This is a genomic window from Sphingomonas jinjuensis (genome assembly GCF_014197105.1).
GTDB lineage: Bacteria > Pseudomonadota > Alphaproteobacteria > Sphingomonadales > Sphingomonadaceae > Sphingomonas > Sphingomonas jinjuensis.
The window spans coordinates 1-110,180 of record NZ_JACIEV010000008.1; the positions used below are offsets into that span (position 1 = coordinate 1).

A 110,180-nucleotide genomic window follows, 5' to 3' on the forward strand; every position below is an offset into this window, starting at 1 on the left:
TCATCACACCGCTGACGGCGCTTGGCATCCAGCCCGTCATCCCCTCCAAGATCAATCGCACCTACAGGCGCAAACACGATGCCGGCCTCTATGGCACACGCCACCTCATCGAAAACTTCTTCGCCAAGCTCAAAACCTTCCGCGCCATCGCCACCCGATATGACAAGCGAGCCGTCGCCTTCCTCGGCGCCGTCCATCTCGTCGCGGCCTTCATCACACTCAAGTGATGACACGCCCAAGTTCAGGATGACGCCTCATTGCGCGTTGGAGCCTGCCGCCACGCACCCTATCTAGTCAGCAATGACCGCCGTCACCGCCCGCCTCGCCGATGGCGTCGCCTCGATCTCCGCTGCCGATTGGGACGCCTGCGCCGGCACGGCCAACCCGTTCGTTTCCCACGCCTTCCTTGCCGCTCTCGAAGCCTCGGCCAGCGTTGGCGCACGGTCCGGCTGGCAGCCGCTGCCGATCGTCGTCGACGGTGCCGACGGTCGTCCGGCCGCGATCGCGCCGGCCTATGCCAAGGGGCATAGCCAGGGCGAATATGTCTTCGACCACGCCTGGGCCGACGCGTGGGAGCGGGCGGGGGGCAGCTATTACCCCAAGCTTCAGATCGCGGCCCCGTTCAGCCCGGTGCCCGGCCCGCGCCTGCTGCTGCGCGATCCCGCCACCGCGCCGGCACTGATCGCCGCGATCGAGGCGGTGACCGACCAGCACGAGCTATCCTCCGCCCACGCCACCTTCGTCAGCCCCGAACAGCTGCCACTGTTCGAACAGGCCGGCTGGCTGATCCGTGAGGGCACGCAATTCCATTGGCGCAACCAGGGCTATGCGACCTTCGACGATTTCCTCGGCGCCCTCGCCAGCCGCAAGCGCAAGGCGATCCGCAAGGAGCGCGCCGCCGCGGTCGAGGGGCTGACGATCCGCCACCTCACCGGCGCCGACATTCGGCCCGAACATTGGGATGCCTTCTGGGTCTTCTACCAGGACACCGGCAGCCGCAAATGGGGCCAACCCTATCTGAAGCGCAGCTTCTTCCCCCTGCTGGGCGAAACGATGGGGAATCGCGTGCTGCTGATCCTCGCCGAGCGTGATGGCGTGCCGATCGCGGGGGCGCTCAACCTGATCGGTGACGATACGCTCTACGGCCGCTATTGGGGCTGTACCGAGGAAGTGCCGTTCCTTCATTTCGAGCTGTGCTATTACCAGGCGATCGACGCCGCCATCGCGCGCGGGCTGACGACGGTTGAGGCGGGCGCGCAGGGCGAGCACAAGCTGGCGCGCGGGTACGAGCCGGTCGCGACCTGGTCCGCCCACTACATCCCGGATGCGGGTTTCCGCCGTGCGGTCAGCGACTTCCTCGTCCGCGAGCGCGCCGCGGTCGAGCATAGCCACGACTACCTGGCGGAGCTGACGCCCTTCAAGCGCGGCGGGAACCCATAGGGCACCGTGCTGGTGTCGACCGGCGGGCGGCGGTCGTCGATGCGATAGAGCACGCTCGCCCCATCGCGCCAGATCGGCGTCAGCCCGTGGGTGAGTGCGGGGTCATAAGCGGGCGGATGGACCAGCCAGATATAGTCGAACGCGTCGCGCGGCACATGCGCCAGCGCGTTGCCGATCGGCCGCCACCATTCGCCCCGGCACTTCCTGTCGGTCACCAGCTCCGACGGATCGTGTGCGAAGCCGCCCGCGGCGACATAGCGCGCGGTCAGCAGCTGAGCGCCCGCCATCGACCATTGGTCGTTGGCATAGGCGAGCTTGCGCTCCAGCGCGATCGCCGGGATGTGTTCGAGCCGCGAATAGGTCCAGTCGTCGACGCAACGCCGCCCGACGAAGGTGACCAGACGCGCACCCTCGGGCAGATGGTCGAGCGCGGCGAACTGGCGGTTATAGTCGTTGGCATAGATCGCGTAGCTCGCCGTCGTCCCCGCCAGCCGGACCAGGAAGAACGCCAGCCCCAGCGCCGCCAGCGTCGCTGCGCCGCGAATCGACAGCCCTCGCCTGGGCCGAAGTGCCAGCAGCGCGATGGCGATGACGAACGGTGCGAGGCGCATGTCGGCATAGGCCGATCCGAACACGATACGCGGCAGCAGGACGAACACCGCCGCCAGGAAAGCCGCCGATAGCAGCAGGTTGCGCGAATATTCGATGCGCTCGTCGCGGATGCCCTTGAGCAGGATGACGAACAGGATCGTGACCGAGACGATGTCGAACGCCATCCAGCGGTCGCGCAGCACCATCAGCACCCAGTTGGTCTTGGCACGCCAGCGGAACCAGTCGGCGGTCTGCCCGGTGACGTGCTCGCCCGATCGCCACAGCACCATCAGCACCATCGGCAGGGCGAGCGGCAGGCAGCCGATCCCGGCGCGCAGCCAGCTCTCCAGCCAATGGCCACCGCGCCCGTCCTTGCGCAGGTCGTGCTGGCGGATCATCTCGGCGGAGAAGGCGAGCACGCCGAGCACGCCCCAGCCGAAGGTGTGGCACACCCAGAGCGCGCAGGAGAGCGGCACGAAGAGGATCGCACGCAGCTGCAGCTTGCCCAGCCGCGCCAGCCGCAGCCACAGCCCGAACAGGTTCAGCGCCAGCGCCATCGACAGCGCGAAGTTCACGAACCCGAACTGGAAGGGATAGCTGTACGCCAGCGGCAGCGCGAACAATGCGGTGGCGGGGATCCGGCCGTTGACCTCGCGCGCGATCCACAACAGCCCCGACACCGTCAGCGCCGGGATCGCCATGACGATCAGCTTGACCGCCAATTCCAGGCCGAAAATTGGCGCCAGCGGCTCGATCAGCAGGTCGATGCCGAGGTTGCCAATCAGCGACCAGTTGAAATCATACCATTCGCTCAGCCACGGATGTGCGCCGCGATCGAGCTGGACGCGATAGCGCCCCATGTGCCCCGGCAGGTCGACCAGCGGCGGGATCGTCGGATACCAGAGCGGGATCGTCGAGGCGATCACCATCGCGACGACGAACCAGCGCGTCTGCCACCATTGCGGCTGTTGCCCCTGCATCCACTGGCCTTAGAGCGTGCGACCACTGTCCGACAAGTAGATCACGCTGCCGTCGTCGCTGCGTACGAGCGGTCGAACGCCAGGCAGCTTGCCTTGGATCAAGGCATCCGCCGTCGTGCCCCGCCGATCGGCGCCGGGCATCGTCCCGCACGCCACGATATAGCGGACGTTCCAGCGCCGCAGCGTTGCCGCCGCTTCGCCCGGTGGCCGGAGGTAGAAACGATAGATCGCCCGGTTGCCCGCCGCATTGCGATGCAGCGGCGCCCCGAGCACGCGGTGCCGTGTCGCCGCCAGCGCCCAGGCGCCGGCGTCGATCGGCGCCATCAGCGTTCCCGCCGGCAGCCGCACCAGCGCCGCCATGGTCGCCGCCGAGCCGCAGTCCCCCGCCATCGGCGCAGGCTTGCCCGACGGCGGCGTCAGCGCCTGTGCGGCGATCGGGTACAGCATCCCCGCCGACGCCGCCCAGGCGCCGACCAGCGCGACGCTGCCCCGCCGCCTTGCCGCATCGATCGCGGCGGCCAGTGCCGGTGCGGCCAGGATCGCGCCGCTCTGCGCCCCGCGCAGCTGGACCAACGCCACCGCGAGCGCGGTGACCTGCAATGCCAGCATCAGCGCCCATTCCCGCGTGCGGACGACGCGCAGACGCCATGCCGTCGCGCCCAACCCCGCCGCCATGACGCCAAGATAGCCGATGGTCGCCGCAAACGGTGCCTGCCACGCCCCCTGCGCTTCCGCGACCTGGCCCAGCCATAACCTCGCAAGCAGTGGATCGACGCGGCCATAAGGGTGGAGGCAGTCGGGTGACCACAGCAGCGCCACGGCGCCCGCGATTCCGATGATCGCAAGCCCTCGCCTCAATCTCCCCCTCATCCCGGGCTTGAGCCGGGAGGCGGCGTCGTCCCCGGTCGGCGATACAGCGTGACCTCGGGCCAAGCCTGTCCTGAGCCAAGCCGAGGGGTCCGGGGTGACGAGGGGGAGCAGCGTCGCTGCGGCCATCACCATCGCCGCGCGCCACGCCTCGGCGGTAAAGCCGTCGCAGGCGCCGTAGCCGAAAGCATCGCTCGCAAAGGCCATCCGGCCGACGATCAGTCCACCAAGCGCGCCGCCACCCAATCCCGCCAGCCGCCGCCGGCCGCCACTCGCAACCCACTCGGCCACAATTGCAGCACCGATCACGCCCAGCAGCGGCACCGTCTCCAGCCCGACGACCAGGCTGGCGGCACAGCATAGCCCTGCGGCCCGCCCCCGTCGCGCCGTCACCGGGCCCAAAGCCCCCAGCAGCGCCCCCAGCACCATCACCAGCTGCACGCCATGGTGATCGATCCGCCCCGGCAGGAACACCGTCGTCGAGGGATAGGCGATTCCCGCGACGACCACCGCCGTCGCCACCGGCGCGCCCAGCACCCGCGCGATCCGCGCGGTCAGATACAGCGCGGCGGCGAACAGCAGCGCCGGCCAGACGATCACCGCCGCCACCTCGGCGTCATGACGTCCCAGCGGCGAGAATAGCGCGATCGGCGCCGCGATCGGCAGGTCGACGAGCCGCGACCAGTGGATCGGCCCACCGAGCCCCAGCCGGTGCTGCGCGACGTCGCCGAACGCCTGGCCCGCCAGCCAGTCGCGCACCTGCTGCAACCGCATCGCGTCGTCGGTATCGGGCAGGCGCAGCTGGCGCAGGTCCGCCCACGCCGCGATCGTCCACGCGACGCTCAGCAGCGCGGCGAGCGCCAGCGCGAGCGACAGGTCATGGCGGCGAGCGTTCACCCTGCCGCCGTAGCGCGGATGTGGTTAAGTGCCGGTAACCAAGCCATTCCAGCCCCGTCACCCTGAACTTGTTTCAGGGTCTTCCGCGGGGAGAGCGATTGGCCCGCCCCAGGGAGATGCTGAAACACGTTCAGCATGACGAACGGGGCACGCAACGTCCTCCCCACGATGTGGGGAGGACTGATCAGCTCACCCGTCGCGGCGGCCGAGCAGGCGCAGGCGAAGCGCGTTCAGCTTGATGAAGCCGGCCGCATCGCGCTGGTCATAGGCGCCCTGGTCGTCCTCGAAGGTCACGACCTTCTCCGAATAGAGCGAGTTGGGCGACTTGCGGCCCGTCACGATCGCCTGGCCCTTGTACAGCTTCAGCCGCACCGTGCCCGACACCTTCGCCTGGCTGTGGTCGACCGCCGCCTGCAGCATCTCGCGCTCGGGCGAGAACCAGAAGCCGTTGTAGACCAGCTCGGCATAGCGCGGCGCCAGCTCGTCCTTCAGATGCGCCGCACCGCGGTCGAGCGTCAGCTGCTCGATTCCGCGATGGGCGAGGGCATAGATGGTGCCGCCCGGCGTCTCGTACATGCCGCGGCTCTTCATGCCGACGAAGCGGTTCTCGACCAGGTCGAGCCGGCCGATGCCGTGGCGGCGGCCCATCTCGTTGAGCGCTTCGAGCAGAGTCGCCGGGCTCATCGCCTCACCGTTCAGCGCGACGCCGTCGCCGCGCTCGAAATCGATCGTGATCGTCTCAGCGCTGTCGGGCGCGTCCTCGGGATTGACGGTCCGCGAATAGACGTAATCGGGCACCTCCTCCCACGGATCCTCGAGCACGCGGCCCTCAGACGAGGTGTGGAGCATGTTGGCGTCGGTCGAGAACGGCGCCTCGCCGCGCTTGTCCTTCGAAATCGGAATCTGGTGCTTCTCGGCGAATTCGATCAGCTTGGTGCGGCTGGTCAGGTCCCACTCGCGCCACGGCGCGATCACCTTGATGTCGGGATTGAGCGCATAATAGCCGAGTTCGAAGCGGACCTGGTCGTTTCCCTTGCCCGTCGCGCCATGCGCCACCGCATCGGCGCCCATCTTATTCGCGATCTCAATCTGGCGCTTGGCGATCAGCGGCCGCGCGATCGATGTGCCGAGCAGATACGTGCCCTCATAGACCGCATTGGCGCGCATCATCGGGAACACGTAATCGCGGACGAACTCCTCCCGCAGATCGTCGATGAAGATGTTCTCGGGCTTGATGCCGAGCAGCAGCGCCTTCTCGCGCGCCGGCTCCAGCTCCTCGCCCTGGCCCAGGTCGGCGGTGAAGGTGACGACTTCGGCGCTGTATTCCTGCTGGAGCCACTTCAGGATCACGCTGGTGTCGAGGCCGCCGGAATAGGCGAGGACGACCTTGTTGATCTGATCGGACATGGGGGCAGCTCCGTGGGAAAGGCGGCGTGCGCTTACGGTCCCGGCGGCGAGGACGCAACCTTCCTACCCCATGTTCATCGTCGATGCAGCGAGAAGTCGGCAATGGCGGGGGCCATGAAGCAGCTATTTTTCCTCCTCCCGCTCGTCGCCGCCGCGCCTGTCGTGGCGCAGGATACCCAGGCCTCCGCCGCTGCCAAGTTCCGCCGCGAATTCCGCGCGTCGGACGCCGACAAGGACGGCTTCCTCAGCCGGCCCGAGGTGCAGGCGCGGATCGGCCGGATGAGTGCCGGCGCGAAGTCGGTCGATCCCGTCCACGCCAAGCGGCTCGGCGACCTGTGGTTCGACGCAGCCGACAGCGACAGGGACGGCAAGGTCAGCGAGGCGGAGGCGCAGCGCCTGCTGACCGCGACGTTCAAGCGCTACGACGTCGATGGCGACGGCCGAATCGAACCCGGCGAGCGCGAGGCGGCGAAGAAGTCGCTGTCGAAATAGGCGGCTATTTTCCCCCTCCCCTTCAGGGGAGGGGCTAGGGGTGGGGGAAGCCTTGCAGAGACCATCGCCTGCCTCGCCCCACCCCAACCCCTCCCCTGAAGGGGAGGGGCTTGTTCTCACCCCCGCATCGCCCGCTCGCCCTCGAACATGTAATCCCGCGTCACCGGGACTGCGTCGCGGCGGCGGGCGAGCTGCACCTGATAATTGCACAGCCCGCCATGCAGGAACGCCATCGAGGCGCCGGCGAGATAAAAGATCCACATCCGCCAGAATCGCTCGTCGTACAGCGCGACGATCTGGTCGCGCGCGGCATAGGCGCGGTCGTACCACTGGCGCGTCGTCCAGCCGTAGTGGTTCCGCAGCACCTCGACGTCCGTCAGGAACATCGGCAGCCCTTCGTATCCCTTCACGATCTCCGACAGTGCCGGGTTGTAGCCGCCGGGGAAGATGTACTTGGTCGTGAACTCGTCGGTCACGCTCGGCCCGCCGTAGCGGCCGATCGTGTGGAGCAGCATCACGCCGTCGTCGGCGAGCAGGTCGAAGCATTTGCGAAAGAAGGTGCGATACTGCGGCGGCCCGACATGCTCGAACATGCCGACCGACACGATCCGGTCGAATCGTCCCTCGACCCGCCGATAGTCGATCAGCTCGAACGTCACCTTGTCGGCGACGCCGGCCGCCGCGGCGCGTTCGCGCGCGATCTTCAGCTGCTCCTCGGACAGCGTCACGCCTAGCACCTCGGCGCCGGTCTTGGCATGGAGGTACAGCGCCATCCCGCCCCAGCCGCAGCCGATGTCGAGCACGCGCATGCCCGGCCGGATCGCCAGCTTGGCGGCGATATGCGCCAGCTTGTCCTGTTGCGCCGTCTCCAGGTCGTTCGCCGGATCGGTGTAATAGGCGCAGCTGTACTGGCGGTCCTTGTCGAGGAAGAGGTCGTAGAGCCGCGCCGACAGGTCGTAATGATGCGCGACGTTGCGCTTCGAGCGCCGCTCCATGTTGATCCGGTCGAAGCGATGCTTGATCGCGCCCAGCACCCGCGTGCCGCGCGAGGCCTTCAGCGCGCCGCGGCGATCCTCGTATTTGTCGTTGGCGGTTGCGAGCTGGAGCAGCGGCAGGATGTCGTCGTTCGCAATCTGCAGCCGCCCGTCCATGAACAGCTCCGCCGCGCCCAGGCCCGGATCGGTCACCAGCTGGCGCTCGACCTTGTTGTCGGCGAAGGTTAGCTCGACATGGCCCATCTCGGGATCGGGGGTGCCGAAGGTCCGGGGCGGCTTGCCGGGACGATGGATGGTCAGCTGGCCGCGCTTGATCGCGCGATCGAGGAAGAGGTCGAGTAGGGACATGGCAGCGCCACGTACTAATCAGATACCGGCATACCAATCATAATCGACATTGTCCTCCCAATAGCCGCCCTTGCCCTTGCCGATGCCGTCCAGCGTCGCGACCGCCTCGATCGACTGGACATATTTGGCGTGCTTGTAGCCGAGCTGACGCTCGACGCGCAGGCGCACCGGCGCGCCATGGGCGACGTCGAGCGCGCGGCCGTTCATCGCCAGCGCCAGGATCGTCTGCGGGTGGAAGGCGTCGACCAGGTCGATCGATTCATAATAGGGCTGGCCGCCGTACAGGTCGAAGCAGCGGAACACGACGTAGCGCGCCGATCGCCACACCCCCGCCGCCTTCAGCACCGTGCCGAGCAGCGGCCCCTGCCATTCGCCGATCGCGCTCCACCCCTCGACGCAATCGTGCCGCGTGATCTGCCGCCGCGCGGGCATCGAGGCGAGATCGACGAGCGTGAAGCTGCGCGGCGCATCGGCCAGGCCGCCGACCGCCAGGCGGTATCCGGCGAATTTGTCGGCGACGAGCGCGTTGTAATCCGGCGTGTTGGGATTGAACGTGCCGTTGGCGCGGAAGATCGGCGACATCTGGTCGCGGCGATATTCGGGCGCCAGCGCATCGCGGCCCTGAAGCGCGCGCTGCAGTCCGCGGTGCATGTCCTCACCCGCGAACAGGATGGCCCTCGCGGCCGGCACCTGCACCACCTTCTCGCAGCCTGCGAGCATCAGCCCGGCGCCGCCGGCGATCAGCGTCCGCCGCGCGATCATTCGCCCGGCACCTTCCACCAGCCGGTGACGATCGAGCGCAACTCGTTGCCGACGCCCGCCAGGATCACCAGCACCAGATGGACGACGGTGAACAGCGCGATGGCGGCCATGGACAGGAAGTGGATCGACCGCGCCGACTGACGCCCACCGAACAGGTCGAGCAGCCACGGCCACGCCGCATCCATCCCCGGCGAGATCGCCAGCCCGGTCAGGATGACGAGCGGCAGTGCGATGAACAGGATGCCGACGTAGCTCAGCTTCTGCAGGACGTTGTAGGCGCCGGGGTGCTCGGGATCATGGAAGCGGAAGTCTAGGTGCGCGCGGATGTCGGCCCACAGCGAGGTGCGCGTCAGGTCGCCGCGGCGAAATCGCAGGTCGCGCTGGAAATGCCGGTTGACCACGCTGACGATCATGTACGCCAGCAGCCCGAACGCGAGCACCAGCGCGAAGAACAGGTGCCACCGCCTCGAGATCGCGAGGTTGTAGCTCGCCGGGATCGTCAGCCAGGCGGGAAAGCGCGGCAGGCTAGCCCAGGCATAGTCGAAGTTCGCGCCATATTGCCCCCAATAGAGCCGCGGATGCGCGTTCGAGATGCCGAGCCCCGACCCGATCAGGATGATGATCGCGATCGCATTGACCCAATGCCACAGGCGCGTCGGCCAGCGATGGCGATAGAGCGGGGTGCCGGGCGGCGCGTTCATGCTCAGCGACATAGCAGGTGCAGCGAAAGGGGGAAGCTCCCTGCTTCGTACCTCGTCATTCCCGCCTTCGCGGGAATGACGGATTGCCCCCATTGCACGCCATCCCGCCACTGCTATGCTCCGCCCATACACCGAGGGAAGGGTCATCCATGAAGTTTCGTTCCGCGGCGCTCGCTGGCGCCGCTATCGTCGCGTTCGTTGCTCCCGTCGCCGCCCAGACCGCCAAGCCGGCGCCCACCGCGGATCTCGTCCGCGCGGTCGACATCCCCTATCAGCAGTTCACGCTCAAGAACGGCCTTCGCGTCATCGTCCATACCGATCGCAAGGCGCCCGTCGTCGCGGTCAGCGTCTGGTATGACGTCGGCTCGAAGCACGAGCCGCAGGGCAAGACCGGCTTCGCCCACCTGTTCGAACACCTCATGTTCAACGGCAGCGAGAACGCGCCGGGCGATTTCTTCTCGCCCTTGAAGACGATCGGCGCGACCGACCTCAACGGCACGACCTATTACGATCGCACCAATTATTTCGAGACGGTGCCGACCGCCGCCCTGTCGCGCGCGCTCTTCCTCGAAAGCGACCGCATGGGTTACCTCACCGGCGCGATCACCCAGGGCGTGCTCGACGAGCAGCGCGGCGTCGTTCAGAACGAGAAGCGCCAGGGCGACAACCAGCCCTACGGCCTGGTCGACTATCGCATCACCGAGGGGCTGTTCCCCGCAACGCATCCCTACGGCCACACCACGATCGGCTCGATGGCCGATCTGGACAAGGCCAGCCTCGACGACGTGAAGACGTGGTTCAAGAGCCACTATGGCCCCAACAACGCGGTGCTGGTGCTCGCCGGCGACATCGACGTCGCCACCGCGCGACCGCTGGTCGAGAAATATTTCGGCGCGATCCCCGCCGGTCCCAAGAGCGTGACGCCGCCCGCCGCGGTAACGACGCTGGCCAAGGCCGAAACCGCGACGATCAAGGACCGCGTCGCCGCGACGTTACTCACGCGCAGCTGGGTCGTCCCCGGCCTCAACGATCCGGCGTCGCCGTCGCTCGACGTCGCCGCCGCCGTGCTCGGCGGCCTCGCCTCGTCGCGGCTCGAGGAGCAGCTGGTGCGCGGCGAGAAGCTGTTCACCCGTATCACCGTGGGCAACCAGTCGTTCGCGCAGGTCGGCCAGTTCCAGATCTACGGCTATGTCCGCCCCGGCGTCGATGCGGCGCAGGCGGCGAAGCGCCTCGACGAGGTCACTGCCAATTTCCTGCGCACCGGGCCGACCGCCGACGAGGTGCAGCGCGTCGTGACAACCACCGTCGCCGGCCGCATCCGTGGCTTCGAATCGGTCGGCGGCTTCGGCGGCAAGGCGGTCGCGCTGGCCGAGGGCGCGCTCTACTCGAACGATCCGGGCTTCTATAAGAAGTATCTCGCTGCGCTCGCCGCGCAGACCCCGGCGACCGTCAAGGCGGCGGCCGACAAGTGGCTGTCGCGCCCCGTCCTCGCCGTCAACGTCGTTCCCGGCGAGCGTGACGCCTATGCCGAGGCGGTCGTCCCGCCCAAGGCCGAGGTGACGCCGGCGCCCGACCAACCTGCCAAGGGCACGCGCGGTGCGATGCCCGCGGTCGGCCAGATGAGCGACCTCAGCTTCCCCGCGGTCACGCGCACCCGCCTCGCCAACGGCATCGAGCTGATCTACGCGCAGCGCACCGCGACGCCGTTCACTCGTGCGGTCGTCAGCTTCGACGCGGGCCGCGCCGCCGATCCCGCCGACCGGCTCGGCACCCAGCAGCTGACGCTCGACACGATGGACGAGGCGGCGGGCGCCCTCGACGCCAGCGCGCTGGCGCAGGCGAAGGAGCGGCTCGGCGCCGACATCGGTACCGGCGTCGGCAATGACCGCACCGTGCTGTCGCTCGGCGTACCCAGCGCCAACCTCGCGCCCGCGCTCGACCTGTTCGCCGACGTCGCGCGTCGCCCGGCCTTCGCCGAGACCGACGTCGCCCGCGTCCGCAACCAGCAGCTGGCGCAGATCGCGCAGGAGCTGACGAGCCCCAACGGCATCGCCGGCCGCATTGCGCCTCAGTATCTCTATCCGGCCGGTTCGCCCTATGCGAAGCCGGGTGGGTCGGGCGATCCCAAGGCGGTTGCGGCACTGACCCGCGCCGACCTCGTCGCCTTCCGCCAGGCGTGGCTGCGCCCCGACAAGGCCAAGATCTTCGTCGTCAGCGATCGGCCGCTCGCCGAGGTGAAGGCGGCGTTCGACCAGCGCTTCGGCGACTGGAAGGCGGAAGGGGCGGCGGGCACCAAGTCCTTCCCGCCCGCCAAGGTCGCCGGCGGCGAGCGCATCGTCCTGGTCGATCGTCCCGACAGCCCGCAGTCGCTGATCGTCGGCGCCCAGCAGACCAGCCTCGTCGGCACCGACGACCTGCTGCCGGTCATCACCGCCAACGACTCGCTCGGCGGCGACTTCCTCAGCCGCATCAACCTCGACCTGCGTGAGAACCGCCACTGGTCCTATGGCGCCTATGGCGTGTTCAACCGCGTCGAATATGCCGCGCCCTATCGCATCCAGGCGCCGGTGCAGGCCGACAAGACCGGTCCCGCCGTCGCCTCGCTGCGCGACGACCTGACGCAATATGTCACGACGAAGCCGATGACGCAGGAAGAGTTCGACCTGGCGATCAACGGCGCGATCCGCTCGGGCTCGGGCGAGTTCGAGACGAGCGACGCGGTCTTGGCGGCGATGCAGCAGAACGACCTGTTCAAGCGTCCCGACAATTATTACGCGACGATCAACCAGCGTTACCGCGCGATGACGCTGCCCCAGCTGCGCCAGTCGATCAGTCAGGTGATCCGCCCCGGCGACGTCACCTGGATCGTGATCGGCGAGGCGGCGAAGGTGAAGCCGCAGCTTGACACGCTCGGCCTCCCCGTCGAGGTCCGGTCGGCTGCGTCCATGTCGGGCGCCAAGTAATCACCTGATACGAGAGAGGAACGCGTCACATGGCCGATATCGACGGCAGCTGGGATTGCACCGTGAAGTCGCCGCTCGGCGACCAGAAGCTGCACATCACGATCAAGACCGATGGCGACGCCTTCACTGGCCAGGCCAGCGGCGCGATGGGCGCGAGCGACATTTCGGGTCAGGCGAACGGCGACGCCGTGTCGTTCCAGATGCACGTCAGCGTGCCGATGCCGATGACGCTCGACTGCCAGGCGACTGCCGAGGGCGACACGCTGACCGGCACCGTCGGTGCCGGCGCGTTCGGCAGCTTCCCGCTGTCGGGCACGCGCGCGGCGTAACCCGAACACTCGTCCTCCCCAGCGTTGCCGGGGAGGGGCACCGCTCGGCGAAGCCGCGTGGTGGAGGGGGCGCCGCAAGGGGCCTCCTTATTGTAATGCGACTCCGTCATGCTGAACTCGTTTCAGCATCTCCAGCGGCGAGCGCCACGGCAAGGAGATGCTGAACCAAGTTCAGCATGACGTGTGTGGCTCAGGACGGTCCGCCCACCAACACCGTCATTCCCGCGAAGGCGGCAATCCATCATCACGACACGTCGTGAGACCCACTAGCGGCAGCCAATATGGATCCCCGCCTTCGCGGGGATGACGATTGGGGTCGTGGCGGCGTTACCGAACCACCGTCACATGCCCCATCTTGCGCCCTGGCCGCGCCTCGCCCTTGCCGTACAGGTGCAGGTGCGCACCCGGCTCGGTCAGTGCCGCCTGCCACGGATCGTCGCCGATCAGGTTGCGCATCTCCACCACCCCCCGCGCGGACGGGTCGCCCAGCGGCAGGCCGCAGATCGCGCGGATATGGTTCTCGAATTGCGACGTTTCGGCACCCTCGATCGTCCAGTGCCCCGAATTATGCACCCGCGGCGCCATCTCGTTGAAGACCGGGCCGTCGCTGGTCGCGAAGAACTCGCACGCCAGGACGCCGACATAGCCCAGCTTCTCCGCGATCCGGCAGGCGAGGGCGGTCGCCTCCTCGGCCTGGGTCAGCACCTCGGCGGGTGCGGGCACCGTCGACGTTCGCAGGATCGAGGCGTGATGGACGTTGTGCGGCGGGTCGTAGCGGACGGTCGCGCCATCGTGTCCGCGCGCGATCAGGATCGAGAATTCATGCTCGAACCGGATGAAGCCCTCCAGCACCGACGGCCCGCCGATCGTCGTCCACGCATCTGCCGCCTCGCCGATGGTGCGGATCAGCGCCTGGCCCTTGCCGTCATAGCCCATCCGCGTCGTCTTCAGGATCGCCGGCGTCCCGATCCGCGCCAGCGCCGCCGTCAGCGCGTGCTCGCTGTCCACGGCCGCCCAGGGGGCGGGGCGGCCGCCGACCGTTTCGACGAACGCCTTCTCCGCGATCCGGTCCTGCGCCACGCGCAACGCTGCCGGGGCCGGATGCACCGGGATGCGCGCGGCGAGCCATTCGACCGGCCCCACCGCGACGTTCTCGAACTCATAGGTGACGACGTCGCACTGTTCGGCGAAATCGTTCAGGACGATGCGGTTGTGGTAATCGGCGCGGGTCAGGCTCGACGCCGTTTGTGCGGCGACGCTGTCGCGCTCGGGCGCCAGGATATGAGTGCGATAGCCGAGCTGCGCCGCCGCCACCGCGAGCATCCGCCCCAGCTGGCCACCGCCCAGGATACCGATCGTGCCGCCCGGGTCGATCCTCACGCCATCGCCTTTCGTCCTGGTTATTGCGGGTCGATCGCCACCGAATCGGTCTGGCGTGCGCGCCAGTCCTGAAGCCGCTGCGACAAGGCCGCGTCGGACAGCGCCAGGATCGCGGCGGCGAGCAGCCCGGCATTGATCGCGCCGGCCTTGCCGATCGCCAGCGTGCCGACCGGGATGCCGCCCGGCATCTGCACGATCGACAACAAACTGTCCTGGCCCTTCAACGCCTTCGATTCGACGGGGACGCCCAGCACCGGCAGATGCGTCATCGCCGCCGCCATGCCGGGCAGATGGGCGGCGCCGCCGGCCCCCGCGATCACCACCTTCAACCCGCGGTCCGCTGCGCCCCTGGCATAATCGTACAGCCGGTCGGGCGTGCGGTGCGCCGAGACGACCCGGGTCTCGTGCGCGACGTCCAGTTCATCCAGCACCGCGGCGGCATGGCGCATCGTCTCCCAATCGGAAGTCGAACCCATGATAATGCCGACGAGCGGTGCAGCCATGCGCGCCCGGTTAGCGAGGCCGGGCGGGGAGGGCAACCGTACGGCCGTCATTCCTCCCCGTGGCGGAGAGGATTGACCTACTTGGCCGCTATATACCGGATCCGCGTCTTGATCGACCCGCTCTTGCCCATCATCGATCCGCTGATGTCGCCGTCGACCGCCACAGGGAATACCCGCCCGTCCGCCAGCGGCGCATAGGTCGAGGTGAAGGCATAGCCCTCCACCTTCGCCACCAGCATCATCCGAAAGCCTTCGCGCAAGCTGAACCGCACGCGCTCGACATAGGCCTGCGCGCCGCTACCGCTGACCACCGCCTCGGCGCTGGTGTCGGCGGAGGCATCGTGGTTGCCGATCTTGACCGTGCCCTTGGGCAGCGCGGCGAAGCGATAGACGATGGCGCCGCCATTCGCGGTCCGCGTCGCCGCGGCGCCGAACCATTGCGCCAGCTTGGCATAGGAGGGCAGCGGCCCGCCGCGCGCCGCCTTCAGCGTGTCGGCGCGCTCCTTGTCGGTCGGCGGATGGCCATCGACGCTGACGACGCTCCACCTTGCCGCCTGGGGCTTGGCGGGGTCATAGCGGGTGACGAACTCGCGCGTCTTGCCGCCGATCTGCTCGACGCGGGTCGTCTGGGTGAAGGCGACGTCACTCGTGTCGATCGTCCGCATCCGCGCGACGAGCTGGTCCTGCAGGGCGTCGGCACCAGCCGGCGATGACACGACCAGCACCGCGGCTGGGAAAACCCGCCTCATCGCTCGTGCAGATAATAGCGCTCGACCGCGTTCAGCTGGTCGTCGAGCTCGTAGACGATCGGCTTGCCGGTCGGGATCTCCAGGCCGGTGATCTCGTCGTCGGGAATGTTCGACAGATGCTTGACCAGCGCGCGCAGCGAGTTGCCGTGGGCAGAGATCAGCACGCGCTGGCCGGCGTTCAGCTCAGGCGCGATCCGCTCGTTGAAATAGGGCAGCACGCGCGCAATCGTGTCCTTCAGGCTCTCGGTCGCCGGCACCTGGATATCGGCGTAGCGGCGGTCCTTCGACAGGTCGAAATCGCTGCCCGCGTCCATCGGCGGCGGCGGCACGTCGAAGCTGCGGCGCCACACCTTCACCTGCTCGTCGCCGTGCCTGGCCGCGGTCTCCGCCTTGTCGAGCCCGGTCAGCCCGCCATAATGGCGCTCGTTCAGCCGCCAGTCCTTTTCGGTCGGCAGCCACAGCCGGCCCATCGCCTCCAGCGCCAGGTTCAGCGTCTTGATCGCGCGCGTCTGCAGCGAGGTGAAGGTCAGGTCGAAATCCAGCCCCTTCTCCTTCATCAGCCTGCCCGCCTCGCGCGCCTCCTCGACCCCCTGCATCGTCAGGTCGACGTCCCACCAGCCGGTGAAGCGATTCTCGAGGTTCCAGGCCGACTGGCCGTGGCGGATGAGAACGAGTTGCGGCAATCAAACCTCCAGCGTGAGCGTCATGTAGCGATTGTAGGGGCTGTCGGCCGGATAGTCGGCAAACGCCGCGCAATCCACGAAACCGAAGCGGCGATAGAGCGCATGGGCGGCGATGAAGTCGTCGTCGGTGCCTGTCTCCAGGCTGATCCGAGCGATGCCTTCGTCCGCAGCATGAGCGATCAGCGCGGCCAGCACTGCCGCGCCGACGCCCTTGCGGCGGTGGGCATCGGCGGTGCGCATCGACTTGATCTCGGCATGGTCGGTATCGAGTCTCTTGACCGCCCCCATGCCCGCCAGCGCCCCGCCATCCCAGGCAGTGAAGAAGGCGGTGTCTGGCCCGGCCAGCTTTTCCGCACCCAGGGCGAAGCGGAATTCGGCATCGGTATTGGCGCTCGCGAACGCCAAATGCTCGGCGATCAGCGCCGCCGCGGCCGGGGACCGGGGATCGTCGCGCCGCACCTCGATCACAGTTCGTCGACCATGCCGGCTGCAACCTCCAGGCAGGCGACCGCCAGCTTCCTCGATCGTTCGGGGCTCCAGCCGAATTCGGCGTCGGCGTTGGGATCGTGATCCTTGAACGGCATCTCCAGCGTCACCGACACCGCCCCGAACCGCTCGGCGAGCTGGTTGGTCGACATCGAAAGGTTGGCATTGCCCGGCGACGCCTTCTCATAGCCCTTCTCGATCTGGAAATCGGGGGTGTGCGCGGCGAGGCGTCGGCCGAATTCGTAGAATTTATCGCCATGCGCGTCGGTCCACGACGGAATGCCCTCGAACCCGGCGATGAAGTTGGCCGGGATCGCCTCGTCGCCATGGACGTCGATCGCGAAGTCGACGCCCGTCGCGTCCATCATGTCGCGGACGCACAATACTTCCGGGCTGCGCGCCGACGTGGGGGCATGCCATTCGCGGTTGAGGTTGACGCCCACCGCGTTGGTGCGCAAATGCCCGCGGCGCGTGCCATCGGGGTTCATGTTCGGGACGACATGGACGGTCGCCTTCGCCAGCAGGTCGCTGGCGGCATCGCTCGTCAGCCACTCGAGCGCGCCGTCCATCCACCATTCGGCCATCGATTCGCCCGGATGCTGGCGCGCGTAGAACCACAGCTGCTTCGCACCCGAACCGAAGCGGAAATAGTCGATCGCCTGCCCGTCGAGCGAGGTGCCGATCTGGCGATGCTCCGCCGCCGGCGACAGCGCGGTGCGCGCCACCAGCGCCTCGTGCATCTCCATCGTATAGGGCGCGAAATAGGCGAACCAGATCAGGTCGCTGTCGACCGTCACCTGCCACGACAGCACGCCGTCGGCATAGTTGGTCGGCACCTGGCGCCACGCCTGGCGATCGGTGCTGGCGCGCGTCTTGTACCCCGGCCAGCCGAACGGATAGGCCGATCCGCCCGCGTTGAGGATGCGGAACGTCAGCGTCCGCCCGCCAGCACCGGCGACGCGGAACGAGAACCATTGGAAGAAATCGGACTGAGCGTCCGGCCGGATGGTCAGGTCCACGCGGTCGCCGTCGATTCCGACGACCTCGATATTGCCGCCGTCGAAGGCGGCGTTGATGGCGATAGTCATCTGACCTCGATAGTGCGCCCCGACTGGCCGGGGAACCCCGTGAAGACCGCGGCGGCCAGCTTTGCCGCCTGCTGGTCGGCGGTTTTCAGGTTGCTGACGCCGCGCGCATGGCCTTCCCAGATTGGCGACTGGTCGGCGCTGCGCTTGATCGTCACCGACAGCTCGGCGACCAGCACCTCGGTCGGCCGCCCGCCGCCGCCGACCGGAAAGCCGACGCCGCCGCCAAGGCCGAGCCCGCCGCCGCGCCCGCCGCTGAAGCCGCCGCCGCCGATCCCGATGCTGAACGCGGGCCGCTTGGGCGGTCCTTCCTGCGCGGTGCGGGTGAAGCCGACGACCGCGACATATTGCGGCCGCGCGGCCGCCGCGGGCAGCGTGTAGCCTTGCTTCAACAGCTCGCTTTCGACCGCGGCGGCATAGGTCTTGAACTCCAGGCTCGCCGGCCCGCCGCCGGTCTGCGGCTCGACCGCCACCGTGCCGCGCGCGATCGGCTCGCCCAGGTGGTAGCGCACGACCTGGGTCGGCGGCAGCGGTGCCGTGGTGGCACAGGCCGCCAGCGCCACGGCAGGAATCAGGACAAGTAGGGCACGGCTACGCATGGGCAACTCCGCATCGTTATGCTAGGGAAACGTCCTAGCGAGGCGTCCGTTGCTTGACTATCGGCGACGGCGTCTCTAGGCGCTCGCGCTTTCCGAACAACGCCAGAATCAGCAAAGCGAACGATCATGAAGATCCGCAATTCCCTGAAGTCGCTCAAGGGCCGTCATCGCGACAACCGCGTGATCCGTCGTCGCGGCCGCACCTACGTCATCAACAAGACGAACCGTCGCTTCAAGGCGCGCCAGGGCTAAGCCGAGGCCAGCGGATTAGCGACGCTAACCTGCGCGGCAGGGCCTCGGCCCGGCCGACGGGCGCTCAGCGACCCGTTCGACGACACGGGATGTACCCCCGTGTCTGGCCGCATCGGTACCGATGACATGACACCCGATGCCGTTATCTTCGACGTCGGCCGCGTCCTCTACGACTGGCATCCGCGCTACCTGTACCGGCGCCTGATCGACGACGATCGGGCGCTCGACGCGTTCCTACGCGACGTCGTCACGATCGACTGGCACTTCCAGCATGACGCTGGCCGCCCCTTCGCCGAGACCTCGGCGGAGCTGGCGGCACTGTATCCGCAGCATGCCGATCTGATCGCCGCCTGGGGGCCGCGCTTCCTTGACAGCATCGGCGATCCGATGCCGGGAATGCCCGCGCTCGTCGACGATCTGCACGACGCCGGCGTTCCGCTCTATGCGATCACCAACTTCTCCGGCGAATTCTGGCCGCCGTTCCGCGCGCGCGAATCGGCGATGTTCGACCGCTTCCGCGACATTGTCGTCTCGGGCGACGAGAAGCTGGTGAAGCCCGACCCCGCCATCTACCGCCTCGCGCTCGACCGCTTCGGGCTGGACGCGCAGCGGAGCGTCTTCATCGACGACAATGAAGCCAACATCGCCAGCGCCCGCGATCTCGGCATCATAGCGCTCCACTTCACCGACGAGCCCACGTTGCGCGGGCAGTTGCGTGACCTGGGGTTGCTGAAGGCGTAAGCGGCACCGTCACACGTTCCGTCATTGCGAGCGCAGCGAAGCAATACAGTGACGGGCCGGGATGCGCTTGATTGCTTCGCTACGCTCGCCATGACGGATAGCGGCACGATCGAGACATGGTCCGCCAAGCGCGTTTCATGCCGACGTCGTCAGTCGCTCTTCTCCGATTCGTGAGCCAAGCCGATCCGAGCGAGGCGCAGCAACTCAGGCAGATGGTTGCGCACCATCGCCATCAACCGGGCATTGGCATCGCTTCGACGATCGTCCGGGCCTACGATGTCCGGGTTCTGCCACAGGCACGCGGCAACGACGTCGTCGCTAGGCCATTCGTTATCCAGTGGTTCGAAGATACGACCCCGCGTCGGGTTCTTCACGATTAGGCATGACGACATGCAAGCACCGTCGGTGCCGAAGGCAACGTGCCACGGTGCCGCGGATGCACCAGTCTCCAACTCCGTCAATGCCACCAAATCGTCGCTCGTCACGGCCATTGCCTCCCCAAGCGACCACCCGATCGCCTACTCGGTGTAACCCTTCAATTCGTCGCCGATGATGCTCACCACGTGGAGCACATTGGTCGAGCCCGGGGTGCGGAACGGCACGCCCGCGACGACGATGATGCGGTCGCCGCCCTTGGCGATGCCGGTACGCAGCGCCATCCGCTTCGACTTGGCGACCATTTCCTCGAACGATTCGACGTCGCGCGTGTGGACGGCATGGGTTCCCCACAGCAGCCCCAGCCGCCGCGCCGTGTCCAGCTGCGGCGTCAGCACCAGGATCGGCACCGGCGGCCGTTCGCGCGCGATCCGGCGCGCGGTCGAGCCCGAGGTGGTGAAGCAGACGATCGCCGATGCCGACACCGTGCGCGCGATCTGCTTCGCCGCTTCCGACAAGGCGTCGGCAGTGGTCGGATCGGGGCGCATGATCGTGAAATGGACGCGCTCGCCGTGCGCCGGGTCCATCTCCACTTCCTGGCCGATCGCATTCATCATCGCGACCGATTCGACCGGCCAGTCGCCCGCCGCGCTTTCCGCCGACAACATGATCGCGTCGGCGCCGTCGTAGATCGCGGTCGCGACGTCGGACACCTCGGCACGGGTAGGCGACGGCGACTTGATCATCGATTCGAGCATCTGCGTCGCGACGACCACCGGGCGGCCCTGACGCCGCGCCGTCTCGACGATCCGCTTCTGCAACGGCGGCACCGACTGCGGCGGCAGTTCGACGCCCAGGTCGCCGCGCGCCACCATGACGCCGTCGCAGCTCTCGACGATCTCCTCCAGCCGCTCGATCGCCGCCGGCTTCTCGATCTTGGCGAGCAGCGCCGCCCGGCCGCCGATCAGCTTGCGCGCCTCCCACAGATCCTCGGGCCGCTGGACGAACGACAATGCGATCCAGTCGACCCCCTGGTCGATCGCGAAGGCGAGGTCGCTGCGGTCCTTTTCCGTCAGCGCCGCCATCGGCACGACGACGTCGGGAACGTTGAGCCCCTTGTTGTCCGACAGCGCGCCGCCGACCTCGACGAGCGTCTCGATCCGGTCGGGGCCGTGGTCCGACACGCGCAGCACCAGCTTGCCGTCGTCGAGCAGCAGGCGAGCGCCCGGCTCGATCGCCTCGAAGATTTCACGATGGGGCAGCTCGACGCGCGTCGCGTCGCCCGGCGTCTTGTCGCGATCGAGGACGAAGGTCGATCCCGTCTCCAGCATCACCCGGCCGCCGGCGAAGCGGCCGACGCGCAGCTTCGGGCCCTGAAGATCGGCGAGGATCGTCGTCGGGCGGCCGAACGTCTTCTCCAGCGAGCGGATCGCCTCGATCACCGCGACCTTCGATTGCTGGTCGCCGTGACTCATGTTGACGCGGAACGCGTCCGCGCCCGCCTGGAACAGCGTCGCGATCATCTCGGGCGTATTGCTGGCTGGCCCCAGCGTGGCGAGTACGCGCACTTGCCGAGAGCGGGGCGCGATGTCGTTCGTCATGGTCGATCCTTGGCCGGCTTTGCGAGGGGCCGCTCTAGCCCCTATCTCGTCCGGATCAACCTTGGAGCATGTGAATGGATCGCCTCGACACTCTCGACGACGCTACAGCCGCCGCGGCTTTCCGCCGCCTGGTGCGTCACCTGCGGCATCGCACCGATGCGCAGAACGTTGATTTGATGGGACTTGCCGGCTTTTGTCGCAATTGCCTGTCGGATTGGGTCGAGGAGGCGGGCGGTCTCGACAAGGCGAGCGCGCGCGAGACGATCTACGGCATGCCCCAGGCCGAATGGAAGGCGAAGTACCAGACCGAGGCGACGCCCGAGCAGCTCGCGCGGATGGATGAGAGCGTCGCCAAGAACCCCGCTTACTGATCCTCCCCCGCCAGGAGGAGGATTGTCGTGGCGAGCATCCCCGATACAAGTGGCGGACAACAAAGGGGGAGGACCTGTCATGAAGACCATCGCCACGCTCGCCATCGTGCTCGCCACGATCACTGCCGCGCCCGCCGTCGCCCAGACGAAGCCGGCCACCGTCACCTACATCCAGGCCGGCCAGCTCCTCGACCGCCCCGGCGAGCGTCCGCGCGGTCCCAGCACGATCATCGTCCGCGACGGCAAGGTCGCCGAGGTCCGTGACGGCTATGTCGCCCCGGAAGTGGGCGCGAAGCTGGTCGATCTAAAGGACAAGTTCGTCCTTCCCGGCCTCATCGACATGCACGTCCACCTGTGGGGCATCGGCGGCGACCCGATGCGCGACCGGCTCGGCGCGCTGACCCGCGACGATGCCGACGACATGATGCAGGCAGTCGTCAACGCCAAGACGACGCTGCGGGCCGGCTTCACTACCGTGCGCGACCTCGGCGGTAACCCGCGCGGCATCCGCGCGCTGCGCGACGCGATCGCGCGCGGCGACGTCATGGGGCCGAGCATCGTCAACGCCGGCCAGATGGTGTCGGTGACGGGTGGTCACGGCGACGGCAGCAACGGTCTGGCCGAGGAATGGTCCGATGCCGTTCACCAGCATCAGATCAACACCTGCGACGGCCCCGACGATTGCCGTCGCGCGGTTCGCGCCCAGGTCGGCCTCGGTGCGCAGGTCATCAAGTTCGCCGCGACCGGCGGCGTCCTTTCCAACGTCTCGGGCGGGCTCGGCCGCGCGATGACGCCGGAGGAGATGCGCGCGATCATCGATACCGCGCACGGCCTCGGCCGCAAGGTCGCCGCGCACAGCCACGCCGCCGACGGCACCCGTGCAGCGGTGGAGGCAGGGGTCGATTCGATCGAGCACGGCACCTTCCTCGATGCCGAGACGATTCGCGCGATGAAGGCGCATGGCACCTATCTCGTCCCCACGATGATCGCGCCGGTGACCGCGCTGGCGCAAGCGCGCGCGGGGCAGCTGCCGCCCGCGACCATCCCCAAGGCGGAGGCCGCCGCCGCCGCCGCGCTGGAAAGCCACCGTCTCGCCATCGCCCAGGGCGTGAAGATCGCCTTCGGCACCGACACCGGCGTCTCCAAGCATGGCGACAATGCCGGCGAATTCCCGCTGATGGTGCGCGCCGGCATGACCCCGGCGCAGGCGATCCGTGCCGCCACCGTCAGCGCCGCCGACCTGCTGGGGCAGGGCGATTCGATCGGCACGCTGACGCCGGGCCACTACGCCGATCTGGTCGCCGTCACCGGCTCGCCACTCGACGACGTGACGCGGCTGCAACACGTCGACCTCGTCATGCACCGGGGTGTCGTCGCCGAGGATTGAGCGCGGGCGCCGAACCCATTAGACGCGCCGCCATCCAATCAGATCAACCAGCCGCCGCCTGCGCCCTGGGGCCGGGCGGCGGCGTCATTTTAGATAGGGAACGACATGGCTGAAGATCGTGGCGAAGGCATGGGTGGCGGTCACGTCGCAGCGGACGAGCTGCGCCTGCTGATCGAGCGCGCCGAGCGGCTTGAGGAAGAGAAGAAGGGTATCGCCGACGACATCAAGGACGTGATGGCCGAGGCGAAGAGCCGCGGCTACGACGCCAAGGCGATCCGCCGCATCCTCCAGATCCGCAAGAAGAAGAAGGAAGAATATCAGGAGGAAGAGTCGATCCTCGAGGTCTACCTGCAAGCGCTGGGCATGATCTGACTTCTGTCCTGCCTTCACCTCTCCCTGCAAGGGAGGGGTCGGGGGGTGGGTAGGCGAGCGCCGCTCGCCCGACTACGCTGGCGACGATGCGTCGCGTTCCTGAAGATATGACCCACCGGGCTCGCCGACTTCGCCGCGAAGCGACGGCCGAGGAGCGCCTGCTTTGGGCGCGGCTGTCACGCTATCGTCCGGCTTTTACGCGGCAATTGGTGATCGTCGATTATATCGTCGACTTGGCAAACCGGACGGCGAAGCTGGTCGTCGAGATCGACGGTAGCCAGCATCTCGACGCGATGGGCTACGATGCCAAGCGCACCGCTTGGCTGGAAAGCGAGGGGTGGACGGTAATCCGCCTCTGGAACTCCGACGTGCGCTCTAACCCGAGCGGCGCTGCCGAGCACATCCTGCTGAAAACCGCCGAGTGCCTCGGCGGGACCCATCCCCAACCCCTCCCTTCCAGGGTGGGTCGGGAGCCTCGCAGAGCCTTGTACTGATATGGCTAAGCCGCCTCCGCCGCCGCCGTCGTCCACCCTAGCCGCGGAATCGTGATCGACCGCTTGCCCGCCAGGTCGGTCCGGCACACGATGAGCTCGCGGCTTTCGATATAGCCGATCAGCCGCCGCACCCGGCCCAGCGAGCTGGTGCCATAGGTCTCCGCGATCGCCGCATCCGACGGGCACGGCGCCCCGTCCCGTGCCGCACGCGCCAGTAACAGGAACGCGCCCAGCATATCGTCAGGCAACGTTCCCCCGAGCGCCAGCGCATCCGCCCATTCGTCCGCCGTGACATCGAAGATGCCAGCCCGCGCGCAGCTCAGCCGCCGGGTAAAGCCGGGAAGGTCGAGCGGCGGCCGGGCCAGTCCCGCCATCCGGCACCGCACCTGGAAATCCTGGAACAACACTGCCGCCGGCCGTGTCGACGAATCGGCGTCGGCGACGATCGCGCGCAGCACGTCGGCGTGTACCGCCTCGACGTCGACCGCGGGCATGTCGGGCAGCGCCGGCGCAGCGGGCACCGGCTTGGCGATCGTCGCGACCAAGTCGTCCGCCGGCACCGGGCGCCGTTCGGGCTCGGTCAGCGGCAGCATCGGTGCCAGCGGCTCGGGCGCGAACAGCAGTTCCTGCAGGTCGCCGGCCGGCGCCTTGGGCAGCGGTACGAGCTTGGGGCTGCCGCTCCTCGCCGACGTCTCGACGGCGCCGATCTTCACCGTGATCGGTCGCCGCGACACCGACGGACCCAGCGCCAGGAAGCTGCCACGCGGCAGGTCGCGGATCGCCTCCGCCTGCCGCCGGTCCATGCCGAGCAGGTCGGCGGCGCGGGCCATGTCGATGTCGAGGAAGGTGCGCCCCATCAGAAAGTTGGACGCCTCCGCCGCGACGTTCTTGGCGAGCTTCGCCAGCCGCTGCGTCGCGATCACGCCGGCCAGGCCGCGCTTGCGCCCGCGGCACATCAGGTTGGTCATCGCGCTGAGCGACGCGCGGCGCACCTCCTCGGCCACTTCGCCGCCGGTCGTCGGCGCGAACAGCTGCGCCTCGTCGACCACCACCAGCGCCGGATACCAGTGCTCGCGCGGGGCGTCGAACAGCGCGGACAGGAAGGTCGCGGCGCAGCGCATCTGCGCCTCCGCCTCCAGCCCCTCCAGGCTCAGTACCACCGACGCGCGATGTTCGCGCAGGCGCCCCGCGATCCGCGCGATCTCACGCTCGGCATAGTCGGCGCCCTCGATCACGACATGGCCGTAGGCGCCGGACAGCGTGATGAAATCGCCCTCGGGATCGATCACCACCTGCTGGACCTGCCCCGCCGACCGCTCGAGCAGCCGGCGCAGCAGATGCGACTTGCCCGACCCCGAATTGCCCTGGACGAGCAACCGGGTGGCGAGCAACTCCTCCAGATCGATGGTGACGGGGCCGCCGCGTTCGTCGAGCCCCATGTCTACGCGCACGGTCATGATTGCCGGCGCTTTTGGCCGATTGCGCGCCGAGGGGGAAGGGGGCGGGCGGCAAGGGCTGTGGATGGAATTGCCCGCCTCGCCCCCACCCGTCATGCTGAACTTGTTTCAGCATCTTGGCGTGGCGGAGCGTGCCATCGCGAGAGATGCTGAACCAAGTTCAGCATGACGACCTTGGCGAAGGCAGGTTAAGCCCACCCCATGAACTCCCCGCTTCATTCGATCGGCGACCTCGCCCAACGCCTGCTGCGCAAGCCGGCGGCGGCGCTCGATCCCGAGGAAATCCGCGTCCTCACAGGCATCGAATCGGGCACCGTCAGCAGCCGCGACGCCGCGGACGTCGCCGACGAACATGCCGATTTCGGCGATCGGCTGGCCGACCGGGTCGCCGCGGTGGGCGGCAGCTGGAGCTTTATCATCGCCTTCACCGCGGTGCTGCTCGGCTGGATGCTGCTCAATTCCGACGTGCTCAAGCACTTCGGCCTCGCCTTCGATCCCTATCCCTACATCTTCCTCAACCTGATGCTCTCGACGCTCGCCGCGATCCAGGCGCCGGTGATCATGATGAGCCAGAACCGCCAGGCATCGAAGGATCGCGTCGCCGCCAGCCTCGATTACGAGACCAACCTGCGCGCCGAACTCGACATCCTTCGCCTCCACCAGAAGCTCGACGGCATGGTGATCGACCGGCTGGTCTCGCTGGAGGCGAAGATCGACGCGCTCGCCGCGCAACTGCCGGAGGCTTGAGCAACCGCCGCTTCCCGCGCTAGAGGCTCGCGCCATGGCTGGTCATTCCAAATTCAAGAACATCATGCACCGCAAGGGTGCGCAGGATAAGAAGCGTTCGGGCATGTTCTCGAAGCTGAGCCGCGAAATCACCGTCGCGGCCAAGATGGGTCTGCCCGATCCCGACATGAACCCGCGCCTGCGCGCCGCGATCAACGCCGCCAAGGCGCAGTCGATGCCCAAGGACAATATCCAGCGCGCCATCGACAAGGCGAGCAAGGGCGACACCGAGAATTACGAGGAAATCCGCTACGAGGGCTTCGGCCCCGGCGGCGTCAGCCTCATCATCGAGGCGCTGTCCGACAACCGTAACCGCACCGCCACCAACGTGCGCACCGCGGTGTCGAAGAACGGCGGCAACCTGGGCGCCTCGGGATCGGTCAGCCACGGCTTCGATCGCATGGGCCTCATCAGCTATCCCGCCAGCGTTGGCGACGCGGAAAAGGTGTTCGAGGCCGCGCTGGAGGCGGGCGCCGAGGACGTGACCTCGTCCGACGACGGGCACGAGATCTGGACCGCGCAGGCCGACCTCCACGAGGTCGCCAAGGCGCTCGAGCCGGTGCTAGGCGAGGCGGAGAGCGCGAAGCTGGCCTGGCGCCCGCAAACGATGGTCGAGGTGTCGGAGGACGACGCCGCGACGCTGTTCAAGCTGATCGACGCGCTCGACGACGACGACGACGTCCAGACGGTGTGGGGCAACTACGAAGTCTCCGACGCCGTCATGGAGAAGCTGGCTTGACCCTAGCGAACCTCCCCGAAACGGGGAGGGGGACCATGCCGCCAGGCATGGTGGAGGGGCAGCGGCAGGCTATCCGGCTTATTGTTCGCGCGAAGGCGCGAAGGCGCGAAGAAGGTCGGCTCGCGCGGAGGCGCAGAGACGCGGAGGTTGTATCGCCCGCCGCGCCAGCGGCCTTCGAACAATCGCTTGTTGGAGAGGCATGCGCGCGACCGCGCGCAATTTTTCTTAGCGCCTCTGCGCCTCCGCGCGAATCATCTTCCCCCGTCTTCGCGTCTTCGCGTCTTCGCGCCTTCGCGTGAAAACATGATCGTCCTCGGCCTCGACCCCGGCCTCGGCACCACCGGCTGGGGCGTCATCCGCGCCGACGGCAACCGGCTGATCCATGTCGCCAACGGCCAGATCAGGACCGATCCGTCGATGCCGCTGCCGCGTCGGCTGTCGAACCTCTACGCCGCACTGATCGACGTGATCCGTGCCGAGCGACCCGATACCGCCGCGGTCGAGGAAGTGCTGGGGAACACCAACGCGCAATCGACGCTGAAGCTCGGCCAGGCGCGCGGCGTCGTCCTGCTTGCCGCCGCCGGCGCCGGGCTCGCGATCGGCGAATATCACCCCTCGACGGTGAAGAAGGCGGTGGTCGGCACCGGCGGCGCGGAGAAGCGCCAGATCCAGGCGATGATGGCGGTGCTGCTGCCCGGCGCGAAGCTTGCCGGCCCCGATGCCGCCGACGCGCTGGCGGTCGCGATCACCCACGCCCACCATCTCGCCAGTGCCGCCGGCATGGCTCGCCGCGCACGGGTGAGCGCCTGACGGGGCTTTCCTACATGCTGTGTTGATGGGTATGCGGATCGCGATGATCCGTCCGCCCGCCCGTTCCGCTTCACATCCCGTTTCGCGGATGAGGCGATGCATGCGCGTACGGTGCGTTACCTTTATGAACTTTGCCGCAAGGCGCCCCGCAGCCGATGGGGCTTTACGATGATCGCTCATCTGAAGGGCCGCCTCGATTCGACCGGCATCGACCATGCCGTCATCGACGTCGCCGGCGTCGGCTATTTCGTCGGCGCCTCGGCACGGACGCTCGCCGCGCTGGGGCCGGTCGGCGAGGCGGCGATGCTCCACACCGAGATGCTGGTCGCCGAGGATTCGATCCGCCTCGTCGGTTTCGCGCGCGCCGAGGAACGCGACTGGTTCCGCCTGCTCACCGGCGTTCAGGGAGTGGGGTCGCGCGTCGCGCTTGCGATCCTCTCCGCGCTCGACATCGCCGAGCTGAACCGCGCCATCGCCGCGCAGGACAAGGCGATGGTCGCCCGCGCCAACGGCGTCGGCCCGAAGCTCGCCGAGCGGATCGTCCGCGAACTGAAGGACAAGGTCGGTAGCGTCGCCCTCGGCCCCGCCGCCGCGGCGCAGGCGATTCCGGTCGGTGCCACCGCCGATGCCGTCTCCGCGCTCCTCAACCTGGGCTTCCGCCCGGCGGAGGCGAGCGCCGCGGTCAACGCCGCCGAAGAGGAGCTCGGCACCGCCGCCACCCTCGATACCCTGGTTCGTCTCGCGCTGAGAAAGGCCGCCAAATGACCGCAGGCACTGTCGCCGTCTACAGCTTGAAGGGTGGGGTCGGAAAGACGACGCTGTCGGTCAACCTGGCCTGGGCGGCGGCGACGCTGTCGTCGCGGCGCACCCTGATCTGGGATCTCGACGGACAGGCGGCGGCGACCTGGCTGCTCGGTCACGATCCGCATGGCACCGAGGCGGGAGCGGCGATCCGGCGCGAGGTCGACGCCAAGCGGCTGATCCGCCCCACCGCGATCCCGCGGCTCGACCTGCTCCCCTCCGACCCGTCACTGCGCGACCTCGACGTCGCCTTCCACCTGCTCGACAAGAAGAAGCGGGTCGCCCGCCTGGTCGAGGATCTGGCACGCGACTACGACCGCATCGTCATCGATTGTCCGCCGGGGCTGACCGATACGTCGGACCAGATTTTGCGCGCCGCCGATCTCGTCGTCGTCCCCGTCATCCCCTCGGCGCTGTCGCGGCGCGCGTTCGACGTCGTCGCCGACCACGTCTCCTCCAAAAAGGGGCCGAAGGTATCGCTGGTCCCGGTTTTCTCGATGGTCGATCGCCGCCGCGCGGTCCACCGCGCCGCGCTCGACCAGCATCCCGACTGGCCTGCCGTGCCGATGGCCAGCGCGTTCGAGGCGATGACCGAACGCCGCGCCCCGCTCGGCGCCTTCGCCTCGCGCAACGCGCCCGGCGTTCAGGCGATCGATGCCGTCTGGCGCCGCGTCGACGCCGCACTAGTACAGATGACGAACGCTCGCTGAGCGCGTATGTTGAGGCGATGAGCGATCTTATCATCTCGATTCCGCCAGCGCTCCAAAGCTGGGTGGACCACCAGGTCGCGCTGGGCCTCCACGCCGATGCTGCCGACTATGTGCGCGATCTGATCCGGCGCGAGCGAGAAAGGGCGGAGCGTAGCGATCTCAGGCTGCTGATCGAGGATGGGTTGGCATCGGGTGTCGACCCGCGCGAGCCGGAGCTGATCGTCGATGCGATCCTCGCCGAGGATCCCGACTTTCGTGCCTGACGTTCGGTTGTCGACCGCTGCCGAGCAGGACCTCCGCGACATCAGGAATTTCAGCAAGCAGCGGTTCGGCGTCGCCGTCACCCGGACCTACCTGCTCGGACTGCGGTCGATCGTCGCCGGCCTTCGCAGTCGACCCCAGGCGGGCATTGCCGAAGACGATCTGGCGGCGGGCCTTCGTTCGATCGGCTATCGGTCGCATCGTGTCTATTTTCTGCCCGGAACGACGGAGACACTGGTAGTCCGCATTCTCCTTCACGCGCAGGACAAGAGCCGGTTGACCGACGTATGACCGACACCGATCGCCTCATCTCCGCCGCGCGCAGGCCCGAGGACGTCGACGCCGCGCTGCGGCCCAAGCGGCTCGACGATTTCGTCGGCCAGCAGGCGGCGCGCGACAATCTGCGCGTCTTCATCGAGGCGGCGCGCCAGCGTGGCGACGCGCTCGACCATGTCTTGTTCTTCGGTCCGCCGGGGCTCGGCAAGACGACGCTGGCCCAGATCATCGCGCGCGAGATGGGCGTCGGCTTCCGCGCCACCAGCGGCCCCGTCATCGCCAAATCGGGCGATCTTGCTGCGCTTTTGACCAATCTCGAGGACGGCGACGTCCTGTTCATCGACGAGATCCACCGCCTCCAGCCCGCGGTCGAGGAAGTGCTCTATCCGGCGATGGAGGACCGCGCGCTCGACCTGATGATCGGCGAGGGGCCATCGGCGCGCTCGGTCAGGATCGACCTGCCGCGCTTCACGCTGGTCGGCGCGACGACGCGGCAGGGGCTGCTGACGACGCCGCTGCGCGATCGCTTCGGCATTCCCGTGCGCCTGCAATTCTACACCGTCGACGAACTGACGAAGGTGGTGACGCGCGCCGCGGGGTTGCTCGACCTCGGTATCGCGCCCGATGGCGCCGCCGAGATCGCCCGCCGGGCCCGGGGCACGCCGCGCATCGCCGGGCGCCTGCTTCGCCGGGTGCGCGATTTCGCCAACGTCGCCGGTGCCGCTACCGTCGATCGCACCGCTGCGGATCGCGCGCTCAATCGGCTGGAGGTCGATAACCTCGGTCTCGATGCGATGGACCGGCGCTATCTGACGATGATCGCCGACGTCTATCGCGGTGGTCCGGTAGGGGTGGAGACGCTGGCCGCCGGCCTGTCCGAACCACGCGACACGATCGAGGAAGTAATCGAGCCCTATCTGATCCAGCTCGGGCTCGTCGCCCGCACCGCGCGCGGGCGCGTGCTCAATGCCGGTGGCTGGAAACATCTGGGGCTCAACCCGCCGGCGGGAAGCCAGGATGGGCTGTTCGACGGGTGAGGTGCAACCGCAGCGATCATACGACGTTCATTTCGCCCACGAAAAGGACGCAGCATGAGCCACAGCCACGAACCGCCGGTGCCGCCGGGCAATACCTCGCCCTATCCTACGCACGAGCCGCCCCATGTCCACCCGGCACCGCTGCCGCCCAAGGCGAAGAGGCCGCCAGCGCTGAGCGGCGACGGCCTGCCGGTCGGCGCGATCGTCGGTGCGGCGGTGGCGGCGGGTGCGCTCGCGTTCGGCGCGGCGGCGCTGTTCATGGCGCGGCGCGATGCCGGCAAGAAGAAGAGGCGCGGCAAGAAGCGGCGATGATCGGCGAAGGGCGGCGTCGCAGAGGGGAGTATGCGACGCCGCCGCGCCGAACGTCAGGCCAGGGCGAGCCCGACGTCGACGTTCCCACGAGTGGCATTGGAATAAGGGCAGATCTGGTGCGCCGCCTCGACCAGCGCCTCGGCCTGCTCGCGCGGAATGCCCGGCAGCTCGACGGTCAGGTCGGCGGTGATGCCGAAGCCGCCCTCGGCCCGCGGACCGATGCCGACCTTGGCATCGACGCTGACCTCGTCGGGGATGGCGATTTTCATCTGCCTGCCGGCCACCTTCAGCGCGCCGATGAAGCAAGCCGAATAGCCCGCCGCGAACAGCTGTTCCGGGTTGGTGCCGTCGCCGCCGGGGCCGCCCAGCGCCTTGGGCGTCGACAGCAGCACATCAAGCGCGCCATCGTCGCTGCGGGCGGTTCCGTCACGGCCGCCCTCGGCGCGGGCGCTGGTGGTGTACTTGACGTCGATGCTCATCAGTCATTCCACTTTTGCGATAACGATTATCGCGATATACATATTGATCGACGGCTGTCCAGGCCGTTAGCGTACGAAAGATGCTGATGAGCGACGCCCCCCCTCCGCCGCCGATGTTGCCGCTCGACGACCAACTGTGCTTCTCGCTCTACGCAACCTCGATCGCGATCAATCGCCTCTACAAGCCGATGCTCGACCGGCTCGGGATCACCTATCCGCAGTATCTGCTGCTCCACACCTTGTGGGAGGAGGACGGCCGCACCGTCGGCGCGATCGCCGAGCGGCTGGCGCTCGAACCCAGCACGGTCACGCCGCTCGCCAAGCGACTGGAAACCGCGGGCATCGTTACCCGCGAACGCGATCCGAGGGACGAGCGTCAGGTCCGCATCCGCCTGACCGATCGTGGCCGCGCGCTCAGCGAGGACAGCCGCTGCCTGGCGCAGGCCGTCGTCGAGCGCTCGGGCATGAGTGTCGAGGAACTCGGCCGCCTCACCGTCGAGGTGCAGGCGCTCCGCCGCGCGCTGACCGGCGGCGAGCAGTCGTCATGATCGAGCCTGACGCCTGTTGCCTGTTGGACACCGCGAGATTTGCGGCGTGACGTAGGGTCCGCTGTCCTGCTAGCGATAGAGCATGCCGATGTCCGCCGCCGCCTCCGCCCGTGAGATCCTGACCCGGCTGCACGACGTCATGGCGGGGAGAAACCCGGCCCAGGCGAAGCTCGACGCGGTCGTCGCGATCATCGCCGAGGCACTAGATAGCGAGGTCTGCTCGATCTACCTGCTGCGCGAGGGCGTGCTGGAGCTGTTCGCGACCCGCGGCCTCGCCAAGGAAGCCGTTCACGTCACCAAGCTGGCGCTGGGCGAGGGGCTGGTCGGCATCATCGCCGAGCATGCCGAGGTGCTGAACCTCGACGAGGCGGCGGCGCATCCCGACTTCGCCTATCGCCCGGAAACCGGGGAAGAGCGCTATCACAGCTTCGCCGGAGTGCCGATCATCCGCCGTGAGCGTGCGGTCGGCGTCCTCGCCGTCCAGCATGCCGATCCGCGGAAGTACCAGGACGTCGAGATCGAGGCGCTTCAGACCGTCGCGATGGTGCTGTCCGAACTGATCGCCAACGCCGGGCTGGTCGACGCCGCGTCGGGCAGCGCCGCGCGCCCGCAGTCGACTGCGGCGATCCGCATGCCGGGGCTGAAGCTGGTCGACGGCATGGGATCGGGCTTCGCGGTCTTCCACCAGCCGCGCGTCGTCGTCGAGCATACCGTTGCCGAGGACATCGATGCCGAGCGGCACCGCGTCTACGCCGCGTTCGACAAGATGCGCGAGCAGATCGACCGGATGACCGCGCAGGCCGAATTCGGCGTCGGCGGCGAGCATGACGAGATTCTCGAGACGTACAAGATGTTCGCCTATGACGAGGGTTGGGGCCGGCGCATCAACGAGGCGATCGACAGCGGCCTGACCGCGGAGGCGGCGATCGAGCGCGTCCAGCAGCGCACCCGCCAGCGCATGCGCCAGATCGACGATCCGCTGCTCGCCGACCGCATGCACGACCTCGAGGATCTGTCGAACCGCTTGTTGCGAATCGTGTCGGGCCAGATGGGCACCGCGGCGCAGCTCGGCCTTCGCCAGGACACGATCCTGATCGCCCGCAACCTCGGTCCGGCGGAACTGCTCGAATATGACAAGCGCCGGCTGAAGGGTGTGGTGCTCGAGGAAGGCTCGCTGACCGCGCACGTCACCATCGTCGCGCGGGCGATGGGCGTGCCCGTGCTGGGCCGCGTGCGCGATGTGAAGCGGCAGATCAACGAGGGCGACCTGCTGCTGCTCGACGTGACCGAGGGCAACGTCTTCATCCGCCCGTCGGCGGCGATGGAGGAGGCGTTCGAGGCGAAGCTGGCGATGCGCCAGAAGCGCAAAGCCGCCTTCGCCGCGCTGCGCGAGGTGCCGCCGGTGACGAAGGACGGCCACCGCGTGACGGTGATGGTCAATGCCGGCCTGCGCGACGACGCGGCGGCGCTCGACACCACCGGCGCCGACGGCATCGGGCTGTTCCGCACCGAATTTCAGTTCCTCGTCTCGGCGACGCTGCCGCAGCGCGAACGCCAGCAGCGGCTGTACCGCGAGGTGCTCGACGCCGCCGGCGAACGCCCGGTCATCTTCCGCACGCTCGATATCGGTGGCGACAAGGCGTTGCCCTATCTCAATGTCGAGGCGGGGGACGAGGAGAACCCGGCGATGGGCTGGCGCGCGCTGCGCCTGTCGCTCGAGCGCGACGGCCTGATGAAGGCACAGGCGCGCGCGCTGCTGGAGGCGGCGGCGGGCCGCACGCTCAACGTCATGTTCCCGATGGTGTCGGAGGCGTGGGAGTTCGACGAGGCCAAGGCGCTGTTCGAGGCGCAACGCGAATTTCTGGCCGGCCGCGGCAAGCGGCTGCCGAGCGAGATCCGCTATGGCGCGATGCTCGAGGTGCCGGCGCTGGCGGAACAGCTCGATTTGCTGCTGCCACGAATCCAGTTCCTGTCGGTCGGCACCAACGACCTGACCCAGTTCCTGTTCGCCGCCGACCGCGCCAATCCGAAGCTCGCTGAGCGCTACGACTGGCTCAGCCCCTCGATCCTACGCTTCCTGGCGAAACTGGTCGGGCCCTGCCGCGAGGCGGGGGTGCAGCTGGGGGTGTGCGGCGAGATGGGCGGGCGTCCGCTCGAGGCGATGGCGCTGATCGGCATCGGCATCGACCGGCTGTCGATCACCCCCGCCGCGGTCGGGCCGATCAAGGCGATGGTGCGCAGTCTCGACCGTGCTGGCATCGCCGCGCGGATGGCGACGCTGCTCGCCCAGCCGCCACGCGACCTGCGCACCGTGCTGCGCGACTGGGCGGCGCAGGCGGGCGTCGAACTGGCATGACCCGCCCTGTCCCGCGTTGACACTCGGCGGGGGCTCTGAAACATGTCGGCGAGCGCCAAGCGGGGACTTTGAGTAGATGACCGAACACGATCCCGGCCCTGCGATCGCCGAGCCCAAGCGCGTCGGCGAGCGCCTGCGCGTGGCCCGGGAAGCCCAGGGACTGACGACCGCCGAGGTCGGCGCGCGGACCCGCATTCCGCTGCGCCATCTGGAGGCGATCGAGGCGGGCGATTACACCAGCCTGCCGTCCCCGACCTATGCCGTTGGGTTCGCCCGCGCTTATGCCCGGCTGGTCGGTCTCGACGAGGTGGCGGTGGCGCGCGACATCCGCGGCGATCTTGATCGGCTGGGGCCGCGCACGCCCGAATATGTGCCTTATGAGACCGCCGATCCGGCGCGCGTACCGTCGCGCGGCGTCGCGATCGCGGCGGCTGGCATCGCGCTGGCGCTGCTGATCCTCGTCGCGCTGTGGTATGGCACCGACCTGATGCGCGGCGGCGTCGCCAGCGACCGGGCTGCCGCCGCCCAGACCGCCGCCGTCGCCGGCACGCCGGCGGTACGGCCGGCTCCGGCGCCCTCGCCGACGCCCACCGGGCCGGGCCAGGTGACGCTGACCGCCAACGACGAGGTCTGGCTGCGCGTCTACGACGCCGCGAACAAGACGCTGTTCATCGGCACGATGAAGGCGGGCGACCGCTTCGACGTGCCGCAGGGAGCCGCCGATCCCAAGATCAACGTCGGTCGGCCCGACAAGCTGTCGGTGACGCTCAACGGCGCCGCGATTCCGCCGCTCGGCGACGGCTCGCGACCGATCAAGGACGTTCGCGTCAGCGCCGAGGCGGTGCAGGCGCGGCTGTCGGGGCAGCCCGGGGGCGCGCCGGCTGCGGCGACCCCGGCGACGACCGCCGTCGCCCCGCGCTCGCGTCCCACCGCCGCGGCGCCTAGCGCGATCGAGCCGCTGCCAGCGCCGACCTTCGCCCCTCCGTCGCCGGCGCCGAGCAGCACGCCGACGCCGTGATGCCTTTCATCCTCCCAGTATCAGAGGGTTTTTCCATGCGTATCGCCACCGTCGGCCTCGCCGCCGCGCTCCTGGCCGTCCCGCTGCCGGCCATGGCCCAGAATATCGAGGGCCGCGTCGGCCGTCTCGAAAGCGAGATGCGCGCCGTCCAGCGCAAGGTCTTCCCCGGCGGCGCCGGCCAGACGCTCCAGCCCGAGATCACCGCGCCCAACCAGCCGATCGAGCAGGACGGCGTCCCCGCTACCAGCGCGATCGCCGACCTGACCCAGCGCGTGACCTCGCTGGAAAGCCAGATGGCGTCGATGACCGATCAGATCGAGCAGGCCGGCTATCGTCAGCGCCAGCTGCAGCAGGCGTTCGAGGCCTATAAGCGCGACACCGACGCCAAGCTGGCGGCGCTCGCCGGCCCCGCGCCGATCGCACCGGCGACGGGAAGCGCGCCGTTGGAGGGTGATGACGCCGCGACGCCGACCCCGGCGCCTAGTCGCCCGACGACGCGTCCCGCGCCAAGCGAGGTGACGCCGCCGATCGACCGGCCGAGCGCTCGCGGCGAAACCACCGCCGCTGCCAGTCCCAAGCCGACCGGCGTGGTCAAGCCGTCGACCGGCGACACGCCCGAGGACGAATATCTCTACGGCTATCGCCTGTGGCAGGCGAAGCAATATCCCGAGGCCGAGGCGCAGCTGAAGAAGGTGGTCGCCACCTATCCGAAGCACCGCCGCGCCAGCTTCGCGCAGAACCTGCTCGGCCGGGCCTATCTCGACGAGGGCAAGCCCAGCCTCGCGTCGATGGCGTTTTACGACAATTACAAGAAGATGCCCGATGGCGAGCGGGCGCCGGAAAGCCTCTATTACCTGGCGCAGGCGCTGGTCCAGCTCAAGAAGCCGGCCGACGCCTGCAAGGTCTATGGCGAGCTGACCGACGTCTATGGTGCAAAGATTTCCGCGGGGATGAAGGCCGATGTCGCGAAGGGCCGTGCCGCCGCCAAGTGCAACTGATTTCGTCGACATCGAGGTCGCTCGGTTCGATGCATCGCTGACCGCGCTGATCGGCAAACCGGCGGCGCCGGTCCTGCTTGCGGTATCGGGCGGGCCCGACAGCATGGCGATGCTGTCGCTCGCCGCCGCGGCATGGCCCGGCCGGATCGCGGTGGCGACGGTCGACCATCGGCTGCGGGCGGAAGCCGCGGCGGAAGCGGCGATGGTCGCCGACCACTGCGCCACGATCGGCGTGCCCCATGCCACGCTGGTGCCGGACGAGCCTATCGCGGGCGCCAGCATCCAGGCGCAGGCGCGGATCGTCCGCTATCGCCTGCTCGGCGCGGAGGCGAAGCGGATCGGCGCGGCGGCGATTGCGACCGCGCACCATGTCGACGACCAGGCGGAAACCTTCCTGATGCGCGCCGCGCGCGGATCGGGACTGGCGGGGCTCGCCGGGGTTCGCGTCCGCACCGAGGTCGATGGCGTCCCCGTCGTCCGCCCGCTGCTCGACTGGCGGCGGGCCGAACTGCGCGCGATCGTACGGCGGCTCGAGGTGCCGTTCGTCGACGATCCGGCCAATCACGACCCCGCGCACGACCGAACGCGCTTCCGCCGCCTGATCGAGGGCAACGAATGGCTCGGCCCCCCGCAGCTCGCCAGGGCCGCGGCGCTGCTGGCGGAGGCGGATGCCGACTGGCGCACGGCCGCCGCCTGGCTGTGGGACACGCGGGCGCAGGTGGTCGACGGTGCGGTCACGATCGACGTCGCCTCGCTGCCGCGCGAGCTGCGCCGCCGGCTCGCACGCCGGGCGATCGGGGCGGTTCGCGATGCCGCCGGGATCACGGCGCCCGCCTGGAGCGAATCGGCCAATGTCGAAGCGCTGCTCGACGCGCTGGGCGACGGCCGGCGCGCGACCCAGGCCGGGGTGCTCGGTTCGGCGAAGCGCGACCAGTGGCGTTTCCGTGCGGCTCCGGCGCGTCGAACACACTGATCGACCAAAAGCGTCGGCTCGTTCCATTGCCATTAACCTCCGCGCGCTTATCTTGCGACAACGAAAGGTAGCGCATGAACGACAACGACAAGCGTCCAGGCCAGGATGGCAACGGCGGCGGGGGTGGAAACCCCTGGATGAAGAGCCTGCTGATCTGGGTCGGCATCCTCCTCGCGCTCGCGCTGTTCGTCACGCTGTTCGACGGCAAGACCGCGACCCCGGCCGGCAACACGATCGCCTACTCCACCTTCCTCGACAAGGTCGACGAAGGCACGGTGAAGGACGTCAACATCGGCCGCGAGCTGATTTCGGGCACGTTGTCGAACGGCGAGAAGTTCCGCGCCTACCCGATCCAGGATCCGTCGCTCGTGCAGAAGCTGCGCGACAAGAACGTGACGATCGCGGCGAAGCCCGAGGAAGCGACCTCGGTCTGGCTGCTGCTGCTGTACCAGGCGATGCCGTTCCTGCTGTTCCTGGGCATCGCTTTCTTCGTACTGAAGCAGATGCAGAAGAACACCGGCGGCGGCGCAATGGGCTTCGGCAAGAGCCGCGCGCGCATGCTGACGCAGAAGGAAGGCAAGGTCACCTTCGACGACGTCGCCGGCATCGACGAGGCGCGTGCCGAGCTGACCGAGATCGTCGACTTCCTGAAGGATCCAACCAAGTTCGCGCGTCTCGGTGGCAAGATTCCGAAGGGCGCGCTGCTGGTCGGCTCGCCCGGCACCGGCAAGACGCTGCTCGCTCGCGCCATCGCGGGTGAAGCGGGCGTGCCGTTCTTCACCATTTCGGGTTCGGACTTCGTCGAGATGTTCGTCGGCGTCGGTGCCAGCCGCGTCCGAGATATGTTCGAGCAGGCGAAGAAGTCGGCGCCGTGCATCGTCTTCATCGACGAGATCGACGCGGTCGGCCGCCATCGCGGCGCCGGCCTCGGCAATGGCAACGACGAGCGCGAGCAGACGCTGAACCAGCTGCTCGTCGAGATGGACGGCTTCGAGGCGAACGAGGGCATCATCATCGTCGCGGCGACCAACCGTCCCGACGTGCTCGATCCCGCGCTGCTGCGGCCGGGCCGCTTCGATCGCCAGGTCGTCGTGCCGCGCCCGGATATCGAGGGGCGGATCAAGATCCTCGAAGTCCATATGAAGAAGATCCCGCTGGCGCCCGACGTCGATGCGCGCACCATCGCGCGCGGTACGCCGGGCTTCTCGGGCGCCGATCTCGCCAACCTCGTCAACGAGGCGGCGCTGATGGCGGCACGCAAGTCGAAGCGCCTCGTCGCGATGGCCGAGTTCGAAGAGGCCAAGGACAAGGTCATGATGGGCGCGGAGCGTCGCAGCATGGTCATGACCGAGGACGAGAAGCGGATGACCGCCTATCACGAGGCGGGCCACGCGATCGTCTCGATCCACGAGCCGGCATCGGACCCGATCCACAAGGCGACGATCATCCCGCGCGGCCGCGCGCTGGGCATGGTGATGCGCCTGCCGGAGCGCGACTCGTACAGCTATCACCGCGACAAGATGTACGCGAACCTGTCGGTCGCGATGGGTGGCCGCATCGCCGAGGAACTGATCTTCGGCTATGACAAGGTATCGTCGGGCGCGTCCGGCGACATCCAGTACGCCACCGGCCTTGCCCGCGACATGGTCACCAAATGGGGCATGTCGGACAAGGTCGGGCCGGTCGAATATGCCCAGCCGGAGGGCGAGAGCTTCCTCGGCTATTCGTCGTCGCAGCCGGTTCGCATGTCGAACGCGACCGCGCAGCTGATCGACGACGAGATCAAGTCGATCGTCGAGGGTGGTCTGCATCGCGCCAAGCAGGTGCTGACCGACCATATCGATCAGCTGCACCTGCTCGCCGGTGCGCTGCTCGAATATGAGACGCTGTCGGGTGACGAGATCAAGAAGCTGATCGCGGGCGAGGATCTGGGTCGGCCGGAGCCGGGCGCGAAGACCTCGTCGGTGCCGGCGGTCGGCACCTCGATCCCCAAGACGCGGCGTCCGTCGGGTCCGTTCGGCGAGGCCCGTCCGCTCGGCGCCTGATCCGGTTCAGCCAGGCGTCAGCCAACATACGATAAGGGCTGGTCTTTCCGACATTGGAAGGACCGGCCCTTTGCGTATCATGACTGCGGCATGTGCTGCCGCCGCCAGCCTGCTGCTGACCGCCACGCCCGCCACCGCGCAGATGAGCGTCGGCGAGTTCCTCGAACGCGCCGAGCCGCTCCGCGACGGCGGCCTCACCGCGATGCTGTCGGGCGATCTGCCCGTGCTGCGAGCCGAGGCGATGGACGCGCTCGCGCAGATGCGCGCCGAACGCGATGCCCGCCGCGCCGCGGGCAAGCCGCCGCTCTATTGCAAGCCGGCCGGCGCCCCCGATCCCGGCGTCAACGAGATGATCGACGGCCTGGAACGCATCCCCGAACGTCAGCAGGGCATGCCGCTGAAGGACGGGATCATCCGCGTGATGCAGCAGATGTATCCGTGCGGAAAGGCGGCGCGGCGATAAGCATCGCTCGGCGCGTCGCGATCGATCGATCACGGCGCGCCGATATCGGCTCCACCGCTCTGTTGCGACCCGCCCAACATCGGCGCATCGTGCCGGAATCGCATCAGCCAGGAGCCGGCATCATGCTCAAGCATCTCCTTGCCACCACCGTCCTCGTCATCGCAGTCCCTATCGCCGCGCAGCTCGATCCCGGCGTCCGCATGCCGCCCGAGATCGGTGCCGCATATGGACGGCTGGGCAAGGCGATGATGGCGCATGATGCCGCCGGCGTGCGGACCGTCTGGGCGGACGATTTCGTCGTCAACTCGCCCGACAACCGCGTTCTCACTCGCGAGCAGGTGATTGCGGCAATGGCGCAGGAATTCCTCGATTACAAAGACTTCCACAAGCACATCACCTACGTCGGCGAAAAACCGGAAATGACGGTGGTGATGGGCTACGACACCATGGTGCCGCTGAAGGGGCCGGGTGCCGGCAAGCAGGTGATGCGGCCGTTCACCGATATCTGGGCGAAACGCCCCGCCGGCTGGCAGCTGGTCGCACGCCAAGCGACAATCGCCGAGGCGCGCTGACGGAACTCGGGCCACTGCGACCGCCACCGCAAACACATGGCTAAAGCTCGAGCGAAGCAGTCGAACGGCTTGGTGCCTTCGCTCGCGTGGTTGGTCTGTCTCGCAGCCTATCTTTTGCGGCCCTGGTCATGCGGCTTCGCCCTCGGCCGATTTTCGCCTGACGACGCTGTTCCCTTCGCCAATTTCGATCGGCACGGTTTTATGACGATGATCGGTTTAGCGGTAGCCTTGCTATTCGCGCCATTCGTCATGGTGTTGGTAGCGCGGGTTCTCTTTGCCGATCAGCCATCGTCCCCCGCAGCAGCGCGGCCGTGCCGGGCTGTCTTCCTCTGGTCGGCAGGCATCGCACTGGTCGTGGCACTGCCGACTTACGTGCAAACGGCGTTTATGATCCGGTTGCCGATAGCAATAGCCTGGCCGGTCTGGGCGTCCGCCGTGCTTTGGTGCGTGGTGGTCGCCCTGGTGTGGAGACGCTTCATTCGTCGACCCGACGCGGACCTTCTCGCGCAAAAGCTGAGACGACCGGCGCAGGCCATCGCAGCGCTGACCCTGTTTCCGAAACTTGCGCTGTGGATCTGGGCCAGCACCGCCTGACCGGCACTCGTGAACTATCGTCGCGCGTCAACCCACCAGCCCCAATCCCACCAGCAATAGCGTGAACACCGTGATGACCCAGGTGGAAATCACGAACAGCAACAGCGTCCGGAGGAACGCCCCGATCCGCCCGCAGCCATAGGCGCCGCGCAGCTGCTTATACATGTGGATCGGTGCCGCGATGATCGCGACGGTGATGACGAGGCCATAGAGCCCGCTGCCGACCGGCAGTTGCGCGAACAGGCTGACGGCCAGCACCAGCAGCAGCATGAAGCAAAGCGAATAGGTGACGAACACCGCATGGTCGTACATCCCGAACCGGCGGCTGAACGGGAACATCAGCCACATGAACGGCAGCGATAGCGGGATCAGCGCCCAGGCGAATTTATAGGCGTTCGACTGTAGCTTGTAGAGGATGAGGTTGGGGTTCTCGACCGCCTTGGCCAGCCCCTTGTCGAGCCGCTTCCACCCCGTCTTCAGCTCGCCCAGCTTGCGCCAGCCCGACGGGTCTGCCGTCGTCATCGCCAGCTGGGTCGCGCGCGTCTCGGCGGCGAGCTCGCGGAGCTTGCCGTCGAGCCGCGCGATCTCGGCCGGGTCCGTGGCGGCGGCGCGCTGGGTAGCGAGGGTGCTGGTCTGCGCGGCATTGCGCGCGAGGCTCTGCTCCATCTGGATGCGCGCCTGTTGCGCGGTCGCGCCATCCAGCGCCGGCGCCTCGAGATGCGCGCCGAGGATGCTGAGCAGCGTGAACAGCACGAACACGATGAACAGGAACAAGGCCATCGGCGAGACGAAGCGCGCGCGCTCGCCGGCGATATAGCGCCGCGTCAGCTCGCCGGGCCGAGTCGCCAACATCGGCAGCGTGCGCAGCGCGCGTCCCTCGAAATGGAATACGCCATGCGCGAGGTCATGGCCGATCGCCGACATCGACCGGTGGATATGCCCCGATTGGCCGCAGGCATGGCAATAGTCGCCGACCCGCGTTGTGCCGCAATTGAGGCACGCGCCCCCGTCCTCGTGGCCATGGCCAGCGATCGCTTCCCCCGTCATGCCGCGCATCGTAACGGCTCCGATGCGATGGCGCGAGGGGGGCGCGCGTGATAGCGGGCGCAGCCATGGACCAGGATTGCGCCGCGCTGATCGTCGAGATGGGCGTCCATTCGCGTCATGCCGCACGGACGCTCGCGATGGTGCCGACCGCGACCAAGGCGGCCGGGCTGCGCGCGGTGGCGGCGCAGATCAGGCGCGATAGTGCGGCGATCCTGGCCGCCAATGCCCGCGATCTGGCGGCGGCGTCCGGCCTGTCGCCGGCGATGATTGACCGGCTGCGGCTCGACGAAGCCCGGGTCGCGGGGATCGCGGCGGCGGTCGATGCGGTGGCGGGGCTGGATGATCCCGTCGGCCGCGTCATCGATCGGCGCGAGCGGCCCAACGGCCTGGTGCTGGAACGGGTCCGGGTGCCAATCGGCGTCATCGCGATCGTCTATGAAAGCCGCCCCAATGTGACGGTCGACGCCGCCGTGCTGTCGGTGATGGCCGGCAATGCCGCGATCCTGCGCGGCGGCAGCGAGGCGCGCGAGAGCAACGCCGCCTTGCACGCCGCGGTGGTGGCGGGGCTGGTCGACGCTGGGCTGCCGGCCGACGCGGTGCAGTTGGTGCCGACCCAGGATCGCGCCGCGGTCGGCGCGCTGCTGGGCGCGGCGGGGATCGTCGACCTCGTCGTCCCGCGCGGCGGCAAGGGGCTGGTGTCGCGCGTCCAGGCCGAGGCGCGCGTACCGGTGCTGGCGCATCTCGACGGCATCAACCACGTCTATGTCGATGCCAGCGCCGATCCGGCGATGGCGGAGGCGGTGGTCGTCGATGCGAAGATGCGGCGCACGGGGGTGTGCGGCGCGATGGAGACGCTGCTGATCGACCGCGACTATCCGCGTCCTGCCGAACTGGTCGAGGCGCTGCAACGGGCAGGCTGCGAGGTGCGCGGCGATCCCCTTGAGGCGTCGATCGGTGAGATCGTCGTGCCTGTCCGCGACGAGGACTGGGACACCGAATATCTCGACGCGATCTGCTCGGTCGCGTTCGTGGGCGGCGTCGAGCAGGCGATCGAGCATATCGCCGCGCACGGATCGCACCACACCGATGCGATCGTTGCGGCGGACGAGCGCATCGCCCGCCGTTTCCTCGCCGCCGTCGACAGCGCGATTGTGCTGTGGAATGCCTCGACCCAATTCGCCGACGGCGGCGAATTCGGCCTCGGCGCCGAGATCGGCATCGCCACCGGCCGCCTCCACGCCCGCGGCCCCGTCGCGCTGGAAGGGCTGACGACGTACAAATGGGTCGGGACTGGCACGGGGCAGGTGCGGGGTTGAAGCGCAGGTCCTGACGCCATATCCTCTCTGGGTGGAACAGCCGATCGGTCTATCGCTTTCTCAACCCCTCAGCGACGCGGTGCGCGCGGCGGCGACTTGGCGCGGCATGTCGATCGACGAGTATGTGGTGTCAGTATTGGAAACGGCCTCGCGGATGGACGCCGACCTCGCCGCCTACGTCCAGAAGGGGGTCGACTGCATCGAGCGGGGCGAAATCTACAGCCAGGAAGAAATGGAAGCCTGGTTCGAAGCGCGTTACCACTCCGCCGCCGCTGAATGAGTGTGGCGCGCTGGTCACGCCAGGCGCGTGACGATCTGGCCAAGGCTGACATTTATTACCGCGAACGCAGCGTGACGTACGCGTATCGGATCGGACGCGATGCTATTGCCGCTGGCCGGTTTCTAGCCGAATTCCCCTCGGCTGGTCCGGCGTTCGGCGGTGGAACCAGGAAGTGGCGGATCGAGAACACGGACTATCTTTTGATCTATCGGGTGATCCCGGGCGGGGTCGAAATCGTACGGATGCGTCACGCGCATGAGAATTGGCGCACCGATCCATGACCCCCACCGGCCTCCTCGGCGGCTCGTTCAACCCGGCGCATCGCGGGCATCGCGGCGTGACGCTCGCGGCGATGCGGGCGTTGGCGCTCGACGAGACGTGGTGGCTGGTCTCGCCGGGCAATCCGCTGAAGGCGGGCGCGCGTGACATGGCGCCGCTCGCCGCCCGGCTCGCCTCGGCGCGGGCGATGGCGCGGCGGGCGCCGATCCGCGCGACCGATCTCGAGGCGCGGCTCGGCACCCGCTACACGATCGACACCATCCGCCTGATCCAGCGGCGTTATCCCAAGCGGCGCTTCATCTGGCTGATGGGCGCGGACAATCTGGCCCAGTTCCACCGCTGGCGTGACTGGCGCGGGATCGCGCGTTCGATCCCGATTGCGGTGATCGCCCGACCGGGATATGATGGCGATGCTCTCGCGGCCCCCGCGATGGGCTGGCTGCGGCGGTCTGTTCGCCCCGCAGGCGAGGCGAAGAACTGGACGACGTGGAGATTGCCGGCCCTCGTGCTGCTGCGCTTCCGCCCCGACCCGACTTCCGCGACGCAGGCCCGTGCGGCCGATCCCGACTGGCACCGCCATCCCGGCCGGTCCAGGCAACCCAGGAGCTGAATTGCCGACTACCACCCCCGCGCCCCAGGCCGCCGACGCCCAGGAGGTCGAGGCGCTGCATCAGTTGATCATGCAGTCGCTCGACGACGACCAGGCGGTCGAGACCGTGTCGATCCCGCTCGCGGGCAAATCGTCGATCGCCGACCATATGGTGATCGCGAGCGGCCGGTCGACGCGGCAGGTCGCGTCGATGGCGATGAAGCTGGCCGAGCGGATCAAGGCGGAGTTCCGCCGTCCGGTGCGAATCGAAGGGCTGCCGACCGCCGATTGGGTGCTGATCGATGCCGGCGACGTCATCGTCCACCTGTTCCGCCCCGAGGTCCGTTCGTTCTACAATCTGGAGCGGATGTGGGCGTTCGGCGATGCCCCGCCGCCGCCGGCGATGGGGCAGGGCTGATCCTCCTTCACATCGTCGCGCGCGGCCGGATCGGGCGTTCTCCCGAGAGCGAGCTGGTCGAACGTTATCTGAAGCGAATCGCCTGGCCGACCAAGGTCACCGAGCTGCCCGACAAGGGCGGCCGGCTGCCCGCGCTCGAGCCGCAGACGCGCCGCGTGCTGCTTGACGAGAAGGGCGAGGTCATGGCCTCGATGGCGTTCGCCGAACGGCTCGGTCGCTGGCGCGACGATGGGGTGCGCGAGGCGCGGTTCTTGATCGGCGCCGCCGACGGCTTCGACGATGCCGAGCGGGCGGAGGCGGACCTGCTGCTATCGTTCGGCCGCGCGACCTGGCCGCACATGATGGCGCGCGCGATGCTGGCCGAGCAGCTGTTCCGCGCGACGAGCATTCTGGCAGGCCACCCCTATCATCGGGAGGGGTGATGGCCGCCGCCCTCTACCCCCTCCGTCATGCTGATCTCGTTTCAGCATCTCATGCCGCGAGCCGTTCGGCATGGGGCGAGGAGATGCTGAACCAAGTTCAGCATGACGAGGGGATGGTGGAAGGGGCGCGGCCTTCGCCATCACCCGCGTCATTCCTGCGCAGGCGGGAATCCATAGTCGCTGCAGTCGCGGCTCTATCCCGGCGGCGGGGCTTATGGATCTCCGCCTGCGCGGGGATGACGGCGGTTGCTGGGCTGGTCCTGCTTCTCACCCCCGCCGCCAGCCAGACCCGCGTCGCCGACCAGCGCGCCCGGCTCGCCACCGCGCGCCGCGACGCCGCGGCCGCCACCCGGCGCGCCGAAATGCTGGTCGCCGCCGCCGCGCGCGAGCGCGACGCTGCTGAAAAAGCGCGGGCCGACGAACGCGCGCTGGCGGCCCGGGTCGACGCCGCCGCCGCCGATCTTGCCGCCGCCGAGGCGCGCAGCCGGCTGATCGACCGCCTCCTCGCCGATCGCCGCGCGCGGCTCGCGGAACAGCAGGCGCCGGTCGCCCGCCTGCTCGCGGCAATGCAGGCGATGGCGCGCCGCCCGGCGGTGGTTGCGCTCGCCCAGCCGGGATCGGTCGACGACCTCGTCCGCATCCGCGCCGTCCTCGGCAGCGCGCTGCCCGCGGTGCGCACTCGCTCCGCCGCCGTCCGCCGCGACCTCGACGCGACGCGCCGCCTTCAGTCCGCATCGATCCAGGCCACCGCCGCCTTGCGCGACGGCCGCGCCAGGCTGGAGAGCAGCCGCGTGGCGCTGGCGACGCTCGAAGCCGACCACCGCCGCCGCAGCGCCTCATTCGGCCGCGATGCGATGAGCGAGGAGGACCGCGCGCTGGCGCTGGGCGAGCAGGCGCGCGATCTCGTCGATCGGCTGGGCGAGGAAGGGCAGGCCGCGACCACAGCCGCCGCGCTGGTCGACCTGCCCGGTCCGCCGCCGCGCCCGCTCGCGCCCGGCACGGTGCCGCCGCGGCGGCCGCGCGGCATCTATCGCGCACCGGTCAAGGGGCGCGTCGTCACCGGTTTCGGCGAGATTTCCGATGCCGGCGTCCGCTCGCGCGGGCTCGCCTTCGCGGTCGCGCCGGGCGCCCCCATCGTCGCGCCGGCGGGCGGGCGGGTGCGCTATGTCGCGCCGTTCCGCGGCTATGGCATCATCGTCGTCATCGACCATCAAGACGGCTGGACCTCGCTCGTCACCGGTCTCGGTCGCCCCGCCGTTCGCCCCGGCGACAGCGTCGCACTCGGCACACCGCTCGGCCGCGCCACGACGGGCGACGACCCCCGCGTCACCGTCGAGCTGCGCCGCCGCAGACGCCCGGTCGACGCCGCGGCGCTGATCGGCTGACGGTCAGCCTCCATTCACGCGTCACCGCGCTTTGATCGCACCGGCAAAGCCGCTACACAGCCCATCAAACCGCAGTTTTTCACGGATATCCCATGGCCCGCCCGCTCCTGACCGCGACCGCGATCCTCGGCACCCTCTCGCTGGTGCCGCTGGCGACGCAGGCGCTCGCCGCGACCGACGCCGACACCTATGGCGAATTCGACCAGTTCATGGACGTCTTTAACCGGATCAAGGCGGATTACGTCGACAAGGTCGACGACAAGACGCTGATCAAGGGCGCGATCCAGGGGATGCTGTCGAGCCTCGACCCGCATTCCAGCTATGTCGATGCGCTCGACTATCAAAATCTGAAGATTCAGACCGAGGGCAATTACGGCGGCCTTGGCCTCACCGTCTCGATGGAGGATGGCGCGGTCAAGGTGATCTCGCCGCAGGAGGATACGCCCGCGGCGCGTGCCGGCGTGAAGTCCGGCGATTACATCACCCACATCGACGGCAAGCTGATCTACGGCGACACGCTCGACGAGGCGATCGGGCTGATGCGCGGCAAGCCGGGCACAAAGATCACGATGACGCTGGTCCGCCCCGGCCGCGACAAGCCGCTCGACGTCACGCTGGTGCGCGAGGTGATCGTCCAGCGTCCGGTGAAGTGGGAAGTGCGGGGCCAGGTCGGCTACATCAACATCAACACCTTCTCCGAAAACACCGGCGCCGACACCCGCGCCGCGATCATGGCGATCGACAAGTCGCTCGGCCACAAGCCTCTGGGCTATGTCGTCGACCTGCGCGAGAACGGCGGCGGCCTGCTGACCCAGGCGATCGCGGTATCCGACGCCTTCCTCGACCATGGCGAGATCGTGTCGCAGCGCGGGCGCGAGAAGAGCGACATCGAGCGCTACTTCGCCAAGCCCGGCGACGATGCCCACGGCCTGCCGGTGGTGGTGCTGACCGATCCGGGCACCGCGTCGGCGAGTGAGATCGTCGCCGGCGCGCTCCAGGACCATCACCGCGCGCTCATCATGGGCGAGAAGACGTTCGGCAAGGGATCGGTGCAGACGCTGCTCCAGCTCGGGCCCACAACCGCGCTTCGCTTGACGACCGCGCGTTATTACACCCCGTCGGGACGCAGCGTACAGGAGGGCGGTATCGAGCCCGACATCCGCGTGCCGCAGATCAGCGACCCCGACTACAAGACCCGCCCCGTATTCCGCGAGGCCGACCTGCGCCGTCACCTCATCAACGAGGTGAAGGCCGACAATGCGGTGCTGGAGGAGGATACCAAGACCGATCCGCGCTTCAGCATGACGCCCGAGCAGCTGAAGAAGCAGGGGATCGAGGATTTCCAGCTCTATTATGCGCTGAAGACGGTCGCGCGGCTGGGTGGTCCGACCCAGGTCGCGCTGGCGACCAAGCCGCCGGTGAAGTGATGGCCTCTCACTCCCCCGTCATCCCGGCCCTGAGCCGGGATCCATCGTGCGGCGAGCGACTGAGTAGCGTCGGCGCGAGTCACTTGGGGAGCCATGGATCCCGGCACAAGGCCGGGATGACGAAGGTAGCGGGAGGGGCGCAATGACCCCCTCCGAACGCCTCGCCCGCCTCCTCGCGCTCCTCGTCCCCGCCGCGCTGCTCGCGGGCGCCTGGATCGGCCAGCTCTTCTTTCACCTCTACCCGTGCGAGATGTGCCATTGGCAGCGCTGGCCGCACTATGCGGCGGTGGTGCTGGCGGGGCTGGCCTTCGTCGTGCCGCAGCGTTCGGTCGCGAAATCGCTGATCATCGTCGCCGCGTTGCTGATCGCGATTTCGGGGGCGATCGGCGTCTTCCATGCCGGGGTCGAGTGGCACTGGTGGAACGGCTTCACCGCCTGCACCGGCTCGCTCGGTAGCGGCGGCTCGACGCTCGATCGGATCATGAACACCGCGGTCATTCCTTGCGACGTCGCGCAGTGGCGGTTCCTGGGCATTTCGCTCGCCGGCTATAATGCGTTGATCTCCTTGGCCGGTGCTGCGTTGATCCTGGGCATGATGAGGAAGGCGCGATGAGCTGGAAACCGGGCGATCGGCCCCACCCGACCGAATCGATGATCCGCGTCGACCAGGCGGGCGAATATGGCGCGACGCGCATCTATGCGGGGCAGCTCGCGATCCTGGGCGATCGCCATCCTTCGGCACGTGCCATCCATCACATGGCGGCGCAGGAGGAGCGGCATCGCGCCTTCTTCGACAAGCTGATCGTCGAGCGTGGCGTGCGGCCGACGCTGTTTCAGCCGTTCTGGAACGTCGCCGGCTTCGCGCTCGGCGCGGTGACGGCGGCGATCGGCCCCGACGCGGCGATGGCCTGCACCGCCGCGGTCGAGACCGAGATCGACAAGCATTATGCCGAACAGCTGGCGGCGCTGGGCGACAGCGACCCCGAGCTGAGCGAGGCGATCGCGGATTTCCAGGCCGAAGAGCTGGAGCATCGCGATCATGCGCTGGCCAATGGCGCGGAGAATGCGATCGGCTATCCGGTGCTCAGCGCCGCGATCCGGCTGGGGTGCAAGGTCGCGATCGCCGCGGCGAAACGGATCTGACGGGAGAGGCAAGACAGTGAAGCGTTTGATTCTCGCGGGGTTGGTCCTCGCCGCGCCGACCATGGCACAGCAGGCGGCGCTGCCGGGTGCGCCGGTCCAGTCCGTGACACGCGCCAGCACGGCGCAGACACCGGGCGTCGTGCCCAAGCGCGCGCCGATCAACGGTGTCCTCGTCCTCTACGGCAACGAGCGCTGCCCGACCGACGCGGAAGGGAACGAGGTCATCGTCTGCGAGCGCCGTAGCGCCGAGGAACAATATCGGGTCCCGAAGGAACTGCGCGAATTCCAGGTGACGCCGCAAAACGAAAGCTGGGCCGCGCGCGCCCAGGGGACGATGAACGAGGGCGTCGGCGCCAACAGCATCGGCAGCTGTTCGACCGTCGGCGCCGGCGGCCAAACCGGCTGCTTCATCCAGCGCGCCAACGCCGCCACGAAGGAACGCCGCGCCCAGGCGAAGGCGGACGCCAGCGTTCCTTAAGTCCGTATTGTCAGTCCACACCCCTTCGTCATCCCGGCCTTGAGCCGGGTTCCATGGTTCCCCAAGCGACTCGCGCCGACGGTGCGCAGTCGCTTGCCGCACGTTGGATCCCGGCTCGAGGCCGGGATGAGGGTAGTAGGATAGGGCAGGGCTGTTCCACTGCTCGGCGACCGCCACCTCCGCGGAGCAAGCGGCACCGCAGATGGCGGGCCCGTTCCGGCATGACGGAATTCGGCTGTCGTACCGGCCCTCATTCGCGTTAAGCCACCCCCATGCCGCTGCGCCGCTTCCGCATCGTCCTGTTCGCGCTGGTGTGGTTCAGCGCCGCCTGGTTCGGCTCGTGGGAGTTCAATCCCAACAACGCGGTCCGGCTCTGGGCGGCGGTCAGTCTCGTCGAAAGCGGCGATGCGACGATCGACGAATACGCCCATATGACAGTCGACAAGGCGCAGTTCGGCGACCATTTCTATTCCGACAAGGCGCCGGGCATGACGATCGCCGCGCTGCCCGCGGCGTGGGTCGCCGATCGCGTCACCGGCGAACGGGCGGGGCCGCTCGACAAATGGCTCGGCAACGATCTGCTCGCGCGCTTTACCCGTTTGCGGCTTCGCCTCGCCGCCGCCTCGATCAGCGCGGTGCTGACCGCCATCGCCGCGGTACTGCTGTTCGACCTTGGCCTCGCGGTCACGGGCAGCGTCGGCGCCGGGCTGATCGCCGCGCTCGGCTATGCGCTGGGCACGCCGATCTGGGGCTGGTCGACGACGATCCTGGGCCATGCCCCCGTCGCCGCGCTCTACGTGATCGCGCTCTGGGCGGTATGGCGGATGGGCGAGGCACGGGCGATGCGCCACGCTGTCGTCGCCGGCTTGGCGCTGGGCGCAGCGGTGGTGGTCGAGCATCAGGCGGTGATCGCCGGCAGCGCGATCGGTATCTGGGCGCTGGCGCGGGGCGCAGGCCGTCGCAATCGCCGGACACTGCTCGCGGCCTTCCTGATCGCCGGGCTTGTCGCGCTGCTTCCGCTCGCGATCTACAACATCGTCGCGTTCGGCACGCCGTTCCGCGTCAGCTATTCGGGTGTCGTCGGGTGGCAGGGGATGCAGCAGGGGCTGTTCGGCCTCACCTGGCCGCGGCCCATGGTGCTCTGGCAGATCCTGTTCGGGACGAAGGTCGGCCTGGTCTGGGTCGCGCCCATCCTGCTGCTCGCCGCGCCGGGGCTGGCGATGCTGACCGAGCGCCGCGATACGCGCGGGCTGGCGATCACCGCCGCCACCGTCGCCGCCGCCTCGCTGCTGGTCAACGCCGCCTATGTCTATTGGGAGGGCGGCAACACCACCGGTCCGCGCATCGCGATGCCGCTGGCAGGCGCGCTCGCGCTGGGGCTGGCGCCGTGGTGGGCGGCGTTCCGCGGCGCCGCCGTCCGCGGGCTGACGCTGGGCGTACTGACCGTGTCGATCGCGATCAACGCGATGGTCGCCGCGGCGGAGATCTTCGGGCCGCAGGGCTGGGACTGGCAGCTGTGGCGCGGCGTGATCCAGCCCCACTTCCTCAACGGCGAGCTGCGCACGGCCCCGTCGGAATGGTTCGGCTGGACGCCGTGGCACGGCTTCGCGCTATGGGCGGCGGTCGCCACCGTGATGCTCGCCTGGCTTGTCTGGGCGGCGGGCCGAGCCTATCCTGACGCCGCTCGCGTGACTGGCGCATCGGTGGACGACCACGGGGAAGCGCGAGCCTGAACGCCGCGCGCCTGGGCACCACGCTTGACGGAGGTTGCCCCATGCCGATGACGATCGCCTTCCTGCTGTTCCCCAACGTCACCCAGCTCGACCTGACCGGCCCGGCGCAGGTACTCGCGCGGCTCGGCGATTCGACGCTTCATCTGGTTGCGAAGATGCGCGATCCGGTGCCGACCGATGCCGGCTTCTCGATCCTGCCGACCGCCAGCTTTAACGACGTGCCTGGCGCCGACATCCTGTGCGTGCCCGGCGGCTTCGGCACCAACGCGGCGATCGCCGACGACGAGACGATCGAATGGGTCCGCAGCGTCGGCGAGCGCGCGACCTGGGTGACGAGCGTCTGCACCGGATCGCTGATCCTCGGCGCGGCGGGGCTGCTGCGGGGCTATCGCGCCGGCTGCCACTGGGCGCAGCGTCACCATCTGCCGCTGTTCGGTGCGGAGCCGGTGGCCGAGCGCGTCGTCGTCGATCGCAACCGCGTGACCGGCGGCGGCGTCACCGCGGGCATCGACTTCGCCCTGACGCTAACCGCGCTGATCCGCGGCGAGGATCACGCCAAGGCGGTGCAGCTCAGCCTGGAATATGATCCGCATCCGCCGTTCGACGCCGGTTCGCCGGAGCGGGCGGGCGCGGCGCTGGTCGAGGCGGTGAAGGCACGCGGTCGCACGCTTGCGCCGACCCGCGACGACGAGCTACGCGCGCTGGCGATCAGGCGCGGCTTTTCCTGAGCCCGCGCACGCGGTGCCAGATGTAGAAGGCGACCAGCGCCACCAGCACCAGGCCGATCGCAAGGTCGGCCTGGTGGAACGCCGCCTTCACGCGCGGGTCGCTGTTCCACTTGTCGCCCAGCTTCATGCCGACCCAGGCGAGGCCGAAGCACCACGGCCAGCTGCCGATGAAGGTATAGACATGGAACGGCACCAGCCGCATCCGCGCGACGCCCGCGGGAAAGGCGATGAAGCTGCGGATGACGGGCAGCAGCCGCCCGATCAGCACCGCCGCCGAGCCCCAGCGCGCGAAGAAGCGGTCGGCGGCATCGAGTTCGCCCGGCCCGATCAGCACGTAGCGGCCCCAACGCTCCGCCATCGGCCGCCCGCCGCGCTTGCCCACCTCATAGGCGACGATCGACCCGAGGTTGCACCCGATCGCCCCCGCCGTCGCGGCGAGATACAGGTCGAACCGCCCGGTCGACACCAGATAGCCGGCGAACGGCATGATGATCTCGCTCGGCAGCGGGATGCACGCGCTCTCGATCGCCATCAGGATCGCGATGCCGGTATAGCCGCCGGTCGAGATCACCCAGATCGTGAAGGTGGCGAGGACCGCCAGGATCTTTTCGAACATGGGATTGCCGCTTGGGCGAAGGCGCCGCGATGGTCAACCGCTCGCGGGAACCCGCACCGCCGTTGACGGTTTGGCGCGCCATGACTGATCTTACCCTCAACGATGGCCGCACCATGCCCCAGCTCGGCATGGGTACGTATCAGATCCCCGACGCCCAGGCGGCGACGATCGTCCGCCAGGGCATCGATGCCGGCTTTCGCCTGGTCGACACCGCCGCGATCTACGACAACGAACGTGGCGTCGGCGAGGGCGTGAAGGCGACCGACGTGTTCCTGACGACCAAGCTGTGGAACGACCGCCAGGGCGATCCCCGCGCGGCGCTGGACGAAAGCCTGGCGCTGCTTGGCGTCGATGCGGTCGACCTCTATCTGATCCACTGGCCGGTCCCCACCGCCGATCGCTATGTCGACGCCTGGAAGTCGCTGGTGAGCCTGCGCGATGCCGGGCTGACGCGTTCGATCGGCGTGTCGAACTTCCTGCCCGAGCATCTCGACCGGATCATCGAGGCGACCGGCGTCACCCCCGCGGTCAACCAGATCGAACTTCATCCGCGGTTCCAGCGGCGCGAAGAGGTGGCGTATCACCAGGCCGCGGGCATCGTCACGCAGAGCTGGAGCCCGATCGGCCAGGGCAAGTCGCTGCTGACCGATCCGGTGATCGAAAAGATCGCCGGCAAGCATGCCCGATCGCCGGCGCAGGTCGTGATCGCGTGGCACCTCGCCAAGGGCTATTCGGTCATCCCCAAGGCATCGAGCCATGACCACCTGACCGACAATCTCGCCGCGCAGGACCTGACGCTCGACGACGAGGACATGGTCGCGCTCGACGGCATGGACTGCGGCGAGCGGCTGGGGCCGGACCCGAAGACATTCGGGTGAGTGGGCTGCCTGCCCCCTCCAAAAAGCTGTCATGCTGAACTCGTTTCAGCATCTCGTCGTGGCGTAGACGGCCCTCCCCCCAAGCAGATCCTGAAACGAGTTCAGGATGACGGCTTGGTGGGGGGGGGGGGGGGGCAGGGAGGCAATCAAACCATCCCGCCCGCCATCCGCAGTTCCTCGACGAATCGCGCATATTCCTCCGCCCGCGCCGCCTCGTCGGGCAGCCGCAGCAGATAGCTCGGGTGGACGGTAATCATCGCCGCGCCGCCGCTCGGCAGGTCGATCCGCTTCCCCCGTTCGCGGCCGATCGTCACCACTCGACCGAACAGCGACCGTGCCGCCGTCGCGCCCAGCGCCACCGTCAGCGCCGGCTTCACCCGCGCCTGCTCCTGCTCGATCCACCAGCGGCACGCCTCGATCTCACCCGCGCCGGGTTTTGAGTGGATCCGCCGCTTGCCGCGCAACTCGTATTTGAAGTGCTTCACCGCATTGGTGACATAGGCGCGTGAGCGGTCCACGCCCGCCTCCGCCAGCGCCCGGTCGAACAGCTGGCCCGCGGGTCCCACGAACGGATGCCCGGCCAGATCCTCCTGGTCGCCCGGCTGCTCGCCGACGAACATCAGCGGCGCGTCGATCGGGCCTTCGCCGAACACCGTCTGCGTCGCATCCTTGTACAGCGGGCAGCGGGTACAGCCCATCGCCTCTTCGCGCAGTGCCTCCCACGCGGCCAGCGCATTGCCGCCGACACTGGTCCGCGCCGTCTCGATCATCCCGCTCTCCCGCGCCTGCGCGCCCGCGATCAGCTGCGACACCAGCTCCGTCTCGGGCATGTTCTTCCAATATTTGCGCGGCATCTCGCGCAGCATCGTGCCCACCTTCACCCGCGCCGGGTTGAAGATGCTGGCGTAATAGGTCTTCCACACTTCCTCGGTCGGATCGCCGTCGGGCGCGTCGGCCTTGGTCGCGCCCGGCCCTTCGGTCAGCGCCTTGCCGTCCCAGTGCAGCGACACCTCGGGCGTCAGGATCGACCAGCGCATCGAGGCGAAGCGGTTGACGAAGAAGGCCGCGTTGGCGCGAACTATATGATGCTCGGGCTCGAACCAGGCGACGTAGCGGCTGCCCTCGTCGTCCTCGACCTCGCGAAAGCGCAGGAAGGCGCGCATCTTGTGGATGTCGCGGCCGACGTTCTTGGCGATCACCTCCAGCCGCCGCATCAGCGGGTCGGCGCGATCCTCGATCAGCCTGGGCTCGCGCCGCAGCCGGCTGAGCAGCGTGTAGAGCAGCGCGAACCGCTCGGGATCGTTGGCCATCGCCACCTTGCGGGCCAGGTCGATGAAGGCGCGCGGCACCGAAAAGCCCGGCGAGGCGGCGGGCGGCGGGGGTGCGTCTCCCGTCCCGGCGAAAAGGTCGGTGACGGTATCGCCGACCTGCCAGACGACATCGTCGGGCGGCACCTGCTCCGCGGCGAGCCCGCGCGCCGCATCGCGCCACGCGTCGAAATCGTCGGGGGCGGGCAGGGTGACGACGCGCATCCCGCACCGACGCGGCCGGACGCGTTTCGTTCCGGGTCAGGCGTCGTCGATCGGCTCTTGCGCGGACAACGCCTCGCCGCCACCGCGCCGGTGCAGCAGCGTCGTCGTCGCGACGTCCCACATCACATTGCCCAGCGTGCGCATGATATCGGGCACCGTTTCCACCGCGACCAGCAGCCCAAGCGGCGCCAGCGGGGCCCCGATCACCGACGCGATCGGCGCGATCGCGCTGACGAAGCTGATCGTACCGGGCAGGCTGACCGATCCCAGCGAGGTTAGCGTCGCCACGACGACGCCGATCGCCAGCACCACCGGCGACAGCGTCACGCCGAACCAGTGGGCGACATAGATCGCCACGGCCAAATTCATCGCCGGCCCGGTCGCGCGGAACAGCGCCACCGCCAGCGGCAGCGTGACGCCCGCGGTCGTCACCGGCACGCCAAGCTCGCGCGCGCCCTCCAGCATCGCCGGCAGCGATCCGATCGAGCTTTGCGTACTGATCGCGACCGCCTGGCTCGGCAGGACCGCTCGGGCATAGCGTGCCAGCGACACCCGCCCGCCGATCACCGCGACCGGATAGGCGAACAGCGACATGACGAAGCCCACCGCGCTGACGGTCAGCATGTAATGGACCAGGGCGCCGAACGCGCCGCCGCCCGCCTTCGCGCCGACCACCAGCGCCAGCGCGAACACGCCGAGCGGCGCGATCCACAGCACCCAGTCGATCACCACCAGCATCGTGTCGCGCAGCGCGGTGAAGAAGGCGACGAGCAGGCTGCGGCCCTCGCGATTGATGCGCATGATCGCAAAGGCGAAGACCAGCGTGAAGATGATGAGCGACAGGAACGCGTTGTCGACCGCCGCCTTGACGATGTTGGTCGGCACCACCCCGGCGATGAACGCGCCGAGCGCCGGCGCGGCGGCGGGCTGCTCCACGCCGGTCAACGCGGCGCGCAGGCTGGCAGCGGAGGCGGCGGGCAGGGGGACGAGGTCGAGGAACAGCGGCGTCAGCACCGCCGCCAGCGTCGCCGAAAAGGCCAGAAACCCGACGTAGAGCGCGATCGCCCGTGCGGCCAGCCGTCCGGCCTGAGCCGCTTCCGCCGTCGCCGCGACGCCGGTGACCAGCAGCGAGACGACGAGCGGGATGATCGTCATCTGCAACGCGTTCAGCCACGCCGTGCCCACCGGCCCCGCGACCGCGATCGTCGGTTCGACCGCGACTGGCACCCGCGCGGCGAGGACGACGCCGATCGCGAGCCCCAGGACGAGCGACAATAGAATGCGGGAGGCTTGGCTCATGCTCGCCCTTATCACTGGCTGGCGTTATGGAAGCGGGGCGCATAGCGGAGCGGTCGCGAGGGATCATGGCAAGAAAATATTTCGGCACCGACGGGATTCGTGGTCTGACCAACGCCGGCGCGATGACCGCGGCGATGGCAATGAAGGTCGGCATGGCCGCCGGCGCCTATTTCCAGCGCGGCGACCATCGCCACCGCGTGCTGATCGGCAAGGACACGCGCCTGTCGGGCTATATGCTCGAATCGGCGCTGGTCGCGGGCTTCACCAGCGTCGGAATGGACGTCATCATGGTCGGGCCGATGCCGACCCCGGCGGTGGCGATGCTGACCCAGTCGATGCGCGCCGATATCGGCGTCATGATCTCGGCAAGCCACAACCCCTTCGCCGACAATGGCATCAAGCTGTTCGGTCCCGACGGCTACAAGCTGTCCGACGAGGCGGAGGCCGCGATCGAGGCGCTGATCGACGGCGACGTTCCCCTCGTCCCCGCGAACCAGATCGGCCGCGCCAAGCGGATCGACGACGCGCAGGGGCGTTACATCCACTTCGCCAAGTCGACCTTCCCCGAAAACCTGCGCCTCGACGGCATGCGCATCGTCATCGATTGCGCCAATGGCGCCGCGTACAAGGTCGCGCCCGCCGCGCTGTGGGAACTCGGCGCCGACGTCGTGACGATCGGCGTCACCCCCGACGGCACGAACATCAACGACGGCGTCGGCTCGACCGCGCCCGCGGCGCTGGGCGAGGCGGTGGTCGCGGCCGGTGCGGCGATCGGCATCGCGCTCGACGGCGATGCCGACCGGCTGATCGTCGTCGACGAGAAGGGCCGCGTGGTTGACGGCGACCAGCTGATGGCGACGATCGCCGCCGGCTGGGCGCGCGCCGGGCGGCTTAAGGGCGGCGGGCTGGTGGCGACCGTGATGTCGAACCTGGGGCTGGAGCGGCATCTGTCGGCACAGGGGCTCGGGCTCGTGCGCACCAAGGTCGGCGACCGCTATGTCCTCGAAAGCATGCGCGCGCGCGGCTTCAACGTCGGCGGCGAGCAGTCGGGGCACATCATCCTGTCGGACTATGCGACCACCGGCGATGGCCTGGTCGCCGCGCTTCAGGTGCTGGCCGAGGTCAGGCGCGCCGGTGCCCCCGCCAGCGAGGTGCTCCACCGCTTCGATCCGCTGCCGCAATTGCTGAAGAACGTCCGCTTCGCCGGCGGCAAGCCGCTCGAGGCCGACAGCGTCAAGGCGGCAATCGCCGACGGCGAGGCGGCACTGGCGGGCAACGGCCGCCTCGTCATCCGCCCATCGGGCACCGAGCCGGTGATCCGCGTCATGGCCGAGGGCGACGAAGCTGCGCTGGTCGAGCGCGTCGTCGACAGCATTTGCGACGCGGTGAAGGCGGCGGCGTGATGGCTTTTCGTCAAACCTCCCCGGCACGGGGAGGGGGACCGCTCGGCGTTAGCCGAGTGGTGGAGGGGCAGCCAAGCAGCGCTGTCCTCTGCGTCTGCCCCTCCACCACCAGCCTGCGGCTGGCGGTCCCCCTCCCCGTGCCGGGGAGGTTCTAGATGCCCACCCCCCGCATCCTCATCATCGCCGGCTCCGATTCCGGCGGCGGCGCCGGTATCCAGGCGGACATCAAGACCGTCACGATGCTCGGCGGCCACGCTATGACCGCGATCACCGCGATCACCGCGCAGAATACGCTCGGCGTCCAGGGGGTGCATCCAGTGCCGACCGAGATGGTGGTCCAGCAGATGCGCTCGGTGATCGACGACATCGGCGTCGACGCGGTGAAGATCGGGATGATCGGCTCGGCCGAAACGGCGCATGCGGTGGCGGAGGTGTTGGAAAATCTGAGCCCCTCCCCTTCAGGGGAGGGGTTGGGGTGGGGGACGCAGGCGATGGTCTCTGCGAGGCTCGCCCCCACCCCAACCCCTCCCCTGAAGGGGAGGGGATTTAAGATCCCCATCGTCTTCGATCCGGTCATGGTCGCGACCTCCGGCTCGGTCCTCGCGGACGCCGACACCATCGCCGCCTTCGCCCGGCTGATGGCGATCGCGACGCTGGTCACGCCCAATCTGCCCGAACTACAGGCGCTCGGCGGCATCGCCGCGATCCCCGCCGCCGTCCTCGCCAAGGGCGGCCATGCCGAGGGTGGCGACATCGTCGACCGCCTCATCCTTTCCGACGGCAGCGAACAGCGCTGGTCCAACCCGCGCATCGACACCCGTCACACCCATGGCACCGGCTGCACGCTGGCGAGCGCGATCGCCACCGGCCTCGGCGCCGGCATGCCGCTTACCGCAGCGATCGGCCACGCCATCGCCTTCGTCCGCGCCAGCCTTGAGGCGGCGCCGGGTCTCGGGCAGGGCCACGGCCCGATGGGACAGCAAGACGCGACGGGCTTCCGATGCCCGGCCTGAAGCACGAAAAACTCTGCCTGCCGCCGGTCGCGGGCGTCGACGAGGCGGGCCGCGGCCCGCTCGCCGGGCCGGTGGTCGCCGCCGCCGTCATCCTGCCCGCCCGCAACATCCCACGCGGGATCGACGATTCGAAGAAGCTCTCCGCCAACGAGCGCACCCGCCTCGCCACGCTGATCCGCGAGCGGGCGTGCGTCGGCGTCGGCATCGTCGAGGCGGACGAGATCGACGCGCTCAACATCTATTGGGCGACGATGAAGGCGATGACGCTCGCGGTCGACCAGCTGGCCGAATGCCTCGGCGCGTCCCCGGGCCACATATTGGTCGACGGCAACCGCCTGCCGCGCTGGGATTATGCCGCCACCGCGATCGTCGGCGGCGATGCGGTGAGCGCGTCGATCGCCGCCGCGTCGATCGTCGCCAAGCACACCCGCGACACGATCATGCTCGCCCATCACGAATCATATCCGCACTATGGCTGGGCCTCGAACAAGGGCTACGGCTGCCTCGCCCATCGCCGCGCACTGGCCGAACACGGCCCCTCGCCGCTCCACCGGCGCAGCTTCGCACCAGTCGCGCAAGCACTTCTCCCATTGTGAGTCTTTCGCGCCACACCGCTAGGGGTTGAGTCTCGCAAGGCGCGACGGACCCAATATCTAGATCGGGACTCTTCTTGTTCCGCTTCAGCAACGACCGGCGCCGATCGATCGTTAACCAATATCATCTTGACGAGAGTCCACCGCTTCCGGCGAATGCGCGGGCAAAGGGGAAGGCAATGGGGGTCATCGACAAGGTCGCGCCGGCGCGCACTGGCCGCAGCAAGGCGGCGGCGGGGGACGTGCGCGCCGAGCTGCCGCTCGACCAGATCGTGATGGGCGATTGCATCGCGGCGATGAAGGCGCTGCCCGCCAAGTCGGTCGACATGATCTTCGCCGACCCGCCCTACAACCTCCAGCTCGGCGGCGAGTTGTTCCGCCCCGACGGCAGCCACGTCGACGCGGTCACCGACGATTGGGACAAGTTCGACAGCCTGAAGCACTACGACGCCTTCACCCGCGCCTGGCTGGCGGAGGCGCACCGGATCCTGAAGGACGACGGCACGATCTGGGTGATCGGCAGCTATCACAACATCTTCCGGGTCGGCGTCGCGGTGCAGGATCTGGGCTACTGGATCCTCAACGACATCGTCTGGCGCAAGGCGAACCCGATGCCGAACTTTCGTGGCACGCGCTTCACCAACGCGCACGAGACGCTGATCTGGGCGTCGAAGGGCGAGAAGGCGAAATACACCTTCAACTATCGCTCGATGAAGACGCTGAACGACGAGATTCAGATGCGGTCCGATTGGGAATTCCCGATCTGCGGCGGTCAGGAGCGGCTGAAGAAGGGCGGCCACAAGGTTCATCCGACGCAAAAGCCCGAGGCGCTGCTCTATCGCGTGCTGCTCGCCTGCACGAAGCCGGGCGACGTCGTCCTCGATCCCTTCTTCGGCACCGGCACTACCGGCGCGGTGGCGAAGCGGCTGGGCCGCCACTGGATCGGCATCGAGCGCGAGCCCGGCTATTGCGCCGCCGCGATCGAGCGGATCGAGGCGGCGCTGCCGCTCGACGAATCGGCGCTGGCGACGATGCAGAGCCCGCGCAGCCAGCCCAAGGTGGCGTTCGGCGTCCTGGTCGAGAACATGTACCTCGTCCCCGGCGCGGTGCTGACCGACGCCAAGCGCCGCTGGACCGCCACCGTCCGCGCCGACGGCAGCCTGTCGAGCCCGTGCGGCGCCAGCGGCTCGATCCACAAGCTGGGCGCGACGCTGCAGGGCGCGCCGGCGTGCAACGGCTGGTCGTTCTGGCACTACGAGGCGGAAGGTGCGCTGAAGCCGATCGACGCGTTGCGGCAGACGTATCTGCTGGCGACCCAGCCCTAGTTGTTCGCGCGACGCCGCGGAGACGCGAAGAGAGTGGTTCACGCGGAGGCGCCGAGGCCCGCTGATCCCTCTCCCTCGTCATGCCGGACTTGATCCGGCATCCATCGATCCGCGTGCGGCTCGCCTGTCGAGGCACGCGATGCTCGCCATCGGCAAACCTCGACGTCATCGGTCTGCTTCGTATGAGCCGCCAACCCGGATCACTTTGTCAGAAGCCCGGCCGACAGATCGATGCCGGATGAAGTCCGGCATGACGAAAGCGGGAAGGTCGCCCCAAACAACCTCCGCGTCTCCGCGTCTCCGCGTCTCCGCGTGAACCACCCTTCTTCGCGCCTTTGGGTCTTCGCGCGAACCAACCCGTCCCGCGCCGCCACGCGAAACCACCAGCAACACTTCGCACCATCCCGCGATAGCGCCAGCAACATGCACGCCCTATCAACCTCGCTCCCGCACCCGGAGACCCGACCGATGCTCCTCCGCCCCATCCAGTTCGTCGACGCGCCGATGGCCTATCCCGACGGCGCCGTCGCTCGGCTTGCCGGGGGCCTGCTGTGGTTCGCCGCCTATGAGGTGGTCGACAAGGGCGAGCGGCGGATCGTCCCGATCCCCGATGTTGTCACCCTCGGCGACCGCGCCGCGACGCTCCACGCGCGGATCACCGCGCCGCGGCCTGCGCTGGCGCTGGGCGAGCGGACGCTGCGCTTCGACCAGCCGCTGGTCGCCGGCATCCTCAACGTCACGCCCGACAGCTTCTCCGATGGCGGCGCTCACATCGGCGATCCCGCCGGTGCCGCCGCCGCTGGCGTCGACATGGCCGCCGCTGGTGCCGCAATGGTCGATGTCGGCGGCGAGTCGACCCGCCCTGGCGCGGCGCTGGTGTGGGAGGGGGACGAGGCCGAGCGCACCGTGCCCGTCGTCGAGCGGCTCGCCGCCGCCGGCGTCCCCGTCTCGATCGACACGCGCAAGGCGAGCGTGATGGAGGCGGCGCTGGCCGCAGGCGCCGCAATCGTCAACGACGTGTCCGCGCTGCTCTGGGACGATCGCGCGCTCGCGCTGGTGGCGCGCGCCGGCTGCCCCGTCGTGCTGATGCATTCGCCCGACCCCGCCAAGGGGCCGCACGGCGGCGATGGCTATGCCGACGTCGTCGCCGATGTGTTCGCCTGGCTGGAGGCGCGGATCGAGGCGGTGGTCGCAGCCGGGGTCGATCGGGCTCGGATCATCGTCGATCCCGGCATCGGCTTCGGCAAGTCGCTCGCCGACAATCTCGCGCTGCTCAACGGCCTCGCCGCCTTCCACGGGCTCGGCTGCCCGATCATGCTGGGTGTCAGCCGCAAAAGGCTGATCGGCGCCTTGTCGAACGAAGCGCCGGTCGCCGAACGGCTCGGCGGCAGCATCGCGCTCGCCACCATCGGCGCCGCCGCCGGGGTGCAGATCCTGCGCGTCCACGACGTCGGGGAGACGGTCCAGGGCTTACGGATCTGGCGCGGCTTGCGCGACCGAGCGCTGGTCGGTCGATGAACTTGTGGCCGCTCCGGTCGTTGTGCGCCGCGAAAAGGGAAATGCAGATCAATGATCGTTGATGCCACACCGCGTCTCAGTCGCATCGTGTCCGAAGTCTGGCGTCCGCTCGCGGCGCTGTTCGTCTGGGACTGCATCGTCACCTTCGTCTATTATTTCACGCCCCTGCGCGCACCGTCGCTGCCGCTGACGCTGTTCGGCACCGGCCTCGCGCTGTTCCTCGGCTTTCGCGACAACTCCGCCTATGCCCGGTGGTGGGAAGCGCGCGGCCTGTGGGGGCTGATGATCAATGCGTCGCGCAACCTCGCGCGCCAGGCGCGCAACTTCCTCCCCGATCCCGAGGCGGTCGACCTGAAGCGTACGATCGTCCTGCGCCAGATCGCCTACGTGAACGCGCTGCGCTGCCAGCTCCGCAAGCAGAAGCCCGATGACGAGGTGCTGCGCTTCCTGTCGCGCGGCGAGGCGGAGCCGGCGCTGGCGCGGACCAACGTCGCCAACGGCCTGCTCGACGGCACCGGCCGCCGCCTCGTCGATGCCAAGAACAAGGGCTGGATCGACACCATCCAGCTGGCGGCGATGGAGGAGATCCTGGTCGACATCGCCAATTCGCAGGGCGGGATGGAGCGGATCAAGAACACCCCGCTCCCGAACCAATTCCGTTTCTTCCCGTCCTTCTTCACCAAGCTTTTCTGCATTTTGCTGCCGATCGGTTTGGTCGAAACGCTGGAATTCGCGACGCCTGTGGGCTCGACGCTGGCGGGCCTCATGTTCCTGGCGGCGCTTCAGGTCGGCGACGACCTCGTCGATCCGTTCGCTAATACCGTCCACGACCTGCCGCTCAACGCGATGTGCCGGACGATCGAGATCGACCTGCTTCAGGCGATCGGCGACCAGGCGCCCGAACCGATCACGCCCGACAAGGGCGTGCTGTGGTGATCGCGGCTAGAGCGTGTAGCCGCCGTCGCTGGTCAGCACCGCGCCGGTGATCGTCGCGGCGGCGTCGCTCAGCAGGAAGGTAATCTGGCCGGCGATCTCCTCCGCCGTCGCATAGCGGCCGAGCGGGGTCGCCATCGCCGCCAGCTCGCGAAACGCCGCCGCCCGCCCGATCGCGGCGGCACGATCGGCGAACATCGGCATGTCGTCCCACACCGGCGTCTCGACCCCGCCCGGCGCGATCGCGTTGACGCGCAGCCCGGTCGCGGCGCCCTCCCTGGCGGCGACGCGGGCGAGCTGAATCAACCCCGCCTTGGACGCGCCATAGGCCGCGACGCCCGGCTCCACCTTGATCCCGGCGGCCGACGCGACCGCGACGATGCTGCCGGGTCGCCCCGCCATCGCCCGCATCGCCGCGCGCAGCGTCAGGAACGCGCCGTCGAGGTTGACCGCCAGGATCCGTCGCCATTCGGCGAAGGCGAGGTCGGCGATCGGGCCGGCACCGGCGACGCCGGCGTTGACGACGGCATGGTCGATCCCCGCCAGATACGGCGCGGCGTTGTCCCAGAACCCCTCGTCGGCAACGTCGCCCGGCACCAGGTCGAGCGTGCAGCCGAGGTCGATCCGCCCCAGCGCTTCGCCATCGCGGTCGATCAACACCAGCCGCTCGGCACCCGCGCCGGCCAGCGCCTGCGCAACGGCGAGGCCGATGCCCGATGCGGCACCGGTGACGAGGATCGATCGGTCCGTAAAGTTCATGGCCTTCAGCCTTGCCCGCCGTCCATGGCGGGTCAAGTCAGGCGGCGTTGTCGATGCCCAGCTCGCCCAGCTTGCGATAGAGCGTCGAGCGCCCGATCCCCAGCCGCCGCGCGACCTCGGTCATGCGCCCGCGATAATGGCCGATCGCCAGGCGGATGATGTCCGCCTCGATATCCTCGAGCAGGCGAAGGTTGCCGTCGGGCCGGAACAGCGTGACGCCGGCACCCGCCCCCGCCGCACTGGTCGTGCCGGGATCGGTCCGGCGGTTGCCCATCGCCGCGATCTGCGGAAAGTCGCTTCGCGTCAGCGCCGAGCCTTCGCAGAGCACCGCCGCGCGGAAGAGCGCGTTCTGCAACTGGCGCACGTTGCCCGGCCAGTCGTACTCGACCAGCAGCGCCAGCGCGTCGTCGGTGATGCCGAGCTGGCGCAGGCCGGGCTGGCGCGCGATCCGGGCCAGCAGGTGGCGCGCCAGCGCCGGGATGTCGCCCGATCGTTCGCGCAGCGGCGGGATCGTGACCTGGACGACGTTGAGCCGGTAATAGAGATCCTCGCGAAAGCGCCCCGCCTCGACCTCGTCGGCCAGCCGCTTGTTCGTCGCGGCGATGATTCGCACGTCGACCTCGCGCGGATGACGCGCGCCGATCGGATGGACCTCGCCGGTCTGCAGCAGCCGCAACAGCTTGGTCTGCACGTCGAGCGGGATCTGGCAGATCTCGTCGAGGAACACCGTGCCGCCGTCGGCATCGACCAGCTTGCCGATCTTGCGTTCGAACGCGCCGGTGAAGGCGCCCATCTCGTGCCCGAACAGCTCGCTGTCGACGAGGTTGGCGGGGATCGCGCCGCAATTGATCGTCGTCATCGCCCGCTTGGCGCGGGGCGACGCGGCGTGAATCGCCTCGCCGACGACCTCCTTGCCGACGCCGCTTTCACCCTCGAGCAACACCGGGATGCGCGCCCGCGCCGCCTTCGCCGCGATCGCGAGCGCGGCGCGGAAGTCGGGGGCGCTGCCGACGATCTCGTCGAAGGCGAGCAGCGCGGGGATCTTCTCGGTCAGCGGGCGAAGCTCGCCCGCCGCGGTGCCGCCGACCGCCGCTTCCAGCGCGCCGAGCAGCCGTTCGGGCGCCAGCGGCTTGACCAGGAAGTCGGTCGCGCCCGATCGCATCGCGGCGACCGCCTGCGCCACCGATCCGTCGGCGGTCAGCGTCAGGATGGGCAACGCAGGGCGGCGGCGCTTCAGCTCGGCGATCAGTGCGGTGGTGTCGGCGCCGGGCGCCCAGTGATCGAGCAGGACGGCATCGAGCTGGAGCCCGTCGGGCGTGCTCAGCGTCGCCAGCGCCATCTCGGCATCCGCCGCGAAGATCGAGCGCCAACCCCCGCGCGAGGCGAGCGCGGCGATCAGCCGGCGCTGTGCCGGCTCGTCGTCGATCAGGAGAAGAAGGCGCTGGCCGTTCCGCGTCATAGCATTGGGTATCCGTCCCGGTTCGGGGCGGATTCGTAGCCGGCATGAGTAAAGGCAGGCTTAAACTGCTCTTGACGACTTGAGGAAATCACTTCGCGTGGGCTAAGCTGACGTCGATCGACACTAGATATTGGGAATAGCGATGGCCGGCAATGGCGACTTGAAGCCGCATGAGAAAACCTATGACGGCCTGATCGGCATGCTGAAGTGGGGCGCGGTAGCCTGTTTCATCATCGCGTTTTTCGTGATTTGGCTCATCGCACCCGGTAGCAAGTGAGGATCGCGGTTCTTCGCGAGTCGGCGGACGGCGAAAAGCGAGTCGCTGCCACGCCGGAGACGGTGAAGAAGTTCATCGGCCTGGGCGCCGAGGTCGCGGTGGAGGCGGGCGCCGGTGACGGCGCCGCGATCGACGACCAGGCCTATGCCGATGCCGGCGCGCGTGTCGGCGATCGTGCCGCGACGCTGGCGGGCGCTGACATCGTGCTGGGCGTGCAGGCGCCCGATCCCGCCACGCTGTCGGGCGCTACGCAAGGTGCCTGGGTCGCTGCGGCGATGAATCCCTTCGGCGAGCGCGCGCGAATCGATGGGTATGCCGCCGCGGGGCTCGAAGCGCTGGCGATGGAATTCATGCCGCGCATCACCCGTGCGCAATCGATGGACATCCTGTCGTCCCAGTCGAACCTGTCGGGCTACAAGGCGGTGCTCGATGCGGCGAGCGAATATGGCCGCGCCTTTCCGATGATGATGACCGCCGCGGGCACGGTATCGGCCGCGCGCGTCTTCGTGATGGGCGTCGGCGTTGCGGGGTTGCAGGCGATCGCGACCGCCCGGCGGCTCGGTGCCCAGGTGTCGGCGACCGACGTCCGCTCGGCGACCAAGGAACAGATCCAGTCGCTCGGCGCCAAGCCGATCTTCGTCGAGAATGTCGCCGGGATCGAGGGCGAGGGTTCGGGCGGCTATGCCGGCGAGATGAGCCCGGAATATCAGAAGGCGCAGGCCGAGCTGGTGTCGGCGCATATCGCCAAGCAGGATATCGTCATCACCACCGCGCTGATCCCCGGCCGCGCAGCGCCGCGGCTCGTCAGCGACGCGCAGCTCGCGTCGATGCGCCCCGGCAGCGTCGTCGTCGACCTGGCGGTGGAGCAGGGCGGCAACGTCGAGGGTGCGGTCGCGGGCGAGGTGGTGGTGCGCCACGGCGTCAAGATCGTCGGTCATCGCAACGTGCCCAGCCGCCTCGCTGCCGACGCGTCGGCGCTGTTTGCGCGTAACCTGTTCAACTTCCTGTCAGCCTTCTGGGACAAGGAAGCGGGTCGGCCGATCCTGCCCGACGGCGACGAGATCGGCGATGCGATCCGCCTGACCCGCGGGGGCGAGGTGGTGAACCAGAGGCTGATGCAATGACACCGATCTTCCTGCTGCTGGCGCTGGCGTCGACGCAGCCCGACAAGCACCCGACCGACGTGAAGACGCGCACCGAAGACGCGGCGACGACCAGGCTCGCCGATTCGATCCGCGCCGCGCTGCCCCAGGCGAACCGGCTTCGTCCCGAGGGGGGCGACGACAATCCCGACCTGGCGCTGGCGATCGTCAGCGCCGAAGCGGACGGCAAGAGCACCGCCTATGTCGTCGACCTCCTGAAATCGCAGGGCGTCTCCGCGCCGCAGCGGCTGGCCTCGTTCAGCGGCAGCTGCCGCGACGACAAGCTGGCGAGCTGTGCCGCCGATTTGGTGGCGAAAGCCGACCGCAAGGTAAGGGACTGAGGTGCAAGGAGCTTCCCCCTTCGATCCTCCCCCGCCAGGGGGAGGTGGGCCGCGCAGCGGCTCGGAGGGGGCGGTAAGCGGCGCTTTGTCGAGAGGGGCGGGCTTCCTCCCCCTCCGTCAGCCTGCGGCTGCCGCCTCTCCCTGGCGGGGGAGGATGAAATTGCTGTCCTACAGTGCCGGAATCCGCCACCAACGATGGCGAACGTTGAGACCGAACGCAGGACCGCGTCCATGTCTCAACATTCTCAATATTCGCGCCGCAGCAGGGGGCTGACATGGACTTCGTCTCGATCCTTTCGGTCTTCGTGCTGGCCTGTTTCGTCGGCTATTACGTCGTCTGGTCGGTCACCCCGGCGCTACACACGCCGCTGATGGCGGTGACCAACGCAATTTCGTCGGTCATCATCGTCGGCGCGCTGATCGCGGCGGCGGCGGCGGGTAGTCCGGTGTCGAAGTGGCTGGGGCTGCTGGCGGTGGTGCTGGCGAGCGTCAACATCTTCGGCGGTTTCGCGGTCACCGCGCGGATGCTGGCGATGTACAAGAAGAAGGAGCGGCCGGCGGCCGTCCACAAATAGCTCGTCATTCCCGCGAAGGCGGGAATCCATCGCGCGGCCGGCGCCGGTGGAAAGATGGAGTCCCGTCTTCGCGGGAATGACGGATAAAGGCAGGGGGAGCCAGTAATGCACGAGACCGCCGTCAACCCATGGGTCGCCCTGGCCTATCTCGTCTCGGGCATCTGCTTTATCCTGGCGCTGCGGGGCCTGTCGAGCCCGCAGACCAGCCAGCGCGGCAATCGTTTCGGCATGATCGGCATGCTGATCGCGGTGGTGACGACGCTGGTCACGCATGTGCCGATGGGCGGGCTTGGCGGCGCCCACGGACCGGCCATCGCCGCCGCCGGCGATTTCGTCGATAGCGTGACGGTTGGCGAAATTCTCGCCGCGATCGGCCTCGGCGCGGTCATCGGCCTCACCACCGCGCGGCGCATCGCGATGACCGCGATGCCGCAGCTGGTCGCCGCCTTCCACAGCCTCGTCGGCCTCGCCGCAGTGCTCGTCGCCTGCGCCGCCTTCCTCAATCCCATCGCCTTCGGCATCGCCGACATGGTGATCCCGCTGATCGGCCAGCCCTTCGCGGCGATCCACCCGGTCAGCCGGATCGAGATGGGGCTGGGCGTCGCGATCGGTGCGATCACCTTTTCGGGCTCGGTGATCGCCTTCCTGAAGCTCAACGGCAACATGGGCGGCAAGCCGATCATGCTGCCCGGCCGCCACGTCATCAACCTGGCTGTGCTCGGCGCGATCCTGGGCCTGGTGTTCTATTTCACCCAGGACCAGAGCCCCTGGATCTTCTGGACGATCACGATCCTGTCGTTCGCGATCGGCTTCCTTCTCATCATCCCGATCGGCGGCGCCGACATGCCGGTCGTGGTGTCGATGCTGAACAGCTATTCGGGCTGGGCCGCGGCGGCGATGGGCTTCACGCTCCACAACACCGCGATGATCATCACCGGCGCGCTGGTCGGCAGCTCGGGCGCGATCCTCAGCTACATCATGTGCCGCGCGATGAACCGCAGCTTCATCAGCGTCATCGCGGGCGGCTTCGGCGGCGACAGCGCCGCGGCGGCGGGCGGCGGCGCTGCGGTCGACAGGCCGTGGAAGCGCGGCAGCGCCGAGGATGCGGCCTTCCTGATGAGCCAGGCCGAACAGGTCATCATCGTCCCCGGTTACGGCATGGCGGTCGCCCAGGCGCAGCACGTGCTGCGCGAGATGGGCGACAAGTTGAAGGAGCAGGGGGTGCGGGTCAAATATGCGATTCATCCCGTCGCCGGCCGCATGCCCGGGCACATGAACGTCCTGCTCGCCGAAGCCAACGTGCCCTATGACGAGGTGTTCGAACTGGAGGACATCAACTCCGAATTCGCGCAGACCGACGTCGCCTTCGTCATCGGCGCCAACGACGTCACCAACCCCGCGGCCAAGACCGACAAGACCTCGCCGATCTATGGCATGCCCGTCCTCGACGTCGAGAAGGCGAAGACGGTGCTGTTCGTCAAGCGCTCGATGGGCGGCGTCGGCTATGCCGGCGTCGACAACGACGTCTTCTATCGCGACAACACGATGATGCTGCTCGCCGACGCCAAGAAGATGGTCGAGGAAATCGTCAAGTCGTTGGATTGACGATGTAGATCGCTCCGAAATGGCGGCAATAGCCGGAGTGGTTGTCCTAACCTGGGTCATTTAATCTATCCGGACCGGATTTAAGCGCGCGCACCGCTGCGTTGGGCAGCCTAGGTTCGGACGATGATGGGCGCGGCGACGACGATGATGTGGGGCAATGACTATCGCGGTGACGACGGCGGCGCGGTCGTCGTCATCGGCGCCGATGGGGGCGATGCGGGCGAGGCGATGACGCTGGTCGGCGCGCGGATCGCGGCGACGCTGGGCTGGGAGAATGTCGCCGACGGGCTCGATACGGTCGGTGGCGGCGCGCCCGTGCTGGTCGTCGAGGCGGAGGGGATCGACGAGGACCTGCTCGCCGCCGCACTGCCGCGGATCGATGGCCATGCCAGCGCCCTGGACCTGCATGTCGTCGTGTCGCTGGGGCGAGACCAGATCGATCTCGTCGCCAGCCATCTGCTCGGCCGCCGCGTCGCGCTGCTGTGCGAGCCGTCGATCAGCGAGCGGGTCGTCGCGCTGACCGTCGCGTTGGGCGGCACCGGGGCGGCGACGCTCGACGACAGCGTGCGCGAGAACGAGGCGGAACGGCTGAAGCGACTGAACGAGGAGGTGGCGCGGATCGCCGACCTGCTCGCTCGATTGAGCCGCGATACGCCGTCGCCCGCCACCGAGGTGGAGGATCGGCGCCAGCGTTTCGATCCCGGCCCCGTCGGTATCGAGGAGGCGGCCGATCCGGCGGAGGTTCGCCGGATCATCCGTACCCGCCGGCTGCGCGATCAGTTCTTCGGCGCCAATCTGTTCGAGGATCCCGCCTGGGACATGCTGCTCGACCTCTATGCCGCCGAGCTGGAACGCACGCGGGTGTCCGTGTCCAGCCTGTGCATCGCCGCCGCCGTCGCGCCGACCACGGCGCTACGCTGGATCACCAAGCTGACCGAGGCGGGCCTGTTCGTCCGCCAGCCCGATCCCACCGACCGCCGCCGCGCCTTCATGGCGCTGACCCCGCGCGCCAGCGAGGCGATGCGCCGCTACCTCGTCGCCGCCCGACGCGCGCCCGTCGCCTGATGCCATCGCGAGTTGCAGCGATGCGCTCGCGGCGATAGAGCGGTCGTCCCCACCGGGGGGCGCTTAGCTCAGTTGGTAGAGCATCTCGTTTACACCGAGAGGGTCGGCGGTTCGAGCCCGTCAGCGCCCACCATTCCAGGCTTATTGTCGTACAAAAGGCTGGCAGCTGCGCCCGACTGTGCTAGGGCTGCGGCGCTGGAGGGGTAATGACGCGATCCGATCCGATAGCGCCTGCGGGGCGCGAATGAGCCGCTTCGTCGGTGTCGACTGGGGCACGACCAATCGCCGCGCCTATCTGATCGAGGACGGCGCGGTGATCGCCGGCGAGCGCGACGGGACGGGCATCCTGTCGGTCGCGACCGGAGATTTCGCCTGCGAAGCCGCGGCGTTGCGCGCGCGCTTCAACGGCGCGCCGATGCTGCTCGCCGGCATGGTCGGATCGAACAAGGGCTGGGTCGACGCAGGCTATGTGGCCTGCCCCGCAACGGCGGAGGCACTGGCGACGGCGCTCGTCCGCCCGGTCGACGGCGTGGCGATCGTGCCGGGCGTCAGCCGTGTGGTCGACGGGCGCGGCGACGTGATGCGTGGCGAAGAAGTGCAGCTGCTCGGGGCCGTCGTCGCCGGGCTGGCGCCGGCCGATGCGCTGCTCTGCCAGCCCGGCACCCATGCCAAATGGGCGCGGATGACGGGCGGGGCGATCGCCGAATTCGCGACCGCGATGACGGGTGAGATGTTCGCGCTGCTGCAAAAGCATGCGCTGATCGGCGCCGCGATGACCGGCGACGTGGTCGATGGCGACGCCTATCGCCAGGGGGTTGCCGACGCGGGCGACGACGATCTGCTCCGCCGCCTTTTCGGCGTGCGCGCGGCGAGCGTTCTCGGCTTGCGCGACGATGCCGACGCCGCCGCCTATGTCAGCGGCCTGCTGATCGGCACGGACGTGCGCGCGCGTCTTCGCGACGATGCTGCCGACGTCTATCTTCTCGCCGACGAGGCGCTTGGCGCACTCTATGCCGCGGCAATTGAGATGACGGGAGGGCGAGCGCTTCGCGTCGACAGCCAGGCCGCCTTCGTTGCCGGTATCAACCACCTGTGGGACCTTGCCCGATGACCGATTTCGCCGCCGCCTTCGCCGCATGCCCGCTAGTGGCGATCCTGCGCGGAATACGGCCCGACGAGGTAGAGGCTGTTGGCGACGTGCTGGTCGAGGCGGGGTTCACGATGATCGAGGTGCCGCTCAACTCGCCCGATCCCTTTGCCAGCATCGCAGGCCTGGCGCGGCGGCTCGGCGATCGGGCGATGGTCGGCGCGGGGACGGTGCTGAAGGTCGAGGACGTCGCCCGGGTCGGCGATGCCGGGGGGCAATTGATCATTTCGCCCAACACCAATGTCGAGGTGATCGCCGCGACGGCGCGTGCCGGCATGGTCTCGATGCCGGGATATTTCACGCCGTCGGAAGCCTTTGCCGCGATCGACGCAGGCGCGAACGCGCTCAAGCTGTTTCCCGCCGAGGCGGCGAGCCCCGTGGTGTTGAAGGCGCAGCGCGCCGTCGTGCCCAAGAGCGTGCCGGTGCTGATCGTCGGCGGCGTCACGCCCGACGGGATGGCGCCGTGGCGTGCGGCGGGGGCCGATGGCTTCGGGCTTGGCTCGGCACTCTACAAGCTCGGGGCGACCGCCGATGACGTGGGTCGTTCGGCGCGGGCGTTCGTCGAGGCGTGGCGGACGGGGGCCTGACCGCTTCCGATGGATACCCAGTCGTCATGCTGAACTTGGTTCGGGATCTCGTCCCGCGGGCGTAGCGCTTGAGGTGGGGGGCTGAATCAAGCAATTAGCCTGAATTTGGTTCAGCATCTTCTCCCGCAGGCGTAGCGCTTGTGGAGGGAGATCCTGAGACAAGCTCAGGATGACGGATTGAAGGGGTCGGCGGCGCCACCAGGGGCATGACCATTGCCGGCCGGACCCGCTCAATCCCGTCAGCAGCCGAAGCCAGCCTTACTTGCCGCCTCGGACCGCCGCCTGCGGATCGACCGAGGGTGCGCCCGAGGCGGGAGTGCCCTGGTTGCCGATATTGTTGGTCTCGGCGCCCTCGGCGGTGGCGTTGGCGGTCGCCTCCGCGCCCTTGGCGGTGTCGCCCGCCTTCGCCTCGCCGGAGGGTGCGCCGGCGGCGGGCGCGGCGGGGAGGGGGAGGTTCGAACCCTGCTGGTTGAGATACAGGATCACGTTCGCGCGATCCTGGGCATTGCCTAGGCCCGCGAACGTCATCTTGGTGCCGGGCGCGAACTTGCGCGGGCTCGTCAACCACGCGTTCATCTTGTCGAAGTCCCAATTGCCACCGACCGCCTTCAGCGCGTCGGAGAAGGCATAGCCGGCCTTGCCCTGCGCGATGCCTTCGCCGAGCGTCGCATAGAGGTTCGGGCCGATGCCGTTGGCGCCGCCCTGGTTCACCGTGTGGCAGGCGGCGCACTTCTTGAAGACCTCGGCGCCCTTCGCGGCATCGGCGGTGGGCAGCAGCGTGGCGATCGGCACCTCGGCCGCGGCGCCGCCGGCACCCTCTTCCTCGACGCCCTCGATCGCATAGCCCATCTTTTCGGGCCGGCCGCCGTGGAACACCATGCTGCCGACGATCGACAGGCCCAGCGCCGCCGCGCATGCGCCGAGCGTCCAGCCAGCGATCGTGTTCGTCCGAGAGTCCATGTGAGAACGCCGCCCCTAAGATAATTCAGCTTCCCATAGGAAAGCCGCGAGCCCATCGCAAGCCGCGCTTGTGCGTCGCGTGCGCGGATCCTAACCGGCGACGCGTTATGACCGAGTTCGCCGCCCCCGCCCGTCACCTCGTCGCCGCCATGCGCGAGGCCGCCGCCGCCTCGCCCGAGCGGACCATCGCCTATCAGGGCGCGCCGGGCGCCAACAGCCATGTCGCCGCGCTGGAGGCGTTCCCCGACGGGCTGCCGCTGCCGTGCTTCAGCTTCGACGATGCGATCGACGCGGTGAAGCAGGGCGTCGCCGACTGCGCGATGATCCCGATCGAGAACTCGCTCCACGGCCGGGTCGCCGACATCCACTTCCTGCTGCCCGAAAGCGGGCTCGTCATCACCGGCGAGCATTTCCTGCCGATCCGCTATGCGCTGATGGGCACGGGGACGATCGATCAGGTGCGCGTCGCGACCAGCCATCCGCAGGCGCTGGGCCAGTGCCGCCACTGGCTGAAGGCGCACGGCATCGCGCCCGACGCCTATCCCGACACCGCGGGCGCTGCGGCGCTGGTGGCGGAACGGGGCGATCCCTCGCTCGCGGCGCTGGCACCGCCGGGCGCGGCTGAGCTGTACGGGCTGAACTTGCTGGCGAGCGACATCGCCGATGCCGATCACAACACCACGCGCTTCGTCGTGCTGGCGCGCGGCGGGCGGCCGCCGGTGGGCGAGGGGCCGTGGATGACGACCTTCATCTTCGAGGTGAGGAACGTGCCCGCCGCGCTATACAAGGCGCTGGGCGGGTTCGCGACCAACGGCGTCAACATGACGAAGCTGGAGAGCTACCAGCGCAGCGGCAGCTTCGCGGCGACGGAGTTTTATGCCGATGTGACCGGCAAGCCGGGCGATCCGGGGCTCGACCGCGCGCTGGAGGAGCTGGGCTTTCATTCGAAGTGGGTGCGGGTGCTGGGGACGTACCGCCAGGCGCGGATGCGGGGGTAGCGCTCCCCTCCCTTGCAGGGAGGGGAGTTAGGAAGTGGCCCACTCCGTCAGCAGCGTGTGGGCGATGGCGTAGGGCGGCGGCGGCAGGAAGCTGCCCTCTCCCCCTGCCAGCACGCGGGCGACCTCATCGCGGGGCACCCAGATGGCGTCCTCCAGCTCGTTGGTGTCGAGCGTGATCGTCGGATCGTCGGCGGTGGCGATGCAGGCCATCATCAGCGACGAGGCGAAGGGCCAGGGCTGGCTGGCGACGTAACGCACGTCGTGGACGACCACGCCGCTCTCCTCGCGGATTTCGCGGGCGACTGCCTCCTCGATCGATTCGGCGGGTTCGACGAAGCCGGCGAGCGCGGAATAACGGCCCGGCGGCCAGCCCTTGCCACGGCCCAGCAGCGCGCGGCCGTCATGCTCCGCGATCATGATGACGACGGGGTCGACGCGGGGAAAATGCTCGGTGCCGCAGCCGGTGCAGCGGCGGCCCCAGCCGGCGCGGAATGGCTCGGTCGCGTGGCCGCAGTTGGCGCAATAGCCGTGGCGCGCGTGCCAGAGGATCAGGCTGCGCGCGGCGGCATAGGTTTGCGCCTCGCCCGGCTGAAGCGTTGCGAGCGCGCGCGTCATCGCCGGGGAGCGCATCGGCGTCGCCTCCGCAGCCGGCAGGTGCGAGGGCAGTGCGGCGAAATGCGCGACGCCATGGTCGTCGAGGCCGAGCAGGATCGGCACCGCATCGTCGGCCAGCTCCGCGATGCTGGTCCAGCCGAGCTGCCCCTCGTTGTCCACGTCGGGTAGCAGGCCGTCGAGAAGCAGCAACCGCGCCCGTACGTTCATCGCCGCGGCCAGCTTCGCCGGATCGTGGCGCAGCCCATCGGCACGGTCGAGCGTGCCGCCGGTCAGTCCAGCGCGGATCACCGGCCGTGCAACCTGACCGAATCCTTGGCGAGCGCGGCGACGACTTCACGACGGACCGGCCATTGCTCGGCCGGGAAGTAATTGACCATCACCGTACCGCGGAAGCGCTTGGCGGGATCGACGAAGGCGATCGTGCCGGCGGCACCGCCCCAGCCATAGGTGCCCTTGCCGGGCATGCCCCCGGGCCCGTCCTCCAGATACACCGAGCCGCCCGCGCCGAAGCCCATCTTCACCGGCGCGGTCGTGCCGCCGGTGCCGCCGCCGATTCCGCCGAAGGTCAGGCCATTGGGCAGCAGGTTCGACATCGCGAGCCGCGCCGTCTCCTCCTTCATCACCCGCTTGCCGTCGAGGGTGCCGAAGTTCTGGAGCATGTGGAGGAAACGATCATAGTCGCGCGCCGACGACACGAGCCCGGCGCCGCCATAGGGGAAGCTGGGCGGCGTCAGCCAGGCGGAGGTCGCCGCCGGATCGACGGGCACGCGGTTGTTGCCGGCGAAGGCATAGTTGGTCGCCAGCCGCCCCGCCTCGCTCTTCGGCACCGTCCAATAGGTCGATCGCATGCCGAGCGGATCGAGCAGCCGTGTCTGGACGAAGCGATCGAACGGCATACCGCTCGCGACCTCGATGACGCGGCCCATCACGTCGAGGCCGATCGAATAGCTCCACTTCGTGCCCGGCTCGGCGATCAGCGGCACGCTGGCGACGCGTTCGGCGAATTCGGCCAGCGTTTTCGGCCGGACCGCTCGCATCTGCACTTCGGTCTGCGCATTGATTGCGGCGGGCAGGATGCCGCGGCGCTCATATTCCTTGAGCAGCGGGCCCTTGGCCGTGATCGAATAGCTGAGGCCCGCGCTGTGCGTCAGCAGCTCGCGGATCGTGATCGGGTTCTTCGCCGGTACCGAATCAAGGCTGGTGTCGGGGCTGGTGAGCACCCGCATCGTTTTGAAGGCGGGAATGTATTTCGAGAGTGGATCGTCGAGCTTCAGCTTGCCGTCCTCGACCAGCAGCATCGCCGCCATGCCGGTGGTCGGCTTGGTCATCGAATAGACGCGCCACAGCGAATCGGGGCCGGCCTTGGGCGCCCCCGGATCGTCGCTGATCGCACCCGCGGCGGGGAAGACGGTGGGCGCATCGCCCAGGCCGAAGGCGCCGACGATGCCGGGCATCTTGCCGTCGCGGACATAGCCGTCGAACAGCGCCTGTGTATTCGGCAGCAGCGCACGGGCGCTGAGCGGCGCGGTATCGTTGGCGGCGAGCGGTGGGCGTGGATTGGCGGCAGTGTCGGGTTGCGGACGCAACTGCATCGCCTGCTGGGCGAGCGCGCCGGTGGCGAGGGCACCGGCAAGTCCGGCAATGACCAGCTTCTTCATTCATCCCTCCGTAATGCCCTGGCGGCCTTGGCGAACAACGTCGGCAGGCCGGCTTCGTCGAGCCGGTCCAGTGGCCACCATTCGCCGTCGGGGTGATGCCCGTCGCCGTTCGCGACGGCAAGCGCCAGGGTCAGGTCGAAATGGGTGAAGCCGTGCTCGACGGTGGCGTTGTGCATCGTCCAGTCGGTGGCGACGGGCGCCTTGGCGAGGCCGGGCGGTTCGTCGGCCCAGGGGCCGGTAGGAAGCGCGCGCATGCCGCCGAGCAGGCCCTTGGGCGGGCGGCGGACGAGGAGGACTTCGCGGGCCCCACGAACGGCTCGATCCACTAGCTCCGTTCGTCCTGAGCTTGTCGAAGGATGGGTCGCGGGCGGTGCGCCGAGTTCCTGTGCTTCGACAAGCTCAGCGCGAACGGGGGAAGGGTGGACACGCAAGGGAGCGACGATGGAGAGGAACGGTCGCTCGACCCAGAAGATGGTGCCGTAGCGGTGCGGCTTTGCTTTCTTCGCCGCCTTGACCGGATAGCGATCCGGCTCGCCCTGCGCCTGCGCCCGGCAATCGGGCTGGAGCGGGCAGAGCAGGCATCGTGGAAGCTTGGGCGTGCAGATTGCCGAGCCCAAGTCCATCATCGCCTGCGCGAAGTCGCCGGCGCGTTCGTCCGGCGTGATGCCGTCGGCCGCCGCGCGGATCGCCGAGCGTGAAGCGGGCAGCGGCCGGGCGATCGCGAACAGCCGCGACACGACGCGCTCGACATTGGCGTCGACCACGACTGCGCGCTCGCCGAACGCGATCGCGGCCACCGCGGCGGCGGTGTAGGCGCCCAAGCCCGGCAGCGTGCGCAACGCCGCCTCGGTGCGGGGAAAGGCGCCGCCATGGTCGGCTGCCACCGCCTTGGCCGCCGCGACCAGGTTGCGGGCGCGGGCATAATAGCCCAGCCCTGCCCAGGCGGCCATCACGTCGGCATCCTCGGCGGCGGCGAGGCTCGCGAAATCGGGCCAGCGCGCGACCCAGGCCTCGAAACGCGGGCGGACGGTGGCGACCGTGGTCTGCTGGAGCATCACTTCCGACAGCCAGACGCGATATGGATCGGCCGCTACGCCCGGCGGCGCGCGCCACGGCAGGTCGCGGCGGTGCGCATCGTACCAGGCGAGCAACTTATCGGCGATGGATAGGCGCTTGGCGTCCACGGGGCGGCTATGGCATGGACGACGGGATGAGCAAGCGCGTCCGCGCCCCCCAGGCTGAACCGCAACGCCAAAATCGCGCCCGCGCGGTCAGCGAACTGCTGCCCGACGTCGGCGGCGCAGCATTCCGGCGATTCGGCTTCGTCCAGTCGTCGATCGTCAGCCGCTGGCCGGAGATCGTCGGCGAGAAATGGGGCCATGCGTCGAGCCCCGAATCGATCCGCTTTCCCGTCGGCAAGAAGCAGGACGGCACGCTGACGCTGGTCGTCCACGGCGCCCATGCGCCGATGATGCAGCATATCGCGCCCGAGATCATGGAGCGGGTCAACCGCTTCTTCGGCTATCAGGCGGTGGCGCGGATCCAGATCCGCCAGGGCGAGGTGGCGAAGCGCGAGCCGCGCCGCGCGCCGCGGTCGGTAAAGCCGGTGCCCGCCGACCTTGGCGAGGGGCTGAAGTCGATCGCCGACCCGGAGCTGCGCGCCGTACTCGAATCGCTTGCCGCCGGCGTCGCCGCGACCCGCGGCATCCCCAAGATTGGATGACACGCATGCGCCTGATCCTCGCATTTCTCGGCCTGTTCCTGCTGACCGCCGCCGCACCGGCGCGCGACTGGACCGCCGCCGTGCGCCAGACGCCGCAGGGTGCCTATGTCGTCGGCAACCCCGCCGCGCCGCTGAAGCTGGTCGAATATGGCAGCTATACCTGCTCGCACTGCGCCGAGTTCGCGAAGGAAAGCGACGCGGTGCTGAAGGGGCAGATGGTCAAGTCGGGCCGCGTCAGCGTCGAATATCGTCACCTGATCCGCGACCAGTTCGATCTGGCCGCGGCAGTGCTGGCGCGCTGCGCGGGCCCTCGCGGCTTCTTCGGAGCGTCGCAGGCGATCTTCCTCGCCCAACCCGTTTGGCTCGACAAGGCCATCGCCTGGCAGCAGGCAGACAGCGGCACGCAATATCGCAGCAACGGCGAGCGTTTGCGTGCCGTGGCGCAGGGGGCGGGACTGATCGAGCTGATGCAGAAGCGCGGGCTGACCCCGGCGGCGATGAACGCCTGTTTCGCCAATCAGGCGGAGATCGAGCGTATCGTCAAGCTGACGCAGGAAGCGCCCGCCGACGTCCAGTACACGCCCTTCTTCTTCCTCAACGGCACCGCCCAGCCCAACATGACCTGGACGAAGCTCGAGCCCATTTTGCGCGCCGGCCGCGCGCGCTGACCCGGAGTTGCTCATGAAGTATCTGATCGCGTTGCTGCTGATGCCGCTGGCGCTCGCCGCCTGCTCGAAGGAGGGCAGCGGCAACGAGGCGATGCCGAACGCCGCGCCCGTCGCCGCCGTCGCGCCGCCTGCGGGCCAGAGCTGGGCCACCACCGTCACTGAGACGGATAAGGGCTACATGCTCGGCAACCCCAACGCGCCTATCAAGCTGGTCGAATATGGCGACCGGCTGTGCCCGGCGTGCAAGGCGCTGGCGAACACCGGCTACAAGCCGCTGATCGACAACTACGTGTCGACCGGCAAGGTCAGCTTCGAATTCCGCGACTTCCTGATCCACGGCCCGCCCGCGCTGGCGCTGGCGGCGGTCGGCCGCTGCGCCGGCAAGGAGCCGTTCTTCGCGATCCTCGAGCAGAACTATGCCAACCAGGATCCGATGAACGAGAAGCTGGTGCAGATGACCCCGCAGCAGCAGCAGGCGCTGACCGGCGGCGCGCCGGCCAAGGTCATCACCGGATGGGCCGAGCAGATCGGCGCGATCGATTTCATCAAGCAGCGCGGCGTGCCCGAAGCGAAGGCGCGCCAGTGCCTGGCCGACGAGGCGCTGCTCAACAAGATTGCCGACGTCGCCGATCAGGCGGCGCAGGACGGCACCGTCACCGGCACGCCGACGCTGATCGTCAACGGTCGCAAGATCGACGGCATCACCTGGCCCGATCTGGAAGCGGCGCTGAAGCGCGCAGGCGCCTGACGCAGGAAGCCGCCGGGGTCGCGATGCAGATCAAGCGGCTCCGGCTGGCGGGGTTCAAGAGTTTCGTCGACCCCGCCGACCTGGCGATCGAGCCGGGGCTGACCGGCGTCGTCGGCCCCAACGGCTGCGGCAAGTCCAACCTGCTGGAAGCGCTGCGCTGGACGATGGGCGAGAACAGCGCCAAGTCGCTGCGCGGCGCCGGTATGGAAGACGTGATCTTCGCCGGCACCGCGACCCGCCCGCCGCGCGACTTCGCCGAAGTATCGATCCTGACCGAGGTCGACGGCGACGAGACCGAGGTCGTCCGCCGGATCGAGCGCGGCGCGGGCAGCGCATACCGGATCGACGGGCGCGACGTGCGCGCGAAGGATGTTGCGTTGCTGTTCGCCGATTCGGCGACCGGCGCGCATTCGCCCGCGCTCGTCAGCCAGAACCGGATCGGCGCGATCATCGCCGCCAAGCCGACCGACCGCCGCGCGATGCTGGAGGAAGCGGCGGGGATCGCTGGCCTTCACGTCCGCCGCCGCGATGCCGAGGCGAAGCTGCGCGCGACCGAGGCGAACCTGCTCCGCCTCGACGAGGTGATCGCCGACCAGGATGCCCGCGCCGCCGCGCTGCGGCGACAGGCGCGTGCCGCCGAGCGTTATCGAACGATCAGCGATCGGATCCGCGTCGCCGAAGCGCGGATGATCTTTGCGCGCTGGCGAGAGGCGGTCGCCGCCGCCGATGTCGCCAAGGCCGAAGCCGCCGCGGCGACGGCGCGCGTGACGGCGGCGAGCGAGGCGGAGCGGGCGGCATCGGCGATGCAGGTCGAGGCGGCGACGACGCTGGCCGCGGCGCGTGAAGCGGCGCTGGCGGCGCGGGATCGGGCGAGTGAAGCGGGACACCGGCTGGCGGGCCTGCGCGGCGAGCTGGCGGCGGCGCAGCGGCGGGTCGCCGACTTGGTCGAAGCGCAGGCGCGGATCGTCGATGATCGTGCGCGCGAGGGTTCGCTGGCGAGCGATGCCGCGGCGGCGCTGGCGCGACTCGCCGATGAGGCGAGGGGGCTGGAGGCGGCGATCGTGCGCCATGCGGCCGAGGCGCCTGCGCTGGCCGAAGCGCTGGCCGAGGCGGAGCGGCGGGCTCGCGATGCCGAGGTAGCACTGGCGCAGGCATTGGGTCGTCAAGCGAGCGAGGCGGCCGAGGCGCGCGTCGCGGGCGCGGCGCTGGCGGCGGCGCGGACCCGCCACGATCGCGCGCGGCGCGACGTCGAGGCGGCGGCGTCGGCGATCGCGGGGTTGGGACAGCTTGCACCGCTCGAGGCGGATTGCGACTGCGCCGTTGCCGCGCGAGGCGAGGCGGCGGGGCGAGGCGAGGCCGCGCGAGCAGCGTTGGCGGAGGCCGAGGCGGCGGAGCGCACGGCGATCGGGCGGCGCGATGCCGCCGAAACCGCGCTGGCCGACGCACGCGCCGAATTGGCGGCGATCGACAGCGAGGCGGCGGCGCTGGCCAAGGCGACGCAGCGTACCGGGCGCGATCGGCTGCTCGACCATGTCGTACCGGCGGCGGGCTATGAGCGTGCGCTGGCGGCGGCGCTGGGCGACGATCTGGAGACGGCGCTCGACGCCTGGAGCGGCGCGGAGGCGCATGGCGATCCGGCGGCGCCGGGCGATGCGGTGGCGCTGGCCGATCACGTTTCGGCACCGGCAATGCTCGGACGGCGTTTGCGGCAGTGCTTCGTCGTCGACGCCGATGACGGTCGTGCGCTCGCCGCCGGGCAGCGGCTGGTGACGCGCGATGGCATCCTGCGGCGCTGGGACGGCTTCGTCGCGACCGGCAGCGGGGCGGCGGCGGCGGAGCGGCTGGTGCGGCTCAATCGCCTCGCGGCGCTGAACGCGGCGAGGCCGGCGGCGGCGTCGGCACTGGAGGGTGCGACCGCGGCAAGGGCGGCGGTCGATGGCGCGATCGAGGCGGGGCGGCGCGATGCCTATGCCGCGCGCACGGCGCTCAATCGGGCGGAGCAGGACGTTCGCGAGGCGCAGCGCGCCGAGGATCGGGCGATCGCCGCGATCGAGCGGCTGGCGGGACAGCGCGGCGACCTCGATACGCGCGCAGGGCGCGCTGCGGCAGAGGCGACGGAAGCAGCCGGCGAGATGGCGCGGGCCGAGGCGGCGGTGGCGCTGCTGCCCGACGGTCGGGCGAGCGCGGAGGCGGTGACGCTGCTCGGCCGGCAAGCGGAGGCCGCGCGCCAGGCGGTGGCGGAAGCACGCGCGGCGCGCGATGCGGGGGAACGCGCGGGGCAGGCGGCGCGCGAGCGGCTGGCGACAGCGCAGGCCGATGCCAAGGGGTGGCGTGCCCGTGCGGGTGAGGCGGCGAAACGCATCGCCGACATGGACAAGCGCGCCGCCGCGCTGGCGGAACAGGCGACGGCGGTGGCGGAGCGACCACGACTGCTGGGGGACAGCATCGCAGAGGCCGAGGTAGACCTGGCCGCCGCACGCGCTTCGGCCGAGACGCTGGCGCGGGCGGAGCGCGACGGCGAGGCCGCGCTGCGCACCGCCGAGGCGACGCAGCGCCGCGCCGCCGAAACGCTGGCCGAAGCACGCGAAGCACGCGCCGGGGCGGCGGCACGGGTCGAGAACCAGGAGTTGCGCCGCGTCGAGATGGGGCGGCTGTCGGGCGAGCGCTTCGAATGCCCCGCGCCGGTGCTGCCCGAGCGCCTCGGCTTCGCGGGCGCCGAGGTGGGCGATCCGCAGCAGGAGTCGACGGCGCATGAGCGACTGACCGCCGAGCGCGAGCGGATCGGCCCAGTCAATCTGGTCGCCGAACGCGAGCTGGCGGAGCTGGAAGCCTCCGGCGCCGGGATCGCCGCGGAGCGCGAGGAACTGGGCCTCGCGGTCAACCGGTTGCGCGGCTCGATCGGCACCCTCAACCGCGAGGGGCGACAGCGACTGCTCGCAGCGTATGAAGCGGTCGACGGCCATTTCCGGCGGCTGTTCGCGACGCTGTTCAACGGCGGCCAGGCACATCTCGAACTGATCGACTCGGATGATCCGCTTGAGGCGGGGCTGGAGATCATGGCGCAGCCGCCGGGAAAGCGGCTGCAATCGCTGACCTTGCTGTCGGGCGGCGAGCAGGCGTTGACTGCCGTCGCCCTGATCTTCGCGCTGTTCCTGACCAACCCGGCGCCGATCTGCGTCCTCGACGAGGTCGATGCGCCGCTCGACGATGCCAATATCGAGCGCTTCTGCGACCTGCTCGACCGGATGACGCAGGAAACGGCGACCCGATACCTGATCGTCACCCACAATGCGGTGACGATGAGCCGGATGCACCGGCTGTTCGGCGTGACCATGATCGAGAAGGGCATCAGCCGGCTGGTATCGGTCGATCTGCAGGCGGCGGAGACGTTGCTGGCGGCGGAATGACGGCTGGTCTGCCCCCACCCTTCCCCGCGCCGGAAGGATGGAGGCAGGAGGTGCGTTAGCGGCTGGCCCGCGGTTCCAGCAGCGCCGCCAGCGCGCGACCGATGTAGAGCAGGCATAGCTCCTGGTGGACCGCCGCCGCGGCAGGGTGGGTCGATTGGATCGATCGGATCGCTTCGGTGTGCGAGCGGTGCATGAAATAGTCGGCTTGAGTGCGCATCGGGGATACTCCGCTGGCCCGGTGCGCCGTCTGTCGGGGGCGGGTGTTGCGCCGATGTGGCGGCAACCATGTTGATTTGTGGCAACGTGTGTCAGCGCGCCCCGTGACATTGCAGCGAGTGGAACGTATATCGAACGCATGGGCCAGCTCGACACCCGGCAGAAGCTAGCGATCCTGGCCGATGCGGCGAAATACGACGCGTCATGTGCCTCGTCGGGAACGCAGAAGCGCAACTCGCGCGATGGGAAGGGGCTGGGCTCGACCGAGGGCATGGGCATTTGCCATGCCTATGCGCCCGACGGCCGCTGCATCAGCCTGCTCAAGATCCTGCTGACCAACAGCTGCATCTTCGATTGCCATTACTGCATCAATCGCAAGAGCTCGAACGTCCGCCGCGCGCGCTTCACCGCGCAGGAAGTCGTCCAGCTGACGATCGCCTTCTACAAGCGCAACTATATCGAGGGGCTCTTCCTGTCGTCGGGGATCATCAAGTCCTCCGATTACACGATGGAGCAGATGGTCGAGGTCGCGCGGTCGTTGCGCGAGGATCATCACTTCCGCGGCTACATCCATCTGAAGACGATCCCCGATGCCGATCCCGAACTGGTGCATCGCGCCGGCCTCTATGCCGACCGCGTCTCGATCAACGTCGAGCTGCCGACCGCGGGCGGGCTGAAGCGACTGGCGCCCGAAAAGGACGGTGTGCGGATCGAGGGCGCGATGCGCGACGTCAAGACGGCGATCCAGGATCTGAGCGATGCGAAGAAGCGCTACAAATCGGCGCCGCGCTTTGCACCCGCAGGGCAATCGACACAGATGATCGTCGGCGCCGATGCCGCGACCGATGGCGACATCGTGACCCGTGCCTCATCGCTGTACGATCGCTTCGGGCTTCGGCGGGTCTATTATTCGGCGTTCAGCCCGATCCCGGATGCCAGCGCGGTGCTGCCGTTGCAACGGCCGCCGTTGATGCGTGAGCATCGGCTGTACCAGTCGGACTGGCTGATGCGCTTCTACGACTACAAGCCGGCCGAGGTCGTCGCGGCGGTCGACGAGAAGACCGGGATGCTGCCGCTCGACATCGATCCCAAGCTCGCGTGGGCGCTGAAATTTCGCGAGCATTTCCCCGTCGACGTGAACCGCGCGCCGCGTGAGATGCTGCTGCGCGTGCCGGGGCTGGGGGTGAAGGCGGTCAACGCGATCCTGACCAGCCGTCGCTGGCGACGGCTGCGGCTCGACGACGTCGCGCGACTGACGGTGTCGGTGACGAAGGTGCGGCCGTTCATCGTTGCCGAGGATTGGCGACCCGTGGTGCTGAGCGATCGCGCGGAGCTGAAGCCGATCGTGGCGCCGAAGCGTGAACAGCTGGAGCTGTTCGCGGCGTAGGGCGATTTTTCACCTTCATTCGTCATCCCGGCGAACGTCGGGATCCATGGAGGCGATCGGCTGGTGAGGGCCCCAACGAGATAAGCCGAAACCATAGGCCCCGGCGTTCGCCGGGGTGACGGAGAGGGACTTCTTGCAACCCTTCGTCATTCCCGCACAGGCGGGGATGACGGAGAAGGGGTTCGGGACCACTGGAGTAGCGGCAGGTTGCGGCGCCCCCCAATCCCGGTCAGTCCTTCGAATCGCCGAACAGCGCGCGGATGTCATCGGCTTCCTCGTGAAGCTCGGCATTGGCCTCGCGCGCGGCGGCTTCGCGTTCGGCGCGCAGGCTAGCGATCAGCGCCTCGCGGTCGCCCTCGAGACGGGTGTCGGTCGGGGCCTGGCCTTCGGTGCCCGAGGCCTTGGCGGCCTTGGTCACCGCAGCGTCGAGCTCGCGCTGCGACGTCAGGCCGAGCGTCACCGGGTCCTTCGGCGTGATGTTGGCGATGTTCCAGTGGCTGCGGTCGCGGATCGCGGCGATCGTGGTGCGGGTGGTGCCGATCAGGTTGCTAATCGCGCCGTCGCTGATCTCCGGATGGTTGCGGATGATCCAGGCGATGCCGTCGGGCTTGTCCTGGCGCTTCGACACCGGGGTGTAGCGCGGGCCCTTGGTCCGGCGGACCTGCTCGGGGCCCTTGGTCATCTTCAGGCGATAGTCGGGATCGGCCTGGCCCTTGTCGATCTCGTCCTGCGTCAGTTCATGCGCGCGGACAGGATCGCGGCCGGTGAGCTTGGTCGCGGCGGTGTCGTCGGCGATCGCCTGCACCTCGAGAATGTGGAGGCCGCAGAAATCGGCGATCTGCTCGAACGAGAGCGACGTGTTGTCGACCAGCCAGGAAGCGGTCGCATGAGGCATGAGCGGCTGGGCCACGGATCGGGAACTCCGGCTTACGAACAAAAACGGCCGCCCCTTCCCGGAGCGGCCACGCAATGCCCCGATGTACTGCGCGTGTTGCCCAAGAGCAACCTCCCGAGGATTTTAGGCGTGGTGCGTTGACCGAACTGTCACAAAACCGGGATAAGGCCCGCTGCATCGCACAAGGGAGTTCAACAATATGACGTTTTTCAAGGGGATCGCCGGCGCGGTCGCGGGGCTGGCCCTGATCGCCGCCCCCGTCGCCGCTTCGGCCGCCCCGGCGCCGAGCGCCGCCAAGCTGTCGCTGCGCAGCGGCACGAGTGCCAAGCAGTCGACCAAGATCGGCGCCGACGTCAGCACGACGACGCTGATCAGCATCGGCATCCTCGCCGCGCTGGTCGTGATCGTTCTGGTCGCCACCGGCGGCGATGACGGCTCGCCCTCCAGCAACTGAGCGGGCTGGGGCGGCCGGTTTGCGGTCGCCCCATCCGAAACCTGGCGCTTCAGTCGCTCGTGACCTGAAGCACGATCTTGCCGACGTGATCGCCCGCGCCCATCCGCGCATGGGCGGCGGCAGCTTCCGATAGCGGATAGACCTGGTCGATGACCGGGCGCAGCCGTCCCTCGGCGACGTGCGGCCAGACGGTGCGGGCCAGTTCGTCGGCGACCATCGCCTTGAACGCGGCATCCCGGCCGCGCAGCGTCGAACCGGTCAGCGTCAGGCGGCGACGCATGATGTCGAAGATCGGGATTTCGGCGGTCGCGCCGCGCTGGACCGCGATCGAGACGTGGCGGCCGTCCTCGGCCAGGCACTGAAGGTTGCGCGGCAGATAGTCGCCGCCGACCATGTCGAGCACGACGTCGACGCCGCGACCGCCGGTGATCTCCTTCACCCGCGCGACGAAATCCTCCGCCTTGTAGTCGATCGCGTGATCGGCGCCGAGCGCCAGCGCCTGCTCGCATTTTTCGCGCGAGCCCGCGGTGACGATGATGGTGACGCCGAACAGCCGGCACAGCGCGATCGCGGTGGTGCCGATGCCGCTGGTGCCGCCGTGGACGAGAACCGTGTCGCCCTCGGCCGCATAGCCGCGCTCGAACAGGTTGGTCCACACGGTGAAGACCGTCTCGGGCAGCGCCGCCGCCTCGATCATCGACAGTGATTCGGGCACCGGCAGGCATTGGCCCCAGGGCGCGACCGCATAGTTGGCATAGGCGCCGCCTGCAACGAGCGCGCAGACCTGCTGACCGATCGCGGTATCGTCGACCCCGTCGCCCACCGCGACGACCTCGCCCGACAGCTCGAGCCCCAGGATCGACGAAGCGCCTGGCGGCGGCGGATATTTTCCCTCGCGCTGCATGACGTCGGGACGGTTGACCCCGGCGGCGGCGACGCGGATCAACACCTCTCCCGCAGCCGGCGTCGGCACCGGGCGCTCGACGAGACGAAGCACTTCGGGGCCGCCATGCGCCTCGGGATCGATCGCCTGCATCGTTTGACCCGTCATCGCGATATCAGCTCCCCTGTCCAAGCGGTCGTTATTGACATCGTCCCACGGTGGGTCAACGCTGGCGTCCATGGAGATCGACGACCTCCCGCATGCCGGTAACGATGCGCTGGCGCAGCTGATCCGCGAGGATCTCGACCCGCTGTCCGTCGCGGAGCTGGAAGCGCGGATCACCGCGCTGGAGGGTGAGATCGCACGGTGCAGAAAACGGATCGAACACGCCGTTAACCATCGTGCAAGCGCCGACTCGCTATTCCGATCATGAGCATGGGGTCGGTCCCGATCGTCCGCGACAGGCGGGACGGCGGGGCATCGGCCGGGCGGAACGCCTTCGTCCGCCGACATCGACCCCACCGCTTGATGCGGGGCCGCGTCATCACGACATTAGTGATGCACGGGCCGCATCCCCCTGGCGCGGCCCGACTGGAGTTTCGTTGATGCCATCCTTCGCCCCCGCCCTGGAAACCACGCTGCACAAGGCGCTCGAAGCTGCCTCGTCGCGCCGTCACGAATATGCGACGCTGGAGCATCTGCTCCTCGCGCTGATCGACGACGAGCATGCGTCGAAGGTGATGACGGCGTGCAGCGTCGACCTTGGCGAGCTCAAGACCACGGTCGCGCATTATCTCGACACCGAGCTCGATGCGCTGAAGGTCGATGCCGCGACCGATCCGTCGCCGACCAGCGGCTTCCAGCGCGTCGTTCAGCGGGCGATCCTTCACGTCCAGTCGTCGGGCCGCGACGAGGTGACGGGCGCCAATGTGCTGGTCGCGCTGTTCAGCGAGCGCGAGAGCTATGCCGTCTATTTCCTGCAGCAGCAGGACATGAGCCGCCTCGATGCGGTCAGCTTCATCAGCCACGGCGTCGGCAAGGGTGGCGCGCCGACCGAAGCCTCGACGCCGAAAGGGGCTGACGAGGAAAAGCCGGCGAAGGGGCAGGACAAGGGCAAGGGCGAGAGCGCGCTCAAGCAGTTCACCGTCGATCTCAACGAGAAGGCGAAGAACGGCAAGGTCGATCCGCTGATCGGCCGCGGGCCCGAGGTCGACCGCACGATCCAGATCCTGTGCCGTCGCAGCAAGAACAACCCGCTCTATGTCGGTGATCCCGGCGTCGGCAAGACCGCGATCGCGGAAGGCCTGGCGCGCAAGATCGTTGAGGGCGAGGTGCCCGAGGTGCTGAAGGAGGCGGTGATCTACAGCCTCGACATGGGCGCGCTGCTCGCCGGCACGCGCTATCGCGGCGACTTCGAGGAGCGGCTGAAGCAGGTCGTCAACGAGCTGGAGAAGCTGCCCCATGCGGTGCTCTTCATCGACGAGATCCACACCGTCATCGGTGCCGGCGCGACCAGCGGCGGCGCGATGGACGCGTCGAACCTGCTGAAGCCCGCGCTGTCGGGCGGCTCGATCCGTTGCATCGGATCGACGACGTACAAGGAGTTCCGCAACCACTTCGAAAAGGACCGCGCACTGCTGCGCCGGTTCCAGAAGATCGACGTCAACGAGCCGACGATCGAGGATACGATCAAGATCCTCGCCGGTCTGCGTTCGGCGTTCGAGGAGCACCATTCGGTCAAGTACACGCCCGATGCGATCAAGTCGGCGGTCGAGCTGTCGGCGCGCTACATCAACGACCGCAAGCTGCCCGACAAGGCGATCGACGTGATCGACGAGGTCGGGGCGATGCAGATGCTGGTGCCGCTGAACAAGCGCAAGAAGACGATCACGACTCGCGAGATCGAGGCGGTGATCGCGACGATGGCGCGCATTCCGCCGAAGTCGGTGTCGACCGACGACAAGAAGGCGCTCGAAAGCCTCGAAACCGACCTGAAGCGGGTGGTGTTCGGCCAGAACGCGGCGATCGAGAAGCTGGCGTCGGCGATCAAGCTGGCGCGGGCGGGCCTGCGCGAGCCGGAGAAGCCGATCGGCAACTATCTGTTCACCGGCCCGACCGGCGTCGGCAAGACCGAGGTCGCCAAGCAGCTGTCGTCGATCCTGGGCATTCCGCTCCAGCGCTTCGACATGAGCGAATATATGGAGCGCCACTCGGTCAGCCGGCTGATCGGTGCGCCGCCGGGCTATGTGGGTTTCGATCAGGGCGGCCTGTTGACCGATGCGGTCGACCAGAACCCGCATTGCGTGCTGTTGCTCGACGAGATCGAGAAGGCGCATCCCGATCTGTTCAACATCCTGTTGCAGGTGATGGACAATGGGCGACTGACCGACCAGCACGGCAAGACGGTCGACTTCCGTAACGTCATCCTGATCATGACGACCAATGCGGGTGCGTCCGACATGGCGCGCGAGACGGTCGGCTTCGGCAACATGACGCGCGAGGGTGAAGACGAGCAAGCGGTGCAGCGGATGTTCACGCCGGAATTCCGCAACCGCCTCGATGCGATCGTGCCGTTCGGCTATCTGCCGCCCGAGGTGGTCGCCCGCGTGGTCGACAAGTTCATCCTCCAGCTCGAATTGCAGCTGGCGGATCGCAGCGTCCACATCAACCTGGACGATGCGGCCAAGAGCTGGCTGACCGAGAAAGGCTATGACAAGCTGTACGGCGCGCGTCCGATGGGTCGCCTGATCCAGGAGAAGATCAAGCAGCCGCTTGCCGAGGAGCTGTTGTTCGGCAAGCTGGTCCATGGCGGTGAGGTGACGGTGCGGATGAAGGACGGCGCGCTGTCGTTCGGCATCGAGCCCGCCCCGCCCAAGAAGCCGCGCAAGAAGGGCGGCAGCAAGGCGGAGCCGATCCAGGCGAAGTAACGGACAACGGGGCGGTTCCGGCGGACCGCCCCGCTTCGTTTCGAGGGTGCCGCGTCGTCGGATCGCGACCGCGACTCCGGCCGATGGACCCATATGACCCGGCCGGGATGCGATCCGGATCCAGTGGGGGTTTCCGCCTCGTGTGGGCGGACCGGTTGACCCGTCGAGCACGTCGCGCCGCGTGGCCCGAAAATCGCACTAAGGACAAACCTCAACACTAAAAAAATCTTTGTTGCCGCTTCGTTTACCATTCCTTCGGAAACGCGCCGCTAGACCGACGGCATGATGGTGGCGAGGCTCTCAGGATGGCTGCTGGCGATGTTTGCCAGTGTGTTGGCCCTGCTGATGGCGCCGACCGCGGCGCGGGCGGCAGAGGCGCCGCCGGTCGAGGATGCGCCGGTCGCGACCTGCGTGCTGCCGGCCCAGCCGGGCATGACCGCCCGGCAATTGCTGGCGACGCCCGGACGGTTCGATTGCACGACACCGCAACGCGCATTCGGGTCGGGCGATTTCTGGGTCTTGTCGCAACCGCTGCCGACGATCCAGACCCGCGCTCGGTCGCCGCTGATCCGCACCGGGAGCGTCTGGCAGCAATCGGTCACGCTGTACGTTCTCTATGCCAACGGTGCGATCCGCCAGACCGGCTATACATCGGCAACCACCGGAGAACATCTGCGGTTGGGCGCGCGGATAGCAGTACGCTTGCCGCGCCATGACGCCGCCAAGGCGGTTCGCCTGTTGTGGCACATCCGCGGCGCCGCCAATTTGCGCGGGATCGTGCTGGGCGCGACGCTGATCGATCCGGCGCGGGCGAGCGAACAGGAAGTGGTGCTCGGCCTGCTCTACGGTGCGTTCGCCGGAATGGCGCTGGCACTGGTGATCTATAATCTGGCGCTGTGGGCAGTGCTGCGCCAGGCGTATCAGCCGGTTTATTGCCTGTTGCTGCTGTGCCTGCTCGGCTATGCCGCCAGCACATCGGGCGCGCTCGGCATGGCGTTGCCCTGGCTCGACAACAACGATCGGCTGCGCGCGAACGGCATTTTGCTGGGCGGCGCCGGCGCGTCGGTATTATATTTCGCGCGCACCTTCTTCGAAGCGAAGGTCTTCGCCGGTCGGTTTCGCTGGGTGTGCGACGGCGTCGGGGCGGCGCTGATCGGGTCGGGCCTGCTCTACGCCCTGGCATCGCCGTGGCACATCGTCTGGCTCGACCGGATGGTCATCGTGAGCTTCGCCAGCCTGGTCGCCCTGATCCCGGTGGTGCTGTATCGTGCCTGGCGCGCACGCAGCAATTTCCTGTGGCTGTTCGCGATCGCCTGGGGCGCGCCGATCCTGCTGACGGCGTTGCGCATCGGCCATGCGCTGGGCTTGCTGCCGTGGAGCCTGCTGATCGACAATCTGACGTTGGTATCGATGGCGATCGAGGCGACCGCCTCCAGCCTCGCGATCGCCTATCGGATCCATCTGCTGAGCCGGGAACGCGACGAGGCGCGGACACAGGAAATCGCGGCACGGCTGCTCGCGGCGACCGATCCGCTGACCGGCCTGCTCAACCGACGTGCCTTTCTGGAAGGCGCGATCGGACGTGAGGGCAACCAGATGCTGCTGCTCGCCGACCTCGATCATTTCAAGACGGTCAACGAGACGATCGGGCACGACGGCGGCGACGAGGTGCTGCGCGTCTTCGCCCGCGTACTGCGCGCCTCGGTGCCGGCGGAGGCGCTGGTGGCGCGGCTGGGTGGCGAGGAGTTCGCGATCGTCGCGCCGGTCAGCGCCAACCTATCGGCAACCCTGTTGCTCGATCGCCTGCGCGCTGCGCGGATGCCGTACGACCTTACCGTCACCGCCAGCATCGGCAGCTGCATCGGCGAACTGACGGACGAGATCGATTGGAAGGCGATGTATCGCTGCGCCGATCGTGCGCTGTTCGAAGCAAAGGCCGCCGGTCGCGATCGGGCGAGGGCGTCGCTCGCCGCTTGATTACACTTGTAATCAAAAGCGATCGGTAGTAGCCTCCCTGCGAGCGCAAGGGAGGCGCTGGTCGATGCTCGATCGTCGTCGCAAGGGTCTGATCGTAATCGCGCTTCTGGTAGCGGCACTCGCTGCGCGTCATCCGACCGCCGACTTCCGCCTCGTCACCCACGATATAGGCGATCCGCAGCCGCATCGCGTCCAGGCGGCGGTCGACCTGGGGCTGGTTGGCGTGTCGTTCCTCTACACATGGAGCCAGCGGCTGGGTTGACCGCGCGCGGGCGTTGCTTACACTCGTGTAAATGACGACTGCCGATCGTGACTGGGAAAGCGGCTATCGCCATCCCACCCCCTGGGCCACCAGCTATCCGCCGCTGTCGCTGCCGGACCTGTTCGCCGCCTCCGCCGCGCGCAGGGGCGATGCGTCGCTGATCGACTTCCTCGGTCGGCACTACAGCTATGCCGAAACGCTCGATGGTGCGCGGCGGGTCGCGTGCGGTCTTGCGGCGCTGGGATATGGTCGCGGCGATCGGATCGGATTGTTCCTGCCCAATGTCCCGCATTACGTCGCGGCTTATTACGGCATCTTGATGCTGGGCGCGACGGTGGTGAATTTCTCCCCGCTCTACACGGCTGATGAGCTGGCGCATCAGGTCGGCGATTCGGGCACGCGGTTGCTGTTCACGCTATCGGCGGCGGCGCTGTTGCCGACGGCGCTGAAGGTGCTGGAGGGAAGTGCGCTCGAACGACTCGTCATCGGGTCGGTGGCGGGGGCGCTGCCGCCGGCGAAGTCGCTGTTCTATCGTCTGTTCCGCGGCAAGGAGGTAGCGCCGCGACCCGACGATGCGCGGTTGACCGCTTTCTCGCAATTGATCGCCAATGACGGGACGTGTGTCGTCCCGGCGATCGATCCGGCGACAGACGTGGCGTTGATCCAGTATACCGGCGGGACGACCGGCGTGCCCAAGGGCGCGATGCTGACCCATGCGAACCTGACCGCCAATGCGCGGCAGGTGAATGCGCTCGATCCCGACGCGGGCGGTCCCGACCGGATCGTCGGCGCGCTGCCGCTGTTCCATGTCTTCGCCAATACCTGCGTCCTCAACCGAACCGTGGCGAACGGCGGGATGATGGCACTCCTGCCGCGTTTCGACGCCGGGCAGGTGCTGGCGACGGTAGCGCGGGTGAAGGCGACGTCGCTGCCGGGGGTGCCGACGATGTATCGCGCCCTGCTCGACCATCAGGGGATCGCCAAGGCCGACCTGTCGTCGCTGCGCTTTTGCGTGTCGGGCGGTGCGCCCTTGCCGGCGGAGACGAAGGCGGCGTTCGAGACGCGGACCGGTGCGTTGCTGGTCGAGGGCTATGGCCTGTCGGAGTCGTCGGGCGTGGTATCGTGCAATCCCTATGCGACCGGTGGCGAGGCAGGGTCCATCGGCCAGCCGCTGCCGTCGACGCGGGTGCGGCTGGCGGACAAGGAGGATGCGACGCGGCCGGCGCCGATCGGCGAGCCGGGCGAGATCCTGGTCGCCGGACCGCAGATCATGGCGGGCTATTGGCAACGGCCCGAGGCGGATGCGGAGGTGTTCGTCGAGGACGCCGACGGCACGCGCTGGCTGCGCACCGGCGACGTCGGGACGATCGATGCGAACGGCTTCATCCATATCGTCGACCGGCTGAAGGACATGATCGCGGTCAGCGGTTTCAAGGTCTTCCCGAGCCAGATCGAGGCGGCGCTGTACCATCATCCTGCGGTGCGCGAGGCGTTGGTGATCGGCATGCCCGATGCCTATCGCGGCGAGCGGCCGCGGGCGTTCGTGACCGTGAGCGAGCCGATCGAGGGCGAGACGCTGAAGGCGTGGCTCAACCCGCAGCTGGGACGGCACGAACAGGTCGATGCCGTGGTGGTGCGTGAGGCCTTGCCGAAGACGATGATCGGGAAGCTGAGCCGCAAGGATCTGGTCGCGGAGGTGATGGCGGAGGGGGCCGTCTAGTCCGAACCTGCCCTCACCCTTCCGGCGCTTCGCGCCTCCCTCCCTCTCCCAGCGGGAGAGGGAAGAGCTGCCGGAGGCAGCGAAGGGTGAGGGCCGGGGCTTACTTCAGCGTCGGGCTGTCGAGCTTCAGCTGGCCCTCGGTCAGCGTTTCCGCGTTGGGGTAGGCCTTGGCCAGCGCGGGGCCGAACTGCTTGGCATCCCCCACCACGACGATGCTGGCGGCGGCGGGATCGAGCAGCGTGACCGACGCGGACTGGATTGCGGCGGGGGTCACCGCCTCCACCTTCGCGGTGTACTCGCCGAACTCGCTCAGCGGCACGTTCTGGACGACATAGTCGCCGAGTACGTCGGCGATCCCGCCGGTCGTCTCGATCGTGCGGCCGAAGCCGCCGACCAGCACCGCCTTGCGCGTGGCTAGTTCGTCGGCCGGCACCGGCGTCTTGCCGAGTGCGGCCATCTGCTCGACGATCAGGCCGACGACCTCGGGTGCGGTGGCGTTCTTGGTCTGGGTACGCGCGGCGATCAGACCGGGCTGGCGCCCCGCGGTAACGCCGCTGCCCGCGCCATAGGCAAGGCCGCGCTTGATGCGGATTTCCTGGTTCAGCCGCGACGAAAAGCCGCCGCCGAGCACCGAATTGGCGACGCTGAGCGGATAATAGCGCTGGTCGGCACGAGCGATGCCCGGCCGCGCGACGACGACTCCCGCCTGGCCGGCGCCCGGCATGTCGACGACAATGGTGCGCGGCGCGGGCAGCGCCGGCGGCGCGAGCGTCGGCTGGACAACCTCCTTGGCCCGCCAGCCGCCGAATTGCGCGTCGGCGATCGCCTTCGCCTGCGCTGGCGTGATGTCGCCGACCATCACCAGCGCGGCCTTGGCCGGCTGCCATGTCGCGGCATAGGATGTGGCGATATCGTCGCGGGTGATCGCCTTCAACGAGGTCGGCGTACCGACGAGCGGCGCGCCATAGGGGTTGGCGCCGAACACCGCGCGGGCGGCGGTCAGGCCGGCGAGCTGCGCGGGGTTCTTCATCGCGACCTGGACGCCGTCGATCGCCTGGGTGCGCGACCGCTCGATCTCGGCGGCGGCGAAGGCGGGGCGGGTGGCGACGTCGGCGAGGATCGGCATCGCCTTCGCCAGCTGGTCCGACTTGACCGTAACCGACACCGACGCGCCGTCGCGGTCGGCGCCGCTTTCGATCGAGGCGCCGAGCGATTCCATCTCGCGCGCGATCTGGGTCGCCGAGCGCGTCGTTGTTCCCTTGGTCAGCAGGTCGGCGGTCAGGCTGGCGGTGCCGGCACGCGCGGGCGGGTCGAATGCGCCGCCGCCCGTCGCGACCAGCGTTGCGGTGACGATCGGCAGGTCGTGACGCTCGACGGTGATCAGGCGCATGCCGTTGGCAAGCTTGGTCTCGACCGGCTGCGGCAGGGCGACGCTGACCGGCGTGCCGGGGGTTGGCGGCATGAGCCGGTCGGACCCGCTGGCGGGCGTCACGATCGCGATATCGGCGGGCGGCGTCAGCGGCGGGGCGACCACGGTTGATGCGACCGCGATGGTGTCGCCGGTCGCGGTCGCCGGCTTGGCGCTGTCGGGCAGGTAGCGGATCGTCGCCGACCGGTCGTCGCCCAGATATTGCCGGGCGACACGCTGGATGTCGGCTGCCGTGACCCGCGCGATCTCGGCGAGCTGGCGGTCGGCGGCGCGGGGATCGCCGTCGATGATGACCGACGAGGCCAGGACGCGGGCCTTGCCCTCGGCCGTCTCGCGGCTGCGGATCGCGCCGGTCAGTATCTCGTTCTTCGCCTCGGCCAGCTCGGCGGCGGTCACCGGCTGGTCGCGCAGCCGCGCCACTTCCGCCTTCAGTGCGGCGGTGCCCTGATCGACGGTCTTGCCGCCCGCCAGGATCGCGAAGAGGATCAGGTTGCCGGTGCCCTGCTTGGTATCGAGGAAAGCCTGCGCCTCCTGCGCCAGCTGGTCGCGATAGACGAGGTTCTCGTGCAGCCGCGAACTGTCGCCGGTCGACAGGATGGTCTGGAGCACCGACAGCGCGGCGGTGTCGCTGTTGCGATCGGCGGGGACGTGCCAGCTCATCAGCACCGCGGGCAGCGGCGTGTTGGGTTCGTAGACGGTGTAGCTGACCGGCTGGGTCCGCTGGGGCTCGGTGACGGTCACGCGCGGGATCGCGCCGGCGGGGCGCTTGATGGGCGCGAAATACTGGTCGATCCAGCGATTCAGCTGGGCAGCGTCAAAATTGCCGGCGACGACGAGGATCGCATTGTCGGGGCGATAATAGGTTGCGTGGAAGGCGCGGACGTCGTCGATCGAGGCGGCGTCGAGGTTCTGGATGCTGCCGATCGTCGAGCGGGCATAGGGGTGGCGGGTGTACGAGGCGGCCGACGCGTAGGTCGAGAACAGCTTGCCATAGGGCCGCGCGAGCGTGGACTGGCGCAATTCCTCCTTCACGACGTCGCGTTCCGAGGCGAAGCTCTTGGGCTCGACGACCAGGCTCGACAGCCGATCGGCCTCGGCGAACAGCAGCCGCTGGAGATGGTTCGCGGGGACCACCTCGTAATAGTTGGTATAGTCGTCGTTGGTCGACGCGTTGTTGTAGCCGCCGACGTCCTCGGTAAGGCGATCCATCTGCTCGGCGACGAGGTTGCGCGTCGCCTTGAACATCAGATGTTCGAACATGTGGGCGAAGCCCGAGCGGTCCTTGGGATCGTCCTTCGACCCGACATCGTACCACATCTGCACCGCGACGTTCGGCGTCGTCGTGTCGCGGATGGCATAGACGCGCAGGCCGTTGGCTAGCGTTCGTTCGGTAAAGTCGATCGGCTTCACCGCCGCCGCACCGGCAGCCGGGGCGGTCTGTGCACCGGCGATCGAGGGGGCAAGGGTGGCGGCACCCAGCAGCAGCGCGGCGCGGAAGAACGTCATCGGCGGATCAGCCCTTCTTCTTGGACTTGGCGGTCTTGTTCGAATTGGCGAACAGCACCGCCGCGGCGACCGCGGCGGAGCCGATGCCGACGCCGATGATGCGCATCGGCCAATTGCTCTTGTCGGCCGGATCGGGGGCGGTGGCGGCGTCCTTGCGCTTCTTCGCGTCGGCGACCGCGGCGAGGATCTCATTGGGTTCGTCGGCCATCTCTACTCTCCTTTGGGCTTTTGGTAGCGGGCGCGGAAGGCGTTGGCGAACGGGGTCAGGTGCCCGTCCGAAATTGCGCCGCGCAGGTCCGCCATCAGCGTTTCGTAGAACCAGATATTGTGTTCCGTCATCAGCATGGCGCCCAGAATCTCCTGCGCGCGGACGAGATGATGGATATAGGCGCGGCCCCAGGTCGCGCAGACGGGACAGGGGCATTCGGGATCGAGCGGCCCCGGATCCTCGGCGAACCTCGCGTTGCGCAGGTTGATCGGCCCGTCGCGCGTGAACGCTTGACCGGTGCGGCCCGAGCGCGTCGGCATGACGCAGTCGAACATGTCGATTCCGCGCTCGACCGCGCCGACGATGTCGTCGGGCTTGCCGACGCCCATCAGATAGCGTGGCTGATGTTCGGGCAACTGCCGCGGCGCATAATCGAGGCAGGCGAACATCGCCTCCTGCCCCTCGCCGACCGCGAGGCCGCCGACCGCATAGCCGTCGAAGCCGATGTCGATCAGCGCATCGGCCGACGCCTTGCGCAAACCTTCGTCGAGCGCGCCCTGCTGGATACCGAAGATCGCATTGTGCGCGGCGTGCTCCTCGGCCGCGAAGAAGGCGTCGTGGCTGCGCTTCGCCCAGCGCATCGACCGCTCCATCGCCGCCGCCTGCACCTCGCGCGTCGAGGTGGTGGGCACCAGCTCGTCGAAGGCCATGGTGATGTTGCTGCCGAGCAGTCGCTGGATCTCGATCGAACGTTCCGGCGACAGCAGGTGGCGGGTGCCGTCGAGGTGCGACTTGAACGACACGCCCTCTTCGCTGCGCTTGGTCAGATCGGCGAGGCTCATCACCTGATAGCCGCCGCTGTCGGTCAGGATCGGCTTGGTCCAGCCCATCAGCTGGTGGAGGCCGCCGAGCCGATGGACGCGCTCCGCGCCGGGACGCAGCATCAGGTGATAGGTATTGCCGAGGATGATGTCGGCGCCCGACTCCTCGACGTCGGCGGGCTTCATCGCCTTGACCGTGGCGGCGGTGCCGACCGGCATGAAGGCGGGGGTGCGGATCAGGCCGCGCTCCATCTCGATGGTGCCAGTGCGCGCGGCGCCGTCGGTGGCGGCGATGCTGAACGAGAAGCGGCTCATTGCTGGATCGGCGACCGTTCGGGCGGCTGGCCGCCGGGGACGCGCTCGCCCTTCGGCGGCGGCGGACGCTTGCCCTTGGGATAGCTTTGCGGCGTCACCGGGCCCTTGTCGTCGGCAGCGACCGCACGGATCGTCAGTGCCTCGTTCCGCGTCACGGCGCTGTCGCCATCGCGATCGTAGCGCGAGAACAGCTTCGAGAACTGGCGCTGAAGCTCGTCGGCGGTGATGCGGTTGTCGCCGTCGCGGTCGACCTCGAACGGGCTCGGCAACGCGCCCTGGCTGCCCAGCCAGCGCACCTGCCAGTCGGCATAGGCAATATAGCCGATGCTGCCGGCATTGGCGCGGTCGGCGGCGGCATAGGTTCGCGCGATGCAAGCGGTCAGCTCGGCGCGGGTGGTACGGCCGTCGCCATCGCCGTCGCACGCGACGATGAACATCGCCGCCGGCTCGACGACGAGCGTCGCGGGGGTCAGCTGGTTCGCCTTGGCGGGACCGGTGACGACCACGTCGGGCTCGGGCGGCGGCGTCTGCTGCTGGGGCATGGCCATCGCCAGCAGGAGCGGAAGCGGCAGCATCATCGCGCGGCGTTTCGCTCGGGCGCTGACGGGCGGTGGGTGGAAAGCGTCACTGGGAACCTTGTCACTCTGATGGGGCGCGGGCGATCCGTGACCCGTTCCGGCATCCTTCCTAGATTGCCGGTCCCGCGGCGCCAAGAAACATTGGCACCAGCGCCGCACCCGGGCGACGAAGCGCTCCACTAGATTACGGAACGCTGACGGTAAGGTAAATTCATGATTAATCGGCGATCGTCTATCGGTGGCATATGAGGATGAGAGGATTGGTCCGATGACGGCACGATCAGCTATCGCGCGAGAGGCGGGCACGACGCAGCGGCGTCGGGCTCCAGCCGGGATGTCGACTTGCCGGCGATGCCGGCGGCCTGGCAGGTTATTGCCCGCGTCCATGCGCTAATCGACGACAACATCGCAACGCGCGGCGTCGCCGCCACGCCGCCGGCCACCGATCGGCATGTGGCGCGTCGACGCGCGTCCATTGCGGCGCGCCTATAACCCACGCGCCGCATCACCGCCGGGCTCCGAGAAGGTTGGCGTTTTTCAACCTTCGCCGCTTGAAACTTATCATCGAGCGACGGACAACCGGTCCAACAGGGGATCGCAACTTGCCGGTACTACATGTGCTTATCGTCGAGGACGATGGCGAGGCGGCGGCGCGACTTGCCGCCGACCTGGCCGCGTCGGGCCATAACGTCCGCACGGCCGGGACGCTCGATGCCGCGCGTGAGGCGCGGGCCGAGGCCGTCCCCGACGTCATCGTCCTCGACCGCATGATCGGCGGGCGCGACGCGCTGGCCGAGATCGAGCCGTCCGAAGGCCGCCTGTTTCCCGAGCCCGTGCTGGTGCTGACCAGCATGGCGGGATTGAGCGACCGGATCGCCGGGCTCGATGCCGGCGCCGACGACTATCTCATCAAGCCGGCGGACCCGCGCGAGCTGGAGGCGCGGCTTCGCGCCCTGGTCCGCCGGCCCAAGGCGTCCAGCGACAACGAAGTGCTAACCTGCGGTATTCTAAAGTTAGATCGGATGCTGCGCGAGGCGTGGGCGGGTGACCGCAAGCTGCCGCTCCAGCCACGCGAGTTCCGCCTGCTCGAAGAGCTGGCGATCGCGCGCGGCGAGATCGTGACGCGGCGAATGTTGCTGGAGCGCGTGTGGAACTTGAAATTCGATCCGCGGACCAAGCTGATCGAGACGCATGTCAGCCGGCTGCGCGACAAGCTGGGCACGGGCACGGGGATGCCGAGCGTCGTCACCGAGCGCGGCGTCGGCTATCGGCTGACCACGCCTTGATCGCACCGCGCGGTCGGACCGTGCGCCACCGCGTGTTCATGTGGGGCACGGCGTTCGGCATCATCGCGATCCTGACGGTGGCCGCGGGTTATCTCGCCGCCCAATTCCTGTTCGCGCATGGGCTGGACCAGCGCATCGAGGCGCGGTCGGCGGCGCTGGTCGAGGCGGCGAAGCGCGGCGGGATGACCGCGATGACCGACGAGATCCGGCATTACGAAGGACACGGCCTCCGCACCTTCAGCTACCGCATCACCGCCCGCGACGGACGGCTGCTGTCCGGGATCGCGAACATGCCCTCGCTCGAACCGGGGTGGCACGATGTGCCCGTCACCGACGTCGACGACGATTCGTCCGAGCGGGCGCGGGTGCTGACGACGGTGCTGCCCGATGGTAAACTGCTGTCGGTAGTGGCCGACACCGACTATGTCGACGCGTTCGACGGGATCATCGTCGTCATCCTGTCGCTGACGGTGGGGCTGACCGCGATCTGCGCCTTCGTCGGCGGGCTCCATCTGGAGCGGGTGGTGCTGGGGCATCTGGCGGCGGTGAACGACATGGCGGGGGAACTCGCGCGGCGCCCCGACCTCAGCCGGCGCGTGCCGTTGAGCGATCGCGACGACGAATTCGATGCGCTCGCCGCGACGTTCAACGCGATGCTCGACCGGATCGAGGCGCTGGTCGCCGATAATCGGCGCGTGACGGGCTATGTCGCGCACGACCTGCGCGCGCCGCTCGCGCGGCTGGCCGAGCGGCTGGCGGATGCGCAGGCCACGCAGGGCGACGAATGCCAGGCCCTGCTGGCCGCGGCCGAAGACGACATCATCCATATCCTCGAACTGTTCGACGCCTTTCTGGCGATCGGCCATCACCGCGACGGGGCGACGGGCGCGCATCGAGTCGACCTGTCGGCCTGCGTCACCGACTTGGCGGAAAGCTTCGCGGTGGTCGCGGAAGCGTCGGGCCGGTCGCTCGAGGCGCGGGTGGCGCCGGGCGTGGTGGTCGAGGCCAGCGAGCCGCTGATCGGCCAGATGATCGTCAACCTGATCGAGAACGCGATCCGCCATTCGTCCCCCGGCAGTGCGATCGCCGTGACACTGGCACCGGTCGGTTGCCAGGCGGAGCTCGTCGTGAGCGACGAGGCGCGCATGCCGGTCGCCGCCGGCCAGCCGTCGATAGAGGCGGGACGGGTGCAACTGGGGCTGAAATTGATCCGGTCGGTCGCGCAGAGCCACGGCGGCACCTTCGCGATCGAGCCAACGACGCGTGGCATGCGCGCCTGCGTCCGGCTGCCGCTCGTCGTCACAGCCTGAGCGCGGCGGCGGCTGCCCGCGAAGCCCGTCGGACAAGGTTGATTCGACCCAACCCGACGGCGTGGTCGGAACGGCGTGGTTAGCGCAGCATTGACGCGCTGAGCGATGGCTCATGGGTCCAACTCGGCCCAATGCATTCGAGGCTCCGCCAATGACCATCGTACCGCGCGATGCCGCCCCCCGGGCGGCCGTACCGTCTGCGCCCGCCACCCTCCTGCGCCACGGCGCGCGGTGACGCTTGGCCCGGCCCGGATCTCTTCATGAACGCGACATCAGCGACTCGGCACGATCGATCCAGACGGCGATCGTTCGTATCGAGGCGGCGCTGGCCGACGATGCGGCGGCCGGCGTGATGGCACGCGATCCGCGCCGCGACGACGACCGGCTCGATGCGCTGCGGCTGGCGGGCTGGGTGGCGGGCGTCACCCTGCTGCTGATCTTCCTTCTTGGCATCCTCGCCTACGCCGACGTCTGGTTCGACTGATCCGAGCCTTGCCATGCCCGCGGTCGCGGGTCATCGCGCCGGCATGACGCTCGATGACCTGTTTTCACCCATTCTCGCGGGGGCGACGCTCAACGGCCGGCTGGTCGCATGCCTAGGCGCGGGCATTGGGATCGCGCTGACGGTCCTTGCCTGCTCGCTGCTGCCGTTGAGCCTCTACGATCTGCCGGTGATCGTCGCGCCAATCGGTGCGTCGGCGGTGCTGGTGTTCGCGGTACCCAGCAGCCCGCTGGCCCAGCCCTGGCCGGTGATCGGTGGCAACACCGTTTCGGCGCTAGTCGGCGTCGCGGTGTCTCGGTTCGTTCCCGATCCCGCACTCGCGGCGGCCGTTGCGGTCGGTGGCGCGATCCTGGTCATGTCGCTGCTGCGCTGCCTGCATCCGCCGGGCGGCGCCGCGGCCCTAACCGTGGTGATCGGCGGCCCGGCGATCCACGCCGCCGGCTATGGCTTCGCCCTTGCGCCGGTCGGCATCAATTCGATCGCGCTGGTGCTGCTGGCGATCGCATTCCATCGGATCACGCGGCGCAGCTATCCGCACAAGCCCGCCTCTGTTCCTCAGCCGACGCCGCGCGCACGATTTGATGCGGCGGATATCGATGCCGCGCTCGCCGAGATGCACGACAGTTTCGACATCAGCCGCGAGGATCTGACCGCACTGCTCGACCATGCCGAGCGTCACGCGCGGACCCGAAACGAAGGGCGTTAGATCGTCGCTTCGATTTCGAAGCGGACGCCGGTCGGCGGGTATGAGATCGCGGCGCCGGCACGGACGTGGCGGCGCAGGATCCGCTCGATCATCCGCGTGCCGAAGCCGGTGCGCGTGGGCGGGGTCACCATGGGGCCGTCATGTTCCCCCCAGCAGAAGAACAGCCGACGCTCGCCACCCTCGCGCCGGATCGACCATTCGATCGCGACGCGACCTGCCGGCACCGACAGCGCGCCGTATTTGATCGCGTTGGTCGCCAACTCGTGCAGCGCCATCGCCAGCGCCAGCGTGATCTCTGGAGAGACGCGCACCGACGGGCCGTCGAACCGGATGCGCTCGCCATCGCGATCGCGGAACGGCAGCAGCGCGCGGGCAACGATGTCGCCGATCGCCGCGCCCTCGACTTCGTCCTGGATCAGAAGCTCCTGCGCCGCGGCGAGGCTGCCGATCCGCCCCGACACGGCGACCGCGGCATCCTCGAGCGACGCGGCATCGCGCAGCGTCTGGCTGACGACGGCGTTGACGGTCGCGAGCGTGTTCTTGACGCGATGGGTCAGCTCGCGGGCCAGGATCGCGCGATGCTCCTCGGCGAATTTGCGTTGCGAGATATCGGTGCTGAAGCCGGTCATCGCGAGCGGCGATCCGTCGGCTCGGTACTGCAGCTCGCCCTCGATCGCGACCCAGCGTTGTTCGCCGGCGGGGGTCAGGATGCGATATTCGATCCTGTATGGCTCGCCGTGCTCGATCGTCCGCCGAACCGCCTCCTGCTGAGCCGGTAGGTCGTCGGGGTGGATGGCGGCGGACAGGTCGTCGTACGTGAAGGAATCGCTGTCCGAACGCCCGAAGATGCGTCGGCAGCCGCTTGACGAACCCAGCGTCATCGTCGCCAGGTCGAGCGTCCAGGTGCCGAGCCCACCGGCCTTCAGCGCCATCCGCAGCCGGGCGTTGTGCGCGGCCAGATCGGCGTCGCGCTGCGCCACCTCGGCAGCCAGCGCCTCGCGATCGCGCTCCAGCTTCAGCACCCGGTGGCGTTCGACCGTCACGTCGATCTGCGACGCGACGAAATAGCGAAGCGACCCGTCCTTCGCGAAGACCGGGGCGACCATCAGCCGGTTCCAGAACGGCGTGCCGTCGCGGCGATGGTTGAGCAGGTCGAGCTCGATCGGCTCGCGTCGGGCGATCGCGGTCCTCAATCGCTCGACGTCGTCGGGATCGGTCAGCGGCCCCTGCATGAACCGGCAGTTGCGCCCGAGGACCTCTTCGGCGCGAAAACCCGTCAGCGCCTCGAACGCGTGGTTGACGTAGATCAGCGGACAGTCGGGCAGGGTCGGATCGCTGACCACCATCGCCACCGGCGTCATGTCGAAGCCGACCTGCACCGGATCCTGCGCGCTTCGCCCACGGGCAAAGTCATCGATCGCCGCCCGGATCTCGGACGACGGCTCGAAGGTCTCGATGACAGGGGATGTCGTCGCCAGTCGGTCCAAAGCTGGAACGACGATAAGCGATCGACGTCGCCCGCACAATCTACCGTTTCGTCATGACGTTGCGCGCGGCAGTCGGTTACGAGACGGGCACCCCGCCCGTCACTGCGACGACGTTGCCCGACATGTAGCTGCCCTCCGCCGACGCCAGCAGGACATAGGCGGGGGCGAGTTCGGCGGGCTGGCCGGCGCGACCCAGCGGCGTGTCGTGGCCGAGCGTTTCCAGCTCCTCGGGCGATTTCGCGATCGGCTGGATCGGGGTCCAGATCGGCCCCGGCGCGACCGCGTTGACGCGGATGCCGTCGGCGGCGAGCAGGTTCGACAGGCCGACGGTCAGGCTAGAGATCGCGCCCTTGGTCGCGGCGTAGACCACCATGCTCTCGGTTGCGACCTTGGCCTGCTCGCTGGTCGTGTTCACGATCGCCGATCCCGGCTTCAAGTGCGGGCGCGCCGCCTTGGCGAGGCGGATCATCGCGAAGACGTTGGCGGCGAAGGCGCCCTGCATATCGTCGTCGTCGATCGTCTCGATGCCCTGGTTGATGGTCTGCGCGGCGGCGTTGTTGACGAGGATGTCGAGCGCGCCGAGGTCGCCGACGGTCCGCTCGACCAGCTGCGCGCAATGGTCGCGGTCGCGGATGTCGCCGGGGAGAAGCAGGCAGCGGCGGCCTGCCTTTTCCACCCAGGCCCGCGTCTCTTCGGCATCGACCTGCTCCGCCTCGAGGTAGGAGATGGCGACGTCGGCGCCCTCCCGGGCATAGGCGATGGCGACGGCGCGGCCGATCCCGGAATCGCCGCCGGTGATGAGCGCCACCTTATCCGTCAGCAGCCCCTTGCCGACATAGCTTTCCTCGCCGTGATCGGGCTTGGTTCGCATCAACGTGGTCAGGCCTGGGCGGGGCTGATGCGGTTCGTCGGGGAAGCTGGTGGGCCGATCGGCGGGCGCGTCGTTGGTCATATCGGCTCCTGTCTGCTGACGAAGCGCAACGGCTGGCATCGGGTTTCGTGCCGCCGTCGGCGACTTATCGCCGATGACGAGCAATTCCGGCGCCATGCCGGAACTTGCGAGCCGGCGGCGAGCTTCATCCCACATCAACGACGTATGTGATGGGACCCAGGTGGCGCGGATCTTCTACCTTCACGCGCTGGGCGCGAGTGCCGCCGAGTGGGACGGTGTCATCGACACGATCGGAGCCGAGGTCGAGCATGTGGCGCTCGACCTTTCCGGCTTCGGCGGTAGCGACGACGCCCGCCTGGATGTCGCAGGGCTGGTCGACTGGTTCGCGGATCGCGTCGGCGACCATCGGCCGGATAGTTGGGCGGTCGTCGGCCACAGCATGGGCGGCAAGATCGCGACGCTGGCGGCGGCGCGTGCGCGCGACGGCGATCCGGCCTTCAGCGGGCTGGCCGCCGTCGTCCTGCTGGCTGCGTCGCCGCCATCGCCAGAGCCGATCGACGAGGAACGCCGCGCCGAGATGATCGCGTGGTTCGACGACGGCAGGATCGATGCGGACGAGGCGGCAACCTTCGTCGATGCCAACACGGCGACGCCGCTGCCCGATCCCCTGCGCGCGAAGGCGATCGCGGACGTGCAGCGATCGGGGCGCGAGGCATGGGTCGGTTGGCTCGAGCGGGGCAGCCGCGAGGACTGGGCGGAGGCGGCGGGAGTCATCGCGGTGCCGGCGCTGATCGTGGCAGGCGGGGAGGATGGCGACCTCGGCATCGAGGCGCAGCAGCGGCTCAATGTGCCGCATTATGCCGATGCACGGGTCGAGGTGGTGGCGGGCGCAGCGCATCTGCTACCTTACGAGCGGCCTGCCGACGTGGCGGCGCTGATCCGCGACCATGTGCGGCCGGCATTCGCATCGGCACTGCCCGCCGACTTCGTCGCGCTGCTCGCCTCCGATCGCGTCAGCCGGCGGACGCGGGCGGTGATGACGGCGCGCCATGCGGCACCGATCGGGAAGAGCGTCCTCACCGAACGGCAGCGCGACGTGCTCGCGGCGCTGGTCGAGACGACCCTGCCCGGGGTGTGCGATGGTGCCGATCTTGCCCGCCGGATCGATGCGATGCTGGCATCGGGACAGGGCGACGGCTGGCGCCTCGTTGATCTGCCGGCGGATGAGTCGAGCTGGGCGATGGCGCTGGATACGCTGGCCAGCGATGGCTTCGTCGATTGCGACGGCGAGGCCAGGGGCGACGCATTGCGCCGCATCGCCGAGGGTTCGGGCGGCGATACCGGATCGCTGACTGCAGCGCAGATGCGGCTGTGGTTCGCCGAGGCGCGTGCGGAGATCGCGCGGCAATGGATGGCGCTGCCCGCGACGATGGCGCTGGTCGGCTATGACGGCTTCGCGGTCGGCGGCGATGGCGAGCGCAAGCAGGGCTATCGGCTGACGGCGGCGGACATGATCGAGCCCTGGCAGGTGCAGCCGGGAGCCGTCGCATGACCGGCGGCGCCGTCGATGTCGTGATCGTCGGCAGCGGTGCCGGCGGCGCGCCGCTGGCCGCCCGGTTGGCGCAGGCGGGCGTCTCGGTCGTGGTGCTGGAGGCGGGACGTGCGTTCGCGCCGAGCGACCATGTCGCGGACGAACTCGCCGCCGATATCTATTGGATGGAGGAGCGGCTGAGCGGCGGGCGCGATGCCACCGCGTTCGGCGCCAACAACAGCGGCATGGGCGTCGGCGGATCGACGCTGCACTGGGGCGCCTTTTGCCCAAGGCCTGACGCGCGCGATCTGCAATTGCAGACGCTGGCCGGCGTCGGCGCCGACTGGCCGATCGCGCACGCCGAACTCGCTCGCTACGTCGAGGCGGTCGAGGGGTTCATCGGCGTGTCGGGGCCGGTGCGCTACCCGTGGGACGACGCGCGCCGCTACGAGCTGCCCCCGGTCGCGCGCAACGCGCCGGCCGATGCGATGGCGCGGGGCTGCGCGGCGCTGGGCATCGCGGCGACCGACGCCCCGGCCGCGCTGGTGTCGCGCGATCGAGAGCAGCCGCATTGGGGTGAGCGGCAGGCGTGTATCAACTGCGGCTTCTGCCACCAGGGATGCCGCGTCGCGGCCAAGGCCACCACCGACACCAGCTGGCTGCCGCTGGCCATCGCGCATGGTGCCGAGGTTCGCGCGGAATGCCGCGTCGTCGAGGTCGAGCGCGATGGCCGCGGACGAATCACGGCCGTCGTCTACGACCGGCGTGGCGAGCGGCTGCGGCAGAAGTGCGCGGCGCTGTTCCTGTGCGCCGGCGGCGTCGAGACGCCGCGGCTGCTGCTCAACTGGGGGCTCGCCAATGCCAGCGGGCAGGTCGGGCGCAACTTCATGGCGCATGTCGCGACGCAGGTTTGGGGGCGCTTCGATGCCGATATGCGGATGAACCGCGGCTATCCCTCCTCGCTGATCAGCGAGGACATGATGCGTCCCGCCGGTGCCGGTTTCGCCGGTGGCTATCTGATGCAGAGCCTGGGGGTGTTGCCGGTGACGCTTGCCGCCAACCTGGCGCGCGGGGCGGGGCTATGGGGCCAGCCGCTGGTCGATATGCTGACGGACTATAACCGCCTGGGCGGGATCGGGATCAACGGCGAGTGCCTGCCGTCCGACGACAATCTGCTGACGCTGTCGGACGAAACCGACACCTATGGCCTGCGCAAGGCGCGGGTCGACTTCAGCTATGGCGACAACGAGCGCGCGATTGACGCCCACGCGCGTAGGGCGATGACGGCGATCTGGGAGGCGGCAGGCGCGCGCGACATCGTCGCGGTCGATAGGTCGGCGCATACCATCGGCACCTGCCGGATGGGGACGAACGGCGACGAGGCGGTGGTCGATGCCGACGGCCGCAGCTTCGACGTCGAAAACCTCTTCATCTGCGACAATTCGGTGTTCCCGAGCGCCCTCGCCGCCAATCCGGCGCTGACGATCATGGCGCTGTCACTGCGCTGTGCCGACCGCTTCCTCGCAAACCGCATCTGAAGGAGAAATTGTATGGACCTGGGCATCAAGGGCCGGATCGCGCTGATCAGCGGGTCTGATTCCGGTATGGGCAAGGAGACGGCGCGGCTGTTGCTGGAAGCGGGCGTCCGCGTCGCGCTGACCGACAAGCCGGGCGGTACGATCGACGAGGCGGTGAACGAGCTGTCGCCGCTCGGTGAGGTGATCGCGGTGACCGGCGACGTCACCAAGCCGGACGACGTCGCCTCCATCTGGCGCCAGGTGCGCGAGAAGCTGGGCGATCCCGACATCTATGTGAATGCGGCCGGCGTGACGGGTGCGACCGGCGATTTCCTGGAGGTCGACGATGCCGGCTGGCTGGAGACGCTCGACATCAACCTGATGGGCGCGGTGCGGATGTGCCGCGAGGCGATTCCGGCGATGCGGCGCAGCGGCTGGGGGCGGATCGTGCTGTTCGCATCGGAAGATGCGGTGCAGCCCTATGTCGACGAACTTGCCTATTGCGCGTCGAAGGCCGGGATCCTCAGCCTCGCGAAGGGGCTGTCCAAGGCCTATGGCTGCGACAATGTGCTGGTGAACACGGTGTCGCCGGCGTTCATCGCGACGCCGATGACCGATAAGATGATGCGGAAGCGCGCCGAGGAACAGGGCGTGAGCTTCGACGAGGCGATCGAGAGCTTCCTCGACGAGGAACGCCCTGGCATGGTGCTGAAGCGGCGCGGCAAGCCCGAGGAGGTCGCCGCCGCCGTCGCCTTCCTGGTGTCGGAGCGCGCGAGTTTCATCAATGGCGCGGGTATCCGGGTCGATTCAGGCTCCGTCTTCACGATCGCCGGCTGAGCGGAAAGAAGCCCCGGCGGATCAGCGCCGCCGGGGTCTCGTTTCAGGCGATGCCGGCGCCGCCGGTCACGCCGTAGACCTCGCCGTTGATATAGCTCGCCTCCTGGCTGGCGAGCAGGACATAGACCGGCGCGATCTCGACCGGCTGGCCGGGGCGGCCATAGGCGCTCTTCTCGCCGAACTTCATCACCGCTCCCTCGGGCTGGCCGCCCGACGATTGCAGCGGCGTCCAGAACGGGCCCGGCGCGACGACGTTGGCGCGGATGCCCTTTTCCAGCAGCTGCGCGGCCAGCGCTTTGGTGTAGGCGACGATACCCGCCTTCGTCGTGGCATAGTCGAGCAGGATGGCCGAGGGATCATAGGCCTGGACCGACGCGGTGGTGATCACCGCAGCGCCGGCGGGCAGGTGCGGCACCGCGGCCTGCGCGATCCAGTGCATCGCATAGAGGTTGGTCTTCAGCGTCCGATCGAAATCGGCGGACGACACCTCGGCGATATTCTCGCGATACTGCTGGCTGCCCGCGTTGATAACGAGAATGTCGAGGCCGCCCAGCTTCTCCACCGCCTGCTCGACCAGCGATCGGCACCAGGCCTCGTCGGTGATGTCGCCGGGCAGGTCGACGGCGGTGCGCCCCTCCGCCTCGATCAGGGCGATAACGTTGGCGGCGTCCTGGCGCTCGGAGGGCAGGTACGCGATGGCGACGTCGGCGCCCTCGCGGGCATAGGCGATCGCGGCGGCGCGACCGATGCCGCTGTCGCCGCCGGTAATCAGGGCCTTGCGCTCGGTCAGCTTGCCCGAACCGCGGTAGCTCTCCTCGCCATGGTCGGGGACGGGGTCCATCTTCGCGGCGGTGCCCGGCACCGGCTGCGGCTGGCGGGGGAAGGGGGGCTTGGGATATTGCTCGCGCGGGTCCTGCATCGTCAGACGATTGGTCATGAATTTCTCCGTTGAGGGGACGGTGACCAACCGTCGACGTGCCGATCAGTCGCAGGCCGCGGCGTCGTTCAGGACGGAAAGCGCCATTAAATGGGCAAGATGGCTCAATCCTTGAGGCATGTTACCCAGAAATTCGTGGGCATGCGGGTCGACCATCTCGGCCAGGACGCCATGGCCGTCGGGTAGCGCCGCCACCAGCGCGTCGAGCGCCGCGCGCGCCTGGTCGCGCTGGCCCAGCTGCGCCCGCGCCTCGACCATCCAGAACGAGCAGGCGAGGAAGCAACCCTCCTCGCTCGCCATGCCGGTGTAGCGGTAATGGAAGGGGCCAGCGCCCAGCTCGCGATCGATCGCATCGAGCGTCAGCCGCAGTCGGTCGGCGCCGTCGAAGCCGAAGCGAACGGCCAGCGCCATCGAGGCGTCGAT

At 68.6% G+C, this 110,180-nt stretch carries 116 protein-coding genes, 1 tRNA gene and 1 riboswitch (1 of these 118 running past the window's edge); of the genes, 76 read left to right on the top strand and 41 right to left on the bottom strand.

Going from position 1 to position 110,180, the window contains the following annotated elements; genetic code table 11:
* A partial coding sequence (locus tag GGQ80_RS13225; protein ID WP_183985615.1) for a transposase occupies nt 1–227 on the top strand: 227 nt, incomplete at its 5' end.
* 73 nt (nt 228–300) lie between these two features.
* Complete coding sequence (locus GGQ80_RS13230; RefSeq protein WP_183985617.1) at nt 301–1,440, top strand: GNAT family N-acetyltransferase; 1,140 nt, start codon at nt 301–303, stop codon at nt 1,438–1,440.
* On the opposite strand, the gene GGQ80_RS13235 is transcribed toward GGQ80_RS13230, so the two are convergent.
* The 3 genes from GGQ80_RS13235 to GGQ80_RS13245 form a co-directional block, all read right to left on the bottom strand.
* The gene (locus tag GGQ80_RS13235; protein WP_183985619.1) at nt 1,395–3,011 is read right to left on the bottom strand and encodes a hypothetical protein; all 1,617 of its coding nucleotides are present in this window, start codon (nt 3,009–3,011) and stop codon (nt 1,395–1,397) included. The genes GGQ80_RS13230 and GGQ80_RS13235 overlap by 46 nt on opposite strands.
* A gap of 9 nt (nt 3,012–3,020) precedes the next feature.
* Nucleotides 3,021–4,775: a hypothetical protein gene (locus GGQ80_RS13240; RefSeq protein WP_183985621.1), complete on the bottom strand. Its 1,755-nt coding sequence runs from the start codon at nt 4,773–4,775 to the stop codon at nt 3,021–3,023.
* A 189-nt stretch (nt 4,776–4,964) separates the two neighbouring features.
* Nucleotides 4,965–6,182 carry an argininosuccinate synthase gene (locus GGQ80_RS13245; RefSeq protein ID WP_183985623.1) on the bottom strand — a complete coding sequence of 406 codons (1,218 nt, stop codon included), beginning with the start codon at nt 6,180–6,182 and terminating at the stop codon, nt 4,965–4,967.
* A 114-nt stretch (nt 6,183–6,296) separates the two neighbouring features.
* Between GGQ80_RS13245 and GGQ80_RS13250 the strand changes: the two genes are divergently transcribed.
* Nucleotides 6,297–6,674 carry an EF-hand domain-containing protein gene (locus GGQ80_RS13250; RefSeq protein WP_183985625.1) on the top strand — a complete coding sequence of 126 codons (378 nt, stop codon included), beginning with the start codon at nt 6,297–6,299 and terminating at the stop codon, nt 6,672–6,674.
* A 116-nt stretch (nt 6,675–6,790) separates the two neighbouring features.
* On the opposite strand, the gene GGQ80_RS13255 is transcribed toward GGQ80_RS13250, so the two are convergent.
* The 3 genes from GGQ80_RS13255 to GGQ80_RS13265 are packed head-to-tail and all read right to left on the bottom strand — an operon-like array spanning nt 6,791 to nt 9,480.
* Nucleotides 6,791–8,017: an SAM-dependent methyltransferase gene (locus GGQ80_RS13255; protein WP_183985627.1), complete on the bottom strand. Its 1,227-nt coding sequence runs from the start codon at nt 8,015–8,017 to the stop codon at nt 6,791–6,793.
* An 18-nt stretch (nt 8,018–8,035) separates the two neighbouring features.
* On the bottom strand, nt 8,036–8,779 hold the full coding sequence (locus tag GGQ80_RS13260) for a molybdopterin-dependent oxidoreductase (RefSeq protein ID WP_183985629.1): 744 nt from the start codon (nt 8,777–8,779) through the stop codon (nt 8,036–8,038).
* Nucleotides 8,776–9,480, bottom strand: a complete 705-nt coding sequence (locus GGQ80_RS13265) for a cytochrome b/b6 domain-containing protein (RefSeq protein WP_183985630.1) — start codon at nt 9,478–9,480, stop codon at nt 8,776–8,778. Before GGQ80_RS13265 ends, GGQ80_RS13260 begins: the two co-directional genes overlap by 4 nt.
* A gap of 149 nt (nt 9,481–9,629) precedes the next feature.
* Between GGQ80_RS13265 and GGQ80_RS13270 the strand changes: the two genes are divergently transcribed.
* Together GGQ80_RS13270 and GGQ80_RS13275 are read left to right on the top strand one after the other, a co-directional pair.
* Nucleotides 9,630–12,443, top strand: coding sequence for a M16 family metallopeptidase (locus GGQ80_RS13270; RefSeq protein WP_183985631.1), 2,814 nt, complete (start codon nt 9,630–9,632; stop codon nt 12,441–12,443).
* A 29-nt stretch (nt 12,444–12,472) separates the two neighbouring features.
* Complete coding sequence (locus tag GGQ80_RS13275) at nt 12,473–12,772, top strand: hypothetical protein (protein WP_183985632.1); 300 nt, start codon at nt 12,473–12,475, stop codon at nt 12,770–12,772.
* A gap of 327 nt (nt 12,773–13,099) precedes the next feature.
* On the opposite strand, the gene GGQ80_RS13280 is transcribed toward GGQ80_RS13275, so the two are convergent.
* From GGQ80_RS13280 to GGQ80_RS13310, 7 genes are all read right to left on the bottom strand, one after another.
* The gene (locus GGQ80_RS13280; RefSeq protein WP_425506057.1) at nt 13,100–14,152 is read right to left on the bottom strand and encodes a 5-(carboxyamino)imidazole ribonucleotide synthase; all 1,053 of its coding nucleotides are present in this window, start codon (nt 14,150–14,152) and stop codon (nt 13,100–13,102) included.
* 20 nt (nt 14,153–14,172) lie between these two features.
* Nucleotides 14,173–14,655, bottom strand: coding sequence for a 5-(carboxyamino)imidazole ribonucleotide mutase (purE, locus tag GGQ80_RS13285; RefSeq protein WP_183985633.1), 483 nt, complete (start codon nt 14,653–14,655; stop codon nt 14,173–14,175).
* A 77-nt stretch (nt 14,656–14,732) separates the two neighbouring features.
* Nucleotides 14,733–15,404: a hypothetical protein gene (locus tag GGQ80_RS13290; RefSeq protein ID WP_183985634.1), complete on the bottom strand. Its 672-nt coding sequence runs from the start codon at nt 15,402–15,404 to the stop codon at nt 14,733–14,735.
* Nucleotides 15,401–16,087: a 2,3-diphosphoglycerate-dependent phosphoglycerate mutase gene (gene gpmA / locus GGQ80_RS13295; protein ID WP_183985636.1), complete on the bottom strand. Its 687-nt coding sequence runs from the start codon at nt 16,085–16,087 to the stop codon at nt 15,401–15,403. Before gpmA ends, GGQ80_RS13290 begins: the two co-directional genes overlap by 4 nt.
* A complete protein-coding gene (locus GGQ80_RS13300; RefSeq protein WP_343051053.1) occupies nt 16,088–16,546 on the bottom strand; it encodes a GNAT family N-acetyltransferase in 459 nt (152 codons plus the stop codon).
* A gap of 5 nt (nt 16,547–16,551) precedes the next feature.
* Nucleotides 16,552–17,661 carry a M14 family metallopeptidase gene (locus GGQ80_RS13305; RefSeq protein ID WP_183985637.1) on the bottom strand — a complete coding sequence of 370 codons (1,110 nt, stop codon included), beginning with the start codon at nt 17,659–17,661 and terminating at the stop codon, nt 16,552–16,554.
* Nucleotides 17,658–18,257, bottom strand: a complete 600-nt coding sequence (locus tag GGQ80_RS13310) for a DUF4136 domain-containing protein (RefSeq protein WP_183985639.1) — start codon at nt 18,255–18,257, stop codon at nt 17,658–17,660. The genes GGQ80_RS13305 and GGQ80_RS13310 overlap by 4 nt, the downstream gene beginning before the upstream one ends.
* A gap of 126 nt (nt 18,258–18,383) precedes the next feature.
* Here GGQ80_RS13310 and ykgO point away from each other — a divergent pair, with 126 nt between their 5' ends.
* Nucleotides 18,384–18,509: a type B 50S ribosomal protein L36 gene (gene ykgO / locus GGQ80_RS13315; RefSeq protein WP_004210176.1), complete on the top strand. Its 126-nt coding sequence runs from the start codon at nt 18,384–18,386 to the stop codon at nt 18,507–18,509.
* Between the two features lie 126 nt (nt 18,510–18,635).
* Nucleotides 18,636–19,250 (top strand): HAD family hydrolase, encoded by a 615-nt coding sequence (locus GGQ80_RS13320; protein WP_183985641.1) that lies wholly within the window; start codon nt 18,636–18,638, stop codon nt 19,248–19,250.
* 149 nt (nt 19,251–19,399) lie between these two features.
* Here the strand turns inward: GGQ80_RS13320 and GGQ80_RS13325 are convergent, their stop codons facing one another.
* Together GGQ80_RS13325 and pyk are read right to left on the bottom strand one after the other, a co-directional pair.
* Entirely contained in the window at nt 19,400–19,735 is a 336-nt protein-coding gene (locus GGQ80_RS13325) for a hypothetical protein (protein ID WP_221364389.1), read from the bottom strand.
* A gap of 33 nt (nt 19,736–19,768) precedes the next feature.
* Entirely contained in the window at nt 19,769–21,226 is a 1,458-nt protein-coding gene (pyk, locus tag GGQ80_RS13330; RefSeq protein ID WP_183985646.1) for a pyruvate kinase, read from the bottom strand.
* A gap of 74 nt (nt 21,227–21,300) precedes the next feature.
* Between pyk and GGQ80_RS13335 the strand changes: the two genes are divergently transcribed.
* The 4 genes from GGQ80_RS13335 (at nt 21,301) to GGQ80_RS13350 (ending at nt 23,850) form a co-directional block, all read left to right on the top strand.
* Nucleotides 21,301–21,597, top strand: a complete 297-nt coding sequence (locus GGQ80_RS13335; RefSeq protein ID WP_183985648.1) for a DUF1244 domain-containing protein — start codon at nt 21,301–21,303, stop codon at nt 21,595–21,597.
* A gap of 79 nt (nt 21,598–21,676) precedes the next feature.
* Complete coding sequence (locus GGQ80_RS13340; RefSeq protein WP_183985650.1) at nt 21,677–22,984, top strand: metal-dependent hydrolase family protein; 1,308 nt, start codon at nt 21,677–21,679, stop codon at nt 22,982–22,984.
* Nucleotides 22,985–23,089: 105 nt separating this feature from the next.
* The gene (locus tag GGQ80_RS13345; RefSeq protein ID WP_183985652.1) at nt 23,090–23,356 is read left to right on the top strand and encodes a DUF2312 domain-containing protein; all 267 of its coding nucleotides are present in this window, start codon (nt 23,090–23,092) and stop codon (nt 23,354–23,356) included.
* 86 nt (nt 23,357–23,442) lie between these two features.
* Nucleotides 23,443–23,850 (top strand): endonuclease domain-containing protein, encoded by a 408-nt coding sequence (locus GGQ80_RS13350; RefSeq protein ID WP_183985654.1) that lies wholly within the window; start codon nt 23,443–23,445, stop codon nt 23,848–23,850.
* A gap of 5 nt (nt 23,851–23,855) precedes the next feature.
* On the opposite strand, the gene GGQ80_RS13355 is transcribed toward GGQ80_RS13350, so the two are convergent.
* Nucleotides 23,856–25,307 carry an ATP-binding protein gene (locus GGQ80_RS13355; protein WP_183985656.1) on the bottom strand — a complete coding sequence of 484 codons (1,452 nt, stop codon included), beginning with the start codon at nt 25,305–25,307 and terminating at the stop codon, nt 23,856–23,858.
* 201 nt (nt 25,308–25,508) lie between these two features.
* Between GGQ80_RS13355 and GGQ80_RS13360 the strand changes: the two genes are divergently transcribed.
* From GGQ80_RS13360 to GGQ80_RS13400, 9 genes are all read left to right on the top strand, one after another.
* On the top strand, nt 25,509–26,054 hold the full coding sequence (locus tag GGQ80_RS13360) for a DUF1003 domain-containing protein (protein ID WP_183985658.1): 546 nt from the start codon (nt 25,509–25,511) through the stop codon (nt 26,052–26,054).
* A 34-nt stretch (nt 26,055–26,088) separates the two neighbouring features.
* Nucleotides 26,089–26,832 (top strand): YebC/PmpR family DNA-binding transcriptional regulator, encoded by a 744-nt coding sequence (locus tag GGQ80_RS13365; RefSeq protein ID WP_183985660.1) that lies wholly within the window; start codon nt 26,089–26,091, stop codon nt 26,830–26,832.
* 303 nt (nt 26,833–27,135) lie between these two features.
* Entirely contained in the window at nt 27,136–27,642 is a 507-nt protein-coding gene (gene ruvC / locus GGQ80_RS13370) for a crossover junction endodeoxyribonuclease RuvC (protein ID WP_183985662.1), read from the top strand.
* A 168-nt stretch (nt 27,643–27,810) separates the two neighbouring features.
* Complete coding sequence (gene ruvA, locus GGQ80_RS13375) at nt 27,811–28,407, top strand: Holliday junction branch migration protein RuvA (protein WP_183985664.1); 597 nt, start codon at nt 27,811–27,813, stop codon at nt 28,405–28,407.
* Nucleotides 28,404–29,153 carry a ParA family protein gene (locus tag GGQ80_RS13380; protein WP_183985665.1) on the top strand — a complete coding sequence of 250 codons (750 nt, stop codon included), beginning with the start codon at nt 28,404–28,406 and terminating at the stop codon, nt 29,151–29,153. Before ruvA ends, GGQ80_RS13380 begins: the two co-directional genes overlap by 4 nt.
* A gap of 17 nt (nt 29,154–29,170) precedes the next feature.
* Entirely contained in the window at nt 29,171–29,416 is a 246-nt protein-coding gene (locus tag GGQ80_RS13385) for a ribbon-helix-helix domain-containing protein (RefSeq protein ID WP_183985667.1), read from the top strand.
* Between the two features lie 7 nt (nt 29,417–29,423).
* A complete protein-coding gene (locus GGQ80_RS13390; RefSeq protein ID WP_221364390.1) occupies nt 29,424–29,705 on the top strand; it encodes a type II toxin-antitoxin system RelE/ParE family toxin in 282 nt (93 codons plus the stop codon).
* Nucleotides 29,702–30,727 carry a Holliday junction branch migration DNA helicase RuvB gene (gene ruvB / locus GGQ80_RS13395; protein ID WP_183985673.1) on the top strand — a complete coding sequence of 342 codons (1,026 nt, stop codon included), beginning with the start codon at nt 29,702–29,704 and terminating at the stop codon, nt 30,725–30,727. Before GGQ80_RS13390 ends, ruvB begins: the two co-directional genes overlap by 4 nt.
* Before the next feature lie 54 nt (nt 30,728–30,781).
* Nucleotides 30,782–31,039 (top strand): hypothetical protein, encoded by a 258-nt coding sequence (locus tag GGQ80_RS13400; protein WP_183985675.1) that lies wholly within the window; start codon nt 30,782–30,784, stop codon nt 31,037–31,039.
* Nucleotides 31,040–31,092: 53 nt separating this feature from the next.
* Here the strand turns inward: GGQ80_RS13400 and GGQ80_RS13405 are convergent, their stop codons facing one another.
* A complete protein-coding gene (locus GGQ80_RS13405; protein WP_183985677.1) occupies nt 31,093–31,518 on the bottom strand; it encodes an organic hydroperoxide resistance protein in 426 nt (141 codons plus the stop codon).
* Between the two features lie 86 nt (nt 31,519–31,604).
* Here GGQ80_RS13405 and GGQ80_RS13410 point away from each other — a divergent pair, with 86 nt between their 5' ends.
* The 9 genes from GGQ80_RS13410 to GGQ80_RS13450 all read left to right on the top strand — a co-directional run bounded on the left by GGQ80_RS13410 (nt 31,605) and on the right by GGQ80_RS13450 (nt 41,085).
* The gene (locus GGQ80_RS13410; protein WP_221364391.1) at nt 31,605–32,066 is read left to right on the top strand and encodes a MarR family winged helix-turn-helix transcriptional regulator; all 462 of its coding nucleotides are present in this window, start codon (nt 31,605–31,607) and stop codon (nt 32,064–32,066) included.
* A gap of 82 nt (nt 32,067–32,148) precedes the next feature.
* A complete protein-coding gene (gene ptsP, locus GGQ80_RS13415) occupies nt 32,149–34,422 on the top strand; it encodes a phosphoenolpyruvate--protein phosphotransferase (RefSeq protein ID WP_183985679.1) in 2,274 nt (757 codons plus the stop codon).
* Between the two features lie 76 nt (nt 34,423–34,498).
* Nucleotides 34,499–35,440, top strand: a complete 942-nt coding sequence (locus GGQ80_RS13420; RefSeq protein ID WP_183985681.1) for a helix-turn-helix domain-containing protein — start codon at nt 34,499–34,501, stop codon at nt 35,438–35,440.
* A 35-nt stretch (nt 35,441–35,475) separates the two neighbouring features.
* Entirely contained in the window at nt 35,476–36,438 is a 963-nt protein-coding gene (locus GGQ80_RS13425; protein WP_183985684.1) for a hypothetical protein, read from the top strand.
* Nucleotides 36,416–37,411 carry a tRNA lysidine(34) synthetase TilS gene (gene tilS / locus GGQ80_RS13430; RefSeq protein ID WP_343051056.1) on the top strand — a complete coding sequence of 332 codons (996 nt, stop codon included), beginning with the start codon at nt 36,416–36,418 and terminating at the stop codon, nt 37,409–37,411. The genes GGQ80_RS13425 and tilS overlap by 23 nt, the downstream gene beginning before the upstream one ends.
* A gap of 74 nt (nt 37,412–37,485) precedes the next feature.
* Nucleotides 37,486–39,456 (top strand): ATP-dependent zinc metalloprotease FtsH, encoded by a 1,971-nt coding sequence (ftsH, locus tag GGQ80_RS13435; RefSeq protein ID WP_183985688.1) that lies wholly within the window; start codon nt 37,486–37,488, stop codon nt 39,454–39,456.
* 70 nt (nt 39,457–39,526) lie between these two features.
* A complete protein-coding gene (locus GGQ80_RS13440; protein ID WP_425506058.1) occupies nt 39,527–39,919 on the top strand; it encodes a hypothetical protein in 393 nt (130 codons plus the stop codon).
* A gap of 122 nt (nt 39,920–40,041) precedes the next feature.
* Nucleotides 40,042–40,491: a nuclear transport factor 2 family protein gene (locus tag GGQ80_RS13445; RefSeq protein ID WP_183985690.1), complete on the top strand. Its 450-nt coding sequence runs from the start codon at nt 40,042–40,044 to the stop codon at nt 40,489–40,491.
* Between the two features lie 72 nt (nt 40,492–40,563).
* Nucleotides 40,564–41,085 carry a hypothetical protein gene (locus GGQ80_RS13450; protein ID WP_221364392.1) on the top strand — a complete coding sequence of 174 codons (522 nt, stop codon included), beginning with the start codon at nt 40,564–40,566 and terminating at the stop codon, nt 41,083–41,085.
* A gap of 27 nt (nt 41,086–41,112) precedes the next feature.
* On the opposite strand, the gene GGQ80_RS13455 is transcribed toward GGQ80_RS13450, so the two are convergent.
* Nucleotides 41,113–42,141 carry a DUF3667 domain-containing protein gene (locus tag GGQ80_RS13455; RefSeq protein WP_183985694.1) on the bottom strand — a complete coding sequence of 343 codons (1,029 nt, stop codon included), beginning with the start codon at nt 42,139–42,141 and terminating at the stop codon, nt 41,113–41,115.
* Nucleotides 42,142–42,197: 56 nt separating this feature from the next.
* Between GGQ80_RS13455 and GGQ80_RS13460 the strand changes: the two genes are divergently transcribed.
* From GGQ80_RS13460 to GGQ80_RS13510, 11 genes are all read left to right on the top strand, one after another.
* On the top strand, nt 42,198–43,448 hold the full coding sequence (locus tag GGQ80_RS13460; RefSeq protein ID WP_183985696.1) for a glutamate-5-semialdehyde dehydrogenase: 1,251 nt from the start codon (nt 42,198–42,200) through the stop codon (nt 43,446–43,448).
* Nucleotides 43,449–43,479: 31 nt separating this feature from the next.
* Nucleotides 43,480–43,728, top strand: a complete 249-nt coding sequence (locus GGQ80_RS13465; protein ID WP_183985699.1) for a hypothetical protein — start codon at nt 43,480–43,482, stop codon at nt 43,726–43,728.
* A complete protein-coding gene (locus tag GGQ80_RS13470) occupies nt 43,725–44,009 on the top strand; it encodes a type II toxin-antitoxin system RelE/ParE family toxin (RefSeq protein WP_183985701.1) in 285 nt (94 codons plus the stop codon). The genes GGQ80_RS13465 and GGQ80_RS13470 overlap by 4 nt, the downstream gene beginning before the upstream one ends.
* Nucleotides 44,006–44,617, top strand: coding sequence for a nicotinate-nucleotide adenylyltransferase (locus GGQ80_RS13475; protein WP_183985703.1), 612 nt, complete (start codon nt 44,006–44,008; stop codon nt 44,615–44,617). Before GGQ80_RS13470 ends, GGQ80_RS13475 begins: the two co-directional genes overlap by 4 nt.
* A 70-nt stretch (nt 44,618–44,687) precedes the next feature.
* The gene (rsfS, locus tag GGQ80_RS13480) at nt 44,688–45,014 is read left to right on the top strand and encodes a ribosome silencing factor (RefSeq protein WP_246347099.1); all 327 of its coding nucleotides are present in this window, start codon (nt 44,688–44,690) and stop codon (nt 45,012–45,014) included.
* Nucleotides 45,014–45,436, top strand: coding sequence for a 23S rRNA (pseudouridine(1915)-N(3))-methyltransferase RlmH (locus GGQ80_RS13485; RefSeq protein WP_183986014.1), 423 nt, complete (start codon nt 45,014–45,016; stop codon nt 45,434–45,436). Before rsfS ends, GGQ80_RS13485 begins: the two co-directional genes overlap by 1 nt.
* 236 nt (nt 45,437–45,672) lie before the next feature.
* On the top strand, nt 45,673–46,821 hold the full coding sequence (locus tag GGQ80_RS13490; RefSeq protein ID WP_183985707.1) for a murein hydrolase activator EnvC family protein: 1,149 nt from the start codon (nt 45,673–45,675) through the stop codon (nt 46,819–46,821).
* Between the two features lie 92 nt (nt 46,822–46,913).
* The gene (locus tag GGQ80_RS13495) at nt 46,914–48,248 is read left to right on the top strand and encodes a S41 family peptidase (RefSeq protein ID WP_183985709.1); all 1,335 of its coding nucleotides are present in this window, start codon (nt 46,914–46,916) and stop codon (nt 48,246–48,248) included.
* Between the two features lie 142 nt (nt 48,249–48,390).
* Nucleotides 48,391–48,861: a disulfide bond formation protein B gene (locus GGQ80_RS13500; protein WP_183985711.1), complete on the top strand. Its 471-nt coding sequence runs from the start codon at nt 48,391–48,393 to the stop codon at nt 48,859–48,861.
* Nucleotides 48,858–49,391, top strand: a complete 534-nt coding sequence (locus GGQ80_RS13505; RefSeq protein WP_183985713.1) for a demethoxyubiquinone hydroxylase family protein — start codon at nt 48,858–48,860, stop codon at nt 49,389–49,391. The genes GGQ80_RS13500 and GGQ80_RS13505 overlap by 4 nt, the downstream gene beginning before the upstream one ends.
* A 16-nt stretch (nt 49,392–49,407) precedes the next feature.
* The gene (locus GGQ80_RS13510; protein ID WP_343051057.1) at nt 49,408–49,869 is read left to right on the top strand and encodes a hypothetical protein; all 462 of its coding nucleotides are present in this window, start codon (nt 49,408–49,410) and stop codon (nt 49,867–49,869) included.
* Between the two features lie 466 nt (nt 49,870–50,335).
* Here GGQ80_RS13510 and GGQ80_RS18495 read toward each other — a convergent pair whose 3' ends face one another.
* The 3 genes from GGQ80_RS18495 to GGQ80_RS18505 all read right to left on the bottom strand — a co-directional run bounded on the left by GGQ80_RS18495 (nt 50,336) and on the right by GGQ80_RS18505 (nt 51,433).
* The gene (locus tag GGQ80_RS18495; protein WP_246347082.1) at nt 50,336–50,518 is read right to left on the bottom strand and encodes a hypothetical protein; all 183 of its coding nucleotides are present in this window, start codon (nt 50,516–50,518) and stop codon (nt 50,336–50,338) included.
* A gap of 417 nt (nt 50,519–50,935) precedes the next feature.
* Nucleotides 50,936–51,166, bottom strand: coding sequence for a hypothetical protein (locus GGQ80_RS18500; protein ID WP_246347083.1), 231 nt, complete (start codon nt 51,164–51,166; stop codon nt 50,936–50,938).
* A gap of 12 nt (nt 51,167–51,178) precedes the next feature.
* A complete protein-coding gene (locus GGQ80_RS18505; protein ID WP_246347084.1) occupies nt 51,179–51,433 on the bottom strand; it encodes a hypothetical protein in 255 nt (84 codons plus the stop codon).
* Nucleotides 51,434–51,547: 114 nt separating this feature from the next.
* Nucleotides 51,548–51,626, top strand: a riboswitch (ZMP/ZTP riboswitch).
* Nucleotides 51,627–51,643: 17 nt separating this feature from the next.
* Between GGQ80_RS18505 and GGQ80_RS13520 the strand changes: the two genes are divergently transcribed.
* On the top strand, nt 51,644–52,330 hold the full coding sequence (locus tag GGQ80_RS13520) for a DJ-1/PfpI family protein (RefSeq protein WP_183985715.1): 687 nt from the start codon (nt 51,644–51,646) through the stop codon (nt 52,328–52,330).
* Here GGQ80_RS13520 and GGQ80_RS13525 read toward each other — a convergent pair.
* Nucleotides 52,311–52,946 (bottom strand): DedA family protein, encoded by a 636-nt coding sequence (locus tag GGQ80_RS13525; RefSeq protein ID WP_183985717.1) that lies wholly within the window; start codon nt 52,944–52,946, stop codon nt 52,311–52,313. The genes GGQ80_RS13520 and GGQ80_RS13525 overlap by 20 nt on opposite strands.
* A gap of 80 nt (nt 52,947–53,026) precedes the next feature.
* Here GGQ80_RS13525 and GGQ80_RS13530 point away from each other — a divergent pair, with 80 nt between their 5' ends.
* On the top strand, nt 53,027–53,824 hold the full coding sequence (locus GGQ80_RS13530; protein WP_183985719.1) for an aldo/keto reductase: 798 nt from the start codon (nt 53,027–53,029) through the stop codon (nt 53,822–53,824).
* A gap of 146 nt (nt 53,825–53,970) precedes the next feature.
* Here GGQ80_RS13530 and GGQ80_RS13535 read toward each other — a convergent pair whose 3' ends face one another.
* Together GGQ80_RS13535 and GGQ80_RS13540 are read right to left on the bottom strand one after the other, a co-directional pair.
* Entirely contained in the window at nt 53,971–55,356 is a 1,386-nt protein-coding gene (locus GGQ80_RS13535) for a UdgX family uracil-DNA binding protein (protein WP_183985721.1), read from the bottom strand.
* A gap of 36 nt (nt 55,357–55,392) precedes the next feature.
* The gene (locus GGQ80_RS13540) at nt 55,393–56,655 is read right to left on the bottom strand and encodes a dicarboxylate/amino acid:cation symporter (protein ID WP_183985723.1); all 1,263 of its coding nucleotides are present in this window, start codon (nt 56,653–56,655) and stop codon (nt 55,393–55,395) included.
* Nucleotides 56,656–56,720: 65 nt separating this feature from the next.
* Here GGQ80_RS13540 and glmM point away from each other — a divergent pair, with 65 nt between their 5' ends.
* The 6 genes from glmM (at nt 56,721) to GGQ80_RS13570 (ending at nt 63,443) form a co-directional block, all read left to right on the top strand.
* On the top strand, nt 56,721–58,058 hold the full coding sequence (gene glmM / locus GGQ80_RS13545; protein WP_183985725.1) for a phosphoglucosamine mutase: 1,338 nt from the start codon (nt 56,721–56,723) through the stop codon (nt 58,056–58,058).
* Between the two features lie 155 nt (nt 58,059–58,213).
* On the top strand, nt 58,214–59,071 hold the full coding sequence (gene thiD, locus GGQ80_RS13550; RefSeq protein WP_183985727.1) for a bifunctional hydroxymethylpyrimidine kinase/phosphomethylpyrimidine kinase: 858 nt from the start codon (nt 58,214–58,216) through the stop codon (nt 59,069–59,071).
* Entirely contained in the window at nt 59,059–59,667 is a 609-nt protein-coding gene (locus GGQ80_RS13555; RefSeq protein ID WP_183985729.1) for a ribonuclease HII, read from the top strand. Before thiD ends, GGQ80_RS13555 begins: the two co-directional genes overlap by 13 nt.
* A 176-nt stretch (nt 59,668–59,843) precedes the next feature.
* Nucleotides 59,844–60,989 (top strand): site-specific DNA-methyltransferase, encoded by a 1,146-nt coding sequence (locus tag GGQ80_RS13560; protein WP_183985731.1) that lies wholly within the window; start codon nt 59,844–59,846, stop codon nt 60,987–60,989.
* Nucleotides 60,990–61,457: 468 nt separating this feature from the next.
* Nucleotides 61,458–62,507, top strand: coding sequence for a dihydropteroate synthase (gene folP, locus GGQ80_RS13565; protein ID WP_183985733.1), 1,050 nt, complete (start codon nt 61,458–61,460; stop codon nt 62,505–62,507).
* 51 nt (nt 62,508–62,558) lie between these two features.
* Entirely contained in the window at nt 62,559–63,443 is an 885-nt protein-coding gene (locus GGQ80_RS13570) for a bestrophin family protein (RefSeq protein WP_183985735.1), read from the top strand.
* A 6-nt stretch (nt 63,444–63,449) separates the two neighbouring features.
* Here the strand turns inward: GGQ80_RS13570 and GGQ80_RS13575 are convergent, their stop codons facing one another.
* Complete coding sequence (locus GGQ80_RS13575; RefSeq protein ID WP_183985737.1) at nt 63,450–64,199, bottom strand: SDR family NAD(P)-dependent oxidoreductase; 750 nt, start codon at nt 64,197–64,199, stop codon at nt 63,450–63,452.
* A 37-nt stretch (nt 64,200–64,236) separates the two neighbouring features.
* Entirely contained in the window at nt 64,237–65,658 is a 1,422-nt protein-coding gene (locus GGQ80_RS13580) for a sigma-54-dependent transcriptional regulator (RefSeq protein WP_183985739.1), read from the bottom strand.
* Nucleotides 65,659–65,800: 142 nt separating this feature from the next.
* On the opposite strand from GGQ80_RS13580, the gene GGQ80_RS13585 reads away from it, so the two are divergent.
* From GGQ80_RS13585 to GGQ80_RS13625, 9 genes are all read left to right on the top strand, one after another.
* Nucleotides 65,801–65,935, top strand: coding sequence for an aa3-type cytochrome c oxidase subunit IV (locus GGQ80_RS13585; protein WP_183985741.1), 135 nt, complete (start codon nt 65,801–65,803; stop codon nt 65,933–65,935).
* Nucleotides 65,932–67,059, top strand: a complete 1,128-nt coding sequence (locus GGQ80_RS13590) for a Rossmann-fold NAD(P)-binding domain-containing protein (RefSeq protein ID WP_183985743.1) — start codon at nt 65,932–65,934, stop codon at nt 67,057–67,059. Before GGQ80_RS13585 ends, GGQ80_RS13590 begins: the two co-directional genes overlap by 4 nt.
* Nucleotides 67,056–67,418, top strand: a complete 363-nt coding sequence (locus GGQ80_RS13595; protein ID WP_183985745.1) for a hypothetical protein — start codon at nt 67,056–67,058, stop codon at nt 67,416–67,418. The genes GGQ80_RS13590 and GGQ80_RS13595 overlap by 4 nt, the downstream gene beginning before the upstream one ends.
* Nucleotides 67,419–67,693: 275 nt before the next feature.
* The gene (locus tag GGQ80_RS13600) at nt 67,694–67,993 is read left to right on the top strand and encodes a proton-translocating transhydrogenase family protein (RefSeq protein WP_183985747.1); all 300 of its coding nucleotides are present in this window, start codon (nt 67,694–67,696) and stop codon (nt 67,991–67,993) included.
* A 105-nt stretch (nt 67,994–68,098) separates the two neighbouring features.
* The gene (locus tag GGQ80_RS13605) at nt 68,099–69,598 is read left to right on the top strand and encodes an NAD(P)(+) transhydrogenase (Re/Si-specific) subunit beta (RefSeq protein ID WP_183985749.1); all 1,500 of its coding nucleotides are present in this window, start codon (nt 68,099–68,101) and stop codon (nt 69,596–69,598) included.
* 123 nt (nt 69,599–69,721) lie between these two features.
* Nucleotides 69,722–70,663 carry a winged helix DNA-binding protein gene (locus tag GGQ80_RS13610; RefSeq protein WP_183985751.1) on the top strand — a complete coding sequence of 314 codons (942 nt, stop codon included), beginning with the start codon at nt 69,722–69,724 and terminating at the stop codon, nt 70,661–70,663.
* Between the two features lie 57 nt (nt 70,664–70,720).
* Nucleotides 70,721–70,796, top strand: a tRNA-Val gene (locus tag GGQ80_RS13615).
* A 111-nt stretch (nt 70,797–70,907) separates the two neighbouring features.
* Nucleotides 70,908–71,774, top strand: a complete 867-nt coding sequence (locus GGQ80_RS13620; RefSeq protein WP_183985753.1) for a 2-dehydro-3-deoxygalactonokinase — start codon at nt 70,908–70,910, stop codon at nt 71,772–71,774.
* Nucleotides 71,771–72,397, top strand: a complete 627-nt coding sequence (locus GGQ80_RS13625; RefSeq protein ID WP_183985755.1) for a 2-dehydro-3-deoxy-6-phosphogalactonate aldolase — start codon at nt 71,771–71,773, stop codon at nt 72,395–72,397. The genes GGQ80_RS13620 and GGQ80_RS13625 overlap by 4 nt, the downstream gene beginning before the upstream one ends.
* 258 nt (nt 72,398–72,655) lie before the next feature.
* Here the strand turns inward: GGQ80_RS13625 and GGQ80_RS13630 are convergent, their stop codons facing one another.
* Entirely contained in the window at nt 72,656–73,357 is a 702-nt protein-coding gene (locus GGQ80_RS13630; protein ID WP_183985757.1) for a c-type cytochrome, read from the bottom strand.
* A gap of 107 nt (nt 73,358–73,464) precedes the next feature.
* Between GGQ80_RS13630 and GGQ80_RS13635 the strand changes: the two genes are divergently transcribed.
* Entirely contained in the window at nt 73,465–74,355 is an 891-nt protein-coding gene (locus GGQ80_RS13635) for a prephenate dehydratase (RefSeq protein ID WP_183985759.1), read from the top strand.
* 27 nt (nt 74,356–74,382) lie between these two features.
* On the opposite strand, the gene nudC is transcribed toward GGQ80_RS13635, so the two are convergent.
* From nudC to GGQ80_RS18510, 3 genes are read right to left on the bottom strand one after another with little or no spacing between them, the layout of a single operon-like run.
* On the bottom strand, nt 74,383–75,258 hold the full coding sequence (nudC, locus tag GGQ80_RS13640; RefSeq protein WP_343051058.1) for an NAD(+) diphosphatase: 876 nt from the start codon (nt 75,256–75,258) through the stop codon (nt 74,383–74,385).
* Complete coding sequence (locus GGQ80_RS13645; protein ID WP_183985761.1) at nt 75,255–76,628, bottom strand: serine hydrolase domain-containing protein; 1,374 nt, start codon at nt 76,626–76,628, stop codon at nt 75,255–75,257. The genes nudC and GGQ80_RS13645 overlap by 4 nt, the downstream gene beginning before the upstream one ends.
* The gene (locus GGQ80_RS18510) at nt 76,625–77,779 is read right to left on the bottom strand and encodes an A/G-specific adenine glycosylase (protein WP_246347106.1); all 1,155 of its coding nucleotides are present in this window, start codon (nt 77,777–77,779) and stop codon (nt 76,625–76,627) included. Before GGQ80_RS18510 ends, GGQ80_RS13645 begins: the two co-directional genes overlap by 4 nt.
* Nucleotides 77,780–77,838: 59 nt before the next feature.
* On the opposite strand from GGQ80_RS18510, the gene GGQ80_RS13660 reads away from it, so the two are divergent.
* From GGQ80_RS13660 to GGQ80_RS13675, 4 genes are read left to right on the top strand one after another with little or no spacing between them, the layout of a single operon-like run.
* On the top strand, nt 77,839–78,351 hold the full coding sequence (locus GGQ80_RS13660) for a DUF721 domain-containing protein (protein WP_246347086.1): 513 nt from the start codon (nt 77,839–77,841) through the stop codon (nt 78,349–78,351).
* 5 nt (nt 78,352–78,356) lie between these two features.
* A complete protein-coding gene (locus tag GGQ80_RS13665; RefSeq protein ID WP_246347087.1) occupies nt 78,357–79,019 on the top strand; it encodes a DsbA family protein in 663 nt (220 codons plus the stop codon).
* Between the two features lie 13 nt (nt 79,020–79,032).
* Nucleotides 79,033–79,767: a DsbA family protein gene (locus GGQ80_RS13670; protein WP_183985767.1), complete on the top strand. Its 735-nt coding sequence runs from the start codon at nt 79,033–79,035 to the stop codon at nt 79,765–79,767.
* A gap of 23 nt (nt 79,768–79,790) precedes the next feature.
* On the top strand, nt 79,791–83,174 hold the full coding sequence (locus tag GGQ80_RS13675; protein ID WP_183985769.1) for a chromosome segregation SMC family protein: 3,384 nt from the start codon (nt 79,791–79,793) through the stop codon (nt 83,172–83,174).
* Between the two features lie 55 nt (nt 83,175–83,229).
* Here GGQ80_RS13675 and GGQ80_RS13680 read toward each other — a convergent pair whose 3' ends face one another.
* Entirely contained in the window at nt 83,230–83,391 is a 162-nt protein-coding gene (locus GGQ80_RS13680) for a hypothetical protein (RefSeq protein ID WP_183985771.1), read from the bottom strand.
* 138 nt (nt 83,392–83,529) lie between these two features.
* On the opposite strand from GGQ80_RS13680, the gene GGQ80_RS13685 reads away from it, so the two are divergent.
* Nucleotides 83,530–84,777: a putative DNA modification/repair radical SAM protein gene (locus GGQ80_RS13685; protein WP_183985773.1), complete on the top strand. Its 1,248-nt coding sequence runs from the start codon at nt 83,530–83,532 to the stop codon at nt 84,775–84,777.
* 229 nt (nt 84,778–85,006) lie between these two features.
* Here the strand turns inward: GGQ80_RS13685 and GGQ80_RS13690 are convergent, their stop codons facing one another.
* The gene (locus GGQ80_RS13690; RefSeq protein ID WP_183985775.1) at nt 85,007–85,687 is read right to left on the bottom strand and encodes a cell cycle transcriptional regulator TrcR; all 681 of its coding nucleotides are present in this window, start codon (nt 85,685–85,687) and stop codon (nt 85,007–85,009) included.
* A gap of 184 nt (nt 85,688–85,871) precedes the next feature.
* Here GGQ80_RS13690 and GGQ80_RS13695 point away from each other — a divergent pair, with 184 nt between their 5' ends.
* The gene (locus GGQ80_RS13695; RefSeq protein WP_183985777.1) at nt 85,872–86,126 is read left to right on the top strand and encodes a hypothetical protein; all 255 of its coding nucleotides are present in this window, start codon (nt 85,872–85,874) and stop codon (nt 86,124–86,126) included.
* A 49-nt stretch (nt 86,127–86,175) separates the two neighbouring features.
* Here GGQ80_RS13695 and GGQ80_RS13700 read toward each other — a convergent pair whose 3' ends face one another.
* The gene (locus GGQ80_RS13700) at nt 86,176–87,177 is read right to left on the bottom strand and encodes an NAD(P)H-quinone oxidoreductase (RefSeq protein ID WP_246347088.1); all 1,002 of its coding nucleotides are present in this window, start codon (nt 87,175–87,177) and stop codon (nt 86,176–86,178) included.
* A 70-nt stretch (nt 87,178–87,247) separates the two neighbouring features.
* Between GGQ80_RS13700 and GGQ80_RS13705 the strand changes: the two genes are divergently transcribed.
* The 5 genes from GGQ80_RS13705 (at nt 87,248) to GGQ80_RS13725 (ending at nt 93,895) form a co-directional block, all read left to right on the top strand.
* On the top strand, nt 87,248–87,442 hold the full coding sequence (locus GGQ80_RS13705) for a DUF1192 domain-containing protein (protein WP_183985778.1): 195 nt from the start codon (nt 87,248–87,250) through the stop codon (nt 87,440–87,442).
* 172 nt (nt 87,443–87,614) lie between these two features.
* Complete coding sequence (gene clpA, locus GGQ80_RS13710) at nt 87,615–89,936, top strand: ATP-dependent Clp protease ATP-binding subunit ClpA (RefSeq protein WP_183985780.1); 2,322 nt, start codon at nt 87,615–87,617, stop codon at nt 89,934–89,936.
* 318 nt (nt 89,937–90,254) lie between these two features.
* Nucleotides 90,255–91,913, top strand: a complete 1,659-nt coding sequence (locus tag GGQ80_RS13715; RefSeq protein WP_183985782.1) for a GGDEF domain-containing protein — start codon at nt 90,255–90,257, stop codon at nt 91,911–91,913.
* Between the two features lie 64 nt (nt 91,914–91,977).
* Nucleotides 91,978–92,175 (top strand): hypothetical protein, encoded by a 198-nt coding sequence (locus tag GGQ80_RS13720; RefSeq protein WP_183985784.1) that lies wholly within the window; start codon nt 91,978–91,980, stop codon nt 92,173–92,175.
* Nucleotides 92,176–92,206: 31 nt separating this feature from the next.
* Nucleotides 92,207–93,895, top strand: coding sequence for a long-chain-fatty-acid--CoA ligase (locus GGQ80_RS13725; protein WP_183985786.1), 1,689 nt, complete (start codon nt 92,207–92,209; stop codon nt 93,893–93,895).
* Nucleotides 93,896–93,995: 100 nt separating this feature from the next.
* Here the strand turns inward: GGQ80_RS13725 and GGQ80_RS13730 are convergent, their stop codons facing one another.
* The 4 genes from GGQ80_RS13730 to GGQ80_RS13745 are packed head-to-tail and all read right to left on the bottom strand — an operon-like array spanning nt 93,996 to nt 98,752.
* Nucleotides 93,996–96,830 (bottom strand): M16 family metallopeptidase, encoded by a 2,835-nt coding sequence (locus GGQ80_RS13730; RefSeq protein ID WP_183985788.1) that lies wholly within the window; start codon nt 96,828–96,830, stop codon nt 93,996–93,998.
* 7 nt (nt 96,831–96,837) lie between these two features.
* Entirely contained in the window at nt 96,838–97,038 is a 201-nt protein-coding gene (locus GGQ80_RS13735; protein ID WP_183985790.1) for a hypothetical protein, read from the bottom strand.
* Nucleotides 97,039–97,040: 2 nt separating this feature from the next.
* A complete protein-coding gene (gene tgt, locus GGQ80_RS13740; protein ID WP_183985791.1) occupies nt 97,041–98,174 on the bottom strand; it encodes a tRNA guanosine(34) transglycosylase Tgt in 1,134 nt (377 codons plus the stop codon).
* The gene (locus tag GGQ80_RS13745) at nt 98,171–98,752 is read right to left on the bottom strand and encodes an EF-hand domain-containing protein (RefSeq protein ID WP_246347089.1); all 582 of its coding nucleotides are present in this window, start codon (nt 98,750–98,752) and stop codon (nt 98,171–98,173) included. The genes tgt and GGQ80_RS13745 overlap by 4 nt, the downstream gene beginning before the upstream one ends.
* A 602-nt stretch (nt 98,753–99,354) precedes the next feature.
* Between GGQ80_RS13745 and GGQ80_RS13750 the strand changes: the two genes are divergently transcribed.
* The 4 genes from GGQ80_RS13750 to GGQ80_RS13765 all read left to right on the top strand — a co-directional run bounded on the left by GGQ80_RS13750 (nt 99,355) and on the right by GGQ80_RS13765 (nt 102,556).
* On the top strand, nt 99,355–100,038 hold the full coding sequence (locus GGQ80_RS13750; RefSeq protein WP_183985793.1) for a response regulator transcription factor: 684 nt from the start codon (nt 99,355–99,357) through the stop codon (nt 100,036–100,038).
* 20 nt (nt 100,039–100,058) lie between these two features.
* Nucleotides 100,059–101,348: an ATP-binding protein gene (locus tag GGQ80_RS18770; RefSeq protein ID WP_221364393.1), complete on the top strand. Its 1,290-nt coding sequence runs from the start codon at nt 100,059–100,061 to the stop codon at nt 101,346–101,348.
* Nucleotides 101,349–101,586: 238 nt separating this feature from the next.
* Nucleotides 101,587–101,832 (top strand): hypothetical protein, encoded by a 246-nt coding sequence (locus GGQ80_RS13760; protein ID WP_183985797.1) that lies wholly within the window; start codon nt 101,587–101,589, stop codon nt 101,830–101,832.
* A 43-nt stretch (nt 101,833–101,875) separates the two neighbouring features.
* Nucleotides 101,876–102,556, top strand: coding sequence for an HPP family protein (locus GGQ80_RS13765; RefSeq protein ID WP_183985799.1), 681 nt, complete (start codon nt 101,876–101,878; stop codon nt 102,554–102,556).
* On the opposite strand, the gene GGQ80_RS13770 is transcribed toward GGQ80_RS13765, so the two are convergent.
* Both GGQ80_RS13770 and GGQ80_RS13775 read right to left on the bottom strand, forming a co-directional pair.
* Complete coding sequence (locus GGQ80_RS13770) at nt 102,553–104,043, bottom strand: HWE histidine kinase domain-containing protein (protein WP_246347090.1); 1,491 nt, start codon at nt 104,041–104,043, stop codon at nt 102,553–102,555. The two genes, GGQ80_RS13765 and GGQ80_RS13770, sit on opposite strands and share 4 nt — an antisense overlap.
* Before the next feature lie 76 nt (nt 104,044–104,119).
* Nucleotides 104,120–104,995, bottom strand: coding sequence for an SDR family oxidoreductase (locus tag GGQ80_RS13775; RefSeq protein WP_183985801.1), 876 nt, complete (start codon nt 104,993–104,995; stop codon nt 104,120–104,122).
* A 160-nt stretch (nt 104,996–105,155) separates the two neighbouring features.
* Here GGQ80_RS13775 and GGQ80_RS13780 point away from each other — a divergent pair, with 160 nt between their 5' ends.
* The 3 genes from GGQ80_RS13780 to GGQ80_RS13790 are packed head-to-tail and all read left to right on the top strand — an operon-like array spanning nt 105,156 to nt 108,820.
* Nucleotides 105,156–106,487: an alpha/beta fold hydrolase gene (locus tag GGQ80_RS13780; protein WP_183985803.1), complete on the top strand. Its 1,332-nt coding sequence runs from the start codon at nt 105,156–105,158 to the stop codon at nt 106,485–106,487.
* Nucleotides 106,484–108,004, top strand: coding sequence for a GMC family oxidoreductase (locus GGQ80_RS13785; RefSeq protein WP_183985805.1), 1,521 nt, complete (start codon nt 106,484–106,486; stop codon nt 108,002–108,004). Before GGQ80_RS13780 ends, GGQ80_RS13785 begins: the two co-directional genes overlap by 4 nt.
* 12 nt (nt 108,005–108,016) lie before the next feature.
* Nucleotides 108,017–108,820, top strand: a complete 804-nt coding sequence (locus GGQ80_RS13790; RefSeq protein ID WP_183985807.1) for an SDR family NAD(P)-dependent oxidoreductase — start codon at nt 108,017–108,019, stop codon at nt 108,818–108,820.
* Nucleotides 108,821–108,863: 43 nt separating this feature from the next.
* On the opposite strand, the gene GGQ80_RS13795 is transcribed toward GGQ80_RS13790, so the two are convergent.
* The gene (locus tag GGQ80_RS13795) at nt 108,864–109,757 is read right to left on the bottom strand and encodes an SDR family oxidoreductase (RefSeq protein WP_183985809.1); all 894 of its coding nucleotides are present in this window, start codon (nt 109,755–109,757) and stop codon (nt 108,864–108,866) included.
* Between the two features lie 45 nt (nt 109,758–109,802).
* Nucleotides 109,803–110,180, bottom strand: partial view of a glycoside hydrolase family 15 protein gene (locus GGQ80_RS13800; protein ID WP_183985811.1) — the 3' end only. Its footprint extends 1,449 nt past the window's final position; only the last 378 of its 1,827 coding nucleotides appear in the window; its start codon lies off the right edge, out of view — the gene reads right to left on this strand; the stop codon is at nt 109,803–109,805.

Bases quoted from the DNA above. Each gene is read 5' to 3' on its own strand.
- GGQ80_RS13275 (WP_183985632.1), top strand. From the start codon at position 12,473: ATGGCCGATATCGACGGCAGCTGGGATTGCACCGTGAAGTCGCCGCTC.
- GGQ80_RS13420 (WP_183985681.1), top strand. From the start codon at position 34,499: ATGACCGAACACGATCCCGGCCCTGCGATCGCCGAGCCCAAGCGCGTC.
- GGQ80_RS18495 (WP_246347082.1), bottom strand. From the start codon at position 50,518: ATGGCGGTCAGCACCGCGCTGATCGAGGCGGCGGCGAGGCGAAGCCGC.
- GGQ80_RS13560 (WP_183985731.1), top strand. From the start codon at position 59,844: ATGGGGGTCATCGACAAGGTCGCGCCGGCGCGCACTGGCCGCAGCAAG.
- GGQ80_RS13265 (WP_183985630.1), bottom strand. From the start codon at position 9,480: ATGAACGCGCCGCCCGGCACCCCGCTCTATCGCCATCGCTGGCCGACG.
- GGQ80_RS13260 (WP_183985629.1), bottom strand. From the start codon at position 8,779: ATGATCGCGCGGCGGACGCTGATCGCCGGCGGCGCCGGGCTGATGCTC.
- GGQ80_RS13535 (WP_183985721.1), bottom strand. From the start codon at position 55,356: ATGCGCGTCGTCACCCTGCCCGCCCCCGACGATTTCGACGCGTGGCGC.
- GGQ80_RS13675 (WP_183985769.1), top strand. From the start codon at position 79,791: ATGCAGATCAAGCGGCTCCGGCTGGCGGGGTTCAAGAGTTTCGTCGAC.
- GGQ80_RS13385 (WP_183985667.1), top strand. From the start codon at position 29,171: ATGAGCGATCTTATCATCTCGATTCCGCCAGCGCTCCAAAGCTGGGTG.
- GGQ80_RS13580 (WP_183985739.1), bottom strand. From the start codon at position 65,658: ATGACGCGGAACGGCCAGCGCCTTCTTCTCCTGATCGACGACGAGCCG.
- GGQ80_RS13645 (WP_183985761.1), bottom strand. From the start codon at position 76,628: ATGAAGAAGCTGGTCATTGCCGGACTTGCCGGTGCCCTCGCCACCGGC.
- tgt (WP_183985791.1), bottom strand. From the start codon at position 98,174: ATGAGCCGCTTCTCGTTCAGCATCGCCGCCACCGACGGCGCCGCGCGC.
- purE (WP_183985633.1), bottom strand. From the start codon at position 14,655: ATGGCTGCACCGCTCGTCGGCATTATCATGGGTTCGACTTCCGATTGG.
- GGQ80_RS13350 (WP_183985654.1), top strand. From the start codon at position 23,443: ATGCGTCGCGTTCCTGAAGATATGACCCACCGGGCTCGCCGACTTCGC.
- ruvC (WP_183985662.1), top strand. From the start codon at position 27,136: ATGATCGTCCTCGGCCTCGACCCCGGCCTCGGCACCACCGGCTGGGGC.
- GGQ80_RS13355 (WP_183985656.1), bottom strand. From the start codon at position 25,307: ATGACCGTGCGCGTAGACATGGGGCTCGACGAACGCGGCGGCCCCGTC.
- GGQ80_RS13715 (WP_183985782.1), top strand. From the start codon at position 90,255: ATGTTTGCCAGTGTGTTGGCCCTGCTGATGGCGCCGACCGCGGCGCGG.
- ptsP (WP_183985679.1), top strand. From the start codon at position 32,149: ATGCCGATGTCCGCCGCCGCCTCCGCCCGTGAGATCCTGACCCGGCTG.
- GGQ80_RS13475 (WP_183985703.1), top strand. From the start codon at position 44,006: ATGACCCCCACCGGCCTCCTCGGCGGCTCGTTCAACCCGGCGCATCGC.
- ruvB (WP_183985673.1), top strand. From the start codon at position 29,702: ATGACCGACACCGATCGCCTCATCTCCGCCGCGCGCAGGCCCGAGGAC.
- GGQ80_RS13725 (WP_183985786.1), top strand. From the start codon at position 92,207: ATGACGACTGCCGATCGTGACTGGGAAAGCGGCTATCGCCATCCCACC.
- thiD (WP_183985727.1), top strand. From the start codon at position 58,214: ATGCCCACCCCCCGCATCCTCATCATCGCCGGCTCCGATTCCGGCGGC.
- GGQ80_RS13290 (WP_183985634.1), bottom strand. From the start codon at position 15,404: ATGAGGCGGGTTTTCCCAGCCGCGGTGCTGGTCGTGTCATCGCCGGCT.
- GGQ80_RS13625 (WP_183985755.1), top strand. From the start codon at position 71,771: ATGACCGATTTCGCCGCCGCCTTCGCCGCATGCCCGCTAGTGGCGATC.
- GGQ80_RS13620 (WP_183985753.1), top strand. From the start codon at position 70,908: ATGAGCCGCTTCGTCGGTGTCGACTGGGGCACGACCAATCGCCGCGCC.
- GGQ80_RS13380 (WP_183985665.1), top strand. From the start codon at position 28,404: ATGACCGCAGGCACTGTCGCCGTCTACAGCTTGAAGGGTGGGGTCGGA.
- GGQ80_RS13320 (WP_183985641.1), top strand. From the start codon at position 18,636: ATGACACCCGATGCCGTTATCTTCGACGTCGGCCGCGTCCTCTACGAC.
- GGQ80_RS13660 (WP_246347086.1), top strand. From the start codon at position 77,839: ATGAGCAAGCGCGTCCGCGCCCCCCAGGCTGAACCGCAACGCCAAAAT.
- GGQ80_RS13695 (WP_183985777.1), top strand. From the start codon at position 85,872: ATGACGTTTTTCAAGGGGATCGCCGGCGCGGTCGCGGGGCTGGCCCTG.
- GGQ80_RS13400 (WP_183985675.1), top strand. From the start codon at position 30,782: ATGAGCCACAGCCACGAACCGCCGGTGCCGCCGGGCAATACCTCGCCC.
- GGQ80_RS13235 (WP_183985619.1), bottom strand. From the start codon at position 3,011: ATGCAGGGGCAACAGCCGCAATGGTGGCAGACGCGCTGGTTCGTCGTC.
- GGQ80_RS13635 (WP_183985759.1), top strand. From the start codon at position 73,465: ATGACCGAGTTCGCCGCCCCCGCCCGTCACCTCGTCGCCGCCATGCGC.
- GGQ80_RS13490 (WP_183985707.1), top strand. From the start codon at position 45,673: ATGACGGCGGTTGCTGGGCTGGTCCTGCTTCTCACCCCCGCCGCCAGC.
- GGQ80_RS13340 (WP_183985650.1), top strand. From the start codon at position 21,677: ATGAAGACCATCGCCACGCTCGCCATCGTGCTCGCCACGATCACTGCC.
- GGQ80_RS13305 (WP_183985637.1), bottom strand. From the start codon at position 17,661: ATGACTATCGCCATCAACGCCGCCTTCGACGGCGGCAATATCGAGGTC.
- GGQ80_RS13610 (WP_183985751.1), top strand. From the start codon at position 69,722: ATGATGGGCGCGGCGACGACGATGATGTGGGGCAATGACTATCGCGGT.
- GGQ80_RS13670 (WP_183985767.1), top strand. From the start codon at position 79,033: ATGAAGTATCTGATCGCGTTGCTGCTGATGCCGCTGGCGCTCGCCGCC.
- GGQ80_RS13600 (WP_183985747.1), top strand. From the start codon at position 67,694: ATGGACTTCGTCTCGATCCTTTCGGTCTTCGTGCTGGCCTGTTTCGTC.
- folP (WP_183985733.1), top strand. From the start codon at position 61,458: ATGCTCCTCCGCCCCATCCAGTTCGTCGACGCGCCGATGGCCTATCCC.
- GGQ80_RS13255 (WP_183985627.1), bottom strand. From the start codon at position 8,017: ATGTCCCTACTCGACCTCTTCCTCGATCGCGCGATCAAGCGCGGCCAG.
- ykgO (WP_004210176.1), top strand. From the start codon at position 18,384: ATGAAGATCCGCAATTCCCTGAAGTCGCTCAAGGGCCGTCATCGCGAC.
- GGQ80_RS13720 (WP_183985784.1), top strand. From the start codon at position 91,978: ATGCTCGATCGTCGTCGCAAGGGTCTGATCGTAATCGCGCTTCTGGTA.
- GGQ80_RS13365 (WP_183985660.1), top strand. From the start codon at position 26,089: ATGGCTGGTCATTCCAAATTCAAGAACATCATGCACCGCAAGGGTGCG.
- ftsH (WP_183985688.1), top strand. From the start codon at position 37,486: ATGAACGACAACGACAAGCGTCCAGGCCAGGATGGCAACGGCGGCGGG.
- clpA (WP_183985780.1), top strand. From the start codon at position 87,615: ATGCCATCCTTCGCCCCCGCCCTGGAAACCACGCTGCACAAGGCGCTC.
- GGQ80_RS13405 (WP_183985677.1), bottom strand. From the start codon at position 31,518: ATGAGCATCGACGTCAAGTACACCACCAGCGCCCGCGCCGAGGGCGGC.
- GGQ80_RS13495 (WP_183985709.1), top strand. From the start codon at position 46,914: ATGGCCCGCCCGCTCCTGACCGCGACCGCGATCCTCGGCACCCTCTCG.
- GGQ80_RS13705 (WP_183985778.1), top strand. From the start codon at position 87,248: ATGGAGATCGACGACCTCCCGCATGCCGGTAACGATGCGCTGGCGCAG.
- GGQ80_RS13250 (WP_183985625.1), top strand. From the start codon at position 6,297: ATGAAGCAGCTATTTTTCCTCCTCCCGCTCGTCGCCGCCGCGCCTGTC.
- GGQ80_RS13570 (WP_183985735.1), top strand. From the start codon at position 62,559: ATGATCGTTGATGCCACACCGCGTCTCAGTCGCATCGTGTCCGAAGTC.
- GGQ80_RS13500 (WP_183985711.1), top strand. From the start codon at position 48,391: ATGACCCCCTCCGAACGCCTCGCCCGCCTCCTCGCGCTCCTCGTCCCC.
- pyk (WP_183985646.1), bottom strand. From the start codon at position 21,226: ATGACGAACGACATCGCGCCCCGCTCTCGGCAAGTGCGCGTACTCGCC.
- GGQ80_RS13730 (WP_183985788.1), bottom strand. From the start codon at position 96,830: ATGACGTTCTTCCGCGCCGCGCTGCTGCTGGGTGCCGCCACCCTTGCC.
- GGQ80_RS13575 (WP_183985737.1), bottom strand. From the start codon at position 64,199: ATGAACTTTACGGACCGATCGATCCTCGTCACCGGTGCCGCATCGGGC.
- GGQ80_RS13775 (WP_183985801.1), bottom strand. From the start codon at position 104,995: ATGACCAACGACGCGCCCGCCGATCGGCCCACCAGCTTCCCCGACGAA.
- GGQ80_RS13460 (WP_183985696.1), top strand. From the start codon at position 42,198: ATGGACCAGGATTGCGCCGCGCTGATCGTCGAGATGGGCGTCCATTCG.
- GGQ80_RS13345 (WP_183985652.1), top strand. From the start codon at position 23,090: ATGGCTGAAGATCGTGGCGAAGGCATGGGTGGCGGTCACGTCGCAGCG.
- GGQ80_RS13360 (WP_183985658.1), top strand. From the start codon at position 25,509: ATGAACTCCCCGCTTCATTCGATCGGCGACCTCGCCCAACGCCTGCTG.
- GGQ80_RS13665 (WP_246347087.1), top strand. From the start codon at position 78,357: ATGCGCCTGATCCTCGCATTTCTCGGCCTGTTCCTGCTGACCGCCGCC.
- GGQ80_RS13700 (WP_246347088.1), bottom strand. From the start codon at position 87,177: ATGACGGGTCAAACGATGCAGGCGATCGATCCCGAGGCGCATGGCGGC.
- GGQ80_RS13790 (WP_183985807.1), top strand. From the start codon at position 108,017: ATGGACCTGGGCATCAAGGGCCGGATCGCGCTGATCAGCGGGTCTGAT.
- rsfS (WP_246347099.1), top strand. From the start codon at position 44,688: ATGCAGTCGCTCGACGACGACCAGGCGGTCGAGACCGTGTCGATCCCG.
- GGQ80_RS13605 (WP_183985749.1), top strand. From the start codon at position 68,099: ATGCACGAGACCGCCGTCAACCCATGGGTCGCCCTGGCCTATCTCGTC.
- GGQ80_RS13425 (WP_183985684.1), top strand. From the start codon at position 35,476: ATGCGTATCGCCACCGTCGGCCTCGCCGCCGCGCTCCTGGCCGTCCCG.
- GGQ80_RS13595 (WP_183985745.1), top strand. From the start codon at position 67,056: ATGACACCGATCTTCCTGCTGCTGGCGCTGGCGTCGACGCAGCCCGAC.
- GGQ80_RS13230 (WP_183985617.1), top strand. From the start codon at position 301: ATGACCGCCGTCACCGCCCGCCTCGCCGATGGCGTCGCCTCGATCTCC.
- GGQ80_RS13530 (WP_183985719.1), top strand. From the start codon at position 53,027: ATGACTGATCTTACCCTCAACGATGGCCGCACCATGCCCCAGCTCGGC.
- GGQ80_RS13735 (WP_183985790.1), bottom strand. From the start codon at position 97,038: ATGGCCGACGAACCCAATGAGATCCTCGCCGCGGTCGCCGACGCGAAG.
- GGQ80_RS13310 (WP_183985639.1), bottom strand. From the start codon at position 18,257: ATGCGTAGCCGTGCCCTACTTGTCCTGATTCCTGCCGTGGCGCTGGCG.
- GGQ80_RS13540 (WP_183985723.1), bottom strand. From the start codon at position 56,655: ATGAGCCAAGCCTCCCGCATTCTATTGTCGCTCGTCCTGGGGCTCGCG.
- GGQ80_RS13445 (WP_183985690.1), top strand. From the start codon at position 40,042: ATGCTCAAGCATCTCCTTGCCACCACCGTCCTCGTCATCGCAGTCCCT.
- GGQ80_RS13555 (WP_183985729.1), top strand. From the start codon at position 59,059: ATGCCCGGCCTGAAGCACGAAAAACTCTGCCTGCCGCCGGTCGCGGGC.
- GGQ80_RS13335 (WP_183985648.1), top strand. From the start codon at position 21,301: ATGGATCGCCTCGACACTCTCGACGACGCTACAGCCGCCGCGGCTTTC.
- GGQ80_RS13505 (WP_183985713.1), top strand. From the start codon at position 48,858: ATGAGCTGGAAACCGGGCGATCGGCCCCACCCGACCGAATCGATGATC.
- GGQ80_RS13455 (WP_183985694.1), bottom strand. From the start codon at position 42,141: ATGCGCGGCATGACGGGGGAAGCGATCGCTGGCCATGGCCACGAGGAC.
- GGQ80_RS13585 (WP_183985741.1), top strand. From the start codon at position 65,801: ATGGCCGGCAATGGCGACTTGAAGCCGCATGAGAAAACCTATGACGGC.
- GGQ80_RS13470 (WP_183985701.1), top strand. From the start codon at position 43,725: ATGAGTGTGGCGCGCTGGTCACGCCAGGCGCGTGACGATCTGGCCAAG.
- GGQ80_RS13685 (WP_183985773.1), top strand. From the start codon at position 83,530: ATGGGCCAGCTCGACACCCGGCAGAAGCTAGCGATCCTGGCCGATGCG.
- ruvA (WP_183985664.1), top strand. From the start codon at position 27,811: ATGATCGCTCATCTGAAGGGCCGCCTCGATTCGACCGGCATCGACCAT.
- GGQ80_RS13410 (WP_221364391.1), top strand. From the start codon at position 31,605: ATGAGCGACGCCCCCCCTCCGCCGCCGATGTTGCCGCTCGACGACCAA.
- GGQ80_RS13630 (WP_183985757.1), bottom strand. From the start codon at position 73,357: ATGGACTCTCGGACGAACACGATCGCTGGCTGGACGCTCGGCGCATGC.
- GGQ80_RS13785 (WP_183985805.1), top strand. From the start codon at position 106,484: ATGACCGGCGGCGCCGTCGATGTCGTGATCGTCGGCAGCGGTGCCGGC.
- GGQ80_RS13765 (WP_183985799.1), top strand. From the start codon at position 101,876: ATGACGCTCGATGACCTGTTTTCACCCATTCTCGCGGGGGCGACGCTC.
- glmM (WP_183985725.1), top strand. From the start codon at position 56,721: ATGGCAAGAAAATATTTCGGCACCGACGGGATTCGTGGTCTGACCAAC.
- GGQ80_RS13525 (WP_183985717.1), bottom strand. From the start codon at position 52,946: ATGTTCGAAAAGATCCTGGCGGTCCTCGCCACCTTCACGATCTGGGTG.
- GGQ80_RS13745 (WP_246347089.1), bottom strand. From the start codon at position 98,752: ATGATGCTGCCGCTTCCGCTCCTGCTGGCGATGGCCATGCCCCAGCAG.
- GGQ80_RS13245 (WP_183985623.1), bottom strand. From the start codon at position 6,182: ATGTCCGATCAGATCAACAAGGTCGTCCTCGCCTATTCCGGCGGCCTC.
- GGQ80_RS13270 (WP_183985631.1), top strand. From the start codon at position 9,630: ATGAAGTTTCGTTCCGCGGCGCTCGCTGGCGCCGCTATCGTCGCGTTC.
- GGQ80_RS13520 (WP_183985715.1), top strand. From the start codon at position 51,644: ATGCCGATGACGATCGCCTTCCTGCTGTTCCCCAACGTCACCCAGCTC.
- GGQ80_RS13680 (WP_183985771.1), bottom strand. From the start codon at position 83,391: ATGCGCACTCAAGCCGACTATTTCATGCACCGCTCGCACACCGAAGCG.
- GGQ80_RS13795 (WP_183985809.1), bottom strand. From the start codon at position 109,757: ATGACCAATCGTCTGACGATGCAGGACCCGCGCGAGCAATATCCCAAG.